At 53.3% G+C, this 96,955-nt stretch carries 78 protein-coding genes, 1 tRNA gene, 2 pseudogenes and 1 riboswitch (1 of these 82 running past the window's edge); of the genes and pseudogenes, 48 read left to right on the top strand and 33 right to left on the bottom strand.

The annotated features are described in order from the left end of the window. Together DW724_RS12545 and DW724_RS12540 are read right to left on the bottom strand one after the other, a co-directional pair. Nucleotides 1–488, bottom strand: a 488-nt coding sequence (locus tag DW724_RS12545; RefSeq protein ID WP_147358662.1) for a Gfo/Idh/MocA family protein, incomplete at its 3' end; no start/stop codon positions are given. A 108-nt stretch (nt 489–596) separates the two neighbouring features. Continuing rightward, the gene (locus DW724_RS12540; RefSeq protein ID WP_118761716.1) at nt 597–2,192 is read right to left on the bottom strand and encodes a solute:sodium symporter family transporter; all 1,596 of its coding nucleotides are present in this window, start codon (nt 2,190–2,192) and stop codon (nt 597–599) included. Between the two features lie 303 nt (nt 2,193–2,495). Here DW724_RS12540 and DW724_RS12535 point away from each other — a divergent pair, with 303 nt between their 5' ends. From DW724_RS12535 to DW724_RS12515, 4 genes and pseudogenes are all read left to right on the top strand, one after another. Continuing rightward, a complete protein-coding gene (locus DW724_RS12535; RefSeq protein ID WP_118286018.1) occupies nt 2,496–3,335 on the top strand; it encodes a helix-turn-helix domain-containing protein in 840 nt (279 codons plus the stop codon). 207 nt (nt 3,336–3,542) lie between these two features. Then, a riboswitch (cyclic di-GMP riboswitch) is annotated at nt 3,543–3,633 on the top strand. Between the two features lie 522 nt (nt 3,634–4,155). After that, a pseudogene (locus DW724_RS12525) lies at nt 4,156–4,799 on the top strand (IS256 family transposase); the annotation flags it as partial. Between the two features lie 200 nt (nt 4,800–4,999). After that, the gene (locus tag DW724_RS12520) at nt 5,000–5,398 is read left to right on the top strand and encodes a hypothetical protein (protein ID WP_118761715.1); all 399 of its coding nucleotides are present in this window, start codon (nt 5,000–5,002) and stop codon (nt 5,396–5,398) included. 148 nt (nt 5,399–5,546) lie between these two features. Further along, on the top strand, nt 5,547–5,705 hold the full coding sequence (locus DW724_RS12515; RefSeq protein ID WP_118761714.1) for a helix-turn-helix domain-containing protein: 159 nt from the start codon (nt 5,547–5,549) through the stop codon (nt 5,703–5,705). Nucleotides 5,706–6,090: 385 nt separating this feature from the next. On the opposite strand, the gene DW724_RS12510 is transcribed toward DW724_RS12515, so the two are convergent. Further along, nucleotides 6,091–6,927 (bottom strand): MurR/RpiR family transcriptional regulator, encoded by an 837-nt coding sequence (locus DW724_RS12510; protein WP_158575195.1) that lies wholly within the window; start codon nt 6,925–6,927, stop codon nt 6,091–6,093. A gap of 298 nt (nt 6,928–7,225) precedes the next feature. Here DW724_RS12510 and DW724_RS12505 point away from each other — a divergent pair, with 298 nt between their 5' ends. The 8 genes from DW724_RS12505 (at nt 7,226) to DW724_RS12475 (ending at nt 13,944) form a co-directional block, all read left to right on the top strand. Beyond that, on the top strand, nt 7,226–8,635 hold the full coding sequence (locus DW724_RS12505; protein ID WP_118361188.1) for an MFS transporter: 1,410 nt from the start codon (nt 7,226–7,228) through the stop codon (nt 8,633–8,635). Nucleotides 8,636–8,788: 153 nt separating this feature from the next. Continuing rightward, nucleotides 8,789–9,832: an endonuclease/exonuclease/phosphatase family protein gene (locus DW724_RS12500; RefSeq protein ID WP_118761712.1), complete on the top strand. Its 1,044-nt coding sequence runs from the start codon at nt 8,789–8,791 to the stop codon at nt 9,830–9,832. An 89-nt stretch (nt 9,833–9,921) separates the two neighbouring features. After that, nucleotides 9,922–10,647 (top strand): MgtC/SapB family protein, encoded by a 726-nt coding sequence (locus DW724_RS12495; RefSeq protein ID WP_118361192.1) that lies wholly within the window; start codon nt 9,922–9,924, stop codon nt 10,645–10,647. A gap of 13 nt (nt 10,648–10,660) precedes the next feature. Next, entirely contained in the window at nt 10,661–11,353 is a 693-nt protein-coding gene (locus DW724_RS12490; protein ID WP_118361194.1) for an MgtC/SapB family protein, read from the top strand. Nucleotides 11,354–11,627: 274 nt separating this feature from the next. Then, nucleotides 11,628–11,915: a DUF960 family protein gene (locus tag DW724_RS12485; RefSeq protein WP_118761711.1), complete on the top strand. Its 288-nt coding sequence runs from the start codon at nt 11,628–11,630 to the stop codon at nt 11,913–11,915. Between the two features lie 30 nt (nt 11,916–11,945). After that, a complete protein-coding gene (locus DW724_RS16080; protein WP_243105753.1) occupies nt 11,946–12,203 on the top strand; it encodes a hypothetical protein in 258 nt (85 codons plus the stop codon). Between the two features lie 36 nt (nt 12,204–12,239). Continuing rightward, nucleotides 12,240–12,902, top strand: a complete 663-nt coding sequence (locus tag DW724_RS16075) for a hypothetical protein (RefSeq protein WP_243105752.1) — start codon at nt 12,240–12,242, stop codon at nt 12,900–12,902. 103 nt (nt 12,903–13,005) lie between these two features. Beyond that, on the top strand, nt 13,006–13,944 hold the full coding sequence (locus DW724_RS12475) for a class II glutamine amidotransferase (RefSeq protein WP_118761710.1): 939 nt from the start codon (nt 13,006–13,008) through the stop codon (nt 13,942–13,944). Between the two features lie 339 nt (nt 13,945–14,283). On the opposite strand, the gene DW724_RS12470 is transcribed toward DW724_RS12475, so the two are convergent. Further along, nucleotides 14,284–14,946: an HI0074 family nucleotidyltransferase substrate-binding subunit gene (locus tag DW724_RS12470; protein WP_158580335.1), complete on the bottom strand. Its 663-nt coding sequence runs from the start codon at nt 14,944–14,946 to the stop codon at nt 14,284–14,286. 55 nt (nt 14,947–15,001) lie between these two features. Between DW724_RS12470 and DW724_RS12465 the strand changes: the two genes are divergently transcribed. Continuing rightward, nucleotides 15,002–15,571 (top strand): recombinase family protein, encoded by a 570-nt coding sequence (locus tag DW724_RS12465; protein WP_118761708.1) that lies wholly within the window; start codon nt 15,002–15,004, stop codon nt 15,569–15,571. 133 nt (nt 15,572–15,704) lie between these two features. On the opposite strand, the gene DW724_RS12460 is transcribed toward DW724_RS12465, so the two are convergent. The 3 genes from DW724_RS12460 to DW724_RS12450 all read right to left on the bottom strand — a co-directional run bounded on the left by DW724_RS12460 (nt 15,705) and on the right by DW724_RS12450 (nt 18,596). Further along, nucleotides 15,705–16,790: a HipA protein gene (locus DW724_RS12460; protein ID WP_118761707.1), complete on the bottom strand. Its 1,086-nt coding sequence runs from the start codon at nt 16,788–16,790 to the stop codon at nt 15,705–15,707. A 1,301-nt stretch (nt 16,791–18,091) separates the two neighbouring features. Continuing rightward, the gene (locus tag DW724_RS15660) at nt 18,092–18,262 is read right to left on the bottom strand and encodes a hypothetical protein (RefSeq protein ID WP_158575191.1); all 171 of its coding nucleotides are present in this window, start codon (nt 18,260–18,262) and stop codon (nt 18,092–18,094) included. Continuing rightward, complete coding sequence (locus DW724_RS12450) at nt 18,252–18,596, bottom strand: hypothetical protein (RefSeq protein WP_158580333.1); 345 nt, start codon at nt 18,594–18,596, stop codon at nt 18,252–18,254. The genes DW724_RS15660 and DW724_RS12450 overlap by 11 nt, the downstream gene beginning before the upstream one ends. Here DW724_RS12450 and DW724_RS12445 point away from each other — a divergent pair. The 5 genes from DW724_RS12445 to spoVAE all read left to right on the top strand — a co-directional run bounded on the left by DW724_RS12445 (nt 18,583) and on the right by spoVAE (nt 22,008). Then, entirely contained in the window at nt 18,583–19,077 is a 495-nt protein-coding gene (locus DW724_RS12445) for a hypothetical protein (RefSeq protein WP_118761704.1), read from the top strand. The genes DW724_RS12450 and DW724_RS12445 overlap by 14 nt on opposite strands. A 170-nt stretch (nt 19,078–19,247) precedes the next feature. Continuing rightward, nucleotides 19,248–19,463, top strand: a complete 216-nt coding sequence (locus DW724_RS12440) for a DUF6870 family protein (RefSeq protein WP_118480667.1) — start codon at nt 19,248–19,250, stop codon at nt 19,461–19,463. 112 nt (nt 19,464–19,575) lie between these two features. Continuing rightward, complete coding sequence (locus DW724_RS12435; RefSeq protein WP_118761703.1) at nt 19,576–21,234, top strand: recombinase family protein; 1,659 nt, start codon at nt 19,576–19,578, stop codon at nt 21,232–21,234. Continuing rightward, entirely contained in the window at nt 21,218–21,655 is a 438-nt protein-coding gene (locus DW724_RS12430; RefSeq protein ID WP_243022721.1) for a hypothetical protein, read from the top strand. The genes DW724_RS12435 and DW724_RS12430 overlap by 17 nt, the downstream gene beginning before the upstream one ends. Continuing rightward, nucleotides 21,652–22,008 (top strand): stage V sporulation protein AE, encoded by a 357-nt coding sequence (spoVAE, locus tag DW724_RS12425; protein WP_110435916.1) that lies wholly within the window; start codon nt 21,652–21,654, stop codon nt 22,006–22,008. Before DW724_RS12430 ends, spoVAE begins: the two co-directional genes overlap by 4 nt. Before the next feature lie 64 nt (nt 22,009–22,072). Here spoVAE and DW724_RS12420 read toward each other — a convergent pair whose 3' ends face one another. Further along, entirely contained in the window at nt 22,073–22,261 is a 189-nt protein-coding gene (locus DW724_RS12420) for a hypothetical protein (protein ID WP_118361219.1), read from the bottom strand. 416 nt (nt 22,262–22,677) lie between these two features. Here DW724_RS12420 and DW724_RS12415 point away from each other — a divergent pair, with 416 nt between their 5' ends. Beyond that, nucleotides 22,678–23,355, top strand: coding sequence for a prepilin-type N-terminal cleavage/methylation domain-containing protein (locus DW724_RS12415; protein WP_118761702.1), 678 nt, complete (start codon nt 22,678–22,680; stop codon nt 23,353–23,355). Nucleotides 23,356–23,399: 44 nt separating this feature from the next. Here DW724_RS12415 and DW724_RS12410 read toward each other — a convergent pair whose 3' ends face one another. The 5 genes from DW724_RS12410 to DW724_RS12390 form a co-directional block, all read right to left on the bottom strand. Beyond that, the gene (locus DW724_RS12410; RefSeq protein WP_117489259.1) at nt 23,400–23,750 is read right to left on the bottom strand and encodes a cupin domain-containing protein; all 351 of its coding nucleotides are present in this window, start codon (nt 23,748–23,750) and stop codon (nt 23,400–23,402) included. A gap of 81 nt (nt 23,751–23,831) precedes the next feature. Continuing rightward, nucleotides 23,832–24,653, bottom strand: coding sequence for a 4Fe-4S binding protein (locus DW724_RS12405; protein ID WP_118761701.1), 822 nt, complete (start codon nt 24,651–24,653; stop codon nt 23,832–23,834). 25 nt (nt 24,654–24,678) lie between these two features. Then, nucleotides 24,679–24,939: a TIGR04076 family protein gene (locus DW724_RS12400; RefSeq protein WP_117489263.1), complete on the bottom strand. Its 261-nt coding sequence runs from the start codon at nt 24,937–24,939 to the stop codon at nt 24,679–24,681. Beyond that, nucleotides 24,936–25,487 (bottom strand): cysteine hydrolase family protein, encoded by a 552-nt coding sequence (locus tag DW724_RS12395; protein ID WP_118761700.1) that lies wholly within the window; start codon nt 25,485–25,487, stop codon nt 24,936–24,938. Before DW724_RS12395 ends, DW724_RS12400 begins: the two co-directional genes overlap by 4 nt. Before the next feature lie 794 nt (nt 25,488–26,281). Beyond that, the gene (locus tag DW724_RS12390; RefSeq protein WP_110435910.1) at nt 26,282–26,464 is read right to left on the bottom strand and encodes a hypothetical protein; all 183 of its coding nucleotides are present in this window, start codon (nt 26,462–26,464) and stop codon (nt 26,282–26,284) included. A 301-nt stretch (nt 26,465–26,765) separates the two neighbouring features. On the opposite strand from DW724_RS12390, the gene pyrR reads away from it, so the two are divergent. The 4 genes from pyrR (at nt 26,766) to carB (ending at nt 32,740) form a co-directional block, all read left to right on the top strand. Further along, entirely contained in the window at nt 26,766–27,296 is a 531-nt protein-coding gene (pyrR, locus tag DW724_RS12385; RefSeq protein WP_117489267.1) for a bifunctional pyr operon transcriptional regulator/uracil phosphoribosyltransferase PyrR, read from the top strand. A gap of 32 nt (nt 27,297–27,328) precedes the next feature. Next, nucleotides 27,329–28,246 carry an orotidine-5'-phosphate decarboxylase gene (gene pyrF, locus DW724_RS12380; RefSeq protein ID WP_117489270.1) on the top strand — a complete coding sequence of 306 codons (918 nt, stop codon included), beginning with the start codon at nt 27,329–27,331 and terminating at the stop codon, nt 28,244–28,246. Between the two features lie 214 nt (nt 28,247–28,460). Then, nucleotides 28,461–29,555: a carbamoyl phosphate synthase small subunit gene (locus DW724_RS12375; RefSeq protein WP_117489272.1), complete on the top strand. Its 1,095-nt coding sequence runs from the start codon at nt 28,461–28,463 to the stop codon at nt 29,553–29,555. Continuing rightward, nucleotides 29,555–32,740 carry a carbamoyl-phosphate synthase large subunit gene (gene carB / locus DW724_RS12370; RefSeq protein ID WP_118761699.1) on the top strand — a complete coding sequence of 1,062 codons (3,186 nt, stop codon included), beginning with the start codon at nt 29,555–29,557 and terminating at the stop codon, nt 32,738–32,740. Before DW724_RS12375 ends, carB begins: the two co-directional genes overlap by 1 nt. Before the next feature lie 300 nt (nt 32,741–33,040). Here the strand turns inward: carB and DW724_RS12365 are convergent, their stop codons facing one another. The 3 genes from DW724_RS12365 to DW724_RS12355 form a co-directional block, all read right to left on the bottom strand. After that, the gene (locus DW724_RS12365; protein WP_118361231.1) at nt 33,041–33,283 is read right to left on the bottom strand and encodes an HPr family phosphocarrier protein; all 243 of its coding nucleotides are present in this window, start codon (nt 33,281–33,283) and stop codon (nt 33,041–33,043) included. Nucleotides 33,284–33,552: 269 nt separating this feature from the next. Then, nucleotides 33,553–34,941, bottom strand: a complete 1,389-nt coding sequence (locus DW724_RS12360; RefSeq protein ID WP_118761698.1) for an MATE family efflux transporter — start codon at nt 34,939–34,941, stop codon at nt 33,553–33,555. A gap of 156 nt (nt 34,942–35,097) precedes the next feature. Next, nucleotides 35,098–35,964, bottom strand: a complete 867-nt coding sequence (locus tag DW724_RS12355) for an AraC family transcriptional regulator (protein WP_110435903.1) — start codon at nt 35,962–35,964, stop codon at nt 35,098–35,100. Between the two features lie 183 nt (nt 35,965–36,147). Between DW724_RS12355 and DW724_RS12350 the strand changes: the two genes are divergently transcribed. Then, the gene (locus DW724_RS12350) at nt 36,148–37,062 is read left to right on the top strand and encodes a sugar phosphate isomerase/epimerase family protein (protein ID WP_118286227.1); all 915 of its coding nucleotides are present in this window, start codon (nt 36,148–36,150) and stop codon (nt 37,060–37,062) included. A gap of 103 nt (nt 37,063–37,165) precedes the next feature. Here DW724_RS12350 and DW724_RS12345 read toward each other — a convergent pair whose 3' ends face one another. After that, a complete protein-coding gene (locus DW724_RS12345; RefSeq protein WP_199667462.1) occupies nt 37,166–37,516 on the bottom strand; it encodes an LPS biosynthesis protein in 351 nt (116 codons plus the stop codon). A 1,524-nt stretch (nt 37,517–39,040) separates the two neighbouring features. On the opposite strand from DW724_RS12345, the gene DW724_RS12340 reads away from it, so the two are divergent. From DW724_RS12340 to DW724_RS12330, 3 genes are all read left to right on the top strand, one after another. Beyond that, on the top strand, nt 39,041–40,183 hold the full coding sequence (locus DW724_RS12340; protein ID WP_243105751.1) for an iron-containing alcohol dehydrogenase: 1,143 nt from the start codon (nt 39,041–39,043) through the stop codon (nt 40,181–40,183). A 690-nt stretch (nt 40,184–40,873) separates the two neighbouring features. Next, nucleotides 40,874–41,665, top strand: coding sequence for an S-layer homology domain-containing protein (locus DW724_RS12335; protein ID WP_158580331.1), 792 nt, complete (start codon nt 40,874–40,876; stop codon nt 41,663–41,665). A 164-nt stretch (nt 41,666–41,829) separates the two neighbouring features. After that, nucleotides 41,830–42,147, top strand: a complete 318-nt coding sequence (locus DW724_RS12330) for a hypothetical protein (protein ID WP_118761696.1) — start codon at nt 41,830–41,832, stop codon at nt 42,145–42,147. 50 nt (nt 42,148–42,197) lie between these two features. On the opposite strand, the gene DW724_RS12325 is transcribed toward DW724_RS12330, so the two are convergent. Continuing rightward, entirely contained in the window at nt 42,198–43,277 is a 1,080-nt protein-coding gene (locus DW724_RS12325) for a sensor histidine kinase (RefSeq protein WP_158580329.1), read from the bottom strand. A gap of 392 nt (nt 43,278–43,669) precedes the next feature. Here DW724_RS12325 and gap point away from each other — a divergent pair, with 392 nt between their 5' ends. The 6 genes from gap to DW724_RS12290 all read left to right on the top strand — a co-directional run bounded on the left by gap (nt 43,670) and on the right by DW724_RS12290 (nt 49,259). Beyond that, nucleotides 43,670–44,698: a type I glyceraldehyde-3-phosphate dehydrogenase gene (gene gap / locus DW724_RS12320; RefSeq protein WP_118480641.1), complete on the top strand. Its 1,029-nt coding sequence runs from the start codon at nt 43,670–43,672 to the stop codon at nt 44,696–44,698. 150 nt (nt 44,699–44,848) lie between these two features. Beyond that, entirely contained in the window at nt 44,849–45,283 is a 435-nt protein-coding gene (locus DW724_RS12315; protein WP_118761694.1) for a MarR family winged helix-turn-helix transcriptional regulator, read from the top strand. Nucleotide 45,284: 1 nt separating this feature from the next. Beyond that, nucleotides 45,285–46,061, top strand: a complete 777-nt coding sequence (locus DW724_RS12310; RefSeq protein WP_118761693.1) for a sulfite exporter TauE/SafE family protein — start codon at nt 45,285–45,287, stop codon at nt 46,059–46,061. A gap of 39 nt (nt 46,062–46,100) precedes the next feature. Beyond that, entirely contained in the window at nt 46,101–46,904 is an 804-nt protein-coding gene (locus tag DW724_RS12305; protein WP_118761692.1) for a zinc-ribbon domain-containing protein, read from the top strand. A 529-nt stretch (nt 46,905–47,433) separates the two neighbouring features. Further along, on the top strand, nt 47,434–48,624 hold the full coding sequence (locus tag DW724_RS12295) for an AfsR/SARP family transcriptional regulator (RefSeq protein WP_118761690.1): 1,191 nt from the start codon (nt 47,434–47,436) through the stop codon (nt 48,622–48,624). Nucleotides 48,625–48,680: 56 nt separating this feature from the next. Then, entirely contained in the window at nt 48,681–49,259 is a 579-nt protein-coding gene (locus DW724_RS12290; RefSeq protein WP_118761689.1) for a flavin reductase family protein, read from the top strand. 391 nt (nt 49,260–49,650) lie between these two features. Here DW724_RS12290 and nagA read toward each other — a convergent pair whose 3' ends face one another. The 8 genes from nagA to DW724_RS15655 all read right to left on the bottom strand — a co-directional run bounded on the left by nagA (nt 49,651) and on the right by DW724_RS15655 (nt 56,291). After that, nucleotides 49,651–50,763, bottom strand: coding sequence for an N-acetylglucosamine-6-phosphate deacetylase (gene nagA, locus DW724_RS12280; RefSeq protein ID WP_118761687.1), 1,113 nt, complete (start codon nt 50,761–50,763; stop codon nt 49,651–49,653). A 15-nt stretch (nt 50,764–50,778) separates the two neighbouring features. Next, nucleotides 50,779–51,516, bottom strand: coding sequence for a glucosamine-6-phosphate deaminase (nagB, locus tag DW724_RS12275; protein WP_118361254.1), 738 nt, complete (start codon nt 51,514–51,516; stop codon nt 50,779–50,781). Between the two features lie 118 nt (nt 51,517–51,634). Beyond that, the gene (locus DW724_RS12270) at nt 51,635–53,113 is read right to left on the bottom strand and encodes a PTS transporter subunit EIIC (protein WP_118761686.1); all 1,479 of its coding nucleotides are present in this window, start codon (nt 53,111–53,113) and stop codon (nt 51,635–51,637) included. 123 nt (nt 53,114–53,236) lie between these two features. Then, entirely contained in the window at nt 53,237–53,494 is a 258-nt protein-coding gene (locus DW724_RS12265) for an HPr family phosphocarrier protein (RefSeq protein ID WP_118761685.1), read from the bottom strand. A 21-nt stretch (nt 53,495–53,515) separates the two neighbouring features. Next, a complete protein-coding gene (locus tag DW724_RS12260; RefSeq protein WP_118730009.1) occupies nt 53,516–54,010 on the bottom strand; it encodes a PTS sugar transporter subunit IIA in 495 nt (164 codons plus the stop codon). A 370-nt stretch (nt 54,011–54,380) separates the two neighbouring features. Next, on the bottom strand, nt 54,381–55,226 hold the full coding sequence (gene licT / locus DW724_RS12255; protein ID WP_118761684.1) for a BglG family transcription antiterminator LicT: 846 nt from the start codon (nt 55,224–55,226) through the stop codon (nt 54,381–54,383). Further along, the gene (locus tag DW724_RS12250) at nt 55,223–55,993 is read right to left on the bottom strand and encodes a copper homeostasis protein CutC (protein WP_118761683.1); all 771 of its coding nucleotides are present in this window, start codon (nt 55,991–55,993) and stop codon (nt 55,223–55,225) included. Before DW724_RS12250 ends, licT begins: the two co-directional genes overlap by 4 nt. 133 nt (nt 55,994–56,126) lie before the next feature. After that, nucleotides 56,127–56,291 carry a hypothetical protein gene (locus DW724_RS15655; RefSeq protein ID WP_158580327.1) on the bottom strand — a complete coding sequence of 55 codons (165 nt, stop codon included), beginning with the start codon at nt 56,289–56,291 and terminating at the stop codon, nt 56,127–56,129. Between the two features lie 245 nt (nt 56,292–56,536). Between DW724_RS15655 and rfbD the strand changes: the two genes are divergently transcribed. Both rfbD and DW724_RS12235 read left to right on the top strand, forming a co-directional pair. Then, nucleotides 56,537–57,400, top strand: a complete 864-nt coding sequence (rfbD, locus tag DW724_RS12240; RefSeq protein WP_118480617.1) for a dTDP-4-dehydrorhamnose reductase — start codon at nt 56,537–56,539, stop codon at nt 57,398–57,400. Then, nucleotides 57,397–58,671 carry a dicarboxylate/amino acid:cation symporter gene (locus DW724_RS12235; RefSeq protein WP_118761681.1) on the top strand — a complete coding sequence of 425 codons (1,275 nt, stop codon included), beginning with the start codon at nt 57,397–57,399 and terminating at the stop codon, nt 58,669–58,671. The genes rfbD and DW724_RS12235 overlap by 4 nt, the downstream gene beginning before the upstream one ends. 51 nt (nt 58,672–58,722) lie before the next feature. Here DW724_RS12235 and DW724_RS12230 read toward each other — a convergent pair. After that, nucleotides 58,723–58,809 (bottom strand) — tRNA-Leu (locus DW724_RS12230). A 378-nt stretch (nt 58,810–59,187) separates the two neighbouring features. Between DW724_RS12230 and DW724_RS12225 the strand changes: the two genes are divergently transcribed. Next, nucleotides 59,188–60,561 (top strand): S-layer homology domain-containing protein, encoded by a 1,374-nt coding sequence (locus DW724_RS12225; protein WP_118761680.1) that lies wholly within the window; start codon nt 59,188–59,190, stop codon nt 60,559–60,561. 44 nt (nt 60,562–60,605) lie between these two features. Here the strand turns inward: DW724_RS12225 and DW724_RS12220 are convergent, their stop codons facing one another. Next, on the bottom strand, nt 60,606–61,199 hold the full coding sequence (locus DW724_RS12220) for a stalk domain-containing protein (protein WP_118761679.1): 594 nt from the start codon (nt 61,197–61,199) through the stop codon (nt 60,606–60,608). Between the two features lie 15 nt (nt 61,200–61,214). Beyond that, a complete protein-coding gene (locus DW724_RS15650) occupies nt 61,215–61,352 on the bottom strand; it encodes a hypothetical protein (protein ID WP_158578358.1) in 138 nt (45 codons plus the stop codon). Between the two features lie 419 nt (nt 61,353–61,771). On the opposite strand from DW724_RS15650, the gene DW724_RS12215 reads away from it, so the two are divergent. From DW724_RS12215 to DW724_RS12200, 4 genes and pseudogenes are all read left to right on the top strand, one after another. Further along, nucleotides 61,772–62,011 carry an S-layer homology domain-containing protein gene (locus DW724_RS12215; protein ID WP_118761678.1) on the top strand — a complete coding sequence of 80 codons (240 nt, stop codon included), beginning with the start codon at nt 61,772–61,774 and terminating at the stop codon, nt 62,009–62,011. Nucleotides 62,012–62,059: 48 nt separating this feature from the next. Beyond that, nucleotides 62,060–63,298: pseudogene (locus tag DW724_RS12210) on the top strand (IS256 family transposase). A 427-nt stretch (nt 63,299–63,725) separates the two neighbouring features. After that, complete coding sequence (locus DW724_RS12205) at nt 63,726–66,551, top strand: S-layer homology domain-containing protein (protein ID WP_158580325.1); 2,826 nt, start codon at nt 63,726–63,728, stop codon at nt 66,549–66,551. 172 nt (nt 66,552–66,723) lie between these two features. Continuing rightward, nucleotides 66,724–67,434 carry a hypothetical protein gene (locus DW724_RS12200; protein ID WP_118761676.1) on the top strand — a complete coding sequence of 237 codons (711 nt, stop codon included), beginning with the start codon at nt 66,724–66,726 and terminating at the stop codon, nt 67,432–67,434. Nucleotides 67,435–67,508: 74 nt separating this feature from the next. Here the strand turns inward: DW724_RS12200 and DW724_RS12195 are convergent, their stop codons facing one another. Then, on the bottom strand, nt 67,509–70,070 hold the full coding sequence (locus DW724_RS12195) for an S-layer homology domain-containing protein (protein ID WP_118761675.1): 2,562 nt from the start codon (nt 70,068–70,070) through the stop codon (nt 67,509–67,511). Between the two features lie 280 nt (nt 70,071–70,350). Here DW724_RS12195 and DW724_RS12190 point away from each other — a divergent pair, with 280 nt between their 5' ends. Together DW724_RS12190 and DW724_RS12185 are read left to right on the top strand one after the other, a co-directional pair. Next, complete coding sequence (locus tag DW724_RS12190; protein WP_118761674.1) at nt 70,351–73,023, top strand: S-layer homology domain-containing protein; 2,673 nt, start codon at nt 70,351–70,353, stop codon at nt 73,021–73,023. 180 nt (nt 73,024–73,203) lie between these two features. Next, a complete protein-coding gene (locus tag DW724_RS12185) occupies nt 73,204–73,914 on the top strand; it encodes a hypothetical protein (RefSeq protein WP_118761673.1) in 711 nt (236 codons plus the stop codon). Nucleotides 73,915–73,981: 67 nt separating this feature from the next. On the opposite strand, the gene DW724_RS12180 is transcribed toward DW724_RS12185, so the two are convergent. After that, nucleotides 73,982–76,405, bottom strand: a complete 2,424-nt coding sequence (locus DW724_RS12180) for an S-layer homology domain-containing protein (RefSeq protein WP_118761672.1) — start codon at nt 76,403–76,405, stop codon at nt 73,982–73,984. A 440-nt stretch (nt 76,406–76,845) separates the two neighbouring features. On the opposite strand from DW724_RS12180, the gene DW724_RS12175 reads away from it, so the two are divergent. After that, nucleotides 76,846–79,407: an S-layer homology domain-containing protein gene (locus DW724_RS12175; RefSeq protein WP_118761671.1), complete on the top strand. Its 2,562-nt coding sequence runs from the start codon at nt 76,846–76,848 to the stop codon at nt 79,405–79,407. A gap of 262 nt (nt 79,408–79,669) precedes the next feature. Here the strand turns inward: DW724_RS12175 and DW724_RS12170 are convergent, their stop codons facing one another. Continuing rightward, the gene (locus tag DW724_RS12170) at nt 79,670–82,249 is read right to left on the bottom strand and encodes a X2-like carbohydrate binding domain-containing protein (RefSeq protein WP_158580323.1); all 2,580 of its coding nucleotides are present in this window, start codon (nt 82,247–82,249) and stop codon (nt 79,670–79,672) included. 330 nt (nt 82,250–82,579) lie between these two features. Between DW724_RS12170 and DW724_RS12165 the strand changes: the two genes are divergently transcribed. The 4 genes from DW724_RS12165 to DW724_RS12150 all read left to right on the top strand — a co-directional run bounded on the left by DW724_RS12165 (nt 82,580) and on the right by DW724_RS12150 (nt 88,340). Beyond that, on the top strand, nt 82,580–84,307 hold the full coding sequence (locus tag DW724_RS12165; RefSeq protein WP_118761669.1) for a phospho-sugar mutase: 1,728 nt from the start codon (nt 82,580–82,582) through the stop codon (nt 84,305–84,307). A gap of 128 nt (nt 84,308–84,435) precedes the next feature. Further along, nucleotides 84,436–85,284 (top strand): hypothetical protein, encoded by an 849-nt coding sequence (locus tag DW724_RS12160; protein WP_118761668.1) that lies wholly within the window; start codon nt 84,436–84,438, stop codon nt 85,282–85,284. Between the two features lie 243 nt (nt 85,285–85,527). Further along, a complete protein-coding gene (trkA, locus tag DW724_RS12155; RefSeq protein WP_118761667.1) occupies nt 85,528–86,898 on the top strand; it encodes a Trk system potassium transporter TrkA in 1,371 nt (456 codons plus the stop codon). Next, the gene (locus DW724_RS12150; protein WP_118761666.1) at nt 86,895–88,340 is read left to right on the top strand and encodes a TrkH family potassium uptake protein; all 1,446 of its coding nucleotides are present in this window, start codon (nt 86,895–86,897) and stop codon (nt 88,338–88,340) included. The genes trkA and DW724_RS12150 overlap by 4 nt, the downstream gene beginning before the upstream one ends. 253 nt (nt 88,341–88,593) lie before the next feature. Here the strand turns inward: DW724_RS12150 and DW724_RS15835 are convergent, their stop codons facing one another. Beyond that, entirely contained in the window at nt 88,594–88,872 is a 279-nt protein-coding gene (locus DW724_RS15835) for a hypothetical protein (protein WP_202183530.1), read from the bottom strand. 293 nt (nt 88,873–89,165) lie between these two features. Here DW724_RS15835 and DW724_RS12140 point away from each other — a divergent pair, with 293 nt between their 5' ends. Continuing rightward, on the top strand, nt 89,166–96,955 hold the 5' portion of the coding sequence (locus tag DW724_RS12140; RefSeq protein WP_118761665.1) for an InlB B-repeat-containing protein. It continues 289 nt past the right edge of the window; 7,790 of the gene's 8,079 nt are visible here — the first part of the coding sequence; its start codon is at nt 89,166–89,168; the stop codon falls past the right edge of the window.

Raw genomic sequence — 96,955 nt, 5'->3', positions numbered from 1 at the left:
TCCTGATCGTAGGTAGCGTGTACGCGCATGATCTTGCCCAGCTTGCCGGACTTGACGAGTTCCGCAACATACTGGTTTGCCGGGTTCATGATGTTGGAGAAACCGCAGTAGTTGACTACGCCCTTTTCCTTGGCCAGATCAGCCAGCTCGCGGGACTGCTCAGCAGACAGAGACAGCGGCTTCTCGCAGAAAACATGCTTGCCGTGCTCGAGAGCAGCCTTTGCCATCTCGTAGTGCATGCAGTTCGGGGTTGCAACGTCAACCAGGTCGATTGCCGGATCGGTAACAACGTCCATCCAGTTGGTGGTGTAGCGGTTGTAGCCCATGTTCTTCGCGAACTTTGCTACTGCATCCTCGCTGACGTCGCTTACCAGCTCAAATACCGGCATATCATCGCCGAAGATCATGCGTGCGTTGTGGAATGCGGTGGTGTGGGCCTTGCCCATCCAGCCAGCGCCGATCAGACCGATTTTGATTTCCTTGCTCATAAGTTTTTCCTCCTCAAAAAATCTCAATACCTTTGTTGGATTTTATCGAAAACGCCTTGTGCGTTTCTTACAATGTGAATAGATGAATGGTTTCCGGGGTCCGGCTCATTATCGAGCCAGACCGATCGGAGAGAACAGCGCGTAGACGCAAAGCATCAGGATGAAGCAGGTCAGCGCTGCGGGTTTTACATACTTCCACGGGGTCAGGTCAACAGCCTTGGAATCCTCGAGGATGAAGTCGGTAGCACGGGGCTTGAACTTGCCGATGAGCAGCATCAGTGCCAGGTCTACCGGGAACAGTACCGAAAGAACATACAGGTAATGTACATTCAGCGGCAGGAACTTGGAGATCGAGTACAGGATAACGTGTACGACCAGCGTGATCTTCGGTGCGCAGGCCGGAACGCGCTTGGTGTAGAAGCCTACCAGCACGATCGCGAGGATCGGCATGGAGTAGAAGCCGAAGCACTCCTGCAGGAAGTCATACAGACCGGACGGTGCATTGCTGACGAACGGCGCTACGCAGATGGATACGATCGCAAGACCGGTACCAACACGCTTGCCTACTCTTACCAGATGAGAGTCGCTTGCGGTCTGGTTGAACAGCGGACGGTGGAAGTCCAGCGTGTAAAGCGTTACACAGCTGTTCAGTGCCGAGTTAAAGGACGACAGGATCGCACCGAACAGAACCGCTGCAATGATGCCGAGCAGCCAGTTCGGAACAACCGTGGTGATCAGAGACGGGTATGCCAGGTCGCTGTTTGCCAGGCCGTCTCCGAAGAAGCGGTAAGCCAGCAGACCGCAGATGGTGATGAAGAACGGATCCAGCAGCTTGAGGAATGCGGTGAATACAGCACCTCTCTGTGCCTGTGCCAGATTCTTGGCAGCCAGCGTGCGCTGGATGATGGACTGGTTGGTGCACCAGTAGAACAGGTTGTTGAACAGCATGCCGAGGAACAGAACCGGCCACGGAATCATCGGAGGCAGGGCGTTCGCCGGATTGACCGCGTTGAACTTTTCCGCCGGAACATTGGTGATGAAGTCCTGAATGCCGGCAAGGAAGCTGCCGTTGCCGAGGATGCAGATGGACAGGATCGGGATCAGCAGACCGCCGATCAGCAGACCCACGCCGTTTACGGTGTCGGATACCGCAACTGCCTTCAGGCCGCCGAAGATTGCGTAGATGGAACCGATAACGCCGATTGCAACACACAGGATCGCAATACTCTGATAAGTGGTGATGCCGAACAGCTGATCCAGATGGAAAATCTGGTTGAAGGCCAGCGCACCGGAGTACAGTACGGTCGGCAGGTAAGTAAGCATGTAGCCGAGCAGGAACAGGAACGAGATGATCTGCTTGGTGGTGCGGTCAAATCGAACCTCCAGAAATTCCGGAATGGTGGTGATGCCGGCTTTCAGATACTTCGGCAGGAAGATCAGTGCCAGCGCCAGCAGCGCGATGCTTGCGTTTACCGACCAGCTCATGGCGCCCATGTTGGTCGAGTAGCTTTGTCCGGCCTGTCCGACCAGCTGTTCGGTGGACAGGTTGGTCATTTCCAGTGAACCGGCGATGACCAGACCACTCAGGCCGCGTCCTGCAAGGAAGTAGCCTTCCTTGGTGGACAGGTTCTCCTCCTTGGTCTTGTACCATGAGATCAAGGCTACAAGACCGGTGAAAGCAATGAATGTCAAAATGATAATCAAATGTTTCAACCCCTCTTTCGAATAAGAAAATTCTATTATATTGTAGAATTCCCTATTCTTGTTTTTCTTTTCTCTTTGATTTCTTTAACTCAAAAGAAACTATTTTGCGTGTTTTTGTTTGTTTCCCTTTCGTTGTACCTATCATATATCAAATTCTCGCATTCATCACTACACAGGATAATAATAAAATATCAAAAAATTATACTTTTCATTAGTATCATTTTTTGATATAATTGTATAAGAAAAGCGAATGACAGCATTTTCATGCCATGATATGGTACAAAAAAGGAGTTGACACCAATTATGCTTAATGATATGGGTATTCTGGCAGATTCTGTACGCTATTACCACGATGCAGATGCCTTTACCGCGACGAACCTGTACCATGTTCCGCACGCAGGCAGCTACCATTGCGACGAAACATACGGTATGCAGCGCAATTATCTTGATATCTGCCAGATGCTTGTTGTAGATGAAGGCGAACTGTCGGTCACCTACCGCGGTGAAACACGCACTGCCGGTCCCGGCAGCCTGATTCTGCTTGACTGCAGAGAACCGCACAGCTATCACGCCCTCACACCGATCCGCATGCGCTGGTTCCACTTTGCAGGCAGCGGCAGCACGGCCTATACACATCTTATTCTCAATACGCATGGGTTCATCCTGCCCACCGGAAGCAATGCCGAGATTGAGGAATGTGTCCGCCGCATCATGGTCTCGGTGCACCAGAACCAGCCCAATCCGCATATTATTTCCCTGACGATCAACAAGCTGCTCGTTCTGCTCGTGCTTGTGCTCGGGGAAAAGAAAAAAAGCGATCTCGAGATCGCCATTCAGGACTCGGCCGACTATATGACGTACAATTACGCGGATAAGTCGCTCTCCATCGAGCACCTGTCGCAGCGCGCTGCGCTCAGCACCTGCTACTATATGCGTAAGTTTAAGGAGTACCAGTCCGTTACACCGCATCAGTTTTTGCAGACCGTGCGTCTGAGCGCCGCAAAGCAGCAGCTGCTCACCACCTCGCAGAGTATTGAGACCATCGCAGATAACTGCGGTTTCTCCAGTGCTTCGCACTTTATTATGGCCTTCCGCAAGAGCACCGGCATTACCCCACATCAGTACCGCACCCAGTGGAAATAAAAAGCACACTCTCTGTACTGTGTCCACCGGATGAAACGGTCGCGTGTACAGACAGGCAAGCGCAGCGCAGCTGTGCTATCCGAACGGTGATATTCATCAGATTGCTGCACGAAATGTCGTTTTTATGACACGTATTGTATAGCAGACCAGTTGTGCGCTTATACAGATTATGGTATAGCAATCAAAAATCAGGTACATACACGGTGCCTGAGAGATAGGCAAACCCATCAAAAGATGGGGGACGCAAAGCCGGAAGGGTCTAAGGCGGCAAAAGCCGCAATGACAGCCGGTTGCAAGCATCAGTGAAGACGCTGTTAACCTCTTCTGCGCTTTATTTGGCAGAAGGAGGTGTACGCCGTCAAAAGAATATGGCAAGCCGATTCGCGGTGCAATACACTGCTCGCAGAGCAGGTAAAACTCTGCCCTTTTGTGCTGTTCCAACAAAGATATAAAAACGCTTTCAAGTCATGAGTAGCCATGTCTTGAAAGCGTTTTTTTATTTAAATTTGAAGCCGTTAAAGCAGATAAAATACGGAGGGAAAGTTATGAAAAACGATTGTTATCGGCAATAGTATCATTGTGTATGCTGTTGACAATGGCGCTGACTGTGGCGTTTGCGGCGGTCGCAGAACTCGAACGCGAGTACATCCTCCAGCGCCAGCGCAAGGGTATCGCCATTGCCAAGACAAAGAGCCAGTACACCGGACGCAAGCCGATACCGCTGCCGGACAACTACGAGCGGGTTGTTTCCCGATGGCGTGCCGGAGAGATTACCGCAATCGAGGCTATGTGGCAGACTAGACTTAAACCTAACACCGAGTTCATGGAAAACGGTCTGGAGGCCGGGCTGGACGATCAACTGGGCTACAGCCGGTATGACTACAAGAACAAGGATACGGATAACAGCCGGAACGGGCACAGCAGCAAAACCCTGCGCACCAGTTTTGGCGATGTAGAGGTGTCTGTGCCGCGGGATCGCAAGAGCGAATTCGAACCCAAGGTGCTGAGGAAAAATCAGACCAGCATCAGCAGGACATCGAGGATATTTTCATTGCCTGTACGGATAATTTGACCGGTTTTTCTGCGGCGATCGAGGCGGTCTATCCCAAGACGGAAATCCAGAACTGCATCATCCATCAGCTTCGAAATTCCAGCAAATATGTCTCCTACAAGGATTTGAAGGCACTTATGGCTGACTTAAAAGCAGTCTACGCAGCGGTAGATGAACCGGCTGCTTTGGACGCGTTAGACACGTTCGCAGAACACTGGAACAAGAAATACCCCAAGATTTCTCAGTCATGGAGGGATAACTGGGCAAATCTCAGCACTTATTTCAAGTTTCCTCAGGCACTCCGACGGCTGATCTATACGACCAACACGATTGAAGGCTTTAACCGTCAGCTCAGGAAGGTAACCAAGTCGAAATCCGTGTTTCCGACCAATGACAGCCTTTTCAAAATGCTGCAGCATGAGCCGAAAACCTGCAAGCGCTGCACGGTATGCGCTCAGAAACGGAGGAACAGCAAATGATTACGAATAAGTACGGCATTCACACCTTTTCACTGAAATTATAATGCAAATATTCCGAAATTCAGAATATTATCGAACAAAACGAGTGTATTCGCACCGACAAAGGGAAATTAGGTCTTTCGCCGTATTACCAGATGCCGCAGTTCAAGTCCATCGGCGTTGAAATTCACTTAGGGCAATCCATCTCGCATCCGTGCTGGCTGATACTGATTGTTAACCCGTCCTCCCTGCTCACTGGTACATATGAGTCGACCGCATTATTTCAGGCAGACAAAGAGTCTGTTCAACAGCTAAAGCACCGTCTGCGAAATATCCTTGATAAAATCGGCGTTGACCGGCGGCTCAAGGAGTTCAAGCTGTCGAGGTGTGATTTGACCTGCAATCTGTATTATGATCGCAAGGCGGATGTTCAAGATCGTTTGGATATTTTCAAGAAATCCTTTCCCATCCTCCACTACAGTGCGGTTAAGTTCGGCCAATATTCAAATTCCAATGAAAGATTCAAAGGCGCCAATAAGCATTCATCGAGTTAACGTACTGGAAATGGTTCGGATAAAGGCTTGTTTCAGGGTATTTGAGTCTGCTTAGACAGCATGATTTGACGTTTGATCGCCAACATTAGAATAAGCATACATGAATTAAAGTGAAATGCGTTTTCACCTATGTTGATGGAGGTTTTCTATGCCGAACGATGAAATCTTGACCGTAAAAGAAACCGCAGCCCTGCTCAAGACCACGCGCCAGCAGGTGCGCAAGATGCTCCTGAACGAAGAACTCCCTGCCGTAAAGGTTGGCAGGGAGTGGAGGGTGCTGAAGGCGGGGATTATGGAGTTTTTTTGAGGTGAATTTGTAAACATACCTATTGGATCATGTAGCCGTATATTTTCCGCATCAACACATCCAGATAAAGTTCTCTTTCGCGCTGTAGAATATAATTTGATCCTGTGGAAGATGAAGAGTTTGGCTGATATATTTTCGCTGATGTTCCAGATTGGCAATCTGAGCTGCCGTCAGAGATGTGCTATATCGCGAGATTGGTGCTGCTTTATCGGCGCAGTTAATCGCAATAATCAAACGGGAACATGATACAGGGACAGCATTGACTGAAACAATGCTAGATTGTTAGCATAATCTCTTTGATCCGAGCACAGCACATATACGATACAGATGCAATGATGCAATATATCTTTCAAGCATCAAATTCCACACACAGGATCAAAAATGATCAATCAATGCGAAATGGCAGGAGCACTTCATTCATGCGTTCAATATTCTGTACGACGCTGTCCTTGCGGCGGATAGCGAGGCTGACATAAAGCGTGTCGATGAGGGAGAACTGCGCCACGCGCGGCGACACGAAAAGCTGCTCGGGCGAATACAGCTCAAGGCAGATGTCGCTGACCTCTTTGAGCGGCGTATCCGGGTAACCGGTGATGCCGATGGTCGGCGCGCCGCACTCCTTCGCGGTACGCACGGCCGACACGATTTCGCACGTCTTGCCGGTATGCGAGATGGCGATAACCGCCGTATCCGGGCCGCATTGGCTCGCCTGAATCTGCATCAGGTGCGAATCGGTCAGCGAAACCGCGCGGATGCCGATGCGCATGAGGCGGATGTAGAAGTCCTCCGCGATGGTGCCAGACGCGCCGACACCGAGGATGAGGATATTCTCCGCCCGGTTGAGCACCCCCACCGCCTGCTCGATTTTCTCGAAATCAAGCAGCTGGAGCGCCCGCTCGAGCGTGTCGATATTCCGGCTGAACACATTCTCCGAAATGGTCGAAATACTATCGGTTTCGGACAGATCTTCAAAAATCGTGCGCACCGACTTAGGAGAATATTTCGCTAGCAGCAGCTTTACCTCGCTGAAGCCCGCGCAGCCGACGATCTTGCAGAATCGAATAATACTCGACTCCGCGATATCAAGCTCGGCCGCCATCTGCTGAATGCTGATCGAGGTAATATGTACCGGATCGGCTAAGATATAGTCCGCAATCCGCTTTCCAACCTTGGATAAAGTCGAATACTGCGACTGAATTGCGGCATAAACGTTCTTGTCCATGCAATCACCCTGCACTTCCGCATCATATAGTAATTTCATTGTATCACAAAACATCGACCTTGTGAAGAATGCACAAAATTGAATATTGTTCTTTTTACAATATGATTTATTGAATTTTATTCCGCTCAGTGCTATACTTGTAGATGTTCGGTGGAACGGACTTCCACTGAAAGGGTATAGCGAGAGACGAGTCCGGACAACGTCTCAAAGGCAGACCCACTCCCGATGCGCCCGGCGCACGGACGGTCTGTATCGCTGCAACTGGTAAAAGAAAAATAAAAAAGGACTGAGCAAAACCATGGGCAAATCCAGCAACCCGACTTTCGCGGGTGATAAGGAATTTGAGAAGATCCATCTCAAGGAAAAGTTCTCCTACGGCCTCGGCGATGTTGCCTGCAACGTTGTCTACGCCCTGACCACCTCGCTGCTGATTTACTTCTACACCAACGTAGTCGGTATCTCGGCGGCTATGATCGGTACCATCATGCTGTTCTCCCGTTTCTTCGATGGTATTTCCGACGTACTTATCGGTCATCTGGTTGACCGCACGCATTCCAAGCACGGCAAATCCCGTGCATGGATTCTCTGGATGATGATTCCGTACGGCATCGCAGCCATCCTGCTGTTCACCGTTCCGCCCGCAACCCCGATCGTCAAGGGCATCTACGTTTTCATCACCTATAACTTCTGCACCACCGTTGTCTACACCGCACTCAACCTTCCGTATGCAACGCTGGCTACCCTGATGACCCGCGACACCGACCAGCGCGCCGTTGTCAACCTGTTCCGTACCGGTATGTCCGCCCTCGGCAACATGGTCATCACCGCCATTACCTTCCCGCTCGTCACCCGTCTGGGTGACACCCAGCAGGCATGGATCGAGGTTTCCATTCTCTACGCCATCGTTTCCATCATCATGCTGTTCATCTGCTTCAAGAACTGCCACGAGCGCGTCAAGGAAGAGACCAAGACCAAGGACGGCAAGAACGTTCCGCTCTGGATGGGCATCAAGCTCTGCGTCACCAACAAGTACTTCATCATGTTCTTCATGCTCGCTGTGTTCCTGTCCTTCTATGAGGCAGTTACCGGCACCTGCAACGCATACTACGCACAGTACATTCTCGGCAACCGCGACCTGCTCGGCGCACTCGCGTCCTTCGAATCCATTCCGCAGATCGTCACCGTTCTTGTCCTCTCCCCGTTCATCGCCAAGTTCGGCAAGCGCAACGTAGCGCTGATCGGTGCGATCGTCGCCGTTATCGGCACGGTCTCCCTGTTCATCAACCCGAGCGCCCTCAATCTTGCACTGTTTGCCTGCGTCATGCGCGGCATCGGCAAGGGCTGCTTCCGCGGCGTAAAATACTCCATGCTGGCTGACGTTATCGAGTACGGCGCATGGAAGAGCGGCATCCGCGTACAGGGCCTGATGGTTTCCGCAACCACCGCCGGCCAGAAGTTCGGCTCCGGCATGACGAGCGCGATCTTCGGCGCCCTGATGAGCCTTGTAGGCTTCGCCGGCACCGCAACCATCAATGCCGCACAGTCTCAGATGCTCATCGCCATCTACATCATCGGCAACATCATCGCTTGGGGCGGCATCGGCGTTCTGCTGATCTTCTACAAGCTCGATAAGATCTATCCGCGCATTATCACCGAAATGAAGCAGCGCGAAGCTGCCGAGGCAGCAAAGGCGACCGCAAACGCCTGATTTCCCCCCGCACTCCCTCATTTTACGTATCATCTTTTTCTTCCCTTATATGGAACAGCCGGCGGAGTCAAGCATTCCTGCCGGCTGCCCCCATATTCTACCGCAAATAAAATTCTGCAAATATCCACCATTTATATGAAAGGCGTGTAACAAATGGAAACCCTGTCCTACGAAAAACGCATCGAACTCGGTAATCTCGTCCCGGCGCTCGGCCAGTTCAAGGTCATGGAAAAAATCCCGCAGTATCAGCAGTGCGAGGTGCACAACCTCGTGGATGCGCCCGCCGAGGTGCCCGAAACGCTGCGTCACGTTGTATTCAACATCGAGCGCGGCCAGACGCTTCACGAAACCATCGACTTTCTCAATATGTGTCCCGACCTCAAAAACATGGACATCATCTACGCCAACGAGCTGGATGACGGCGCGGTCCGCTCGGGCAACTGCAACGTTGCCTACGAAATCGCGAAATCCATCGGCATGAATTACGCCTACGGTCTGGAGTTTATCGAGCTGGTAAATCCCGAGGACAACAAGGGCTTCCACGGCAACGCCCTGTTCTCCCGCTGGCCCATCCGCTGGGCGAAGGTCGTCCATATGCCCGAGCAGTACAACTGGTACTATGACCGCCAGAAGCGCATCGGCGCACGTGTCGCCATCGTCTGCTCGCTCGACATCGGCGGACGCGAGGTCGGCGCGGTCAGCGTTCATCTGGAGAACCGTGCGGACAGCGAGGGCCGCGAAGCGCAGATGGCAGTCGTATATGATGAGATCAAGCGTTCGTTCGCGCCCGATACGCCGGTCATGATCGGCGGCGACCTGAACACCAACACGTTCGACGGCAACGACATTCCGGGCTTCACCGCGCTGTTCAACGACCCGGAGCGTCTCTCCAAGCACATGGCGGCGGTCGAGAAATACGAGCGCGTTCTGCCGCAGGCGGAGGAAAACGGCTTCTCCTACCGCGAGTTCAGCAGCATCGAGGGCACGCGCCGCAAGCCGATGCCGGGCGGCAAGAGCATGCTGCTCAAGCTGGACTGGCTGATGGCGCGCGGCATGGAATGCGTCGATCACGGCACGATTTCGACCGAAACGAAGGACTGCACCTGGGCCGAGCCGGGCAGCGCGCTGGCGAAGTTCACCGGTCCTGAGCTGTCCGACCACAACGCCTGCTGGGCAGACTGTCGATTCGCAAAGTAAATACTGAAATCTATTGTAGAAAGCTGCACACGCTGCATACATATTGGCAGCGTGTGCACTTTTTATCGAGTGAGGAGAACCTACATCAAATGAGTGGAATGATACAATACCTGCGCGAACTTCATTTCGCCTCGGTCGTAGTGCGGCTCGCCCTTGCGATGCTGCTCGGCGGCTGCATCGGTCTGGAGCGCGGACGCAAGCGCCGTCCGGCCGGTTTCCGCACCTATATGCTCGTCTGTCTTGGCGCGGCGCTGACCGTGCTGCTCAGCCTGTACGAATTTACCATGGTGACAGGGCCGTGGTCGGATATTTGCGCAGAGATCGGCATAAAAACCGACGTTTCGCGTTTTGGCGCACAGGTCATCAACGGCATCGGCTTTCTGGGCGCAGGAACCATTCTCGTTACCGGCCGCCAGCAGGTCAAGGGACTGACTACCGCCGCCGGCTTGTGGGCTTCGGCGTGTACCGGCCTTGCGGTCGGCGCAGGATTTTACGAGTGCGTGCTCATCGCATTCGCGATGATATTTCTCAGCATCCGCCTGTTTCCAATTGTGGATGCGTACATACAGGAGAACGCGCGTGACATCAATCTGTACATGGAGTTCCATTCGCTCGGGGACATCAGTACCATCATCAATCAGCTGAAAGCGCAGAACGTGCAGATCTACGACATCGATATCGAGCGGAACAAAAGTGGCGAGGCGCTGCACCCAAGTGCGATCTTCTCGATCCGCCTCAATGAAAAAATACCGCACACGCAGCTTCTCTCCGATCTGGCGGAGCTGGACTGCCTTTGCGTGATCGAAGAGCTGTAAGGAGTGGACTGCTATGTTATCTGTTTTTGACGGCCTGCGCGACGTGACGACGCTTTCCGTGTTCGTGCGTCTGGCCTGCGCGCTCATCTGCGGCGGCATTATCGGTATCGAGCGCTCGTACAAGCGCCGCCCGGCCGGCTTCCGCACGCACATCCTCATCTGCATCGGCGCGGCCATCACCACGCTGACGAGTCAGTATCTGTATCTGAATATGCACTATTTTACAGATATGGCGCGCCTCGGTGCACAAGTTGTTGCGGGTATTGGCTTCATCGGTGCGGGCACCATCATCGTTACCAAGCGGCAGCGCGTCAAGGGTCTGACCACGGCGGCTGGTCTCTGGACCTCGGCCATCATCGGCCTCACCTTTGGCGGCGGCTTCTACGAGGGCGGCATTCTCGCGACCGTGTTCATCATGCTCGCCGAGCTTGTGTTCTCGCGGCTGGAGTACCGTGTGTTGGAGCACGTTCCCGAGATCAATGTGTATATGGAATATGAGGATAAAACGTGTCTGGACGATGTGCTGCAGTTGTACCGCAGATGTGATGTCAAGGTGCTGAATATCCAGATCACCCGTGCGGCGGAAAACGGTGAGCACAATGCCTGTGCGATCTTCACACTGCGCCTGCCGCGCAGCTGCACGGTAAACCGTCTGATGACACTGGTCGGCGAGCGTAAAGGCATCGTGTCGGTCGAGGAACTGTAAAACAGTAGAACGCAGAAAGAGGCTGACGAATCTGCGCTTTCAAATGAATGGAATTCGCGTCTTATGTCACAATTTTTCGTCTCTTTTGTAAAAAGCGAAGTGTACATCCCCACTTTTACGAAAATTACACAAAAATGAATTTCTCTATTGAATACGCGTTGCAGTGCGAGAACTTTTTTCTGTTTTTCCTTCATTTTCAACTATATATTATAGATGTAGAAGCTCCTGAGATATTCTCAGGAGCTTACTTTTTGTCAAAAAGAAGGAAGCAAAGATGTTCGACGATCAAAAATTTCTGACGCGTGGCGTGGAGAATGAAATCCCATCGTGGCTGATCAACCTGATGTGGCACATAGTGCTCACGATGGAGGTCGAGGGAAAAGACTGCCTGCAAGTATTCACGCTGACGAAAACACCGACCGGTCAGCACATTATCCATGAGCAGGAGCAGCCGCCGTACCGCTACGAGCTTGATGTGCCGTGTGATGATGCAATAGACGCGAAGGTGTTTGTCATCGATGATTTAACGCATTCTACTATGCTGCTCGCCGAAGAATATTGATATTTACCAGACGAAATGGAGGAACAACCAATGAAGAAAACCAGAATTTGTGCAAATTGCGGTGCCGAGCATGCAATCGAAGATATGTTTGAGGTAGAAGGCGATTGGCTCTGCGAGGACTGCGCCGACCGGTTGACCGTAATCTGTGATCATTGCGCCGAGCGGATTTATGCGGAAAACGCCATCGAAGACGAGCATTATTCGCTGTGCCACGACTGCGACTGCATCATCCGCACCTATAGCGCCTACTACGATGACGACGGTCGCACCTACTGCGAAAGCTGTTAGGACGATCACGAGGGCGCGATTCACGAGTATAACTATATGCCCGACCTCGTTTTCCACGGCAAAGGCCTGCGGCATTTCGGCGTAGAACTGGAAATCGACAACGGCGGTACAGACCGCTATAACGCCGAGAAGTTGTTGAATATCGCCAATGCTGACGCGGAAAATCTGTACATCAAGACGGACGGCAGTCTGGACGATGGTCTGGAGCTCGTAACACATCCCATGACACTGGAATACCACCTGAACGCAATGCCATGGGCGGAAATCCTCCACAAGGCGCAGAGCATGGACTACCTCAGCCATGCCGCCGGAACCTGCGGTCTGCACGTTCATATCTCACGCATGGCGTTCGGCTGTACCTATGAACAGCAGGAAGCTGCGATTGCGCGGCTTTTGTACTTCGTCGAAAAGTTTTGGGCGGAACTCTTGCGGTTCAGCCGCCGCACGCAGGGTCAGATGAACCGTCGGGCCGCGCGGTACGGCATCCGCCTCACCCCGTCCGAGCAGATGAACCACGCAAAGAATTCCTGCGCCGGACGTTACACGGCGGTCAATCTCACGAACTCCGATACCGTTGAAATCCGAATGTTCCGCATCACGCTCAAACTCACCACCCTGAAAGCCACCTTGCAGATGGTCAACCATCTGGTCGAGGTGGCTGTTTCTATGTCCGATAGCGCTGTACAGGAGCTTAGTTGATTTGATTTTCTGGACGATATTAACGAACCCGAACTTATCCAGTATCTCAAGGAGCGCCGCCTGTACGTCAACGAACCTGTAAATGCAAGCAAAGAGGAATAATATGTGCAGTTTGTTTGGTTTAATTAATTTCAAAGAATGTCTGAGTACCCACACGAAGAACAAAGTCCTGAACACGTTAGCGCGCGAGTGCCAGGTTCGCGGCACGGACGCGACCGGCATCGCCTATAACTTCAACGACCGTCTGCGCATCTACAAACGTCCTTTACCTGCTCGAAAAATGAAAATCCACATTCCGCACGGTGTAAACGTGGTCATGGGGCATACCCGTATGACCACACAGGGAAATGCGCAGTTTAACCAGAATAACCATCCGTTTCTCGGTCATGTTGACGGAAACAGCTTTGCCCTTGCGCACAACGGCGTTCTCTGGAACGACAAAGAACTCCGAATGGAAGAAAATTTGCCGATGACGAGTGTTGAAACGGACAGCTATGTTGCCGTCCAGCTCTTAGATAAAAACGAAACCCTCGACTTTGACAGCCTGAAATCCATGGCTGAAGCAGTCGGGGGTTCATTTGTCTTTACGGTTCTGGATAAGGACAACTCTATCTGGTTCGCAGTTGGAGATAACCCGTTGTGCGTGATGTTTTATGATAGCTTCCTGATTTACGCTTCGACACAGCAAATCCTGTGCAAGGCCATCAAGAAGTTAAAGTTGAACACACCCTCTGACATTCTGGAGCCAAAGGAGGGCGAGATATTGAAGATTGACCGCAATGGCCGTATCACTACAGGCACCTTCACACCGCACACGACGTTCGAGCACTGGTGGCGCAAATATCCCTTCTATCGCAGCTATTATGAGGACACGCCGACCAGTCATGACGATCTGTTCAGCGTGGCGAGAGCATTCGGCGTAACCGCTGATGAAGTGCAGGCACTCTTGGATTACGGCTGTTCGGAGGAAGAAATCGAGGAAATGCTCTACGATCCTACTCTGTTGCATGAGATGACCGGTGAACTGCTTTATGCGTACTAACAGAAAGAAGATGTTGCTTATGATTCCATTAGGCCCAATTTTCCAGGCTGTAGGCGCGGTGGTCGATTTGATTATCGAGGCCGTCGAAAATTTCTCTGACAGCTGAAATGGGATAAAAAGATGAACGCAGGAAAAGTCATTCTCGGTGCGCTGACCATTATCGGCCTGCTCGCCGATCTTATCGACGATGACTAAACACAAAAATACCGACTCATCAAGAGCCGGTATTTTTTGAGCATGTCAATATGGTATACCCATCTGAAACAACGAAAAACTATGTCAATAGGGTCGTTTTCGGACTTTTGAAATATGTCAGAATGTACGGCGACCCTATTGCAATCAACCACGTTTCAACTGCTCGATAAGTTTATCAAACAGCGACACAAACTCGCTCTCAATCTGAGAGTAAATTTCCTGTGCGGTTGCATCATCATAAAGGTGCGAGGTCTGGTTGCGAGCATTCAACAGTGCAATCCACGCCTGTTCATCGTCAATCAGGCCATACGAGAACGCCTTACGCATCGTTGCTTTCGGACTGTTCAACTCTGTAAAACCTTGGTCGAGCAAAAACTCGCGTGTGGTTTTCCACGCCAGCTCGCAGGTGAACTCAAAGCGCTGGATTACACCGTCGCGAATGATTTTAGCCGGATTCTCTTGATACGCTTGCACACCCTCGCGTAAGCGTTCAACAGCATTGGTGAGATTTTCGAATTTCATATTGTAACGGTCCAGCAAGCAAATCCCGTCCTTCTCTATATTTTGAAGCAATGCGGCATCGGTTTGTTCGCTGACAAACACCAAATCAATCGAATACAGCGAGTCCAGATCATTTTCCACTGCATCGCTGAATAGTGTACGCTGTTGCGGCGTGCAGCCCCATACCGCGAAATCATAATCACTGCGGGCGTGATGATCGCCGCGGGCACGCGAACCGAATAATATCAGTTTCGGCACTCCATAACGGTGCGCTAACTGTTTTACCTGTTCGATTGTCTTATCCATCAGCGTCACCGTCCTTATTATTTTTATTATACCATACTTAAAGGAGAGATACACCATGAAAATCGGCTATATCCGCGTCAGCACCGAGGAGCAAAATACCGCTCGGCAGGAAGTCCTGCCGCACGACCTCGGCGTTGATGAACTGTTTATCGACAAGGCCAGCGGCAAAAACACTGACCGTCCAGAGCTGAACCGCATGATGGAATACATCCGGCACGGCGATACGGTTATTGTCGAGTCCATCAGCCGCTTTGCCCGCAACACACGCGACCTGCTTGATCTTGTGGAACGACTGACCGAGCAAGAAGTCGAGTTTGTCAGCCGCAAAGAGGCTATCGACACCACCACACCTACCGGTAAGTCTATGCTGACAGTGTTTGCGGCGGTCACAGAACTAGAGCGCGAGTGCATCCTCCAGCGTCAGTGCGAAGGAATTACTATCGCGAAAGAACAGGGCAAGTACACCGGTTGCAAGCCACTGCCGTTGCCGGACAATTTCGAGCGAGTGGTTGCACGCTGGCGTACCGGCGAGATCACCGCGACCGAGGCCATGCGGCAGACCGGATTGAAGCCGAATACGTTTTACCGGCGGTGTGCGAAATCGAAACAAACCGCAAACAACTAAGATTCCATTGTATACTTTAGTTACCGCTATACCTTAAACATTAACCGCCGAACCTCAAAACAGCACGAGGTTCGGCGGATTTGTTTTTTTGTATTCAATCTATGTTTCCGGCCAAAAATGCGGCAAAGCCCTGTCATGCCAGAATCGTTCTTCTCTGCCGCTCCACGATTTCGAACAGCCGATTCAGCCGTTCCTCCGGCAATTCGATGTCCGAATGCAGCATGAAGCGGAAGCCATCCAGATTTTTCAGCTCCTGTCGAATTTCATCGGTCAGCATGCCGCGTGCTGTCTTGATAAAATCCACGCCGATACGCGGACGGCACTTGCCGATGTACCAGTCCGGATTGGCCAGCTGATCTTCGTCCAGATCGAACAGTAGACTGCGGTTGTGGTCAAAGACCGGCGCAGGCTTTTGAATTTCCATCGTCTGATTGTCGAACAGGAAGCCGAAATTGCCGAGATGACGGTCGATGTTGAGAATAAGCGCGTCAAGTACGAACATACGGCGGAGTGCGTCCTCTGCGCCGAACATCTCGTATAGCCGCAGCAGCTCAGAAACCGTTGTCGGGCGGTTGGGAAAGTCGCTGATTTTGATGAGTCCGTACTGCTCATCGGTAAACAGACGGCACTTGGAAATCAGCCGATGATGGTAGAAATCCAGATCGTAATCCACAACCTGTGGACAAATACATACCGCAAGCTGACACGCAAGGAACTCGGACAGCGGCTCGATTTCATAGGTGTCGCTGCCGCCCTTGTAGAGATAAATTCCGTCCGATTCGCGCACCCAGCATTTTGCGTAATAGCCGTCCGTGCCGAACTCCGGCGAGGTGGAGGACAGGGACTCTACGCTGATCACGCCGCTGAAAGCCGCCTGCGCGATGAGGGCATCAAACTCGTTTCGATATAGGGAAACCTTGTCCCAGCCGAGCGTTTCCGACTCTTCTTTCACCCAAAACGTATCGTTGAGCGACAGCGCATGCGTCACACGAAGAAAGCCCTCCAGCCCGATGCAGCCGTACTGCTCCAGAAGCTGCTCAATGTGCTTGCGGTGCTTGGGTGCCTTACGCTTCTCAAGCCACGCCGTCAGCGATTGCAGACCGAGCGGGCGCAGCTCGGTGTACCACTCCTGCAGAACCGCGCTTTCCTCTCCAAATTCGTCCTGTATACAGGAGAACAATGCCCACGGCTCGTCTTTATTCATTAAGATGTATCGCATAAGGCGCCCTCCTTTCGCACTTTGGTGAGGTAATTATAGCATATTGAACACAGAATGGCAAAAGTAGCATAGCATCCGCCAGAACTACAATGTAATTGATAAATTGTGCCACTCCGCAAAAAACCTGTTTTCCTCATCAAGAACGAGGATGGCGATCTTGGTGTCATGGATTCATTCTCCGTGCGTAGCCGCAGAACTTCTGCTAGCAGATCTTCTGCGTCCTCTGCGCTCTATGGCAAATGCCTCCGGCCCTTTACTTCAAATCGTCTCGCTGTTTCGCAGTAACTCAACTTTTCTTTCATCATGTTTTGCACGACCAGTTTCTTAAGGCAATACCGCATAATTGAACAAGAGCGATTTGCGAATAAATTTTGCGTACTGATGAGGCGCGGTTTCGCAGCAATACTTGCCGTATTGCAAGAAATCGCAACAAAATCAGAATACAAAATTTCCGCAAAGCGCCGCTGCTTTAATTGTGCGGTGTTGCCTTAAATTCTGGCGTGTCCCGTTTGTTCATTTTTCCTCTTGGCATAATAAATCACTCCATCTGTTAGATAGTATATCATACTGTCTAACAAATGGGGGTGCAGTTCAACATATGTCGCTCTTCTTTCTCATTCCTCTGCTGCAGTAAATCTGATTCATCGTTGGGTTTTCGATCAAGATCAGCAGGCAGATAATCTATAGCACTCCGAGGCGTAAAAGAACGCAGAATATCGTTTTTTAGGCATGGACGCATTTCCTTAACAATTTCCCATTTGATATCCTCGAACATTTCTTCTCTATCTTCGTCTTCATCTTTTCGGCAATTATTTGTAAACTTATGAACCAGCTTTTTGTAATGTTCAGACAGCACCCGTTCCTTCCCATACAGCGGGTAATACGGTGCTGAATGAAAGAGTAACAATCTTTTCGAGTGTAAAATACAGTTCTTTATACAGAACCAGATGTTTTACCAGTACATCCTCTACTCTCTCCAGCAAGTGCTCTGACGCTTCACTTATGACAAAAGTTTCATACACATTATCTATTAAAGAGCAGGAGGTATTGTACTTCAGCAGTTCCGCTTTATCGTGCTTATTCCCGTCTCCCTTAACTTTATATATGGCATTTAATACGAACAGCAATGGCAGTACAGGGTAAATATATGGTGTCGAAAAAACTGCGTTACACCTTGTCTTACTGCAAACTGTTCTCTTCTTTACAGGCACACCTTTATACAGTAGTTCGTTATCAAATCGCCGATAGCAATTATTGATATCCTCCGTAATTTTCTTTATTAGTTTTTTCTCATAATCATGCTATTTATCGCTCGTCTCTGAACGGCTCAGCAGATGCACCATATTACTGATCGCCTGAAACAAGTAATCATTTTCATCACGAATTTTAAACAGCAGTTTGTAAGACTTCATGTCAGCTTCATCATCATAGCTACGCATGTTAATTTTTGTAATATCTTCTTCAGTCCCCAAAAACAAGTCTCGTATAGAGAAACTGAAGCTCATCCGAGTTCAAGTCTTCTCTTTTTCCGGGCTCAGTCAGAAAATCTGTAAGAATACGAAAATTCCTATTTTTGTACCCAGGAAAATTGCTGTTTTCAACGAATTCCGCAAATTCAGTCATCTGCTGTTCAATCTTATGCCGAAGTTTTTTCTTTGACAAATTAGCATTTTCAAAATCAAATGCGCTATTACAGAACTTCTCAAACACTATAACCACTGGGCCACTCCACCGCACGATGACAAGAAGGGTAAAACCGGCAAGACCGATCATCGCGACTGCACCGCCGGAATTGCCTTCCATCAATGAGCATGCGCTCTACGAAAAGTTTTGGGAGGCCATTCACTGCTCTGTCCGCAAGCAGGTGGAGGAATTCGCCAAAATGCAGTCGCAGTTCAAGGAGGGAAATATTGCTTTCCTCCTTTGCGAGGCAATCGACCACGACGAGTTTGAACTGTGCCGCAAAAAGTCGAACCTCTTCAAACGGAACGGGATCATCTGGAAGGAGGACCAGCACCGAAGACCTGTCGAAGTTGGCATCAAACCGACCGCACTTGTTCAGTTTATCCGTAATCAAAACGGCTATCAGGACTTCTCCAGCCGCAAAATCACCAACTATCTAAAGGACATCGGGGTGTTAACGCTGCAGGAGGAAAAGAGCAACACCTGTCACCTGGGAACAGATAAAAAGGGCCGCATTCTGCTGCGAATATTGCGGAGCGACGTACAAACGCTGCGTGACAACGCCGAGAAGTATGACCTTTTCGAGCAGCAGGCATACGAATAAGCCTATTTTTAGTATAGCCCCTGCGGCATCGAGCCGCAATACAGGCGCGGTTCCGCAGGTGTCTGATACGGCGAAATCCGGTTATCCCGAACTGTTGTATATATAGTATAACAATGGAAAGAATATACAATGCACCCACCATCTACACAAACCAAAGGAGGTCAACCCTTATGTTCAAGCCCACACCCACCTGTCCCCTGCCCGACATCCGCGAGGCACGCATCGACCCGACCCTGCCGGTGAACGAGCGCCTGCGCCTGTTCGCCTCGTCTGTCAGCGACCCACACCGCTTCCGCGTAGGCGACACTGCGGTTGAGGTGCTGTTTGATGACGGCGCACCCAGTCTGCAATCCTGCCTGACCAACCTGTGCAAGCGGCTCCAGTGATGGTAAAAGCCGGATAACCGAAGCGAAGCCTTGCGGCACGCCGTATGCTGTGATACACTATACGTGCAAAACACAGCCTGCGGCGTGCCGTCCGTTTTTTAGGAGGCACTCAATGGCACGAAAAAGTAAATACGAACCCCAAAAGTTATCCACAGTCCTGTGGAAACCTGCGCTCTATATCCGTCTTTCCCGCGAGGACGGCGACAGCGAGGAGAGCAACAGCATCATCAGTCAGCGCGAGCTGCTGACCGAGTTTGCAGATACGCAAACCGACATGACCGCGTCCCGGCTGTACGTTGATGACGGCTATACCGGCACCGACTTCGACCGGCCGGATTTTCGACGCATGATGCACGACCTGCGCGCCGGCATCGTCAACTGCGTGATCGTCAAGGATCTGTCCCGACTGGGACGCAACTACGTCAAGGTCGGCGAGTACCTTGAGCACACGTTTCCGCTGCTGAACGTGCGGTTCATCGCGCTGAGCGAGCGCATCGACAGCGTTGCCGACCCGCGCTCGGCGGACAGCCTGATCGTGCCGTTCCGCAACATCCTCAATGACGAGTACGCGCACGATATCTCCAATAAAGTCCGCGCTTCGCTCGATCTCAAGCGCCGGCAGGGCAAATTTATCGGCTCATTTGCGTCCTACGGCTACCGCAAAGACCCGAACGACCACAGCCGGCTGCTGATTGACGAGCCGGCTGCCGCCGTTGTCCGCGACATTTTCAACTGGTTTCTCGCCGGAACGAGCGTACTCGGTATTGCCAAAAAGCTGAATGCTAAGGGCATTCCGAATCCATCTGCCTACAAACGGCAGCAGGGCATGAACTACCGCCATCCGGCCTCGGACAAGCTGGACGATCTGTGGCCGGACAGTTCGGTTCGCCGTATCCTGCGCAATCCTCTCTATACCGGCACTATGGTGCAGGGCAAAAACCGCATGAAAAGCTACAAGCTGCATGTCAGCGAGGCCGTGCCCGAGGAGGACTGGATCACTGTCGAGCAGACACACGAGGCTATCATCTCAAGCGAGCTGTTCGCCAAAGCGCAATCCCTGTTCGCCCGTGATACGCGCACCTCACCAACACAGCCCAAAGTCTACCTGTTCTCCGGTTTTCTTCGCTGCGCGGACTGCGGCAAGGCAATGAATCGAAAGCTGATTTCTCAGCCGCATCGCGACTATTACTACTATATCTGCTCGACGTTCAAAAAGCAGCACAGCGGCGCCTGCACGAAGCATACCATCCGCAGCGACCGGCTGGAGCAGGCAGTATTGGAAACGCTCCGTCACCAGATTGCTCTGGCGGTCGAGATGGATGAGCTGATTGCCGAGATAAACCGCAGCGGCACGCGAAACCGTTCCGTTAAGCCTCTGCTTGACGAGCGGGCACAGCTTGAAACCGAGCGCGAACGCATCGAGCAGATGAAGCTGTCCCTGTATCCGGACTGGAAAGCCGGAGATATTTCGCGTGAGGAATACCATCGGCTGAAAGAGCAGTTTGAGCAGCAGCAGGCCAAACTGGACACACGTCTTGCGTCCCTGCAAGCGCGCATTGACGAGGTGCAGAGCGGCGTGGACGAAACCAATTCGTTTGTATCACAATTCGTAAAATATCGCAATCTGCCCAGTCTGACGCGCGAAGTCGTAGTCGAACTGATTGACATGATTTATGTGCATGAGGGCGGAAAAATCACGATAAAGTTTAAGTTTTCGGACGCCTATGCAGTCGCGCAGGAGTATATCCGCAAGCATGGTCAGACCGCATAAGGCACATAGTCCTAAAATAACATCTTCCCCCGCTGCTGCCGACACCCTTTCCGCACTGCTGGAGGATTTGGGTGCCGAGCCGCGGGACTTTGACTGCATCGTTACCGGCGACCTCGGTCACATCGGTGCGGACCTGCTGCTGACGCTGCTGCGCGGTGACAGCATCGACCTGTCCCCTGTCTACTCGGACTGCGGCAGCCTGATTTTTGGTGACGAGCAGGACGCGCATGCAGGCGGCTCGGGCTGCGGCTGCTCAGCGGCGGTTCTCTGCGGACCGCTGCTGCGCGATATGCATCGCGGCAAAATCCACCGGCTGGTGTTTGCGGGCACAGGTGCGATGATGAGTCCGACCTCGGTACAGCAGGGACAGCCGATTGCAGGTATCTGCCACGCCGTCGTGTTGGAAAGGAGCGAAGCATGAACTACCTGAACGCTTTCTGGGTCGGCGGACTGATCTGTGCGCTGTGTCAGGTGCTGATTGACAAAACCAAGCTGACACCGGCGCGTATTCTCGTTTCGCTGGTGGTGCTCGGTGTTATCCTGCAGGGGCTCGGCTGGTATCAGGCAGTCGTGGACTACGCAGGTGCAGGCGCGACTGTGCCGCTGCTCGGCTTCGGATACTCGCTGGCGAAAGGCGTTGCCAAAGCAGTTGCGGAAAGCGGCCTGCTCGGCGTGTTCACCGGCGGCGTGACCGGTGCGGCAGGCGGCATTGCCGCCGCGATCGTGTTCGGCTGTCTGTTCGCGTTGCTGTCCAGACCGCAATCAAAGTCGTAAAAAATAACACTCCCGCTCGGAATCCACCTTCCAAGCGGGAGTGTTTTTGCAGCCAATTCTTTCTTTATCCGATTACGCAGATCACGGTCATTATCATGGCGCATACCACCGCAGCCGCGCTGACAGTGCGTACCTTGCTTACCGCGCCATCGGCCTGCTGCCGGTCTTCACCCAACAGCCATGCCGGTCGGAAATAGAACAAGATACCGAGAACGAACAATACGCCTATGCTGACCCAGTCATAGATTTGCATTTTCAATGCCCCATTTCTTCATTTCCGTAACCCAATACTCTCTCTTCATTTCTCTCTCCTGCTTCCGTCTGCCGAAAGCTGCGGCACTAACCGACCGGCTGCAATCCGTCGGTATCTGCCGCTCGCGCACCTGCGTCTGTATACGCGGTGCAAACCTGCTCATCGCCTGTCTCTGCAGGTGATTCTTTTTTATCAGGTTGATATTATTTTATCACATCCCGCTGTAAATCTCAATGTTTCTGCGGCTTTACAAAACACTTTCTCCAATTTAACCAATTTCTTTTTTATGTTTTTGGCAAGAACCCTTTATTTTTGTGCACTTTATCTGTATCTATCTCCTTGCTTTATTGCATATTTTCGAGTATACTAAGAAAGACGAACTTTATCCCGCAATTGGGAAGGAGAAACTTTTTCAAATGCTGTACTCCAAAAACAAAAAACGCGGCTTCACGCTCGTGGAGTTGATCGTCGTGCTGGTGATTCTGGCGATCCTCGCGGCGCTGCTCATTCCGGCACTGACAGGATATATTGATAAGGCAAAAAAGGATCAGGTCATCGCGGAAACCCGCATGCTGCATGAGGCGATTCAAACGGAAATGACGGAAATTTATGCCTCCAATATCGATTGGAAAACCAGTTCCACTGCCCAAGGAACCGGCGCACACAAAACTCTGGCAAGTAAAAACGGCACCGCTTGTGTCGGTTCTGCTGTTCTTCCCGATGCACAACAACGGTATAATGAGATTGTTAAGCTCTCCGAAGTTTCTAGTTTGCAGGATGGTACTGGCTATTTCTTTGCTTTTATTACCAGTAACGCAAAAATTCATGCATTGGTTTACAATTCGGGACGTGGATACATCGGTGTATACTTCCGTGACACCCAGCAATATGCTGCATATAAAATCGGTGAAGAATCTGCTGGCGGCCTAATAATACAAACAGATGCGCTTGGCGCCTATTTCAACTCTGTGTATTATGCTGCCGCTTTTGATTACGATCCCAATTCCGATACTAATCCTCTACCAGAGAAATGGATGTGGTCTTGCGCCGGTATTCGCGCTATGCTCGGTATTGAAGAACCTTCATACAACTAAAAAAACCCCCGCCACTCGGCGGGGATTTCTTTTACCATATGATATTATGCCTCAAACCCATCCGGGAACACAACGGTCAGCACCCACTTGAACGCCTCTTCGCCGTAAACGGCGTGCGGCACCTTGGCGGGCATGACCAGCGTTTCGCCAGCCTTGACGATATGCGGCACACCACCGACCGTAAAGCGTCCGGTGCCCTCGAGCACGGTCACCATTGCGTCGCCGGTGGAGTCGTGCGTGCCGATCTCCTCGCCCTTGTCAAACGCGAACAGCGTAATGCTGACCGCCTTGTTCTGCGCCAGTGTCTTGCTGACCACCTGTCCCGACTGAACGGAAACCAGCTCGGCGAGCCTTACAACGCTCTCGTGGTCGATATTGCGGATGAACTTGTCCATAGCTTCTCCTCTTTCCTGTCGTTTGCTTTATGCTGACAGTATACCACGCCAAGCCGCCGATTTCTGTTGTCCGCACAACATTTACAGGAAAATCGAATTTTCCTTGCGCGCTTCGGTGCGGAATTGCTCGAGCATAGCCGTGTGCGACAGGAAATCCGGATCATCGAATTTCTTTGCACCGCTCGGGCAGTAAGTCGTGCAGGCACAGCATTTAATACAGGTGCCCGGAATATTAGACGGGTCGTTCGGGTCAATCGCACCCATCGGGCAGATTTTCGCGCACAGACCGCAGTGCTCACACAGCATCATCATCGTGCTCGGCTTGGCCTTGAGGAACTTTGCGGGCGTTTTGTCGGTCTTGAGCGGCGTGTAGTAGGCTGCCTGCGCGTCACCCGGCACCTTCGGCGGCTTGATCTCTCCCTCGCTTCTCAGCTTGAGCGCCGCACCCTGAGCCAGCATACGCAGCTCACTGAGGTCAGCCGCGTCCGGACGGTCTGCCGCCAGCTTGTCCGAGAATACATGTCGGCACAAAAAAGCGCCGCCTGCCGCCGGTTTGAAGTTGTTTTTTGTCAGCAGCTCGTACATTTCGGCAAGCGCGTTGTCATACGCTCTGCCGCCGTAGGTGACAAGTGCCACCGCCGGTGTACCCTCACCGTGCAGGCAGCGAGCAAAGTCCGGCGAAATCTTGTTCGGCAGCCGACCGGCATACACCGGACAGCCGAATACCACCAACTCATCCGGGGCAAACTGATACTCCTGCGCACGGTCAGACGGCGTGTTGAGTGATATGTACCGGCACTCTGCCTTAAACAGACGCGCCAGTTCATCCACCGTTGTTTCAACAACGGTCTTTGTGCTTCCTGCCGGACTGAAATACACACCCGTAACTTTTTTGATATCCATATCCTTTTCGTCCTCCGCTTTACGCTTATTCTACAATTTCAATACGGAATACGTTGATCGTGTCCACATCGGGGCAGCAAAACACCGCCGTGCCGTCCTCCTGCCCGGGAAGATGGCCGCCGTAACGCAGAATGTCGATGTATGGGAACGCAACGTGCATCGCCATCGGGCAAAGCTGCCCGCGCTCGGTGTCGAAGTCGAAGCTGTCGCCGATTTTGTGCCCGCGGTGACAGCCGTGCTTGCCTTTTCGATCGATCAGCGTAATTTTGATCTTGGGTCTGCTCATTTGCGCCACGGCTCCTTACCCTGATGCAGAATTTCCATCTGGCACAGACGCATCGCGTTCAGCGCGGTATCGTGCGACTCCGGCGTGACGCACGCGCACAGTGCCGCGTCGATTACGATGTTTGCCTCCGGGAATGCTGCCTTGCACAGCATGGCGTTGGAAATCACGCAAATGCCAGTGCATACGCCGACAAATTCGATCTCCTCCGGCGGCTCGTGCAGAGCGCGCAGCGCGTCCACAAGTGCCACCGCGCCGAAGGTCGACTTGCAGATGATGCGGGACGCCGGAATGCCATCCACAGCGACAGCAATGGCATCATCCAGCGCATGGCCTTCCGTTCCTTCGATGCAGTGCGGCACCGGCAGATGACGCCCTTCGTTCGTCTCCATGTAGTTCGGCTGGTGGGTATCCAACGTGACGAACAGATTCTCACGCGGTGCATTTTTTGCCTTCTCTGCCACATAGGGCACGATGGCGCGCGCTTCAGCCGTACCGAGAGGACCGCTGATAAAATCCTTCTGCATATCCACTACGATAAGAATTTTCATAAATTATGGTTCTCCTTTGTGTAGTGGTTATAGTATAGCATTGTTTGATGGGGTTTTCCATGCATTTTCGTTTTTTAGCGAGTGCTAACCGGTGGATTGCCGCTTGCGAAGCGAGGTGAACTGCGCTGACGCCGCGCAGGCGCACAAGAGGGTAGACAACCTGCGGTTTTCCACCCTCTTATGAATCTCCCCTTTTCCCTTGGATAGTCTGGCGCAGACCGGAGAACGGTGACCGCTGCGAAAATGGAAAACGGCAGTCGGGTTGCCGTTGCGTGTCTTTCCCCGCCTTTTCGCAGTTCACAGATAAATTACTGCTACGCATGCGGGTTCATCTACGCAGAGCGCGGCACAAGGTGAATTGCCCGAAGGGCAAGAGAAGGTCCCCTGGGGGATAGCAGTGCCGCACAACTCTTTGGCACGTTATAACGCACTGCACCTGCGAATTTAGGTGTTCGGTGCCATTTATTTTCGCAGGTGCTGTCTATAATAACGTGCTCACGAATTGCGCAACACGGTCATGTTGCGCCTGCGAAGACTTTCCTGTCTGTGTAGCAGTAATGTATCTGACACTGCGAACAGGTTGCGAAAGACACTGTAGTAAAAATCCTCTGCCGTTCACCTTTTCTACGCTCACGCAGTCTACCATCTGCACCCAAGCTACGCCACAAGGGAAACGGGTGTTCAAAGAGGGTAGAAACCGTAGGTGTCTACCCTTTTTGTTCCCGCGCCGGACGGCGCACGTTCCCCGCACGCCGCAGCGTGCGAAATCTCTCGCCCAGGAATGGCGAACCTCTTTACCCGATGAAATCCTCCACCCGGTCTGCCGCCCTGTGCATCGCATGCTCCGCCTTATGCGCCGCGTGCTTGGCATTCCGCCGCATCGACGGATTCAGCATCGCGCCGGCCGCTACCATTGAAACCACCGCGCCTGCCATCGCTCCGGTTGCAATGCCGGAAACAAAAGGTGAAATTCGCATAAAAGATCTACCGCCTTTCATAAAGTTTATAGACTCAGTATGCCCGCTCGTCCCTCAAATTTTACACAGCAAAAAATTGCTTGTTTGGCACAATCGACTATTTACAATCGCATGTTCATATTATATAATATATCTAACAATCCGCCTTTAAGGTGCGGCCCGTGAGCCGCGCAAGGCAGAAAACAGTGCATACGCCGTCAGCCGTAAGACAAAGGGGGACAGGTGTAGTATTTCGTGCGGCTTTCTGCTAATTGTTGTGGCGGAGAGTCATTTTTTTGCATTTTTGAAGGGAGGCGGCAGATTGACCGAACCGAAGATCATACTCGATCAGGATGGCATTCGCCGTGCACTGACCCGCATCGCGTTCGAAATCGTAGAGAAAAACAAGGGCGCGGAGCACCTGCTGCTCGCCGGTGTGAAAACACGTGGTATCTATCTGGCGCAGCGCATTGCTGCCAAGCTGGGCGAGGTTGAAGGCACGGCACCTCCTGTGCTCGAGCTGGACGTTACGCCGTGGCGCGATGACGTGCCGCGCACGGACGCTCCTCTGCCCGATCTCGATCCGCGTATTGCAGGCGCGACCGTCATCATCGTGGACGATGTGCTGTACACCGGACGCACCGTACGTGCCGCCATCGAAGCCATCTCTCACCGAGGACGCGCCGAGCGCATACAGCTGGCTGTGCTGGTCGATCGCGGTCACCGCGAACTGCCGCTGCGGCCGGATTATATCGGCAAAAACCTGCCTACCGCGCGTGATGAACGCGTTTTTGTCCGCCTGACCGAAGTGGACGGCGAAGACAGTGTAAACATACAAGCTCGCAATCCGTAAAACAACATCGCACCTGAGAAAGGAAGAACCGAATGTCTATCCAAACCTTAGTAGAAAAGATCAAGGAAAAGGGCAACCCGACCGTAGCCGGCCTGGACGCTCGACTGGAGTACATCCCGCAGCATATTTCGGGACGCAACATGATGCTGCACGGCGAAACGCTGCGTGCTGCCGCTGAGAGCGTCGTAGCCTTCAACTGTGGCCTGATCGACGCACTGTGCGACATTGTTCCGGCCGTAAAGCCGCAGGCTGCGTATTACGAGCTGCTCGGCTCCTACGGTGCGATGGCGCTCAAGGAGACCATCGACTACGCACACGCCAAGGGCATGTACGTTATTGGCGATATCAAGCGCAACGACATCGGCGCGACCGCAACCGCTTACGCAGAGGCTTACCTCGGCAAGACCCGCGTCGGCGATACCGAGATCGCACCGTACGGCTGCGATTCGGTTACCGTAAACGGCTATCTCGGCACCGACGGTGTAGAGCCGTTCCTCAAGGAGTGCCGCAGCCGCGAGAAGAGCCTGTTTATGCTGGTAAAGACCTCTAACCCGTCCTCCGGCGAGCTGCAGAACCGCGACATGGAGGGCAAGCCGCTCTACGCCCGCATGGCGGAGATGGTAGCAAAGTGGGGCGAGGGTCTGGATACGCCGTGCGGCTACAACCAGATCGGTGCCGTAGTCGGCGCAACCTATCCCGAGGAGCAGAAGATCATCCGTGAGCTGCTGCCGAAGTCCTACTTCCTCGTGCCGGGCTACGGCGCGCAGGGCGCAACCGCAAAGGACATCGCCAATGCGTTTAACGACGACGGTCTCGGTGCTATCGTAAACTCCTCCCGCGGCATCATGTGTGCATGGAAGAAAACCGGTAACAACGGCGAGGATTACAAGGAAGCTGCCCGCGCAGAAGCCATCCGTATGCGCGATGACATCGTAGCGGCGATTAAATAATATAAACCGCGCCATCGGCGCGCATTAAAATAGAATTTGCCTTGCAAATTCATAAAAACCTGGAGCATGTATCAAGGTTTTTATACAAGTACGGAGCAAAGTTTCGCTCGTCGGAACTTTGTGCAGTTCTGGACATATCCGCGCTTTCAGCGCGGTATGTCCCCTCGATTGAAACCGTGGTTTCAATCGAAGAATTAAGGAGCGTGTGGATATAGTGAAAAAAGCATACTTACTGCTGGCGGACGGCACTCTGTTCGAGGGTACCGCAGTCGGCTACGAAGGACAGAGCATCGGTGAGGTCGTATTCAACACCGGCATGGCAGGCTATCAGGAGGTTCTGACCGACCCGTCCTACTACGGTCAGGTCGTTACCATGACCTACCCGCTCATCGGCAACTACGGCATCAACTTTGACGACTACGAGTCCCGCAAAAGCTGGGTTTCCGGCTTTATCATGCGCGAGATGTGCGAATACCCGTCCAACTGGCGCTGCAAGGTAACACTCGACGAGTACCTCAAGGCGCAGAAGGTTGTCGGTCTGGCCGGCATTGATACCCGCCGTCTGACCCGCAAGCTGCGAGGCGAGGGCGTTATGAACGGCGTTATTTACACCGAGGGCTTTGAGCCGGATGAGCAGACCATTGCGGAAATGAAGGCTTACGTTGTAAAGGATGCGGTTAAGACCGTAACCTGCGACGAGAATATCGTTTATCCCGCTGACGGCGAGACCAAGTACCGCATTGCCCTGTTCGATTACGGCGTAAAGTACAACATTGAGCGCGAGCTGTGCAAGCGCGGCTGCGAAGTCACCGTTGTTCCGGCATACACCAAGCCGGAGGACGTAGTCGGCAAGTACGACGGCGTGATGCTGTCCAATGGCCCCGGCGACCCGGCGGAGAATGTCGAGATCGTAGCAAACCTCAAGGAGCTGCTGAAGTCCGATATGCCGATCTTCGGCATCTGCCTCGGTCACCAGCTGCTGGCACTGGCTATCGACGCAAAGACCACCAAGCTGAAGTACGGTCACCGCGGTGTCAACCATCCGGTAAAGGACATCGACGCAGACCGCACCTACATCACCTCGCAGAACCACGGCTATGCCGTTGTAGGCGAGTCGGTTGACCCGCAGATCGCCCGCGTGCGCTATGTCAACCTGAACGACGGCACCGTTGAGGGCCTCGAGCACATCGGCCGTCCGGTATTCACCGTGCAGTATCACCCGGAGGTATGCCCCGGCCCGATGGATACCTCGTATCTGTTTGATAAGTTCATCGAAAATATTGAAAAGTCGAAAGGAGGCGCTCAGTAATGCCGCTGCGCAAGGATATTCATAAGGTAATGGTACTGGGCTCCGGCCCGATCGTTATCGGTCAGGCTGCCGAGTTCGACTATGCAGGCACGCAGGCGTGCCGCGCACTGCGCGAGGAGGGTCTGGAGGTTGTTCTGGTAAACTCCAACCCGGCAACCATCATGACCGACAAGGCTATGGCGGACAAGGTTTACATCGAGCCGATGACCGTCGAAGCCGTTCAGGAGATCATCAAAAAGGAACATCCGGACTCTCTGCTGCCCAACCTCGGCGGTCAGACCGGTCTGAACCTCGCCATGGAGCTGTGCGAGAACGGTTTCCTCGATAAAATGGGCGTAAAGCTGCTCGGCGCTAATCCGACTACCATCGCAAAGGCAGAGGACCGCCAGATGTTCAAGGACACCATGGAGAAGATCGGCGAGCCGATCATCGCCTCCAAGGTTGTTCACTCGGTTGAGGATGCGGTTGATTTCACCCGTGAGATCGGTCTGCCGGTCATCATCCGTCCGGCGTACACGCTCGGCGGCACCGGCGGCGGCATCGCCTACACCTGGGAGCAGCTGCGCGAAATTGCGGCCTCCGGCATCATGTACTCGCGTGTTGACGAGATTCTGGTCGAGAAGTGCATCGCAGGCTGGAAGGAAATCGAGTACGAGGTAATGCGCGACCACAAGGGCAACGCCATCACCATCTGTAACATGGAGAACGTTGACCCGGTCGGCGTACACACCGGCGACTCTGTCGTAGTCGCTCCGTCGCAGACCCTGTGCGACAAGGAATATCAGATGCTCCGTACCTCTGCACTCAACATCATCACCGAGCTCGGCATCGAGGGCGGCTGCAACGTGCAGTACGCGCTCAATCCGGAATCCTTCGAGTACGCCGTAATCGAGGTAAACCCGCGTGTTTCCCGTTCCTCTGCACTGGCCTCCAAGGCAACCGGCTACCCGATTGCAAAGGTAACCGCAAAGATTGCAGTCGGCTATGGCCTGGATGAGATCTCCAACGCCGTTACCGGCAAGACCAAGGCATGCTTCGAGCCGACCCTCGACTACTGCGTTGTCAAGTTCCCGCGCTGGCCGTTTGACAAGTTCGTTTACGCGGACAACACCCTTGGCACCCAGATGAAGGCCACCGGTGAGGTTATGGCCATCGACAACAGCTTTGAGGGCGCACTGATGAAGGCCGTTCGCGGCTGTGAGATCAAGCTGGACAGCATGATCGCCCCGCACATCCAGAAGCAGTCTGACGCCGAGATTAAGAAGGGCGTGGCACGCACAGACGATCAGCGTCTGTTCCACATCTGCGAGGCTCTGCGCCGCGGCATCATGACCATTGAGGAGATTCACGACATCACCACGATGGACGTGTTCTTCCTGCACAAGTTCCAGAACATCATCGACATGGAGAAGGAACTGGCTGCAGCTGACAAGATCGACTCCGATCTGTACATCCGCGCCAAGAAGATGGGCTTCCTCGACAAGACCATCGAGCAGCTGTCCGGCAAGGACATTTCGGATGTTAAGCGTCTGCCGGTATACAAGATGGTTGATACCTGCGCCGCCGAGTTCGAGGCAGAGACCCCGTATTACTACTCCACCTATGATGAGGAGACCGAGGTTGCACCTCCGTCCGGCAAGAAGAAGGTTCTGGTACTTGGTTCCGGCCCGATCCGAATCGGTCAGGGCATCGAGTTCGACTACTGCTCGGTTCACGCTGTCTGGGCACTGCAGAAGCTCGGCTGCGAGACCGTTATCATCAACAACAACCCGGAGACTGTTTCCACTGACTTTGATACCGCTGACCGTCTGTACTTCGAGCCGCTGACGCCCGAGGACGTTACCGGTGTTGTTGAAGCAGAGAAGCCGGATTACGCTATCGTACAGTTCGGCGGCCAGACCGCCATCAACCTTGCGGCGCACCTTGAGAAGCTGGGCGTTCCGATCCTCGGCACGCCGGCATGGTCGATTGACGCCGCTGAGGACCGTGAAAAGTTCGACGTTATCCTCGAAAAGTGCGGTATCCCGCGTCCGGCAGGCCACACGGTTATGACCGAGGAGGAGGCTGTCAAGGCGGCTGACGAGCTTGGCTATCCGGTTCTCGTTCGTCCGTCCTACGTTCTGGGCGGTCAGGGCATGGAGATTGCCTACAAGGAGGCCGATGTCCGTGAGTTCATGCAGGTTATCACCCGCAACAAGGTTGAAAACCCGGTTCTGGTCGATAAGTACATGATGGGCCGCGAGATCGAGGTCGATGCCATCTGTGACGGCGACGACATCCTCATCCCGGGTATCATGGAGCACTTCGAGCGCGCAGGCGTTCACTCCGGCGACTCTATCTCCATCTATCCGTCCATCAACATCGAGCAGAAGCACAAGGACACCCTCGTTAAGTACACCGAGGCTCTGGCAAAGAACCTCGCTGTTCTCGGTCTGGTCAACATCCAGTTCGTTCTGTACAACGATCAGATCTATGTTATCGAGGTAAACCCGCGTTCGTCCCGTACCGTGCCATACATCTCCAAGGTTACCGGCGTGCCGATGGTCGATCTGGCTACCCGCTGCATGTTCGGTGAAAAGCTGAAGGACATGGGCTGCGGCACCGGTCTGCATCCGGAAAGCGACCACTATGCGGTCAAGGTTCCGGTATTCTCGTTCCAGAAGCTGCGTGATCTGGATACCCAGCTTGGCCCTGAGATGAAGTCTACCGGCGAGGTGCTCGGCGTTGCCAAGACCTTCCGCGAGGCACTGCTCAAGGGTCTGACCGGCGCAGGCTTCCAGATGAAGAAAAAGGGCGCTGTCCTGATCTCGGTCCGTGATTCGGACAAGCAGGAGGCAATCCGCATCGGTGAGCGCTTCGAGGCTCTCGGCTTTGATATTTACGCTACCAGCGGCACCGCAAACGTGCTCAACCGCCACATGGTCGCCACTAACGCCATCCGCAATGTGGATGAGCCGTCCCCGAACATCATCGACCTGATCGAGTCCGGCAAGATTGACTACGTTGTTGCCACCTCGGTCAAGGGCCGTCATCCGGAGCTTGGCTCGGTACACATCCGCCGTACCGCGGTAGAGCGTGCAATCCCGTGCCTGACCTCGATGGATACGGTTTCCGCGCTGCTGCGCTGCCTGGAAGGCGATATTAAGATTGAAAACTGCGAAATGGTTGATATCAACACCATCTGATTGCAGTGAAATAAAACAGAAACCCGAAGGGAGGAACTTCGTAAAGAAGTTTCTCCCTTCGGGTTTTATAATCCGCCGGAATAGAGGCGCCGTATGAACAGCATCCTGAACCGTGACGGAGGAAATAGAAAAATCATTCCAGTCTCTTGTATAGCGTAAGAAAACAGAAACGGTGCAGTCAATAAGACTACACCGTTCCGAAAAATGTTAAATTGAGATGCAAAAGCTGTCTTGGGGCATCTTCTTTGTGGAGGGTGCCCAAAATCGACTGCTTTTTATTATGCTGTTGTACGAGAAAAATTAGTCCTCGTCGTCGATCTCCAGGTAATCCTCAAGATCCTTGAACAGTGCGGTCGGATCAACATCGTCCTCGAGAACGATCTGAAGCGGCTCGTTCAGGGACAGCAGGAACATACCGAGCAGGCTCTTTGCGTCTACCATACCGCTCTTGCCGTGAATCCAAATATCAAAACCGTAACGAGTTACGATCTTGTTGATCTTCTGAATGTCGTCCGTATTCTTTACACGGATACCTCTGGTCATAATAACTACCTCCTGAGATTGTACTTCGTGAAACCCTTTTATGTTAGTTTCATTATAGCATAAAACAGCAGAAAGAAAAGAGGTTTTTGTAGATTTTCTCATTTTTCAGCGTTTTTCGCTTAACATAAGCACAATTTCTCAATTAATTAGGCACTATTCACAGATTATAGGCTATATGTTTGTGCACAGTGTCGAGTCTCTCGGTCGGATGATTCGTGAGAAGCGACAAAAAGCTGTACAGAAAATCGTATATTCTGTCAGGCAGGATTTTACTTACCCAGTGAAACAGCGTGATCCCGCTGTGACAGGCGGCCTTTCCCTGCGGTATGCAGCAACAGCACGGCGGCGATTACTGCGGTCAGCACCTCCGCGATGGGGAACGCCAGCCACACGCCGGCCGGCAGCAGGTGCGCGAACAGCCATGCCGCCGGCAGTACAAAAATCAGCTGGCGCAGCAGCGACACGAGCAGCGACTGCACACCGCCCTCGGTGGCCTGGAACACGCCCTGTATGGCAATGTTTGCACCTGCGAATACAAAGCTGACCGCCAGCACGCGCAGACCGGTCACGCACAAGCCCATCGTGCCTGCGGACAGTGAGAAAATACCTGCCAGCGGCTGCGCCAGAATTTCTACAGCCGCAGTGCAAACCAGCATGAGAACGATGGTGTACATCAGACCGCAGCGCACGCCCTCACGGATGCGTTTCGCATTCTGCATGCCGTAGCTGAACGACACAATCGGCGTAATCGCGTCACGCAGACCGAACGCCGCGAACAAAACGAACTGCTGAATTTTGTACACAATGCCATAAGCGGTGACATACGAACTGTCCAGACTGCCGAAAATCAGATTGACACAATAATTCATCACGCTCATCGCGCCCTGTGCTATGATGGCCGGTACGCCGATGGAGTAAATCTCGCCGACGATACTGCGGCGCAGGCACAGAGCCTTGCGGCTGAACGGCAGTTCCCTGTTCAGCCGGAAATGGAACACGGCCGCCAGAGCCAGAGACGCAATCTGACCGAGCACGGTCGCCCATGCCGCACCTGCCACGCCCAGTTTCGGACAGCCGAGCAGACCGTAGATCATGATTGGGTCAAGCACGATGTTCGTCAGTGCGCCTGTCACCTGTGCGATTGTAGAATAAAGCGAACGGCCGGTCGCCTGCAGGGTTTTCTCAAACACCGAGAAGAACAGAATGCCGAACGATGCCATACAGCAGATGCGCAGGTACTGACTGCCCATCGCCAGAGCGGTCGGGTCGCTCGTCTGCGAGCCGATGTACGCACCCGCACCGAACGCGCCGAACAGCAGGCACACCGCATAAATAATCCCCATGAGCGTCAGCGCATTGCCTGCCGCTGCCCCCGCCTTCTCCCGGTCACCCTGACCAAGCGCACGCGCAATAAGCGCATTTGCGCCGACACCGGTGCCGATGCCGACGGCGACCATCATCATCTGCACCGGAAACGCAAGTGTCAGCGCGTTGACCGCGATTTCACCGTTTTCCGCCATGTTTGCCACAAAATAGCTGTCCACAATGTTGTAGACTGCCTGCAGCATCATGGATAGTATCATCGGTGTGCCCATCTGCAGCATGAGCCGTCCTACCGGCGCGGTCGCCATTCGTTTTTCTGCCTTGTTCCGATCCATATCGAAACCTCCTGATTGGATTTTCGGAGTCTTTACGGAAAGCTGCCACAACCTGTCTTTTTCACAAAAGAAAAAGTGCGTAAATCCATCTGGATTTACGCACTTCTGCTACTCGACTGCTTTATTTTATCAGCGTTTTTCACACTTGTCAAGCGGTTAGACCGGATACTTCCGAAAGATTCCCGGTGCAACACCGACGTTCTTGCGGAAGCTGTGAATGAAATTCTCCTCGCTGTTGTAGCCGGTCGCGTAGGCGATTTCTTTGACCGACAATTCGGTGGACGCCAGCATATACTTCGCCTTATCAATGCGGCGCAGCACGATATACTCATACGGTGAATAGCCGGTCCGCGCCTTGAACTGCCGTGAGAAATGCGATGGACTCAGGCTGACGGCTGCTGCCGCGTCCTGCACGCCGATCGGCTCGAACAAATGCCGGTTCATATAGCGGATGGCCTGTGCAATACGGTCGCCGCCTGCGGTGCTCTCGGTGGTCTCGTCCAGCAGGAGCAGGCACAGCAGCCTGTGGATCAGCTGTGAGCACCGTGCCTCGCTCAGCCGCGCGTCCTCGGCGCAGGCGCTCCGCAGAGAATCCAGCATTTGCGCAATCTCCGCCGGTGCGGCCGGCGAAAATGCCCTGCGGCCGCGTGCCTGCAGGATTTTCTGATAGAACGCGCGGGCATTCAGGCCGTTGAACAGCAGCCAGGTGAACTCCAGTCCGTCCGAGGCGGCATAGCTGTATGGCTCACGGCAGTCGAACAGCACGATCTGTCCGGCTCCGGCGATGGCAGGCGTACCGTTCAGCGTCAGCTCCATTGCGCCATCATGCACAAAAAACAGCATGATATTTTGGTTGTGATCACCCTGCAGGGCGATTTCCGACCGATGATTGAAGGAATACCGGCTGCTGCAGAAGTAATGTCCGAGCCGCGTCGGGTAATAAAAAAGCTCCTTTGCAAGCGAAGACGGCGTAAAAAAGTACCGTTCCGAGGTCTGATGGACACCTAATTCGGGAATCAGCATAGCGGTCACTCTCCTTGCCTCTATCCTATCAGAAGTATCCGTTTGATGCAATAGCGAATAGCAGGATTTCGCAGGTTTAGGGTAATTTGTATCATTGGCAAGACGGCAGAAACGCTTTATAATAGAGCCATCAAACAGGGAAGCCACCCTTGATATGGCAAACAGACAAGGAGGATCATTCTTATGAAAATCGCATTTGACGTTGACGTTCTTGCCAAGCAGATGTCCATCAACGATTATGTTCACAAGGTAGCTGACTGGGGCTACAAGTACATCGAGCAGTCCCCGCATCCGCGCATTAACCCGTTCTACAAGCACCCGCTGTTCTCCAAGGAGTGCCAGCAGGAGTACAAGCAGGCTCTCAAGGAGACCGGTGTAGAGATTTCCTCTTTCATCGTTGTTTACCGCTGGTCCGGCCCGACCGAGGAGCAGCGCCAGCACGCAGTTGCAAACTGGAAGCGCATGATTGAGATCGCGGTTGACATGGGCGTACCGGTCATCAACACCGAGTTCTCCGGCGACCCGAACCAGCAGGAGATCTGCAATGGCATGTTCTTCAAGTCTATGGAGGAGCTTCTCCCGATCATCGAGCGTGAGGGCATCCGCGTAGAGTGCCAGTCTCATCCGTATGACTTCGTCGAGCTGAACGACGAGGCCTGTGACATCGTTAAGTCCTTCCGTTCCAAGAACCTGGGTTACGTTTACTCCGCATCCCACGGTTTCTTCTACGATCAGGGCAAGGGCGACGTTCGCCACATGCTGAAGTACGCCGGCGATGAACTGACCCACGTTCTTCTGGCTGACACCTGGAACCAGACCAAGGACTGCCGCTACATCGTAAATCCGCCCTGGCTGAACCAGCGTGGCCGTGCTGACTACACCATCCACCAGCACACCGCTATGGGCGAGGGTGAGGTTGATTTCGACGGCATCTTCGAAACCCTGCGTGAGATGGACTTCGCAAACAAGCAGCTGAAGCCGGACGCTCCCAAGGTTGGCGGCGACAATATCATCTGCGTATCCTACTTCGGCTTCCCGGAGAAGATGGATCAGCAGGCTCCGGAGGCACTCGACCGTATCAAGCACGAGCTGCTGTAAAGAATACTTCCTGAATACACAAAAGGACTTGAGTTTTCACTCAAGTCCTTTTTCCTTCGGCAGATAAAAACGGACAAACCGCTTTGGTTTGTCCGTTATATTTTTATTCTCCGCAGCCGGGACAGTCGGAACAGTCACCGCACTCGATGCCTTCCGCGGCCTTGCGGTCCTCGTAGGCGCGCAGCGTGCCTTCGGTTATGTGGCTGAGAGCCGCCAGCCGCTCATTTACCATATCCCACAGGCACATCGGCAAATGGTCGCGGTGTCCGCGGTGGATAGTCACGCACTCGAAGCAGTTGCCGTGATGGCGGCACGCCTCCTTACACGGGCAGTGATCACCGGATTCGCGCACCTGACGCAGAAATTCCAGCTTGATCTTGAGCGCTTCTTCCTTCTTGCCCTCGCGGTCAAGGTCGTTCTGCAGGATGGCCAGCTCGTTTCCGTCTATTTTCATAAGTATCGCTCCTCTATATATTGCACTGTATTGCATTTTCATCATAGCAGAGTTTTGACAGTTTCGTCAAAGCAACTTTATCCAAAACCGTGTTTTCGTGCAGTTATACAGATTTTCAACACTCATTTTATCTATTTTGCCATTGACAAAAAGGACAAAATAAAGCCCTCATTCACAGACACATGAACGAGGGCTTTTACTTCCAAATCTCCATAGATCCTCTTTTCCCGACAGGATATTTCCCATCGCATTTGGATTGGTATTCGGTTGTTTTTTCGGCATCTTTCGATCTTACGTTCGCGGAACCGCCCGGCTAAGGTTCGTTTACTGCACAAACTACATAGTCCGTTTGGTTGCCTTTCCTACATTCGGGAACTCTATTTCCAGTGGGTGATGCGTCACTGCTCGGCGGAAGATGTGATACAGCCTGCCTTGTCGAACCGGATGTTACTCGGACTTTGATATTATCTCGTTCCGATGCGGTATGTCTATGCTGCAGATACTCATCAGTATGCCCATCGGCGGGTGCAGCATCCGGCAGGTATCGTAAGATACTTCGTTTTGTTCGCCGGCGCATCAAATATCAGGGTTCTGTCATGTATGAACCTTACTTTCCTGCTGCCTCGATCCGCTTGACTGTCTTAGTATGCCATGTACGGATAGTTAAATTCACGAGGATAGCTTCCCCAAAGTTACCGTTGTTGTTACCTTTGCTTAGAAGCCGATCGCGCTTTTCAGGCGGTTCAAATTGTGGAATTGGAACTCGCTCATTTTTTCAGCTATCACCTTGATCGTTTCGGTCACAGCGCCGCGGCGAGTCCCGCGAACTGGTAAGATGCCTCTTCTGATACCATTGGACTCACCTCTTTCGTGGGTATCAAACCGGATTGACATCCTTCAGATTAGATGAAGGTTTGCGCCTTTTGGAGTAAAACCCCTGTTTTACTTCGCCTTTGGTGTTTGCCTTTATCTTTTCTGTGTCATTATAATATCATTAATATTGCACAACGTCAAGCGTTTTTTACGACTTTTTAGACTGCATATTGCACAACAAAAAGCCATCCATTTCGGTGATTTGGCTCTTTTCTCCAAGTGTGGAATTTGGTATAATAAAAGTGTTAGGGCTTGCGAAGCGAGCGGAATCTGCGCTGACGCCGCGCGGGCGCGGCACGGGTATGTCGCGCAACTCGCTGGTCCGGATATAACGGATGACACCTCCGAGTTACAATTACCAGTAATCTTTACCGTACGGTGCGACAAGGTGAATTGCCTGTTAGGGCAAGAGAAGGTGCCCTGGGGTACGACCTCGGCGCACCGTTTGTAAATTCATTTGCACCCGTGTACCCGTAGGGGCGCACAGTGTGCGCCCAAAGCATCATTAAATAGGTGGCACAAACAATCTATCTCAGCCGATTACTGAAAGCTTGCGGAGAATAAGGTGAATCCTTACATTTTCTTTACTCTGCACTCTAACAAAATTACTAACTACTAATTCCTAATTATTAATTGAAGGGGGTCTTTATAGTGGAAAACTTTGGCTTTTATATGCCGACACGCTTATTTTTCGGTGCCGGATCGGTCAAGCGTCTGGCCAAGGTACGTCTGCCGCAGGGCACGGGTCTGATCATCACCGGCGGCACCTCCACCACCAAACTGGGTTATGTGGCCAAGGTGGCGGATACGCTGGCGGAGGCCGGTCACCCGACCATGGTATACAACAAGGTACAGCCGAACCCGACGATCGAGGGTGTGCGCGAGTGCGCTGCGCTCTGCCGTGAGCAGAACATTGCATTTGTTGTCGGCCTCGGCGGCGGCTCGTCCATCGACACGGCCAAAGCGGTTGCCATTATGGCGACCAACGACGGCGACTGGTGGGACTACATTCACGGCGGCACGGGCGGCGGCAAGCGCATGGCCAATGCCGGACTGCCGATTGTTGCCATTCCAACGACCGCAGGCACGGGCACGGAGGCCGACCCGTTCACGGTTATCACCAACGGCGAGGAAAAGATCGGCGGCGGCGGCGAGAAGTGCTTCCCGACCATTTCGATCGTCGATCCGGACTTTATGATGACAGTTCCGCCGCATCTGACGGCATACCAAGGCTTTGACGCATTCTTCCATGCGGCCGAAGGCTATCTGGCTAAGACTGCAAGCCCCATGAGCGACATGTTCGCGCTGCAGGCAATTGCGCTGATTGGCAAATCGCTGGCAGCGGCTGTTAAGGATGGCAGCAACGCCGATGCACGCGCGGATGTGGCACTGGCGAACACGCTGGCAGGTTTTGTCGAAACGCTGTCGAGCTGCAGCGGCGAGCACGCCATCGAGCATGCGCTGAGCGCGTTTCATCCCGATCTGCCGCACGGCGCGGGTCTGATCATGCTGTCCAAGGCATACTGGAGCCGCTTCAAGGACACCTCGGCTGACCGCCTGCAGGCCATTGCACACGCACTCGGACGTGCGGACGGCGATTTTCTCGCTGCGCTGGCTGAGCTGCAGCAGGCGTGCGGCGTGGACAAGCTGCGCCTGTCCGACTACGGCGTAAAGCCGGAAGACGCAGGCGAACTTGCTGACAACGCAGCAAGCACCATGGGTGCCCTGTTCCGTGTCGATCCGCGCACGCTGTCCCGCGAGGAAATTATGGACATCATCACCGAAAGCATTTAAGCGAATACGCTGAGAGCGGACCGATTGATCCGCTCTCAGGCTGTCGAAAAACTTTGTTTTCCGAACAGCCTCTCGCTCGAAACCACGCTTTCGAGCGAATCTCGAAGAAAAACCGCGTCCTGCGGACACATTTTTTCTTCCCTTGTATAAATTCCGAGATACACAAGGTGAATTGCCGCATAGCGGCAAGAGAGGGTGGTCTGGACCATGCTCCCGGAATTTATGAATTTGCAAAGCAAATTCGATTGAATGCGTGCTGCCGCACGAAGCATAAAAATCGAATATTGCTTTTTCGACAAGCTGAGAGCGGACCGATTGGTCCGCTCTTTTTTCGATAACGGCAGTTGCTAACACATTTTCGTGTGATAGCGCATGTTAAATAGCATTTGCATTACAAATGCCAGCCCGTAGGCCTCTATCCTTAAAAATATTTAATGAGAGCAAAAGTCGGGGCGTGTACCGCGCAGCGCGGCCAAGAAGCCACGCAAGGATAGCGCTGACTTTTTGACTTTGGGAGGGAGAAAGTTTCAACCAACGGGCGGAACTTTCGGACGACTTTGTGTCGTTTGCGTTACATCTGTGTTACACTGCTTGTATTGCCGCCAGATCATGCTATAATAGTCACAGAGTATGATATACGTCATACATCTATTAGCTTGCGGCTCTGCCGCAGACAAGGAGGTACACTCTATGAAATTTCAACAGGTAATGGCATTTTTCCTCACCGGTGCAGTGGCACTCTCCATGAGCACCACCGCGCTCGCTGCCGACCTTCCGGATAACGTTGATACCACCGTATCCGCCACACAGACCGCCGATGAGCAGGAAAACAACCTTTACACCAAGAACGACAAGGACCTGACCGATGCCGAGTTCGAGCAGAAATACGAGCTGCCGGAGAACTCGTGGTTCACGCCCGCAGTCCGCTATGTGATTGAGAACAACATCATGCTGCCGGCGGGTCATATCAACGGTAAAGAATATTTCCCGTGGTTCAATCCGGCGGAAAACCGCTGCACGGTTGCCGAAGCGCTTTACAACAGCGCAAAGCTCATTGACCCGGAACTGACTGCATCCTATGCGGGCATGGCCATCAAGGAAGCACCTGACTACAACCAGATTTATGAATCTGATCGTCCCGGCATGACATTCTGCTTTGAATCCGGCATTATGACCGGCGACAGCCAGCACTACCTGCGTCCCTATGACTCCATCTCCCGTCAGGAGTTCGCGGTAGTGCTGCAGCGCTACATTACGCTGCTCGAAAAGGCCGGAAAGATTACGTTTTCGACTAATACGAGTGTGAATACCGCGTTTACCGATGCTTCTTCGCTCGCTCCGTGGGCGAAGGATGCCGTTGCGTTCTGTCAGACCAACAAGCTGATGAACGGCGACAATCACGGCGCATTCAATCCCAAGGGACAGATTAAGTCGGTTGAGCTGGCACAGGTGCTGTACAACCTGTCTCAGCAGATCAAATAATGTGCAAAACCACCTGTTATCACTGATAACAGGTGGTTTTTCTATGTCTTTGGGGCGTCAATTTCACGTCACAGTTTTCAGTCAAAACGCGAATTATCAAAATACGGTTTATCTGCTATAATGCAGATACCGAGAGACCGCTTCCGTGAAAGAGGTAACAGCTCATGAAAAAACGCATTGCATTCCTGCTGATCGTTCCGCTGCTGTGCGTGCTGGCTGCAAGTCTGAACATCAGCTATATGCCGACCGGCGGCCTGCTTTTTGTCAGCAGCACGCCGGACGATGAACTCACTGTCTGGCAGAAAACCATGCCTGACGGCACCAAAATCGCCGTTTATAACAGCGAAACCTCCATCGTATATGCGAAATACCACGGTTTGGCATACACCATCACCGAGATTCAGAAGCCTGTGGACGGACATTGGCTGCCGGAGTCCATTAAGGTCTACCGCAGTTCGTACACCTCTCCCGACAACACATAAGAGAACAGCCTCAGAGCGTGATTTTTGCGCGCCTCTGAGGCTGTTTTATTTCATTCCATGATGGAAAATTCAATTTCTTCGACGGTATAGCCGTCCTCGATGATAGTCGGTGCGCGGAACAGGTCATCCTCGAGCGTATGCGGCAAATGCGCCAGACACAGGTGCAGCACGCTGCCGCCGCTCTCTCTCTGCGTGAGCAGCAGCCGTCCGCCGTGCGCCTGCGCGATTTGATTGACGAGCGGCAGGCCAAGACCAAGCGGTGTGCCGCCGCGCACGAGCGCCCGGTAATCGTCCATCGAGGTGGTGCGCCGCCAGCCGGAAAGCAGGTCATCGAACTTCGCAGGGTCCAGTCCCGGACCGGTATCGGCAACCGCAATCGTCACAAAATCCCGCGTATCGGTCAGCGAAACCGTGATTTCGCCGTCCTCCGGTGTTACGCGCAGCGCGTTTGTCAGCAGGTTATAGATTGCCGTACGCACCAGTCTCGTGTCAATGAGCGCGTCTGCGTGCTCCGGCACCTGTACGATGAATTTTGCACTGCCCGCAGGCGCATGCGTCTCAGCCTGCTGTACGGCATCGCGGCAGAGCGCTGACAGGTCGCAGCGCCGCAGAGAAAGCTGCTCGGTCAGCAGAGGGTCGTGCAGTAAATCCGAGTGCGTCAGCAGCCGGTACAGCCGCATGCACTGCCGCCGCAGTCCGTCTGCCAGTGCAGGATCCTCCACCTGCTCGGCCTCGGCCATCAAAGCACCCAGATAACGCGAGCTTTTGTCCTGAATGACCCGCAGGCTGCCGTCATAGGCGGCACGGTCGCGCCGCAGATACGCCAGCAGTGCACCGCCGCGGTGTGGGATCATTTCGACCGTGTAGACCGTTCCGTCGATGTCCTCCTCTGCGGTGCAGGCAGACTGTGTATTTATGCACCGGAGCAGTATATTCCGCGTGCTGCCGCTCAGGAACGGATCCAGCTCCTCCATCGGGTGCAGACCGGAAAGCTGCTGTGCCGCGTCGCTGCACCGCTCGATACGCAGCGTATCGCTCACTGCGAACAGCGCCGCATGCCGCAGCTCGGTGCGCAGCAGCAGCTCGCGGACTGCGTTGCCGTCCAGCTGCGAAAAAAATGCGTCTTCCATCATTATCCTCCCAAAACACCGTGTAATTTTACCTTTGTACTGTGGGAAAGCTGCTGTCATTCTCGATCGTGTTTTCCTGCGTCCGGTATATGCTGCGCGGTATTTGGCATACTAATCTCTGTCTTCGCGGATGTGAAAAAACAGCACGGCGCGCGCTGTGCTTTTCTCATCCCGAAAATCGGGGGATTATACAAACCGAATCCCCATATTTTGTACGATGTGTTTATTATACCACTGCCGCTACTGTCATTGCAAAGAAAATTATACAAAAATACCGGTCGGAATGACAAAAAAATCACAAATATTACACCTTGCGGCAAACTGCGCATTTAGTGTATAATAAAAACATCAACAGAGAACTTCATCAAAACATTTAGGAGGAACACTGTAAAATGGGTATCAAAGTAGGTATCAATGGTTTTGGCCGTATCGGCCGTATGGTTTTCCGCGCTGGTCTGAAGAACCCGAACATCGAGTTCGTAGCGGTAAACGATCCGTTCATGACTCCGGACTACATGGCATACATGCTCAAGTATGACACCATGCACGGTCGTTACGACGGCACCATCGAGTATGATGACAACTCCATCACCGTTGATGGCAAGAAGGTTCTGTTCTTTGCAGAGATGGACCCGAAGAACATTCCGTGGGGCAAGGTTGGCGCTGACTACGTTGTAGAGTCTACCGGCGTATTCCTGACCAAGGAGAAGGCACAGGCTCACATCGACGGCGGTGCTAAGAAGGTTATCATGTCTGCTCCGTCCAAGGACGACACCCCGATGTTCGTAATGGGCGTTAACCAGAACACTTACACCAAGGATATGACCTTCGTATCCAACGCATCCTGCACCACCAACTGCCTGGCTCCGATCGCTAAGGTACTGGACGAGGCATTCGGCATCACCGAGGGCCTGATGACCACCGTACACTCTGCAACCGGCACCCAGAAGGTTGTTGACGGCCCGTCCAAGAAGGACTGGCGCGGCGGCCGTGCTGCTTGCGGCAACATCATCCCGTCCACCACTGGCGCTGCAAAGGCTGTAGGTAAGGTTTACCCGAAGCTGAACGGCAAGCTGACCGGTATCTCCATGCGTGTACCGACCCTGGACGTTTCCGTTGTTGACCTGACTGCTAACCTGGCTAAGCCGGCTACCAAGGAAGACATCTGCGCTGCTATGAAGGCTGCTTCCGAGAAGCCGCTGTCTGAGGGCGGCCTGAAGGGCGTTCTGGGCTACACCGAGGATGCTGTTGTATCTTCTGACTTCCTGGGCGACGAGCGCACCTCCATTTTCGACGCTAACGCTGGCGTTTACCTGACCGATACCTTCGTAAAGGTTGTTTCCTGGTACGACAACGAGTGGGGCTACTCCAACAAGCTGCTGATGCTCATCGAGCACATGGCAGAGGTTGACAACAAGTAATTGTTGCCCACTGGCGTATAAAATGTTTTCAAAAAGCTCTTGTTCTTCGGAACAAGAGCTTTTTTCTTTCTCTCCGGCTTGACGGCACAGGCATATCATGCTATACTTAGTTCAAATTTAGACTATCTATTTTTGAAGCAGGTGATATACATGAATCCCTATATGGAATTTACGCACAAGACCGATCTGGCATACAGCGCAATGTGCCGACCGCTGTGCCGCGAACTCAAGCTGACACAGACGGCGTTTGACATCCTGCTGTTCCTTGCCAACAACCCCGGCCATGACACCGCCAGCGACATCGTGGAGCTGCGCCGGATCAAGGCGAACCTCGTATCAGTCAACGTCAACCGGCTGGTCGAGGAGGGCTATCTGCGCCGCGAGAGCATCCCCGGCGACCGCCGCAAGACCCGTCTGATATGTACCGACAAGGCGCTTCCCATCATCGACCGCGGCCGCGCATTGCAGGCGCAGTTCATCGACCGTCTGCTCTCCAGCATGAGTGATGAACAGCGGCAGGCGTTTGGCGATGCCGTCGGTGTCATCGACCGCAATCTCGACCAGCTCTTGCAGGAGGTGCGCTGATATGACGATGCTTTTCACCGTGCTCGTCACGTTTTTCGCCGGCATGGGCGCTGGCCTCGGCACCGGCTTCGCGGGCATGAGCGCCGCCGCCGTTATCAGCCCCATTCTCATCACCTTTCTGCACATGGACCCGTATATGGCGGTCGGCATCGCGCTCTCGTCTGACGTACTGGCGAGCGCCGTTTCGGCCTATACCTACGGCAAAAACAAAAATCTGGATGTCAAAAACGGCCTGCTGATAATGCTCAGCGTGCTTGTATTCACCGTGGTCGGCAGCTATATCGCCAGCCTGCTCCCCTCGCGAACGATGGGCAGCTTCTCGGTGTTTATGACGTTCCTGCTCGGCGTGAAGTTCATCGTCCGTCCGGTCATGACCACCAAAGAGGCGATGATGAACGTGTCCGCGCGCAAACGAGCTGTGCAGTCCATTGTCTGCGGCGTGCTGATCGGGTTTATCTGCGGCTTCATCGGCGCGGGCGGCGGCATGATGATGCTGCTCATCCTGACCTCGGTGCTCGGCTACGAGCTGAAAACCGCCGTCGGCACCAGCGTGTTCATTATGACGTTCACAGCGCTCACAGGCGCGGCCTCGCACTTCACCATTGGCGGAATGCCTGACCCGCTGATCTGGGCTCTGTGCGTGATCTTCACGCTCGTGTGGGCACGCATCGCTGCCGTGTTCGCCAATAAGTCCAGCCCGAAAACGCTCAACCGCGCCACCGGCGTGATTCTTGTCGTGCTCGGCCTTGCTGTTATGTTATTCTCCAAAATCGCATAAACAAACCCCTTTCCGCTCTGTCGGAAAGGGGTTTTTCAGTTGAAAATTGAGAATATGGATATTTTTTTGCCTGAACACAAATTGGTGCTGGAACATGATGGGTACTATTATCACAGCAGTCTGGCGGCCAGAGAGAGGGCAGAACGGAAAGACCGCGCCCTGCGAGAGGCGGGATATCAGGTGCTTCGAATCTGTGACAGCCGGGAGCTGGCTGAGCCGGTTGTATTGCAGAAGACGAAAATTCTGTATCGGTTTGATGAGCAGGATAGGCATCTTGACCAAATGATCGCCTCTGTATTTTGCTATCTTGATTTACAGCCGCTTGATTTTCATCACCGACGGGATCAATATGCAATTAATCAAATGTATTTTCATGAGCGAAAGAAACGCACTCTGGCGGTAGAATATCCTGCAATCGCGTTGGAGTGGAGCACCCGCAACGCCGACAAGCCTGATACTGTATTCAGCGGTTCGCCTCGAAAAGTTTGGTGGCACTGTCCAAAATGTCAGCAGGAGTATCGAGCCACGATCGCTAACAGGACCAAGCGCCGTTCCAACTGTCCGTTCTGTGCCAATCTTCAGGCGTATGAGAAAAACTTCCTGGCAGTGCTCCGGCCGGAAATTGCCGCGGAGTGGCATTCTGCGTTAAATTCCCCTCTGACACCTTATGATGTAGTGCCCGGCTCTGAAAAGAAAGTATACTGGATCTGTTCGGAAGGACATGTTTGGAAAGCAGCCATCTGTTCCCGCACCAATTCCCGAAACAGCAGATGCCCCATCTGTCATCCGAGAACTGGGACGCGATGCGGCTTGGTGAGGCCGCCGGAGCCTGCGCTTATTTGAATCTGACACCCCACAAAGAATTTGCCGCTTTGCCCAGTGAGATAGCAGGGCAATCCAATAAGAAATTTGGGTGGAAATGTGAAAAGGCCATGAGTGGCAATGCGAGAAGGGACATGTCTGACAGAGTTCCATCAGCAAGCGGATTCGCGGGGATGGCTGTCCATATTGTTCCGGTCGGCGTCCAAGCAGAGCGTATTGTCTGCAAGCCTGCTACCCTGCCCTTGCTCCTATCCGTACAGAGTGAATTGAACATACAATAAAGAACGTGCGTTCTTTTTAGTGTAAATCATGCTGCATTTTCGCATTTTCCTCAGAATCAATCCATATACTATGTTATTTTATGCGCTCTCTTCTCAACGGCAGTTCTCCCTCAAATCTGCGGCTGCACCTGCAGGAACTCCTCTGTTCCCTGTTCTCCGGTTTGCATTTTTGCCGGTTTCGTGGTATATTTTTAATATATGCCGTATGACTTCGTAATCGGTCATGCGCGTCAATCTGCGAACACATCATACAAAGGTGGGGAGCAAAGATGAACGGACCTACATTACAAGTGCAGATGCTCGGGCAGTTTACCCTTCGATACGGCGACCGCACCATTTCCGACAGCGACGACCGTTCCCGCCGGGTATGGTCACTGTTGGCCTATATGCTGTATAACCACGGCCGCTCGTTCGCTCAGGAGGAGCTGATCCATCTATACTGGAGCAACGGCGAGAAAAGCGCGGATCCCGGAAATGCGCTCAAATCAATCTTTCACCGCATTCGTACCGCGCTGGATAAACTGCAGCCGGGACTTGGCCGCCTGCTCATCCGCCGCAAAGCAGGACGATACTTCTGGAACAACGTTATACCGCTTTCTCTCGATGTTGAGGACTTCGAGGCGCATTTTCATGCCGCCGAAGCCGCCGGAGATGACGATGTCCGTCTGGCAGAGTATCAGGCTGCACTGGCGCTGTATACCGGCGATCCGCTTCCTCGCATGACCGATGAAATCTGGACCATTCCAATCGTGGCCTACTATCACAGCCTGTACACCCGTACGGCAGCCGGGGCGATCGAACTGCTTGAAAAGCAGGAACGCACCGCCGAAGCCGTTGCGCTGTGCCATCAGGCGATTCATATTGAGCCGTATCAAGAGGACCTGTATGAGCACCTCATGCGTGGTCTGCTCCGCACCGGCGATATGAAGGGCACTATGTCGGTCTACGAGGAAATGAGCGAGCTGCTGTTTGCGCATTTCGGCGTTATGCCGTCCGAGACGCTGCGCACACTGTATCGTCAGGCAACACGCACCGTAAACGACCGCACACTGACCATGGACGAGGTTTGCTCTCAGCTTGCGGAGCCTGCGCCGCACGGCGGCGCCATGGTATGCGAATACGACTTTTTCAAGATTCTGTACCGTTCCGAAGTCCGTTCGATCGCGCGAAACGGCCATTCAGCGAATATCTGCCTGCTGTCGGTCTCCGGCAAGGACGGCGAAATGCTTGCACGCCGCAGTCTGGACCCCGCAATGAACAATCTGCAAGTGCTTGTCCAGAACAATCTGCGCCGCGGCGATGTGATTGCTCGATGCAGCATTTCGCAGTATATCATCCTGCTGCCGCAGGCGAATTACGAAAACAGCCGCATGGTTGCCGACCGACTGGTAAGCGCGTTTTACCGTCGGTATCCGCACTCGCCTGCGCGGCTCCGCTATACGGTGCAGCCGCTGACGTAATCAGACCTTCAAAAAACTGCGTGCCGTCTATCCCGCGCACAATAAAGGAGATAAACATGGGTAAACAAAGCTGGAAGCCTGGCAATATGCTCAATCCCGTTCCGGCGGTGATGGTCAGCGTTGCCGATGAAGCGCACCGTCCCAACATCATCACGGTGGCGTGGGCCGGTACGATCTGCACCAACCCGCCGATGGTGTCGATCTCGGTCCGTCCGTCACGGTATTCTTACGATATTATCGAGAAAACCGGTGAATTTGTCATCAATCTCACCACCGAAAAGCTGGCGCGCGCGTGCGACTACTGCGGCGTTGTCAGCGGCCGTGATGTAGACAAATTTGCGAAAACCGGTCTGACGCCCATGCCGGTCGAGCATGTCAGCGCACCCGCTATCGCGGAAAGTCCGGTCAACATCGCCTGCCGCGTCACCGAGAGCCGCGCACTCGGCAGCCATACCATGTTCATCGCCGAGGTGGTCGGCGTGACGGTTGATGATACATATCTGGACGAAAACAACCGGTTCCATATCAATGATGCCAACCTTATCATGTACTCCCACGGCGAGTATTTTGCGCTTGGCAAGTATCTCGGCAAGTTCGGATACAGCGTGCAGAAGAAGAAAAAGAGGAAGAAGTAAGGCGTTTTCAACTGCATACTATTGGCTGAAATATCAAATCAGAATTTGGAAAGGGGTGCACTGCCTTGCTGAGAAAATTGAATCGTTTTTTAAACATCGTTATTGGTTCATTCATAGGAGTTTTTATTGGGTACGGAATTTATAAGTTCTGGCACTTTAAAACTTATCCAAATTTATATGTCATGCAGTCTGCACCGTGGTACACAGAGTTACTGTTGGATGGTGCCATGGTGGTCGTTGTGGTGGTCGTATGTATTATCCTAAAGCTGATTATTTGGAAAAAGTTAAAGCCATAACTTCCAGTTTTCCGCACCATGCAACCCAAAACAACGCAAAACCGGCATCTTCCGATGCCGGTTTCTTTTCATTTCATTTCTTTATCAAATTGCTGTCAGCCCAGCATTCTGCCGCGCAGCAGAATCGTGTGAATGTTCAGCTCCTCATCCAGCAGGAGCACATTGGCCAGCTTGCCCGGCTCGAGAGAGCCGTAATCGTGCTCAACGCCGATAGCGCGCGCCGGATTGGTGGACGCGGACCGAATCGCCTGACCGAGCGGAACGCCCATCTTGACCGCCGAGCGCACGCAGTCCATTAGGTTGGTTGCGGAACCCGCAATCGTGCCGTCGTGCAGCGTAGCGAGGTTTCCGCGCACGGTAACCGCCTGTCCGCCGAGCGAATACTCGCCGTCATCCAGTCCGGTCGCCATCATGCTGTCCGAGATCAGGATAACACGGTTCTCAAACAGCCGGAAGGTCGCGCGAACGACCGACGGATGCACATGCACGCCGTCCGCGATGAGTTCAACCGCCACGTTATCGTTGTCAAAGGCCGCACCAATCACACCCGGTGCCCGATGCGAAAACGGCGGCATGGCGTTGTACAGATGGGTCACCTGCCGCGCGCCGTGCTTGAAGGCTTCGCAAGCGGTGTCGTAATCCGCTGTCGTATGCGCAATCGAGATACGCACCTCGCCCGCCAGCTCGTCAATGGTCTCCATCGAACCCGGCAGCTCGGGTGCCAGATCGCACAGCTTGAACAGACCGCCGGCTTTTTCCTGCACCCGGCGGAACATGGCCGCGTCCGGCGCATGCAGATAAGCGCCGTTCTGCGCACCCTTTTTCGCCTCGGAAATGAACGGGCCTTCCATGTTGATGCCCACAAGCGCCGCGTCATTACTCTCCGCCTGATAGGTTGCGGCGGCTTCGGCAATCTGCGTCAGCTTGTCCTCGGGATAGGTCATAGTCGCCGGACAGATGGCGGCCACGCCAATCTGTGCCTGATACTTTGCCAGTGTAGAGATAGCCTCATGCGTGCCGTCGCAGAAATCGCGGCCCATGCAGCCGTGAAAGTGCAGATCGACCAGTCCGGGCACGGCGTACAGACCGCCCATATCCACCGCATCCGCGCTCACCTCCGCGGATGCAATCCGGTCGTCCGAGATGGACAGTCCGCCAGTTTTGAACGTGCCATCCGGCTGATATACCCTCAAATTGCTAAATTCCATAACTTCGCTTCCTTTTTAGAGCAAATCGCCGCACTTAGACAGTGCCGCCTCGTCCGCTACGATAGAAACATCGGTGTGCAGCTGCAGGATGGATGCCGGAACCTGAGGTGTTACCGGGCCGAAGAACGCTTCGCGGACGGTCTCTGCCTTGTTTTCACCGGAAACCACCAGCACGATGCGCCGTGCCAGCATGATGGTCTGCACGCCCATGGTATAGGCCTGCCGCGGCACGTCATCCGCCGACGCGAAAAAGCGCTTGTTGGCCTCGATGGTGGACTCGGTCAGGTTCACGCAATGCGTGCCCTTGGAGAAATACTCGTCCGGCTCGTTGAAGCCGATGTGTCCGTTCAGACCCATGCCGAGCAGCTGCAGGTCAATGCCGCCCGCCGCCTTGATGGCCGCATCGTAGCGCTTGCACTCCCGCTCGGCGTCAAGCTGCGCGCCGTCCGGCAGATTGATGCGCTCTGCCGGCACATTCACCGCGTCGAAGAAGTTTTTGTGCATGAAATAGTGATAGCTCTGTTCGTGATCGGGTGTCAGGCCGCGGTATTCGTCCAGATTGAAGGTCGTGCAGCCGCCGAAATCCACATCACCCTTGTTATACCATTTAATCAGCTGCTCGTAAATGCCGATCGGCGACGAACCGGTCGCCAGACCGAGTACGGAATCCGGTTTGAGAATAACCTGTGCCGAGATGATGTTGGCTGCCTTGCGGCTCATGTCGTTATAATCCTTAGCGCGAATGATTTTCATGGAATACCTCTTTCTTCTGTCTCCGGAAATAGAAAGGGCAGGCAATGTGCCCGCCCTTTCCATTGCGCGGAGCGCAATTTCGTGATATGCAAACAAGATAGGTTTGGTTGCGTAGATTTTACAGCATCTTTGCCATTTCGTCGGCTACGAACTGGACCTTGGTGCCAATGATAACCTGAACTGCGGTCTGCGACGGACGCATTACGCCAGCCACGCCTGCAGCCTTGATCTTCTTCTCGTTGACGAGCGTGCCGTCCTTGACTTCCAGACGCAGACGGGTAATGCAGTTATCCAGAGATTCTACATTTTCCTTGCCGCCCAGACCTTCGAGGACTGCAGCTGCGATTGCGGTGAAGTCGTTATTTGCCAGCTTAGCATTCTTGTCAACCTCTGCGAAGTCGGCTTCTTCATCCTCACGGCCCGGGGTCTTGAGGTTGAACTTGGTGATCGCAAAGTAGAATACCAGATAGAATACAACGAATGCTGCGATGCCCAGCGGGATGATCATCAGCGTGTTGTTCGCTGCCGGCAGGAAGGACGAGAATACGAGGTCGGTCGCGCCTGCCGAGAAGCAGAAGCCTGCGCGGAAGCCGACATAGTAGGTGATGATGGTGAAAATGCCGTACAGAGCTGCATAAACAACATACAGCGGGAAGCACAGGAACATGAAGCCGAACTCAAACGGCTCGGTAACGCCGCAGATGAATGCGCAGATGGCAGCGGACAGGACCAGACCGATGGCAGCCTTCTTATTCTTCGCAGCCTTGATCATAGCAAGAGCCGCACCGGCAATACCGAACATCATGCAGGGGAAGAAGCCGGACATATACATACCGAGGCTCCAGCCTACGTTTGCAGAGGTGTCGCCGGCCCAGTAGTGGGACAGGTCGCCCAGGCCGATGGTATCGAACCAGAATACGTTGTTGAGTGCGTGGTGCAGGCCGGTCGGGATGAGCAGTCGGTTGAGGAATGCATAGATGCCGGCGCCGATGCCGTCCATGCCGATGATGCCTTCGCCAACAGCTACCAGAGCGCTGAAGATGATCGGCCATACGAACAGCAGAACAACGGATACCGCGATGGAAACCAGACCGGTTACGATGGCAACGCAGCGCTTGCCGCTGAAGAATGCCAGCCAGTCCGGGAGCTTCGCGTTTTTGAAGCGGTTATAGCAGCTTGCGCCGATGATACCGGCGATGATAGCGATAAATACGTTCTGGATCTTGTCAAATGCCAGCGTTTTTACCGGATCATCCGCGATTGCGGGCATCAGCGTGGTAACAACGCCGGTGCTCAGCAGGTTGGTCATCATCAGCCAGGATACCAGACCGGCCAGTGCCGAGGTACCCTCGCGGTCGTCGGATAGTCCGACTGCAACACCGATGACAAACAGCCATGCCATATTGTCAATCAGCGCGCCGCCTGCCTTTATCAACAGGAAGCCGATGTTATACAGTGCACCGCTCGTTGCCGCGCCCGGCACGCCCATAACGCCCGGAGCGATTGCGTAGCCGAGACCCATCAGGATACCGCAGATCGGCAGCGCAGCTACCGGCAGCATCAAGGCCTTGCCCAGCTTTTGCAGTTTTTTCATCATAAGAGTTTCCCCTCCTTATTTTGTGGACCGCCGAAGCGGCCGATTGTGTTGACGGATAGGAGAGCCGAACTCCGTTTCCGTCCCCCTATTTCACCGCCGTTCACACCCGGCGGAATGAAATCCTTACAAATTACTCTCGAGGAACGCCTGCATTGCGGCTGCAGCGGCCTCCTCGTCCTCACCCTCGATGGTAAGCTTTACGGTATCGCCGCCCTTAACGCCGAGTCCCATCACGCCCATGATGCGCTTGGCATCGACTTCCTTTTTCGGGCTGGCGATCATGATTTTCGAGGCAAACTTGCCTGCCTCCTTGACCAGCAGTCCGGCCGGTCGAGCGTGGATACCCAGTGCATCCGTAATCGTATATTCAATGGTCTTCATCTCAGAATTACTTCCTTTCCGTTACTTGGTTTCCAGGTGCAGCAGTACGTCGCCTGCAGAAACCGTTTCTCCTGCCACGGATTTTACATCCTTGAACGTATCTGGATTGCAGATTAAAACCGGCGTTACGATCTTGTAGCCTTCGGCCTTGATGGCCTCCGGGTCAAATTCGATCAGCGTGTCGCCCTTCCTGACCTGATCACCGGCCTTGCAGCAGGCCTTGTAATGCCTGCCCTCCAGCTGTACGGTGTCAATGCCAACATGGATGAGCAGCTCTGCACCGCCCGCCGTGGTCAGCGATACCGCGTGACCGGTCTCAAACATCACATCCACCGTGCCGTCCGCCGGAGCAACAATGCGTCCTTCGGTCGGCTCGATTGCAATGCCCGGACCGAGAATGCCCTGTGCGAACGTGGGATCGGGTACGTCCTCCAGTGCTACCACCTTGCCGGCAACCGGCGCCGTTATCTCGATGCCGCTGTCGCCGCCAAACAGATTTTTCAGTTTACCAAACATTTAGCTCACAACCTTTTTGATTCGGCAATACCGCATGATTGAACACGAGTGATTTGCGAGTAAATTGTGCGGTGTTGCCTTAAGTATGCCTGTTTTGTCCGAAAACATACAGAAAATAAAAAGAACCAAACTTCTGCACAGATACAACTTGCTCTTTGATAGCAACTTCTGCGAGAAATCTGGTTTTGCCCGCCGAAGCGGTAACAATCCATTTCAAACGGATACTGTTTACTTGTTAATTGCAGTATAACAAACTTTTCTCCCCTTGGCAAGAGCAACCTGTCGAATTAGTTACCAAATTTTCTCGTTGTTTTTCTGCACTTTGCACAAAAAACAAGTCCGTACTGCTTGTACAGCACGGACTCCGTGATTATTTTTTATCATCAATGTGCTCCATCACACGGGCGATGTGGATGGTGAGATACAGCAGCTCATTCTGTCCGGAGTGGAAATTTTTCTCCCTCTGGACGTACGCGCGAATCTTGTCCGCACAGGCATACGCCTTCGGATACTTGAACCGCACCACATCGAGCAGATCGCCGTCCTCGTCGCCGTAGCCTTCTCCGCTGACGATACGCCGCGCGTAGAACTTGAGGTGCGTGACGAACCGGTAGTAATTGAGCGATTCACTGTCCGGACAAAAACCGTATTCGTCACAGACGATACGAAAAACCGCCTGCAGCAGATAGGTCATGTCGTAAATATCGCGGATTTCACCGCCGAGCTGTGCATTGACAAAGTGCAGCGCGATAAACGCTGCCTCATCATCCGTAAACTCCACGCCGGTCTCCTCCTTGACGATTTCATTCGCCTTGAGTCCCACGCGGAATTCGTCCTTGTACAGCTGCCGGATGTCCCACAGCAGCGGATTAGGCAGTACAATGCCCTCCTTATAGCGGTTGACGGCCGCCGAGATATGATCGGGCAGCGTAACGTAAATGCTGTCCGACAGCTCCTTACCGAGCGCGATCTTCGCATGATTGATAATGCGTTCGCTCATCAGGAAATGCGGCAGCGGAATGCTTGTTATCAGCTGCTGGAACCGGTCGGAAAGCTGATCCGAGTGCAGTGTGAACCGCTTTTCTACCTTGTCCGGCGGTGCTTCGTCACCTGTGCGGCGGCCGAAGCCCAGACCGCGCCCCATCAGCACGGTCTCCGCACCGTTTTCATCCAGCGCGACCACAACATTGTTGTTGAGTACCTTTTCTATTTTCACGTCCGCGCCTCCTGCCCCGCACCGCAGCACGCATCAAACGCTTCACGCGCCGCACGGACTGCATTTTCATCGCACCGCCACAGACTGAATTCGCTCAATCCGGGCAGTCCCATCGGCACATTTTCGCGCCGAAACTGCATTCTGCTGTTTTCCACCCGCTTTGCGGAAAGATGAAAGGCATTCGCGCCTGTTTTCGGCTGCAATGCGCGGATTACCGCAGCATTTACGCCTGCACCGACCAGAATCTGCACATCCTCTCCTGCTTTTGCAACCAGCGCGCGCAGCAAATCCGCGCCTGCGGTGCAGTCCGCCTGCTGCCCCGAGGTCAGAATGGTATCCACACCCAGCCGCTTTGCGGTTTCCAACGCCGCAAACGGGTCGCGGCAGACATCGAACGCACGGTGCAGCGTCACACCGCAGCCGCCTGCAAGCGCGATCAGCTTTTCCATGCGCGCCTCGTCAAGATCACCCTCAGGTGTGAGCACGCCGATGACAATGCCGTCCGCGCCGAGCGCGGCAAAGCGCTTCACCTGACGGCAGAGCAGCTCAAATTCGCTTTCCGTATACAAAAAATCGCCGCAGCGCGGACGCAGCAGCACACGAACCGGTACAGAAACCCGTTCCCGCACCATGCGGAACAGATCCTCATCCGGCGAAGTACCGCCGATCATTAAATTTGCGCATAACTCCAGCCGCATAGCACCGCCGCGCTCCGCGCTTACCGCAGACTCGACCGAGTGGGCACAAACCTCCAGAACCGGTTTCATTTCCTGCTCCTCCTTCGAGACAAAATAACGCTTGGCAAATTATGTGATTCAATCCACACTGTTATCCGTTAATTATATCACCGAAAACCGCATAGGTCAACGCAGGTTTTTACAGCATTCTGCACAATAAAAATCAGATGTTTTCATATAAAATAAACCATCTCCCCGCTTCGTATGTAGAGAGGTGATCTACAGCATTTTCCGCATAATGGCGGCTGATCTCGACCATGCCGCGGATACCGTCGATCGGTGTACGGACATCATAGCGCTGACAGATATTGGCCGTCCATATTCCCAAAAAATTCTCCGCGCTTTTGGCTGTTTCTTTTCTTCGGCTGAGCTGTCTTGTCAGTTTGTATAAAAATGCAAGCAAGTTTTGCACAAATCGGATAGTTTGCAGGAACTCGAGCATACTTATGCAAATAGACCGCATATTTTGTTGTTTTTTTAACGATTTTGTGCTATACTGAATATACAGCCCATAAAATGGGTAATGCGCGCCGGAGCAGTTCCGCTGCACCGAGCCGACAGGAGAGGTGTTTTATGAACAGTATTACGACCCGCGTTTGGATCGCGGGAGCAAGCGGCAGACTGGGTTCCGCGCTTAGTCATCGTTTCGGCGGCAACACAGCATATAAGCTGGTAACCAGCGACCGCGATGTACCGGTTGAGGATGTATCCGTTGTCGGCCGTTTCGCCGATATTAACCATCCGGATGTCATCATTAACTGTGCCGGCCTGACCGACGTGCAGGCCTGCGAGGAGAACCCCGAAGAAGCGTATAAGATCAACGCCATCGGCGCCCGCAATCTGGCGACCGCTGCAAGACGCATCGACGCAAAATTCATTCAGATCTCGACCGACGACGTATTCGGCGGCGACGAGGCCAAGGCTTTCTGTGAGTTTGACGATCCCCATCCGACCACGATGTACGGCAAGAGCAAGTACGCCGGTGAAAAGCTCGTGCGCGAACTGACCGACAAGCATGTTATCGTGCGTTCGTCGTGGCTGTACGGCGTTGGCTCGTACGACTTTGTTGACCGCGTGCTCGATACGGCGGCAAAGGAAGGCGCGGTCCATCTGCCGGAGGATGAGATTTCCTCCCCGACCTCGGCGAAAGCGCTCGCCGGCTTTATCGACTGCCTGATGCACAGCCGCGAGTACGGCCTGTTTCACGCATCGTGCGACGGCTCGTGCTCCCGTGCAGAGTACGCCCGCGAAATTCTGCGTCTCGCCGGCAAGGAAAATGTGCCGGTCACCTCGGCCTCCGAGAACACTGCGCTGCGTCCGCGCTTTACGCTGTTGGATAACATGATGCTGCGTATCACTGGTTTGTATCAAATGCCGGACTGGCATGACGCGCTGAGCGAATACATGGCCCACCGGAAGACGGGAGTAAATAAATGAATGAAGTAAAAGAGAAAAAGAAACTCGGTCTGACTACAAAGATCTTCATCTCGCTGATCGCCGGTGCGATTGTCGGCATTGCACTCAATATGTTTGCAGCTGATGTGGATTTTGTGCAGAACGTGCTGGTAAACGGCGTATTTTATGTTGTTGGTCAGGGCTTTATCCGCCTGATGCAGATGCTGGTCGTACCGCTGGTATTCTGCTCGCTGATCTGCGGCGCTACTGCCATCGGCGACAGTAAAACGCTCGGCAAGGTCGGCGTAAAAATCATCGGCTTCTACATTTTCACCACGATGATGGCAGTTGCCGTTGCGCTCGGCATCGGTCTGCTGATCAAGCCGGGCATGGGCTTGGATATGTCGCAGATCCAGACCGCCGAAGTCACCGCTTCTTCGGATTCGGTCAGCTTTGCGGAAACCCTGCTGAACATCATCCCGAAAAACCCGATCGGCGCACTGGCCAACGGCGAAATGCTGCAGGTTATCGTGTTTGCGCTCATCATCGGCGTTATCCTCGCCAAGCTGCAGGATAAGACCCAGCTGGTAACGAACTTCTTCCAGCAGGGCAACGATATTATGATGGAAATGACCATGATGGTCATGGGTCTGGCTCCCATTGGTGTATTCTGCCTGATCTCTAAGACCTTTGCCGGTCTCGGTTTCTCCGCCATGGTGCCAATGTTCAAGTACATGGGCGCGGTGCTGCTGGCGCTGTTCATCCAGTGCTGCGGCATATACCAGATTCTGCTGGCGCTGCTTACGAGACTCAATCCGCTGCGTTTCCTCAAGAAATTCGCTCCGGTTATGGGCTTTGCGTTCTCGACCGCAACCTCTAACGCCACTATCCCGATGAATATCGACACGCTGGAGGAAAAAATCGGCGTTAACCGCCGTATTTCGTCCTTCACCATCCCGCTCGGCGCGACCATCAACATGGATGGTACATCCATCATGCAGGGCGTTGCCGTTGTATTCGTTGCACAGGCGTTCGGCATCCATCTGACCCCTGCGGATTATCTGACCGTCATTGCGACCGCAACGCTCGCCTCCATCGGTACCGCAGGCGTGCCGTCGGTTGGTCTGGTTACGTTGGCGATGGTATTCGATTCGGTCGGTCTGCCGGTTGCTGGCATCGGTCTGATCATGGGTATCGACCGTATCCTCGATATGGCGCGTACTGCCGTTAATATCACCGGCGACGCTGTCTGCACCACGATCGTGGCGCATCAGGACGGCGCACTGAATAAGTCTGTATTTAATAAGAATTAAATCAAATTGGCAGGAAAAACCCCGTATTTCGTAAGAAATACGGGGTTTTTCTGGTGCCGCCAGCCGGAATCGAACCGGCACGGGTTTAACTCCGGGGGATTTTAAGTCCCCTGCGTCTACCAGTTCCGCCATGGCGGCGTGTAAATATTATACCAGAATGGATTCGGTCTGTCAAACCATGTGCGCCGTCGGTTTGAGGTTTTTTCAATCCCGCCTCTGCTGCTTTCCTATTGCGTCCTTCCGGAAAAAGCTATACAATAAATATAACAGTTCTCCTGTGCAGAAATGAGCATACGGTACGCGTTCCATGCCGTTCCGGCTATGCATTTGACGTACCAATTCGATGTCAGAGAAAAAATTTTTGAAACATGCGGAACAAACCATACGGAACAAACGTCTAAGCTAATATATGGCAATTCCCCCCACCGCAGCAGCGGCCGTGCTGGCGATGGAATTTGTCATTGTCATATACAGGATAGAGAGTATAAGCATTAACAGTGAAAAGAAGGAAAAAATATGAAACGGTTTCAGAAGGCGTTACTCGGTGTTGTGGTGAGCGGTGCATTGCTGTTCTCGGCGCAGGCGGCGGAACTGTCCAGTTCGGCACAGGATACGCTGCAATCGGCTATGACTAAGGTTCAGCAGGAGATCAAGGATTACGGTCAGTTGAAAACATTCGACTTTTCCGACGAAAACTGCGAAATCATCCTCTCGAACCTCAACACGAAACAGTATTTGGTTAACCTAACAGCTGACAGCACACACAAGTATGGTATTCTGGACAAATCGACCGGCAAGCTGGTCGTTCCGGTGGAGTACGATTATTATATTCCGCTTGGCGGCACGGAAACACTGGTTAGCCAGTACGATGCGGATCATCACCCCAGCTACTGGTTCGCCGATGAAACCGGCAAGCTGACGCCGATGAAGCTGCCGTCCGGTTATGAGCTTGCAACGTATGAGCCGAACAGCAATGTGTTCATACTCTACAAAAATGTGAAAAAGCCAGTATATGATTCGCATTCTGCCGATGGTCCGGCTACACTGATTGAAGATGTCACCTTCTTTGCTCTGGCCGACAAAGACATGAACATCATTCTCGACGACATCGACATGGTACCGGACTGGTACGCTGATTTCTTCATCGCCAAGACTGGAAGCACTAAGTGGGAACGTGTTGGCAAGGCAGGCGCGGACGGCAACGGCACCTGCGGTCTGTTCGACCCGAAAACCGGAAAATTTGTCGGCAAGCATGATTTTAACCAGATTTTCTGGTACGATCAGCACTTTATCGGCACACGCAGCAGAGGCACAAAATCTTATCTGCTGGATGGCAAGGGCGGCGAAACCCTGCTGCCCGCAAACGTCAAGGAGTACAGCAGCTGGGCCAAGACCGAAGTAGCTGCCGCAGAAGAGCACGGTCTCACCGAGTCGTTCTCCTATCCCAAGCTGGACATTACCCGCGAAAACTTCACCAAGCTGGCGATGAACCTGTACAACAAGATTTATCCCAACAAGGAGATTCCGGCTCTGGAAACCAAGTTCACCGATTGCAGGGACGACCCGAACGTGAACAATGCCGCCGTACTCGGCATTGTCACCGGCTACGAGGACGGCACCTTCCGTCCGTACAAGACCATCTCCCGCCAGGAGGCGGCCACCATGCTCGACCGCCTGTACGCAGCACTCGGCGGCCAGACCGAGTTGATTGCCGACCCTGCCTACGCCGATGATGCACAGCTTGGGGACTGGGCACGCGGCAGCGTTTACGCCATGCGCCAGACCGGCATCATGCAGGGCAAGGAAAATAATCGGTTCTGCCCAACCGACGGCTACACCGCAGAGCAGTCCATTGTGACCATCGAGCGCATGTATCAAATCATCAAATAACCAGCCATATCAAAAAGGACTTCGTTTTGACGAAGTCCTTTTGCTTACTCATAACGTCCCATGAAAATCTCGGTTACGATGCCGTTTTCGATGGTGACATGCAGCAGGTCCACCATCGTTTCGTCCCGTGCGTCAAGTGAGCCGTACAGATCGAGGAACCGTGCTTCGCTGTCTCCGACACGCAGTCCGCGCACGGTTTTGTGCCGCCAGAACAGCCACCGGCGGGTCAGTGGAATTTCATCCGGTGCCTCGGTGATGATAACGCGATTACGGCTCTTATCCCACCGTATCTGCGGAATATGACTGTCCCACAGGTACGAAAACGGTGTGTACAGTACACCACTTCGTTCCACGCCGGAGACAGCGGTCTCAGCACCGTGCAGTGTGTAGGTTTTGCCGTCTGTCGTACCGCCGAGACGCTCTACAACCTCGTAAAGTGGGATATATGGCTCGTTTTTGTACAGAACAACCGGATTCTCCAGCGTGATCGGCTCTCCGTTCTGCAGGGCTTCCCTGCTGCCGATTTCTATGCTGAGCGACGTGTTCGTCCGCTCCAGATAGCCGATTCGCCAGGCCGCCAGTCCAATCGCAAGCACAAGCGCCAACAGCGGCAGCCAGTATTTTTTCACAATACGCATGATTTTCCTCCCTGATTACGCCTTCTGCGTCATGCGCAGCATAATGACGAGCGTCTGCTCGATGGTGCAGCCATCCTTCGGGCAGAATTTGCTACCGCTCTTGCCCTGCAGGATGCCGCCCTGCTGCATCGGTAAACCGAATTCTTCGTCCAAAGGCCGATACTGCCGTTGTCGGCATAGATTTTCGCAGAATTTTCGCTCGGAACCGTGCCGTACAGCACGTTGTACAGTCGGTGCAGAATCACTGCTGCCTCCTAATGCGAAAGCTCGCGCGTCAGCTGAAACGTGCCATTCTCGCAGCCGGTGACGATGCCGAGCGATGCGGTATCTGCATCAGCATACAGCCGCACAGCACGAGCGCGGACAGCATAACCATTCGTTTTTTCATGTTCCCTATCCCCTTGCCAAATGAATTTATATACTATATATAGTATATAACCCTTCTGCCCCTGTCAACTGTGACACGAAAATAGGTTTTTTGAGAGAACTTTGTCACACTTCCCCCGTCTAACGGTTATAGTAAGTGAAGAACTTCACAGGCAGGAGATATTTTTTATGAAAAACGGCGTTATTTGTGTGCAGCCGCGCTGATTGCGGGCAGCATGGCGGCGGGAGTCGGTGCTGCAAGCGATAAACCAAACGCCGATGATACCCAGCTTGGCGATTGGGCACGCAGCAGCGTGTATGCGATGCGCGAGATCGGCATTATGCCGGGCAAGGAGAATAACCGGTTCCGTCCTAAGGATGGGTATACGCAAGAGCAGGCTGTTGTAACGGTGGAACGGGCGGACTCCATCCCAAACTTTGTGTAGACCTCCAACAAGGTGTAGAATAGAAGCAGGATGACGGAGGTAATCACAATGGCAAGAAGGAAAAGAACCCCAGAAGAAAACACACGTCGCGAAAAAATTCGTGAGCTGCTGCAGCTGGCGAATGTAGGCAGCATGGATGACATTCAGGAACTGTTCAAAGACACTATCGCGGAGTTCATGGAAAACGGTCTGGAAGCCGAGCTGGACGATCAGCTGGGCTACAGCCGGTATGACTACAAGAACAAGGACACGGATAACAGCCGGAACGGGCACAGCAGCAAAACCCTGCGCGCCCGTTTGGGTGATGTAGAGGTATCTGTGCCGCGGGATCGCAAGAGCGAATTTGACCCCAAGGTGCTGCGGAAAAGTCAGACCAGCATCAGCCAGGACATCGAGGAGAAGATTCTGTCCATGTATGCCAAAGGCATGACCACCGGTGACATTGAAGCGCATATTCAGGATATCTACGGCGTAGATGTCTGTGATACGACCGTAAGCCGTATCACAGATAAAATCCCTCCCGCAGCGAAAGAGTGACAGCAGAGGCCTCTGGAATCGGTCTATGCAGTTGTTTTTCTGGATGCGATTCACTACCATGTCCGCAGTGAAGGCCAGATCGTAAAGAAGGCCGTCTATATCGCCATCGGTATTGATCTTGATGGTCGGAAGGATGTTCTGGGAATGTGGGTTGGCGAGAACGAAAGTGCGAAATTCTGGGCTACCGTACTGAGCAGCCTGAAAAATCGGGGCGTCGAGGATATTTTCATTGCCTGTACGGATAATTTGACCGGTTTTTCTGCGGCGATCGAGGCGGTCTATCCCAAGACGGAAATCCAGAACTGCATCATCCATCAGCTTCGAAATTCCAGCAAATATGTCTCCTACAAGGATTTGAAGGCGCTTATGGCTGACTTGAAAGCAGTCTACGCAGCGGTGGATGAATCGGCTGCTTTGGACGCGTTAGACACGTTTGCAAAACACTGGGACAAGAAATACCCCAAGATTTCTCAGTCGTGGAGGGATAACTGGGCAAATCTCAGCACTTATTTTAAGTTTCCTCAAGAACTTCGGCGGCTGATCTATACAACCAACACTATCGAAGGCTTTAACCGTCAGCTCAGGAAGGTAACCGAGTCGAAATCCGTGTTTCCGACCGATGACAGCCTTTTCAAAATGCTGTATCTGGCGATGATCGACATCACGAAAAAGTGGACCGGCCGCAGACAGGACTGGAGCATGATTCATACCCAGCTGGCAATCTACTTCGAGGATCGGATGCCTGATTAACAACCCGGCTCAAAGGGCAAGGGGCGCTACGCCGCCGGCGAGGCTCCAATGAACGAGGGTGCCCCTTGACTTCCGCCCCTGTTGGCGTTATGTTGTAGACAAGGCGGGCGCAGCCAACGCCGCTCCCGCCTTGAAATATAAGTTCTATTTTACACCGCATTTTGGCGGTTACACAGAATTCGGGATAGTCCCAATGGGCGGTTTCAGGCTGTGAAGCAATATTAAAATTTTTTCTGTTGATTTTTCGGTACATATTCCGCCGCAGATATCCAGTTTGTGGATGTTTGCAGCGGTTTTGTTTTTGCGAAATTGTTGCATGCACCGTCTATTTTCCGGCATTTTCAGGTGTTTAAAGTCTTTTTGCGATTTTCCCGCGAATCTCAAAAAGGTTCTTGCACTGGTACTGGCGTTTGCTTGCGCATTCACCATGTTTGCTGGTGCAGCGTTCACGGATTCGGCTGACATTAAGGTTGACACCGAAGTTGTGGACACTCTGGTATCGCTGGGCGTAGTTAACGGCTACGACGATGGCTCTTTCAAGCCGAACGGTACCGTAACCCGTGCGGAGATGGCGAAGATGATCTACGTTCTGCGCACCGGTAACTCTGACGCTTCGGCGTATAACGATGACAAGACCTCTTTCACCGACATTGGCTCCCACTGGGCACGCGGCTACATCAAGTACTGCCAGTCTCTGGGCATCATTGCTGGTAAGAGCAACACCAAGTTCGTTCCGAACGAAAAGGTAAGCGCTCAGGAAGCAGCTAAGATGCTGCTCGTAACCCTGGGTTACAACGCTCAGAAGGCTGGTCTGGTAGGCACCGGTTGGGCATCCAAGACCAACGCACTGGCTGACGAGAACGGCCTGCTGGAGGACGTTAACACTTCCTTCACTTCCGCTTGCCCGCGTCAGTACGCTGCACAGCTGATCTACAATGCAATCGATGCTTACACCGTAGTTCTGCGCGATGGCGAGTACACCAACATGAAGCTGGTTACCGGTATTGGCAACGACTACAACCCGACCATCGGCGAGAAGTACATGGGCCTGAAGACCCAGAAGGGTATTCTGGTTGCTTCCGGCAAGACCGGTATCAACGCTCAGAAGACTTCCAAGGAAGACAGCCTGGCAGTCAACGTTGCTGATTCCAACGGCAAGTACGATTACACTGTTGACAAGACCTTCACCAAGGTTAAGGGCGACTACACTGCTCTGCTTGGTCAGGCAGTTAAGGTAATGTACAAGGACACCGACGATGTATACGGTGTATTTGCTACCGACAAGAACAACACTGTTGTTACCACTCTGGGCGACATCGACCTGACCGACAGCAACAAGAAGCTGAAGGTTAACGGCGAGAAGTACGACCTGAAGGGTTCTTACACCACTGCTACTACTGCTGACACCCTTGTTTCCGAGAACAACACTGCATTCGCTTCTGTTCAGTCCAAGATCACCGGCAACGCTGCTTCTACCGTTACCCTGATCGACAACGACGATGATGACAAGCTGGATGTAATCGTTGTTACCAAGCCGCAGGCAGTTGCTAAGGTTACCTTCGTTGGTTCGGATTCCGTAACCATCTCCGGTCAGGGCTCTTACGACTTTGACGACGAGAACATCTACGAAGGCATCAAGAAGAATGACTTTGCTGTTGTTTACTCTAACGCTACCACCAAGGATGGCAAGGTAAACATCGTTAAGGCTGACATCGTTTCCGGTAAGGTTACCGGCGTTCGCGGTTCTGACGTTCAGGTTGGCGGTACCTGGTACACCAAGGCTGACGCTATGACCGGCGACAACGTTGAGCTGGATTCCACCTACGATTTCGCTATCATGGGCGGTTACCTGTACAACGCTAACAAGACCAAGACCGGCTCCTCCGACGACGTAATCTACGTTGCTGAGATCGTTGCTAAGACTGGTCTGGGTGCAGACAAGAAGGCTGACGCTAAGATCTACAAGGCTGACGGCACTACCGCTAATGTTGTAGTTTCTAAGATCAATGGCGCTGACGCAGTTACTAGCGGCGCAGTTACTACCGGTGCCGCAAATGTTGAAGGCAAGCTGTACACCTACGAGATGGACGGCAGCGACTACGAGCTGAAGACCGTATCCGCTTCCAACATCGTAAGCTACGACCTGTATGCTGAGAACACCGATGGCGATACTTACACCGCTGCTAAGTTCGTTACTACTGGCGACGCTGCTTCCTACAAGTTTGCTGATGACGCAATCGTATTCGTTGGCAACTCCTCTGATAAGGACGCTACCGTTAAGACCGGCAAGCAGGTTAAGGCTTGGGGCGATGATTCCTCCGACAAGTTTGGTACTAAGGGCATGGCTCTGATCTCCAAGGAGAACGGCGTTAACTACGTTAAGGTTGCCTGCATCGTTGCTTCTACCGATTCTCCGGCTTCCAGCGACGTGAAGTACGGCTATGTAACCGAGAAGTCCTACACCACCAAGATCGGCTCTGACAACTACGTTGTTTACAAGTTCTGGAATGGCTCTGAGACCGTAACCGGTTACGAGAAGTCCTCTTCTATCGTTGCATCCAAGGGCGAGTTCATCTCCTACAAGGTTGATGAGGACACCTTCGAGAATGGCGTGAAGGTCAAGAACGTAACTGCGATCACCAACAAGAGCGCAATCACCGAGTATGACAACGATAAGTACATCAAGCTGGCTGATCCGGCAGCTGCTTCCGTTGATAAGGTTGATAAGGACGATACCACCGTTATCTACGTTGACACCAAGAATGTTAAGGGCGCTAACGGCTCTATCGTAGTAGCTGACGAGAAGGCTGACGGTTCTTACGCAAAGAACGTTGTTTACTCCTTCACCGCTGGCAAGAAGTACTTCGACGTACTGTTCGTTGACGTAAACAACCAGCTGTATCAGGCTGACAGCGATGATAAGGAAGCTGATGTTGCAGCTCCGACCTACACCGCTACTTCTTCTGTTACGGTAAACAATGTTGATGGTTCTTCCCACAATGTTACCATCACTCCGAACAAGAACACCGGCATCAAGAAGGGCGATATCATCACCCTGACTGCTGCTCCGGCTGCTACTCTGACTGCTGCTAAGGATGTTACCATTAACATCACCATCACTCCGGCTAACGGCGGCGAGGTTATCACCCGCACCGTAACCCTGAAGAAGAACGCAGCTACCACTGATACCGCAACCGCAACCTTCACTATGCCCGCTGCAAACGTAACTATTACTGCTGCTGTACAGGCTTAATGAATTGATTTCCGGTTAACGGCATAACAAAACCCCCGAGGAAATTTCCTCGGGGGTTTTCCCTTTCCCCGAAAAAATCCGAAGAAATATAAAAGTTTTTCTTGCAATTTCGGAAAAATCGGCTATTCTATACCTCAAACAAACGGCGAAACGCCGAACAGGAGGTATATTTATGGGATTTGAATCGTATCGACAGGGCACGTTCACAAGACGGTTAGCAGACCTGCCCGACCAGCCGAACATGCAGGCGGCGGAGCTGAAAACGTACTTCGACTCGTCGCCGGAGGAGCTGCGGCAGGCGCTGAACCGGCTGTGCGACGCGCTGGGCGAGTTCTCGGCGGCGGCTAAACTGGGTTACACCGCGAGTGCGGGCGTGCCGGCGCAGACCGTTCAGGACGCAATCGAAAACGTGCAGAAACAGGTGCGCGACGCGTCGGTTGGCAAGCTGCCGAGCGGCTGTGTGGACGGCGACAAGCTGGCGCAGGACGTGCGCAACCGCCTTACCGCGATCGAGCACGCCGCCGAGTCCGAAACCAACGCGCGCACCGCGGCGGACAGCGCCATGCAAACCGACATGAACACCGTCAAAACCACACTTACGGTTAAAACTGCGTGCAATTTTGGCACTTATACCGGCGATGGAACCGAAAAACGTACTATCACGCTTGGGTATCATCCCAAGGCCGTGCTCGTGTTCCGCGACGGCTGCTACACCGGCTACAGCAGCGCCATTTACGGCGGCCTTGCGTCCGAGGACGTGCCGCTGATGTACGGCGATAGCGTCGGCCTTGGCGTCACCGACGACGGCTTTCAGGTGCTCAATAGCCGCAACTGCGCCCTCAATCTGAACGGGTATAAGTACTCGTTTGCCGTTTTTGCGTGAAAATGGGAAAACCCCCGAGATTTCTCTCGGGGGTTTTGTTACTGCTAACAAACTATATACAGTTTAATTAACAATTAGTGGATGGTTACGGTAACATCCTCATCATTGCTATCCTGCAGCTGGTTTGCAGAATCGATTGCTGCACCCCAGATGATGTGAGACTCGTCGTTCTCAGCAGTAGTCTTGTAGATAACCATGATGTTTGCGTAGTATGTGTTCTTATCCTTCTTGGTTGCCTTCTTGATGGAACCGGAAGCTGCATCCTCTGCGTCGGTATCAACGTACAGGATGTGGCTGTCAGACTTGTCAACCTTCAGATCTACCGTGCCATTATCGGTCAGAACAGTTACATAATCGCCATCAACGTCGGTGATTGCGCCTACAGCAGCGGTTGCACCATCAGCAACGGTGTTAAACTTAACATAGTCCTTGCCGTCCATCTGGTAGCTTACCAGCATGTTCTTCTTAAGAGTGGACATTGCAAAGTCGTCAACATCGATCTTCAGATCGGTTACGATGCCGTTCTCGGTCAGGAACTTGTCGATAACAACGATATCCTCATCGTCTGCATTCTTGTCGGAGTAAGGCTCGGACAGAATTACGCCGTACAGAGAATCGTCGCTAATGCTCGGGTTCTTAGCGTTGCTAACAACCATTACCTTAACGGTAGTATCGGTATAAGCCTTGGTTACAGTGTAGCTGCCATCAGACCACTTATCAGCAGCAGCGCCGGTAACAACCTTGCCCTTATTGGTTCCGTACATTACGAATACCTTAGCGTCAGCAGCCAGGCGAGTCTTTGCACTGCCTACGGTAGCCGTTACCTTGTTGGTCTTCGGATCATAGGTACCGCCATCGATAACATCGGTATCCATGCCGATATCATCACCATCGGAGATATCTTCCAGAACATAACCGGTGTTGTTGGTGGTGTAGGTGTACAGAGTACCCACATCCGGCTTATTCTTAGAAGAACCAGCCTTTACATAACCCTTGGAAACCTTGGTAGTACCGTCAGACAGAAGTACCTTAACGTCGTAGTAGTCGCCGTCAAAGTCGGAATCCTTAGAAACCTTCAGAACCAGTGCCAGCTTATCGGTGGAACCGTTCTTGCAGTCGGTAGCGAAGTAGAAGCCGCTCTTAACGATAGCGTACTTCAGGGTGTCGCCGGAATCCGGTGCATCAACCGTTGCAGCAGCCTGCTTGTACCAGTTGCCGTCAACCTTGATGGACTTGTCAGTCTTGGTGCCTGCAACCTTGCCGGAAACCTCGTCAGCCTTTACAGCAACGGTGTTGCCGGAAACAGAGTAATCCTTGTTAGTCAGAACAACGTAGTCGTCCTTAGCAATCTTGTCGTAAGCGTCCAGATCGTCACGGTCTACCGAAGTGGTAATAGTGTCCTTCAGAGCATCTTCGAAGTAAGCCTTCTTAGCGGTCAGAGAGTCAACCTTAGCAACGGTGAACGGGTCGCATACAGCGTACTCGTACTTCTTATCGTTGTTGTTATCAACGAAGGTTACGGTGTGGTAAGCTGCCAGCTCGCTATACTTGGTAACGTTAACAGTTTTGTCCTTGTCGTTAACATAAGTCAGCTGCTTGCCGTTCGGAGCAACAAAGCTTACATCGTCGGCAAAGTCGTATTCCTTGCCGTTTACCTTGAAGCCGCCGTCGTACTTGTCGATGTCGTCAACCAGGGTGGTAACGGTCTTGTTCTTGTCGGTAGCATAGATACCGTACAGGGTGTCATCGTCGCCGTTCTTGCCTTCCTTGTACAGCGCCTTAACCTGCTGACCCATCAGTGCAGAGTAATCAGCGGTAGCGTCGAAGGACAGATCATCATCACCATCAATAACGGTGGTGTAGGTCTTGTCGTTGTCGTCGTACTTAACGGAAGTCAGGATGCCCTTCGGGTTCTTCAGGCCCATGAACTTTTCGCCAACAGTCGGCAGATCTTCGTTGCCCATCAGAGTCTTGTTGGTGTAAGCGTCATCACGCCATACAACAGTCGGAGCAAAGATTGCGTTGTAGATCAGCTGTGCAGCGTACTGACGCGGGCAAGCTGCGGTAAAGGAAGTGGTTACGTCCTTCAGCAGACCATTCTCGTCAGCCAGTGCATTGGTCTTGGATGCCCAACCGGTGCCTACCAGACCAGCCTTCTGAGCGTTGTAACCCAGGGTTACGAGCAGCATCTTAGCAGCTTCCTGAGCGCTTACCTTTTCGTTCGGAACGAACTTGGTGTTGCTCTTACCAGCAATGATGCCCAGAGACTGGCAGTACTTGATGTAGCCGCGAGCCCAGTGGGAGCCAATGTCGGTGAACGAGGTCTTGTCGTCGTTGTACGCAGAAGCGTCAGAATTACCGGTGCGCAGAACGTAGATCATCTTCGCCATCTCCGCACGGGTTACGGTACCGTTCGGCTTGAAAGAGCCATCGTCGTAGCCGTTAACTACGCCCAACGATACCAGAGTGTTCACAACTTCGGACTTAACCTTAATGTCAGCCGAATCCGTGAACGCTGCACCAGCAAACATGGTGAATGCGCAAGCAAACGCCAGTACCAGTGCAAGAACCTTTTTGAGATTCTCTCCGGAGTCGCGTTTACCCGAAAAAGACGGGTGGAATTTCAAAAATCCCATCCAATATGTAACATTTCGCGGGAGCGCTTTCGCTAAATGAGTTGCATTTTATGGATGCTGCCTGCCAATCCCAAACAAGCACCTACATTATATAAGGTATAACCCGCGTTGTACAGAGCCGGTTTGCGATCTGGCCCAAAGCCAGGCGGCGTAATATTACAAGTAATGTTACACTCATGTTACGGATTGCGAACTTCGCTTGACCCATGGGTTTGACTATGGTAATATACTTAACGACGAGTGAGAACTCGTACAAAAAATTTTAAGGAGGAAAACCCCTATGAAGAATCTCAAAAAGGTTCTTGCACTGGTACTGGCGTTTGCTTGCGCATTCACCATGTTTGCTGGTGCAGCGTTCACGGATCAGGCCGACATTAAGGTCGATTCTGAAGTCGTGGACACTCTGGTATCGCTGGGCGTAATCGAAGGTTTCGAAAACGGCTCCTTCCAGCCGAACGGTACTGTAACCCGTGCTCAGATGGCAAAGATGATTTACGTTCTGCGCACCGGTAACTCTGACGCTTCTGCGTACAACAACGACAAGACCACCTTCACCGACATCAATGGTCACTGGGCTGCTGGCTACATCAAGTACTGCCAGTCTCTGAACATTATTGCTGGTAAGAGCGCTACCAAGTTCGACCCGAACGGCAACGTAACCACTCAGGAAGCTGCTAAGATGCTGCTGGTAACCCTGGGTTATGATGCTAAGAAGGCTGGTCTGGTAGGTTCCGGTTGGGCATCCAAGACCAACGCACTGGCTGACGAGAACGGCCTGCTGGAGGACGTTAACACTTCCTTCACTGGTGCTTGCCCGCGTCAGTATGCTGCACAGCTGATCTACAACACCATTTTCGCTCCGACCGTTGTTCTGCGTGACGACGTTTACACTAACGAGAATTACGCTGGTCACGACAACAAGACTGTTGGCGAGAAGTACATGGGTCTGAAGACCACTGTTGGTACTCTGGACACCGTTTCCAAGGAGTCCGGCAAGGATACCTACAAGCTGACCATCGGTGAGACCGATAACACTGATGATGATAGCACCAAGCCGCTGGTAACTTCCTTTACCAAGGTTAAGAAGGACTACAACGACCTGCTTGATCAGGAAGTTAAGGTTCTGTACAAGGCTAAGGACGACGTTTACGGCGTATTCGCTACCGAGGATTCCGACGTTCTGACCGGCATTCTGGGCGACTTCGAGAAGTCCGATGCTAAGCTGAAGTTCAACGGTTCCAAGTACTCTGTTGGTAAGACCGGCGATGACGATACCAACATTGTTAAGGTTGATGGCTCTAAGACTAGCGATACCAACGCTAACAATATTGTTGCATACGTTGATGCTGCTAAGGGTCTGTCCAAGGTTTACTCTGCTTCTACCCGCAGCAAGGACAACAAGATTGTTCAGCTGAATGTTAAGACTGTAACCATCGCACAGGTTACTTATGTTGGCAAGGATTACATTAACGCAACTAAGAAGGCTGGTCCGAACTTTGATAAGATCGACACCGATTCTTCTAACTATCCGTCCGACCTGAAGAAGGACGATTACATTGCAATCTACAACGCAGACAACTTCTCCGATGACAAGCAGGTTGTTGAGAAGCTGGATGTTGTTGAAGGCAAGGTAACCTCTACCAAGAATGCAATCACTGCTGACGATTACAGCATTATGGTTGGCGGCAACTGGTACGAGATGGCTATGGCTGCGACCATGAAGGCTGCTCCGGACCAGACTCAGGTTGACTATGTAGGCAACGAAAAGGTTGAACTGAAGGACGAAGTAGCAGTAGTAGTAAAGAACGGTTACGTTGTTTATGTTGATGACAACGATGCTGGTTCTAAGGACGTTGCTCTGCTGGTTAAGGCTGTTCAGAAGACCTCTGCTAACGATGATGACATCGAAGGCCGCCTGATCTTTGCTGACGGCTCTGACAAGACCGTTACCATCAAGGACACCAAGATGTTCGCTAATGTTGGTGGCGAGACTCTGCCGTACAACACTCCGGTTCTGGTTTCCTACAAGAAGTCCGGCGAGAAGTACGAGCTGACTAAGGTTTCCGGTGTAATCAGCGGTTACGATGATTACAAGACTGATGCTAAGCGTGTAAAGAGCGACAAGCTCCAGAAGCAGAGTGGCTCTAATTGGGTTGCTGCTGACATCACTTACATCAACAACGATGCAACGGTATTTGTTCGTTACACCAGTGGTAGTGATACCAAGTACTCTGTTATCACCGGTTCTGCTCTGAAGAACTGGAGCGACAGCAAGGTATTTACCTCCGCGCAGGTTCTGTCCAAGAAGTCCAATGGTATGCAGTATGCTAAGACTATGTACGTTGACCTTGGCTCTTCCAGCATGAGCGGTGGCAAGGACATGACTTATGGCTATGTTCTGGAAAGCTCTCGTTCTGTAACTGAGAATGATACCGATTACACCACCACCAAGGTTTGGAACGGTACTGAGGAGATCACCCTGAAGGTTGAGGACGGCGACGCTCTGGCTGAGGGCGATGTTGTAGAGTACTCTGCTAACTCCGATGGCACCCATGACATCAACAAGACCTACAAGCTGGATTACGCTGGCACTGCAGGCGATAATGACACCTACGCTCTGACCCGCGGTGTTGTAACCGGTTTCGATTACAATGCTACCGACATTGAGGGCACTCTGGTTGGCTTTACCGCTGCTAAGAGCACCACTGCTGGTTACACTGATGATTACGTTGCAACTCAGACTGCATTCACTCTGAACATCAGCAACGATGATCACGATTCCGTAGTTCTGTTCGTAGACACGGACAATGCTCGCGGCACTGCTAACGGCGAGTTCCAGAAGGCTGCTGAAAACAATGCTGCTCAGAAGCTGGCTAACGTTGCTTACTACGCAGACGCTAACAGCAATGTTAAGATCATCATCGTTGACACCCAGAACATTTACGCTAAGTAAGTTTCTGACTGTCGCGGTTATGTGACTGCAAAATCAAAACCCCCGAGGAAAATTTCCTCGGGGGTTTTCCCTTTTCCCGAAAAAATTCGCAAAAAACCAAAAGTTTTTCTTGCAATTTCGGAAAAATCGGCTATTCTATACCTCAAACAAACAGCGAGACGCCGAACAGGAGGTATATTTATGGGATTTGAATCGTATCGGCAGGGCGCGTTCACGAAACGGTTGGCAGACCTGCCCGACCAGCCGAACATGCAGGCGGCGGAGCTGAAAACGTACTTTGACTCCTCGCCGGAGGAGCTGCGGCAGGCGCTGAACCGGCTGTGCGACGCGCTGGGTGAGTTCTCGGCGGCGGCCAAACTGGGCTACACCGCGAGTGCGGGCGTGCCGGCGCAGACCGTTCAGGACGCGATCGAAAACGTGCAGAAACAGGTGCGCGACGCGTCCGTAGGCAAGCTGCCGAGCGGCTGCGTGGACGGCGACAAGCTGGCGCAGGACGTGCGCAACCGCCTGACCGCGATTGAGCACGCCGCCGAGTCCGAAACCAACGCGCGCACCGCGGCGGACACCGACCTGCAAAGTGACATGAACACCGTAAAAACCACGCTTACGGTTAAAACCGCGTGCCATTTTGGCACTTATACCGGCGATGGAACCGAAAAACGTACCATCAGCCTTGGCTACCACCCCAAGGCCGTGCTCGTGTTCCGCGAGGGGTGCTATACCGGCTACAGCAGCGCCATTTACGGCGGTTTGGCGTCCGAGAACGTGCCGCTGATGTACGGCGATAGCGTCGGCCTCGGCGTCACCGCTGACGGCTTTCAGGTGCTCAACAGCCGCAACTGTGCACTCAATTTGAGCGGATATAAGTATTCGTTTGCCGTTTTTGCGTGAAAATGGGAAAACCCCCGAGGAAAATTTCCTCGGGGGTTTTGTTACTGTTCAAAACTGCGTATGCAGATTAAGAAGCAGCGTACTCGGTATTAACGGTATCGATAACCAGAACGGTCAGATCGGTATCGGAAGTGTCATCGTCGTACCAGATAACATTGGTATTGTAGGTAGAAACCGGCTTATCAGATACAGCGATCTCCTCGCCGTTGATGCCTGCATCCTTAGCGTTTACATCCTTATCGGTGTTAACGAAGATAACCTGAGTATCCTTAACAACAACCTTGTTAGCTTCATTGCTGGTACCATCGGAATCAGCGAATCTGATATCACCGGAGGTCTTGCTGTAACCAACGATTGCCTGCTTGGCAGAAGCAGCCTTCTTCTGAGTGATATCATAGGTGTCATCGGTGTTTGCCTGATACTCAACCAGGTCAAACTTGTTCAGACCAGTTACATTGCTCTTGGTAACAACATCGATGTACTCGGTGCCATTCCAGATGGTGAACTCAGCCTTGTTATCCTTAGCGGATACAATGTCGCTGGTGATAACACCGTAGGTAGCGGTAGAAGCCGGAATTGCATTAGCACCCAGATTCAGAGCAGCGCCCTTAACAACGGTCATGCCGTCCTTATTCTTGGTCAGAACTACGCCAGTAAGAGTCTTAAGCTTGTCGCCCCAGCCAGCTACGTCCTTGCCGGTCAGGATGGAGTACTTGTCGTCCTTATACTTTACGTATACAACAGCGTTAGAATCCAGAATGTAGGAAGTGCTGCTTGCGCTTGCATCGGAATACAGCTTCTTGTCCTTGTAAGATGCAACAGTGCCATAAGTGAAACCGGACGGTGCGGTAGCAGTGTTCGTAATCTTAGTGAACTTGTATACGCCATCATCGATTTCGTACTTGCACAGTACGTCCTCATCGCCAGCAGCAATGTTACCCTTAGTCAGATCTGCACTTACAACCTTAGTCTCGCCGTTAACCATTACCTTGACCTGATTGTTACCATCAACGTCGAACGAAGAGCCAACCTTGATAACGTATGCCGTATCAGCGATAGAGCCGGACTTTGCATCGTCCTTTACAATGTAGCCATTGTAGATGTAGTAATCGCCATCGGTGGTGCCTACTTCGTAGGTGCCGCCAACCAGCTTGGTGTACCAGGTGCCGTTTACACGGAACTTATCGGTATCCTTCTTAGCCTCAACCTTGCCGGAAGTCTTATCCAGCTTGGTGATTACGTTCTTGTCATCAGCAACGTAGGTGTCCTTAACAACTGCTACGAAGTCATCCTTTGCAGCACCGTCGTACAGAACGCAGTCATCCTTGGAAACGTTGGACAGAACGCCGCCGTTAACGGTCAGCTTGGAGGAGCCGAGGTAGGTCAGCTTGCCGAATACAACCGGAGTTACAACTGCAACGTCGATCTTCTCATCGCCATCATAGTCGATCAGAGCAACGTCAGAAGCCTTGGATACAGCAGTTACATTGTCCAGAGTATTGATAGTGTCGCCGAGTTTAGCGCCCAGAGTATCAACAACCTTGATTGCACCGAAGTCAGCAGCCTTGGTCTTGAAGGTAACGCCGTTCAGCTTGTACTCGTCCTTGTTCAGGTCGATGTCGCCGAGGTCGGTTACAACAGAAGCGCAGGTCTGCTTGGAATCAACGGATACGCCGTAAACCTTGTCAGTCTTCTTGTACATTGCCTTAACGTAAGAACCAACGAAATTGGTCGGGTCAAAGTCAATGCTGGTCAGGGTAACTTCCTTCTTGTCAGCAGCAGCGTCGGTGAACGGGTTAGCCTTGTAAGCGGTGGTTACGGTCATGGTGTAGCCCTTGTTGTTGTGATCAACAGCGGTTACAACACCCTTAGCGGTGTTCAGACCCATGTACTTTTCGCCTACGGTCTGCAGATCTTCGTTACCCATCAGGGTCTTGTTGGTGTACTCGCCATCACGCAGAACTACGGTAGGAGCATCGATAGCATTGTAGATCAGCTGTGCAGCGTACTGACGCGGGCAAGCGGAAGTGAAGGAAGTGTTAACGTCCTCCAGCAGACCGTTCTCGTCAGCCAGTGCGTTGGTCTTGGATGCCCAGTTAGTACCGGTCAGGCCAGCCTTCTCAGCGTTGTAGCCGAGGGTTACGAGCAGCATCTTAGCTGCTTCCTGAGCGGTTACCTTGTCGTTCGGGCAGAACTTGGTGTTGCTCTTACCAGCAATGATACCCAGAGACTGGCAGTACTTGATGTAGCCGCGAGCCCAGTGGGAGCCAATGTCGGTGAAAGAGGTCTTGTCGTCGTTGTACGCAGAAGCGTCAGAATTACCAGTGCGCAGAACGTAGATCATCTTCGCCATCTCCGCACGGGTTACGGTGCCGTTGGGCTTGAAAGAGCCATCATCGTAGCCATTTACTACGCCCAGAGCAACCAGAGTGTCCACAGCCTCAGAAGCCTTGATGTCGGCCTGATCTGTGAACGCTGCACCAGCAAACATGGTGAATGCGCAAGCAAACGCCAGTACCAGTGCAAGAACCTTTTTGAGATTCGCGTGAAAATCTAGAAACCATGGTATAACTCGTGAATTCGGAATATATTCGTGGATTTATTGAACTATTTTAGACTTTATGCACTTCTTCTTGAATACCATTATATGGATGCTACGAGCATTTTTAGGACATCTGTTTCAAAATTTATTTTTGGCAGATTGAACAAAAATCAGATTATAAATTTTACGAATTATATCATCCATCTGTCTGCGCTTAAAATGTAAAATATCCATTTATTGTATCTTCCTCCGAGGCATACAAAGCATAAAAAAGTTCATAAAACATCGGATATCCTGCAGATTCCTAATCTAAGTGTATATTTTGCGATTTTCCTGCGAATCTCAAAAAGGTTCTTGCACTGGTACTGGCGTTTGCTTGTGCATTCACCATGTTTGCTGGTGCAGCGTTCACGGATTCGGCCGACATTAAGGTTGACACCGAAGTTGTGGACACTCTGGTATCGCTGGGCGTAGTTAACGGCTACGACGATGGCTCTTTCAAGCCGAACGGTACCGTAACCCGTGCGGAGATGGCGAAGATGATCTACGTTCTGCGCACCGGTAATTCTGACGCTTCTGCGTACAACGATGACAAGACCTCTTTCACCGACATTGGTTCCCACTGGGCACGCGGCTACATCAAGTACTGCCAGTCCCTGGGCATCATTGCTGGTAAGAGCAACACCAAGTTCGTTCCGAACGAAAAGGTAAGCGCTCAGGAAGCTGCTAAGATGCTGCTCGTAACCCTGGGTTACGACGCTCAGAAGGCTGGTCTGGTAGGTACCGGCTGGGCATCCAAGACCAACGCACTGGCTGACGAGAACGGCCTGCTGGAGGACGTTAACACTTCCTTCACTTCCGCTTGCCCGCGTCAGTACGCTGCACAGCTGATCTACAACACCATTTTTGCTCCGACCGTTGTTCTTCGTGATGGCGTTTACACCAACGAGACCTATACCGGCGCTGACAACAAGACTGTTGGCGAGAAGTACATGGGTCTGAAGACTTCTATTGGCACTCTGAACGGTGTTGTTAAGGAGTCCAACAAGGACACCTACAAGCTGACCCTGACCATGACCACGGCTAACCAGAAGGACTCTGACAAGTACAAGGGTGACTATGTTTCTTCTTTCACCAAGGTTGCTAAGGACTACTCTGCTCTGACCAACCGTGTTGTTAAGGTTCTGTTCAAGGCTTCTGACGAAGTTTACGGCGTATTCGTAACCGACGACAGCTCCGTTCTGAACGGCGTTGTCAACGATTACGCAATCAACGGCGGCAAGCTGAAGTTTGATGGCACCAAGTACACCATCCTGAATCAGGGTGTAACCACTGGTAACGACCAGGAAGCTAAGGTAACTGAGGATAACACCGCTACTCAGAAGACCATCACCAGGTATGTAACTGACGCAACTGCAGCAACTAAGGCAGCTGACGTTAAGACCGTTCTGAATGATGACGACAAGGTTATCAGCATGGACGTTACCAAGTACATGGTTGGTAAGGTTTCCTACGTTGGCAAGGATTACGTAAACGTTGTTTACAAGGCAGGCTTCGGCGTTGCCAACTTCTCTGGCTATTCCAAGCTGGACAAGGATTCCTGCAACTCTGACGTTTCCGGCCTGAAGAAGGACGACTACGTTATCATCACCAACAGCAAGGTAAACTCCAAGCTGGACGCTGTTAAGGCTGACGTTGTTGAGGGTAAGATCACTTCTACCCGCGATAACAAGAATGACATCCGCATCGACAACAACTGGTACACTTCTGCACTGGCTTCTGGCGATGCTTCTAAGATTGCGCTGAGCAACACTGTTACTGTAGTAATCAAGAGCGGCTACGTTGTATACGTTGACGATTACAAGATTGGTTCTACCGACGTTGCTCTGATGATCGATGCAGCTAAGACTTCTGGCGTTGGCAAGAAGTGGCAGGCTGATATGCTCTTCCCGGATGGCACCCGCAAGACTGTTGACATTGATGAGGATAAGTCTGATATCCTTTCTAACGGTGCGCTGGTATCCGGCCTGAAGAATAACTCGGGCGATGTTATCCCGACTCTGGTAACCTACTCTCAGTCTGGCAGCAAGTACGAGCTGGATCAGATTGCACAGATTAACAGCAAGTATGCTGGTTACGATCACCACACCGCAATTCCGGCAAACAGCTATGTGGACGATGGCAAGATCAAGAAGGCTGACAAGTCTACTCTGTCTTACATCAACGCTTCCGCTACCGTATTTGTTAAGTATGGTTCTGATGACTACAAGGTAGTTACCGGCGACAACATGAAGAACTGGAGCGACAAGAACATCTTCTCCGGTGATATGCTGACCGATGATTCTGACGGTTACGCATACGCTAAGGTTGCATTTGTAAACACCAACAAGAATCCGTCTTCCGCTGACAAGACCTACGCTTACATCTTCGGTGTTGAGAACAACGCTAAGGATGCTAACAACAACGAGTACGTTGAGTACAACGTTTGGAACGGCACCGCGGCAACCACTCTGAAGGTTAAGCAGTCCGCTGGTTCTGCTTACGCAGAGGGCACTGTTGTTGAGTATACTCTGGATTCCGACGGCTACGCTGATTGCGACACCTACGTATACAAGACTAACCTGAATAAGGGTGCTCTGACTGGCTTCGCATGGGATAGCAATGGCAAGGACGGCAACGTAACCATCGCTCGCAATGGCTCTGTCGCTGCTGGCCAGACCATCGCTCGTGAGATCGACAAGAACGATACCATGGTACTGTTCGTTGATACCGACGCTCAGACCGGTGTTGCTGATGGCTCTCTCCAGACCGCTATCGAGAACTACGATAGCACTGGCAACGTTACCAGCTACAAGAACAACGTAATGTTCTACTCTAAGGACGGCAAGACTCTGGACGTTCTGGTTGTTGACGTTACCAATGAGCTGGATACCGACGTTTACCCGAACTAATCAACCCCTGTTGATTACATTCGCCTAATCGGCAAAATCAAAACCCCCGAGGAAAATCTCCTCGGGGGTTTTCTTACCCCCTCACCCACTAGCGGTCTGCCGCCGCTCTGCGCCGTGCCGCAGGCCGCCCCTATTCCCTATCACACCCCAACCGCAAGCCGCTGTGCGCCGTTCTGACGCCCTTGCGCCCCATCCCTCATCCGCCTGTAATAGCGCGCAAAAAAGCCGCCCGGAAAACCGGGCGGCTTGCATTTTGGAGAAATTACTTGAGCTGTACGCGCTCACGAATCGAATCGGTTACGGAAAGCTGTACGCTCTGTGCGGAGTAGCCGGTGCACGCCACCTGCGCCACATAGCTGCCGCGCTTGAGGCTGAACGACGCCGTGCCGTCCGTGCCGGTGGTGATGCTCTTGCCGCCGACCGTGACAACCGCACCGGACAGCGGTGCGCCGTACGCGTTGGTGACAACCAGCTGTACATTCTCGAGAATCTCGCCGGTCAGCTTGACCGTGCGGCCTGCAGAGATTTTGACCGTCTGCGTAACCGCCGCGGTAAAGCGCGAATGCGTTGCCGTTACAACGTACGAGCCGCGCTTGACATAAACGGTTGCCGTGCCGTCCGAGCCGGTGGTCAGCGTCTGCGCTGCCGTGCCGCTCTCCGCGTCCGAAGGCGTGAAGGTGACGGACGCGCCCGAAATCGGCAGACCGAGATCATCGACCACGGAAGCCGTCAGCGCGTAAGTGGTAACGTAGTTGACACGCAGCGTCGGGCTTTGACCCTTGCTCATCACAAAAACGAAATCCGCGTAGGATGCGCCGCTCTTGCCGAATTCCGCAACCGCAGACTTGTTGATCGTGACCTTGCTGCCCTCGATCTTGTACTGCCAGTTCTCCTCGAGCGTCTTGCCGTTCGAGCGGATATTCTTAAGCTTTGCACCGTCTACCATGTTAAGCGTTACCACCAGATCGGCGTAGCCGCCGGACGAGGTGTTCGCGTCAAAATCGACCGTGGACGGCTGTACTTCGTTCACCGGCGCGGTATCTACCACGCTCAACGAGCAGGTAAAGGACGAACCCTGATTGGGCACGAATGTAACCGTATAAGTGCCCTTGCTCTTCTTGGCAAGCGTCTCCTTGAGCAGACGAATCGTGCCATTCGTTGCATTATAGGTGTAATCCGTGCCGCGCTCGAGCACCGTACTGCCGATTTTGATGGAATCCAGACGCGTGCCCGCCGGAAGAACGACGTTTACCGTCTGATCGGCATAGTTTGCGGACTGCTCGTACTTATCAAAGGTAATCTGGCTCGGGCTGACTGCGCTCTGCGCCGAGTTGCTGACCGCCAGACCGATGGCTGCCTTGGAGCCGTCCTCAAAGGTCAGTTCTGCGGTGTAGGTGCCCGCCTTGAGCGTGGACAGATAGGTTTTGTACACGCGGATGCCGTTCTTATCGCTCAGCAGGTTGTAATCCGTGCCCTGCTTGAGATTGGTGCCGTTGACCGAAACACGGGTCAGATCGTTCTTGTCCGCGTTGAAAGTGAACTCGTAGGAGAACGCGATCGCGTCCTTGTTGTTCACGTCGATAGACAGCGTGGACGGAGAAACCGAAACACTGGTGGACGCCGCAACATCCTTGCCGGCAATCTTCGCGGTAACGCCGCTCGCCAGCTCAACGCTAGTCGGCTGCATGGTCAGCTCACAGCCGTTGGCGTTGAGCACCGCCTTCTGGACCGAGCCGCCGCCGGTGACGGTGGTTCTGCCGTTTGCGGTAAGCGTGCTGATGGAGGTGCTGCCGGTCGTCAGGATGGTGCCGGTCTGCTCATTGGCAACGTCCCAGACAGCTGCATCCAGCGTCAGACTGACGCTGCTGCCGTTCATTTTAAGATCGGAGAAGCCGCCTGCAGTCGCTGCCAGATTGCTCTCGGTCAGCGTTGCAGAGGTTTTCACCTCGGTGGTGCCGATGTTGGTGTTGCCGGTCGCAATGACCTGCGGGGTCAGTCCGGTCGGATTGGAGACGACCATCTCGAGTGCGGAAACACCGTCCAGCGTTACATTTCCGCCGCTGACGATGATATCGCCTGCAACGGTGACATCCTCAAGCGTTACATTGCCCGCCAGAACGCCCTCGGTGATGTACAGATTGCCCTTGATATCCGCATCGGCCAGCGTGCACGGTACGGAAATCGTAACGTTTTTGGTATCGCTCTTGAGCGTAGCCTGCGAGTACACGTTGCCGTTCTTATTCAGCGGGGTGCCCATATAGCCGTACAGCATTTTGGCGATTTCGCCTCGGCTGAGCGTGCCCTGCGGCTTAAAGGTACCGTTCGTGTAGCCGTTGATATAACCCTGCTTGACCGCTTCCGCAACGTAGGATTTGCTGTAATCGCTCAGCTTGGCCCGATCAGAGAACATATCCAGCGCAGACAGGTTAGCCGTCGGCGTGTACTTGTGCAGTCGGCCGAGGATGGTCGCCGCCTGCTCACGGGTCAGCGTGCCCTCCGGTGCCATACGGTTGTTGCCGACACCGTTGATATAGCCCTGCTTGACCGCAATCTGCACGGTTTCGTAGAAAATATCGCTCGAATTGACATCCGAGAAGCTGATATCCGCCTTTTCGGTAAAACCGAACGCGCGGTTGATGTATCGCATGAACTCCCAGCGCGTTACCTTGTCATCCGGGCCGTAGTTGCCCGTGCTGGCAGACGGATTGATAATGCCGTTTTCATGCAGCTCGGTAATGTAGGACTTTGCCCAGTGGCCATCAATATCCGAAGCCGCAAAGGCAGCCGGCACGGTACTGACCAGCAGCGCCGCTGTCAGTACGGCGGAAAGGACTTTTTTCAAAGCTATCACCTCTTATTATAATTTACCTTTATTCTACCATTCTTTTGTTTATTTGTGTACTGTTATTTTTATCTCGAGACAGGGCTTTTGACTAAATAGACGGCCTGCTGCCGGTTTTGGTTCCGCATTTTCGCAGAATTTTCCGGTATCCTCACAGAACGTACAATTTCTGCTCTGCCGTTTTGTATATCATCACTCTGCTTCATGGAATCTTTTCACAAATTCGCGCAAAACCCCTTGCATTGACAGCCGGATATTGTATAATTTAGATAGTGGCAATCCGTCGGCTGAAAGCGGCGATGCGCCAACTAACACGATGAGGTGATACCAATGGATTATATGTCGGAATACAAGCGTTGGCTGGACTGCTCTGCCCTCTCTGCGGACGAGCATGCCGAGCTGGCTGCTGTTGCAGATAATCAGGAAGAGATTGAAAGCCGTTTCTTTGCGCCGCTGTCGTTCGGCACGGCCGGTCTGCGCGGTATACTGGGCGTCGGCCTCAACCGCATGAACCGCTTTACCGTCGGTCAGGCTGCACAGGGTCTGGCAAACCTGATCGTATCGAATGGTCAGGCCGCAATGGACCGCGGCGTTGCCATCGCATATGACTCCCGCCATTTCTCGGCCGAGTTCGCCAAGCAGTCTGCATGCATCATGGCCGCAAACGGCATCCAGTCGCTGCTGTTCGATGAGCTTCGTCCGACCCCGGAGCTGTCCTTCGCTGTCCGTCACTACGGCTGCATCGCAGGCATCAACATCACGGCTTCCCACAACCCGAAGGAATACAACGGCTACAAGGTTTACTGGGAGGACGGCGCACAGCTTCCTCCGGCCGAGGCAGACGTGGTTGCCAGCGAAATGGCAAAGACCGATATCTTCACCGGTGTAAAAACTGCAGACTACGATGAGTCCGTCAAAAACGGTCTGATCCGTATTCTGTCTAAGGAGACCGACGAGGCTTACCTCGGCGAAGTCATTAAGGTTGCGGTAAATCCGGACTGCGTAAAGCAGGTTGCCGATGAGTTCAAGCTGGTGTACACGCCGTTCCACGGTGCCGGCTACCGTCTGGTGCCCGAGATCCTGCGCCGTCTGGGCTACAAGCACATTATCTGTGAGCCGGAGCAGATGAAGATCGACGGTGACTTCCCGACCGTTAAAAACCCGAATCCGGAGTACAAGGAAGGCTTTACGCTCGCCATCGAGCTGGCAAAGCAGAACGATGTTGATCTGATCATCGGCACCGACCCGGACTCCGACCGTACCGGCATCGTCCTCAAGGACAAGTCCGGCGAGTATGTCACCCTGTCCGGCAATCAGGTCGGCGTGCTGCTCACCGATTACATCATCACCGCAAAGAAGCTGACGAACACCATGCCTGCCCATCCGGCGGTGCTCAAATCCATCGTTACCACCGAGATGGCACGCGCGGCGGCTGAAAAGAACGGCGTTGAGTGCTTCGACACCTTCACCGGCTTCAAGTTCCTTGCCGAGAAGATCAAGCAGTTCGAGCAGGACGGCTCGCACGAGTACATTTTCGCATTCGAGGAGTCCTACGGCTACCTGTGCGGCGATTATGCCCGCGACAAGGATGCTGTTACCGCTTCCATGCTGATCGCCGAGATGGCGGCTTACTATCGCACCCAGGGCAAGACCCTGTACGACGCAATGGAAGAGATGTACGAAAAGTACGGCTGCTACTGCGAGCAGACCATTTCGATCGTTATGCCGGGCGTTTCCGGCCTGCAGCGCATGAAGGAGCTCATGCAGGAGCTGCGCGACAAGCCGCTGACCCAGATCGGCACCCACAAGATCGATTACACCCGCGACTACATGCCGGGCACCCGTACCCGCATGGCAGACGGCAAGTCCGAGCCGATGGAGCTTAAGGGTCAGAACGTGATGTACTACGAGCTCGAGGGCGGCACAACCTTTATCATCCGTCCGTCCGGCACCGAGCCGAAGGTCAAGGTTTACATCATGGCCAAGGGCGAGAACAAGGCCGAGGCCGCAGAAAAGGTCGAGGCTCTGACCGCTGCAGCGAAGGAAATCGTAAAGTAACTGAGGCAACACCGCAGTAAAAATCCAGCAATGCTGAATGCAGCCGAATTCCGGTTCGGCTGCATTTTTCCGGAATCACCTTGATTACCGAAATTATTATACCTTAATTATTTTAGGGGAACAAAAATATGATCAAACGCATTATTTCCTGTATTGTAAGCACGGTCATCGTGCTCGGCGCCACCATCGCGTATGACCGCACGCCTGCATGCCGCATTGCCGTGATGGAGCAGGTGCCGACACAGCTGGCTTCCGTTCTGCCGCGTGCTGCCTCCTATGAACTGGAGCTGCGCACGGAGGAAGGCAACCGCAGCTACACGGTCAACTGCCATGACAAGGACGGCAGCACCTTCCGCTCCTACACCATGCAGACCGTGGAAGGCGAGGAAGAACCGCTCAATTTCACCTATACGGACTACACCTACGACGACAACGGCAACTGTACGGATGCTGTCACCACCGACAAGACCAACAACTCTACTTCGGAATACCGCCGCAGCTATGACGACAAAAACCGCGTTCTTCGCACGGAAAACTACGAGGACGGCGAACTTTCGGTCTCCTCCGAGACGGTTTACACCGAGGTTGACAACGGTCAGTCCTCTGCCGTCAACACGGTTTACGACGCAGACGGCAACGAGCTGATGGTCGTCCGCATGGGCATGAACACCAACGGCGACGTGCTGTCCTCCCGCACCTACGAGGGCGAGGACAATATCACCTCCTCCACCGACAATCGCTACGACAGTCAGGGACGGCTCATCCAGTCGGTCACCGTAGACGAGAGCGGCGTCGTGTTCGAGGTGCTCACCGTGTACTCGGTGGACGGCAAAACGCAGACCACCCGCTCGACCATCGAAGGCGGCACCCTCTCGACCGATACCCGTACCTTTGATGATAACGGCAATCTGGTCTCCATGCACCAGACCGACAGCGACGGCTACGCAAGCGATACCACTTATACACAGTTTAAGTGACCTGTCGCGGAACTTTAATCCGCAGTGAAAACCACCCATTCGGGTGGTTTTTCCTTTTTTTCGGGCATACTATTATCAGCTATACACCGACCATTTCTCCCTATTTGTCGGTTTTCCGCTAAACTCCTGCAAAATTCCTGTCTGGATATTGCTTTTTCTCGGTCAAACGGCTATAATCGCTATATGCGTATCAAGACTGTGTCAACAGGGCACAGCTATAGAGAAATAGATCGGAGGTGCGCTATGCGCATCATTATTGTAGGCTGCGGCAAAGTCGGCTCGGAGTTGGCGGGACAGCTCAGCGTGGCCGGACACGACCTGACACTGATTGACCTGTCCGAACGCCGTCTGGATGAGCTTTCCAACACACACGACCTTGCTACAGTAAAGGGCAGCGGCACCAGCTATCACATTCTGCGTGAAGCCGGCGTGCAGGATACCGACCTGCTCATCGCCGTTACCACCCATGACGAAATCAATCTGCTTTCCTGTCTGATCGCCCGCAAGGCATCCGGCTGCCACGCCATTGCGCGTGTGCGCGATCCGGAATATGTATCCGACCTCGGCTTTATCCGCGATGAGCTGGGTATTTCGATGGTCATCAACCCCGAGCTGTCCACCGCGCGTGTTGTTTCGCGTCTGATCCGATTCCCGTCGGCCATCCGCGTCAGCACGTTTGCCCGCGGACGCATCGAGCTGCTCGACCTCAAAATCCCGCACGAGTCCCGTCTGGACGGTATGGCGGTCTGCGAGGTCAATCCGCTGCTCCGCACGGACGTGCTGCTGTGTATGGTCCGCCGCGACGGCCAGACCTATATTCCCAAGGGCGACTTCATCCTGCGCGAAAACGACAACATCACGGTTATCATTCCGCCGCACGAGCAGAGCGAATTTTTCGAGAAGGTCGGTTTGCCGGTCAAGCGCATTTCCTCCGCGATGCTGGTCGGCGGCGGCAAAATCTCGTACTTTCTTGCGAAAATCCTGCTGGATTCCGGCATTGCAGTTAAGATTATCGAAAACAAACTTGAACGCTGCGAGGCGCTTTCCGAAATGCTCCCGAACGCGACCATCATCTACGGCGACGGCACCGACCGCGACCTGCTCGATGAGGAGGGTCTGGCAACCTGCGAGGCGTTTGCGGCGCTCACCGGCATGGACGAGGAGAACATCCTGCTTGCGCTGCACGCCGGCCGTCATTCCCGTGCGAAGCTGTTCACCAAGGTTAACCGTGTGAACTTTGAGGAAGTCATCGCCAGCATGCCGATCGGCAAGGTGATTCGCCCCAAGCAGACCACCGCCGAGCTGATCAGCCAGTACACCCGCGCGATGCAGAACTCGATGGGCTCCAACGTGGAGACCCTGCATCAGCTGGACGGCGCAGAAGCGCTTGAATTTCGTGTTGCGGCGCACCACCTCACCGGCGTTCCCCTGCAGGATATGCCGATTCGTCCGGATGTTCTGCTGTGCTGCATCAACCGCAAGGGCAAGCGTATCATTCCGCGCGGCCACGATGTGCTGCATGAAGGCGATACGGTTATCGTCGTTTCCACCTTCGAGGGCATGAACGATCTTCAGGATATCTTCCTGCCGACAACCAGAGGGCGCGAAAGATGAATTTCGCAATCGTCCGCTATCTGATCGGCTGGCTGATGGGCATTGAGTCCCTGTTCCTGCTGCTGCCCGCGTTTACCGCGGTCATTTACCGTGAACCCGAGCTGCCCGCCTATATCGCCACTGCACTGATTTGTATGGTCGGTGCAGGCATTCTGTGTGAATATAAGCCGAAAAACACCAAGTTCTACGCACGCGAAGGCTTTGTGGCCGTCGCGCTGTGCTGGCTGGTGCTGGCCGTGACCGGCGCCCTGCCGTTCGTGCTCAGCCGCGAGATTCCGTTCGCAGTAGATGCGATTTTCGAGGCCGCATCCGGCTTCACCACCACCGGCGCTACCATTCTCGACGATGTGGAGGCGCTTTCGCATGCCTCTATGCTATGGCGCTGCCTGATGCACTGGGTCGGCGGCATGGGCATTCTGGTGTTCATGCTGATCGTCCTGCCGCTGGCAGGCGGTCAGACCATTTATCTGATGCGCGCAGAAAGCCCGGGACCCTCGGTCTCCAAAATATCGCCGCACATGCGCGATACCGCGCTTATCCTGTACGCGATTTACTTTGGACTGACCGTTCTGCAGATTATTCTGCTGCTGCTCGGCGGCATGCCGATGTTCGATGCCATCTGCGTTTCACTCGGCACGGCAGGCACCGGCGGCTTCGGCAACTGGAATGATTCCATCGCGCACTACGACAGCGCCTACCTGCAGAATGTCATCTCGGTCTTTATGATCCTTTTCGGCATCAACTTCAACGCGTATTTTCTGCTTTTGACCCGTAAATTCAAGCAGTTGTTCAAAATCGAGGAGATTCGCGTGTATCTCGGCGTGATTGCCGTATTTACCACACTGATTGCCTTCAATGTGCGCGGCTGCTTCAGTTCGCTGCGCGAGAGCTTCCACCATTCCCTGTTTCAGGTTGCGTCTATCATCACGACCACCGGTTTTTCAACCGTGGACTTTAACCAGTGGCCCGCATTCAGCAAGCTGCTGATCGTGCTGCTGATGTTCATCGGCGCGTGTGCCGGTTCGACCGGCGGCGGCATGAAATGCTCGCGCATCCTGCTGCTGTTCAAGGGCGTAAAGAAGGAAATGATGTCGCTGATTCATCCGCGTCTGGTGCGCGTGCATAAAATGGACGGACAGCGCGTCCAGCACGAGGTCATGCGCTCGGTCAACGCCTTTCTTGTGGCATATCTGATCGTCATTGCCATTTCCGTCCTTATTGTCAGTCTGCACTGTGAGGATATGGTAACCAGCTTTACCTCGGTCGTTACCTGCATCAATAACGTCGGTCCGGGACTCAATCAGGTCGGTCCGGCAGCCAACTTCAGTGCGCTGCACCCGCTGAGTAAAATCGTGCTGACTTTCGATATGCTCGCCGGTCGTCTGGAGCTGTTCCCCATGCTTCTGCTGTTTGCACCCGAAACGTGGAGAAGAAACCGATAAAAAAGCTGCCGCTGAACGTATACCGTTTAGCGGCTTTTGCGATGTAGAACGACCACAAATCGTTCCGGTGCTCCACCGACACACCTGAATCATCGCAGCAGAATATGTCGAGATGGGGTTTTCCGGTTACTCATGGTATCCATCTCTTTGGGTAACATAATGGTTTTCGGCATATCGAGCATGCTGCGCAGTTCCTCGGAAAAATAAAAGGAATTGCGGTCTCCCTGCTCAAAAATCAGATACGGATAGGGTTTCAGTTCATCGAGCGTGATGCACTTCCGGTCTGTGTTTCCCGCAGGATAAAACCGTACTGGTCCGCGTCGTACTCCTTGACAACCTCGACGAATGCGTTTACCGCGAACGAATAGTGCTGACATGACACGCAGAACTTAGGCACGCGCTTTTTGCCCACGCCGAAGTGCTCCTGCATGATGTCTGCCTGCTCGAGCAGCATGCGCGCAAACGAAAGCAGTGCCGCACTCATCCGTGCTCTGCCCGCACGGTTCCGCACACTGGCGGAAAAGCAGCGCATGCGCCTTTCACCCCGGTTTTGTCACCTGACAAAACCGGGGTGTTTTTTACTGCATTTTATCCACAGCCTGTTGATAACTTCTGTGGATTGTGTGTTATTTTTTGCAGAATTTACGCGTGTTTCACGCTGTTTTTCCTATCGGTGTATTTCGTGTCGAAAATCGGACATTTCGTGTATCCGGCCGCACAACGGGCTGCAAAGCTGCTATGATAAATGCAGGCAATTTTTAGTCTCTTTACTGCAGGCGCGGCTCGTTCCACTGCACCGCAGAATGAGAAAAGGAGGAATATACCATGAAAATCAAACGCGGCATAAGCCTTGCTCTGGCACTGGCGATCATCTCCAGCATGGGCGGCCCGCTTGATATCCGCGCAGCGGCAGCGGATACCGGCAGCTCGGACGCGCTTGCGGCGCTCGGCATAGATTCGAGCAAAGCGCCCGATGGCTTTAATGCCAACGACCCCAGCAACCCGTATGGCCGCAATACCATCAAGGTTACACCGGTGTACGAGCTGTATACCGTTGGTCTGACGAATGATGTTCTGCCGTCGGATAAAATCGGCCTGGGCAAGTGTGAAAGCGCAGAGAAATGCAATACAAGCGTTTCCCAGTCCAACCAGAAGGACAATACCCTTCAAAGCACGCTGTACGGCAATGATGATAACACATCTACCAAGGCTCAGCAGTTTTTGAGCGCTCAGAAGCAGACCCAAACTATTTCTGAGGGTAAAACCACCTCTACCGGCACATACGCACAGTTCCCGGTGGGCAGCAAGGGCAATGACGGCTATGCCACCAAGGGTTATCTGACCGGCATGACCAATGCCACTACCAAGCTGAACGACAAGACCGATTACGCTATGGCAGACGTGGCCGCAGGCCATTTCACCTCGGACAAGGACGCAAAGTCCTCGCAGACGGTCATGGTTTACGCCGGTGACCTGAGCGCGAAAGGCGGTCTGTACCTGCGGTTCGGCAATGCGACAACCGGCGAGTACGGCAAGCCGATCACACTGCTGGACACCAGCAAGGAAATCGGCAACCCGAATCTGACCGACACCAGCGACGAAGACAGCACGACCGCCAAAAAGGTCGAAAACTTCGCAGAAAACCCGTATCAGCTGAAAAACTACCTGCAGGTAGCTACCGGCGACTGGGACAACGACGGTAAGGACGAGGTTGCGGTCTATGTACCGGAGGTCGGCAATTCCCGCATTGAGATTTACGACCTGCAGACTGACGATTACTCCAATCCCTCTAACTGGAGACAGGCGTGGACGTACTTCTTCCGTGAGGGCAGTGTCGTTTCCAACATGATCTCTCTCGTCAGCGGTGACGTCAACCAGGACGGCGTAGACGATCTCGCCTGCACCTGGGGTTACTACTACGGTCCGCAGCAGAACGCAGGCTCGCGTGCAGTTGTAATGTTCGGCTCCACGAGCGCGCACATGCTGCAGAGCTCGCAGGAATTCCCGCTGACCTACGAGGGCAGCAATCTGGTCCGCGCATCCTTCGCCTTCGGCGATATGACCGGCGGCGGCAAAACGCTGATTCTGGCGGCTCAGTCGGATGCCGACCTCAAGGCAAATAAGCAGAACACGCGCTATGTAGGTTTGTACGCATGGAACGGCGTCACCTTCAAGCCGTCTGTTTCGCAGAATTTCGATCTGTTCTCCAAGAACGATAAAGGCGAGTACATCTACGGTGCAATGGCAAAGCACAACGATATCTTCCGTTCTCTGCCGCTGTGCCCGGCCAATACGGCGATTATCTCCCGTCCGACCGCAGGTGATAAAGCCGATGACGGCAAAACCAGCGATCTGCTGTACTTTGACAGCCTTGTTATCTCCTGCGACGAGAATGGTCTGAACATCAAGCAGGCGCTCGATAACACGGCCGCTATGCCGAATGAGGACTACGTCGAGTACGATGCATCCGCAGGCTCTGTGACCACCGCGGTGGATAAAGACAACAACACCGCAGGTTCGGGCACGCTGTTCACCCTGACGCAGACCATGTCCAAGGATGAGAACAAGTATTCTGAATCCTACAACGTCACCGGTAAAGTTCCCCAGTACGCAACCCGTTATTATTACAAGAGCTGGTGGCATAAACTGTTCCGCAAAAGATCTTCCTATCAGGCTTTTGTCGGCTATGTAGATGCTACTACATCGCAAACAACGCCGTACACCACCCGCACGCCGGGTACAACCAGACTTTCGACCGTCAACCTGTTTGACGACTCTCAGCCGGTAAAAACCGATGTCAACAGCTCGTACACGCTCTGTCTCGCCAACACGGACGACGATACCAGCTACATGACCTACACCGGCAAGCACTATTACACCTACTCCGATCCGCAGGTTCTGGCGGTACTGGCTTCGCCTCCGTACTTCTCCGATCTGCTCGACCGCGATGACCTGTCCGGCAACTATGCCGAGTCCTCCACCACCTACTCGAGCATGAAGGGCACCGAGAATGGCACCAGCTCCTCCTCTACCATCTCGGTCGGCGCGTATGTCTCCTTTGAGCAGGAATTCTCGGTATTCGGCGTTAAGATCGGCAGCGTTGAGGCGGAAGCCGCCTTTACCTCCGGTTTCACCTACGAGACCGAGCACACCTCCTCGCTCGAGCAGTCCATCACCTACGAGACAACCTCCGGCGAGGACAGAGTGGCGTTCTATTCCATCCCGATGGAGATTTACGAGTACACCTCCTACATCCCGGACGGAACAGGCAAATACACGAAAGTAACCTCCACCGTTTCCATCCCGCACGAAGCCTCGATCGGTCTGATCGACCTGTCCGACTACGAAAACATCGCCGAGGATTACAGCGTTCTGCCATCCATTTCGGGCAGCGTGCTGACGCATACGATCGGTGATCCGTCCAGCTATCCGAGCGCACCGAGTGCAGGCTCCAAGGCTTATAACGGTGATCCGGCTAAGGTTGACTTCACCGCGGCAGGCGGCGGCTCCGGCATCACGCAGGAGATCAGCTTCTCCACCTCGGACAGCAAAAACTACACCAACACCACCTCGATCGAAACCAAGGCCGGTGCAGGCGCAGGCGGCGTAACCGCAGGCGTTGTGGCAGGTTCGGAACACTCTGCCGGCAAGGTATCGGTCAACACCGCAGGCGGCTCGTTCTCCGGTTCGCTGCAGAACATGCCGATCGAAGCAAAACCATACGGCTACGGCATGAACTGGAGAATTTTCTGCTACAACTACCGCAGCGGCAATCAGGCGTTCCCGGTTGTTACCTATGCAGTAACCGAGCCGCAGGCTCCGTCTCCGCTGCCGGAGGATTTTGAGCAGGATGTTGCGAAAACCACCGATGATTCCGTTACCCTGACGTGGACCTACGACAAGATCGTTTCCGGTTTCCAACTGTACCGCTACTACAACTTCCCGGACGGCTCCGGCCGCAAGGAACTCGCATTTGTGCCGTTTACCGATGGTGAGCGTCACGATGACGGCACCTACACCTTCAGCTACACGGATAAGAATCTGTCTCCCTACACCGAGTATGAATATCAGATTCAGACCCGCAACAACAACAAGGCTGAGCAGCAGCGCAACAGCATTTACAGCGAACCGCTGACCTGCCGCACCAAGACCACAGCAGGCTATCCCGATATTTCGGTAACGATTGACGGCAAGGAGAATCAGACGGTTCTGCCGATCTATCCGGATTCTCTGGCAACCGCAACGGTTAAGTATAACGGGGACAATAAAAATCCAGACGGCGGCAAGTACAACAGCGTAAGCTATCAGTGGCAGAAGCTGAACAATGGTTCCTGGACCGAGATTGCCGGCAGCACCTCCGATACGCTGAGCATCGAAAACGCCGGTTCTGCCGACAAGGGAACTTACCGCTGCCGACTGAATGTGCTCTACTTCGACAACACCGCCCAGAAGGAGTTCAGCATTTCCGCTTACTCGCCCGAGATTACCACACAGTACAGCAAGCGCACACCCAAGTGTGAGCTGACGGTTACGGCGGAGAATGTACAAAAAGACAACACTGCTCAGTTTGACCGCACGCTGCACATCAGCGCTAAAATGAGTTCCGCGTCTGCTACCTCCACCATCCCGACCGGCACGCTCAGCTTCCTGATTCGCGGCACGGACTTCTCTACCACGGTTGCGGCTAAGATTGACAAAACCGGCAACGTTACAAAGGATGTTATCGTGCCCGCAGACGGCGCCTATACGGTTACCCCGTATTATCCGGGCAGCTATGTATTCAAGGATATGAGCAACGCGGAAGGCCAGATGGTTCTCGTTGGCGAGAACGCGACAGGCTATCAGCTGACGCTCACCAACGGCAATGATAACAACAGCGTCACCCGCTTCACCTACGGCGATACGGTAACGCCGTCGCTCTCCCGCATGAGTAAGGATACGCAGGGTCTGCAGAAGGTCGATAACGCGACCTTCAAGTATGCAGTTTCCGGTTCCAAGGATTCGCAGCCGCTGACAGAGAACAAGAAGCTGAATGTCGGCACTTATACGCTGTATGCTTATATCAACGGTGAAAACAAGCCGGTTGCGGAAACCGAGTTTACCGTTGTTCAGCGTGCCGTTACGCTGCGCGTTGTCACCCCGAAGGACGGCGTTGCACAGGATAAGGTTGATCCTGCCGACCCGAAACAGCTTTCTCTCACGGCAGACACGAAAAATATGACTGCTGATGAGATTGCTGCTCTGCACCTTGGCTATACCGCAGTCAACACCGCAGGCAACACGGTGACGCTCGCGCCGAACATTGCGCCCAGCAACTACACGGTTTCCCCGTGCAAGACTACCGCTACCAACGAAACGCTGTACAATAACTACGAATTTACCTTTATCCCCGGTGTTTACACGGTAAACGGCCTGACTTACATCCTGACCCTCAAGGCTGAGGACTTCGGCGAAGGCGCAAACAAGCACTCTGTCGGTTCTGCGTCGATCATTACCGCAGGTCTGAATGCCGGCAAGGCGGATGACGGCAGTGCAATCTCCAGCTTTACTGCAAACACCGATGTTACCCTGACGGCTGTGCCGGATGCAGGTTATGCAGTCGATTACTGGACCTATGACGGCACGGAAATCGAGGACAGCAAGGAGAAGAGCTCGGTTACCATCAAGACCCTTGCAAAACCGGCATCTGTTTTGGTTTACTTCAAGACCACCAATACCAAACTGAATGCTTCCGTTCAGAATAAGCAGGGCGGTACACTCAAATGCACGGATGAAAATGGCTCCGAAAGCCTCAAGAATTTCCCGGCTTACATTGCCAGCGGTGCAAAGTTTAACTTCACCGCAACGCCGGATACCGGCTGGCACTTCAAGCAGTGGATTCTCTCGAAACGCGGTGCAAACAGCTATCCGTCCGGCGAATCGGACCCGACGAACGGCTCCAACACGCTCTCTGTTGAGGTTGGCGTGCAGGATATTGATCTGGCTGCCGTATTCGAGCGCGACAGCTACACGCTGACGCTAGAAGGTGAGCTGACCGCAAGCTATCAGACGGTTGATCCGAACGATACCTCCAAGACGCTCACCAAGCCTCTCAAGAGCGGCGAAAGCGTCACCGGTGATACGAAGATTACGGTAGCGCCCAAGGCAGGCTATGCTGCCGCCACGGGCGAGACCTATCAGGTGAACGGCAAGGCTGTTGCTAAGGATGCTCTCAACGAGTCCGGCAGCTATACCTTCCCCATCACTGAGAATACCAAGGTTTCGCTCAAGACCGACCGTGCCGCATTTACGATTACCACACTGGAAATGGAGCATGGCACGATCATTGCAACCGTAAACGGCGAAGCTGTGGACGATCTGTCCAAGATTCCCGGCGGCAGCAAGGTTGAGCTGCAGGCACGCGCAGAACGCGGCTGGCATTTCAAGAACTGGGTTGTAAACGGTGCTGCTCAGGATGAAGCTACGGCGAAGACCAACGGCACTTATACCATCAGCGAACTGGCTGGCGATCTGTCCATCAGCGCTGAATTTGCTCAGAGCGATTCCTACACCGCCAAGGCTACCGCTGCGGCCGGCAACGGCACCATAAAATACACGCTGTATGATATCTACGGCAAGGAAGTTGAGACCGAGGCTATGCCTGCAGAAGGCGTAACCATTTATAAGGATGAGGAAATCACCTTCCATGCAGCGCCGAAGACTGGCTATCAGGTTGAACAGTGGGAAGTAAACGGCAAAAAGACTGCCGGAAACTCCAAAACCAATCCGGAAGGCAAAATCCGTGCGGACAAGAATATTACTGCAACCGTATACTTTAAGGTTACGGCAAGCTATCAGCTTACTTTTGGCACCGTTGATGCGAACGGCCATCTGACCGCCAAGATTGACAACACCGCGGTTGTCTCTCAGACCAAGCAGCCGAACGGCAGTGAAATCACCTTCACCACAAACCCCAACACCGGTAAAATGGTCGAAAAGTGGACGGTTACCCAGGGTGACATTACCGTAGAAGAAAACGATGCTGCTGTACAGGTTGATGGTGTAAATCTTGTCGATCCAATTTATATTCACACACTCGATGCCAACCAGACCATCCGCGTTCACTTCACCGACCTTGAGCAGTACAACGCAGCAATCACCGGCACGAACGGCACCGGCAAGTTCACCTACACCACGCCGATTCAGCCGAACGACACCGGTGCAGTCAACAGCGCATCCGCTCAGGTTCGCAAGAACGGCACGGTCAAGCTGACGCTCACGCCGAGCACAAACTGTGTCGGCACCGCCGAGGAGATCAAGTCCGAACTCCAGAAGGCAGCTCCGAATGCCGTTGTTTCCGTCACCGAGAAGGACAACAGCTTTGAAGCGGTTATCCGCAACGTAACGGAAGCTCTGACGGTCAACACCGACAATCTGTTCCACAAGACCTACGCAATCACGGCCAATAAGGCCGAAAACGGCAGCGTTTCCGCTTCTGCGGCACGCGCCAAGGCCGGCGACACGGTAACGCTCACTGCAACACCCGCAAGCGGCTATCAGTTGAAAACCCTGACGCTGGCACCGGAGACCGCACTCGACAAGATGGTTTCCGCGTCCACCCTGACCTACACCTTCACCATGCCGGCAAATGACGTTACTGTCACCGCAGCCTTTGCCGCCAAGCCGAGCAGCGGCGGCGGTGCAGGCGGCGGCGGTGGAGCGGGCGGCGGTGCTGCACCGGCTCCGTCCGACAACGGCTCGTCCTCCATCACTGCACCGGACGGCACCAAGATTCCCGCAACGGTTGCGGTAAAGAACGGCACCGCAGCGGTTTCTGCCGACAGCTCCAAGCTGACTGCGGTTTCCGGCAAGGATTCGCTGACGCTTGATCTGTCCGCAGACTCCACCGTACGCGCGGTATCGCTCACCGGCGATGTGGTAGCTGCTCTTGCCGGTGCAAAGAACGGCGCAGCGCTTATCCTGCCGAACGGCACGGTTGCACTCGACCGTGAGACGCTGACCGCACTCGGCAGCGCCGCACAGGCTGACGGTATGGCAAGTATTTCGCTCGCTTCCGCTGACAAGTCCTCCCTGACGGACGCACAGCGCAAATACCTGCCGAAGAACAGCACCATCCTGAACATTTCTGCGCAGGTGCAGCCGAAAAACGGCACTGCAACCCGCATTCATGCGCTGAACGGCACGGCTTCGGTTTCTGTAGCATACAGCCTCAAGAGCGGCGAGAACGCCGCGCATCTGGTTGCATACTATCTTGCTGAGGACGGCTCGTTCGAAAAGCTGCCTGTCATTTATGATGCAGCGACCGGAAAGGCTACCTTTAAGACCACCCACTTCTCCACCTTCGTTATCACCCACGAGTACAGCAGCGACTTCTCCGATGTCAACCTGCGCAAGTGGTTCTACAACGAGGTCAACACCGCACTCGAGAACGGCTGGTTCAAGGGCCTGACCGCGACTAAGTTCGGTCCGGATGACGGCATGACCCGCGCAATGCTGGTTCAGGTGCTCTACCGCATGAGCGGCAGCAAGGCCGCTTCCACCGCACAGTTCACCGATGTGGCGGACGGCAAGTGGTACGCGGAAGCCATCGCATGGGCCTCCGAAAACGGCATCGT

It is taken from the genome of Butyricicoccus sp. AM27-36, from assembly GCF_003480945.1.
Lineage (GTDB): Bacteria > Bacillota > Clostridia > Oscillospirales > Butyricicoccaceae > Agathobaculum > Agathobaculum butyriciproducens.
The sequence above is the reverse complement of the archived record's forward strand: the minus strand, read 5'-3'. Positions and strand labels throughout refer to the sequence as shown.

What these genes read in the sequence shown, in the direction of transcription:
- DW724_RS12535 (WP_118286018.1), top strand. Translation starts at nt 2,496, where the DNA reads ATGCTTAATGATATGGGTATTCTGGCAGATTCTGTACGCTATTACCAC.
- DW724_RS12520 (WP_118761715.1), top strand. Translation starts at nt 5,000, where the DNA reads ATGCCGCAGTTCAAGTCCATCGGCGTTGAAATTCACTTAGGGCAATCC.
- DW724_RS12515 (WP_118761714.1), top strand. Translation starts at nt 5,547, where the DNA reads ATGCCGAACGATGAAATCTTGACCGTAAAAGAAACCGCAGCCCTGCTC.
- DW724_RS12510 (WP_158575195.1), bottom strand. Translation starts at nt 6,927, where the DNA reads ATGGACAAGAACGTTTATGCCGCAATTCAGTCGCAGTATTCGACTTTA.
- DW724_RS12505 (WP_118361188.1), top strand. Translation starts at nt 7,226, where the DNA reads ATGGGCAAATCCAGCAACCCGACTTTCGCGGGTGATAAGGAATTTGAG.
- DW724_RS12500 (WP_118761712.1), top strand. Translation starts at nt 8,789, where the DNA reads ATGGAAACCCTGTCCTACGAAAAACGCATCGAACTCGGTAATCTCGTC.
- DW724_RS12495 (WP_118361192.1), top strand. Translation starts at nt 9,922, where the DNA reads ATGAGTGGAATGATACAATACCTGCGCGAACTTCATTTCGCCTCGGTC.
- DW724_RS12490 (WP_118361194.1), top strand. Translation starts at nt 10,661, where the DNA reads ATGTTATCTGTTTTTGACGGCCTGCGCGACGTGACGACGCTTTCCGTG.
- DW724_RS12485 (WP_118761711.1), top strand. Translation starts at nt 11,628, where the DNA reads ATGTTCGACGATCAAAAATTTCTGACGCGTGGCGTGGAGAATGAAATC.
- DW724_RS16080 (WP_243105753.1), top strand. Translation starts at nt 11,946, where the DNA reads ATGAAGAAAACCAGAATTTGTGCAAATTGCGGTGCCGAGCATGCAATC.
- DW724_RS16075 (WP_243105752.1), top strand. Translation starts at nt 12,240, where the DNA reads ATGCCCGACCTCGTTTTCCACGGCAAAGGCCTGCGGCATTTCGGCGTA.
- DW724_RS12475 (WP_118761710.1), top strand. Translation starts at nt 13,006, where the DNA reads ATGTGCAGTTTGTTTGGTTTAATTAATTTCAAAGAATGTCTGAGTACC.
- DW724_RS12470 (WP_158580335.1), bottom strand. Translation starts at nt 14,946, where the DNA reads ATGGATAAGACAATCGAACAGGTAAAACAGTTAGCGCACCGTTATGGA.
- DW724_RS12465 (WP_118761708.1), top strand. Translation starts at nt 15,002, where the DNA reads ATGAAAATCGGCTATATCCGCGTCAGCACCGAGGAGCAAAATACCGCT.
- DW724_RS12460 (WP_118761707.1), bottom strand. Translation starts at nt 16,790, where the DNA reads ATGCGATACATCTTAATGAATAAAGACGAGCCGTGGGCATTGTTCTCC.
- DW724_RS12440 (WP_118480667.1), top strand. Translation starts at nt 19,248, where the DNA reads ATGTTCAAGCCCACACCCACCTGTCCCCTGCCCGACATCCGCGAGGCA.
- DW724_RS12435 (WP_118761703.1), top strand. Translation starts at nt 19,576, where the DNA reads ATGGCACGAAAAAGTAAATACGAACCCCAAAAGTTATCCACAGTCCTG.
- DW724_RS12430 (WP_243022721.1), top strand. Translation starts at nt 21,218, where the DNA reads ATGGTCAGACCGCATAAGGCACATAGTCCTAAAATAACATCTTCCCCC.
- spoVAE (WP_110435916.1), top strand. Translation starts at nt 21,652, where the DNA reads ATGAACTACCTGAACGCTTTCTGGGTCGGCGGACTGATCTGTGCGCTG.
- DW724_RS12420 (WP_118361219.1), bottom strand. Translation starts at nt 22,261, where the DNA reads ATGCAAATCTATGACTGGGTCAGCATAGGCGTATTGTTCGTTCTCGGT.
- DW724_RS12415 (WP_118761702.1), top strand. Translation starts at nt 22,678, where the DNA reads ATGCTGTACTCCAAAAACAAAAAACGCGGCTTCACGCTCGTGGAGTTG.
- DW724_RS12410 (WP_117489259.1), bottom strand. Translation starts at nt 23,750, where the DNA reads ATGGACAAGTTCATCCGCAATATCGACCACGAGAGCGTTGTAAGGCTC.
- DW724_RS12405 (WP_118761701.1), bottom strand. Translation starts at nt 24,653, where the DNA reads ATGGATATCAAAAAAGTTACGGGTGTGTATTTCAGTCCGGCAGGAAGC.
- DW724_RS12400 (WP_117489263.1), bottom strand. Translation starts at nt 24,939, where the DNA reads ATGAGCAGACCCAAGATCAAAATTACGCTGATCGATCGAAAAGGCAAG.
- DW724_RS12395 (WP_118761700.1), bottom strand. Translation starts at nt 25,487, where the DNA reads ATGAAAATTCTTATCGTAGTGGATATGCAGAAGGATTTTATCAGCGGT.
- DW724_RS12390 (WP_110435910.1), bottom strand. Translation starts at nt 26,464, where the DNA reads ATGCGAATTTCACCTTTTGTTTCCGGCATTGCAACCGGAGCGATGGCA.
- pyrF (WP_117489270.1), top strand. Translation starts at nt 27,329, where the DNA reads ATGTCTATCCAAACCTTAGTAGAAAAGATCAAGGAAAAGGGCAACCCG.
- carB (WP_118761699.1), top strand. Translation starts at nt 29,555, where the DNA reads ATGCCGCTGCGCAAGGATATTCATAAGGTAATGGTACTGGGCTCCGGC.
- DW724_RS12365 (WP_118361231.1), bottom strand. Translation starts at nt 33,283, where the DNA reads ATGACCAGAGGTATCCGTGTAAAGAATACGGACGACATTCAGAAGATC.
- DW724_RS12360 (WP_118761698.1), bottom strand. Translation starts at nt 34,941, where the DNA reads ATGGATCGGAACAAGGCAGAAAAACGAATGGCGACCGCGCCGGTAGGA.
- DW724_RS12355 (WP_110435903.1), bottom strand. Translation starts at nt 35,964, where the DNA reads ATGCTGATTCCCGAATTAGGTGTCCATCAGACCTCGGAACGGTACTTT.
- DW724_RS12350 (WP_118286227.1), top strand. Translation starts at nt 36,148, where the DNA reads ATGAAAATCGCATTTGACGTTGACGTTCTTGCCAAGCAGATGTCCATC.
- DW724_RS12345 (WP_199667462.1), bottom strand. Translation starts at nt 37,516, where the DNA reads ATGAAAATAGACGGAAACGAGCTGGCCATCCTGCAGAACGACCTTGAC.
- DW724_RS12335 (WP_158580331.1), top strand. Translation starts at nt 40,874, where the DNA reads ATGAAATTTCAACAGGTAATGGCATTTTTCCTCACCGGTGCAGTGGCA.
- DW724_RS12330 (WP_118761696.1), top strand. Translation starts at nt 41,830, where the DNA reads ATGAAAAAACGCATTGCATTCCTGCTGATCGTTCCGCTGCTGTGCGTG.
- DW724_RS12325 (WP_158580329.1), bottom strand. Translation starts at nt 43,277, where the DNA reads ATGGAAGACGCATTTTTTTCGCAGCTGGACGGCAACGCAGTCCGCGAG.
- gap (WP_118480641.1), top strand. Translation starts at nt 43,670, where the DNA reads ATGGGTATCAAAGTAGGTATCAATGGTTTTGGCCGTATCGGCCGTATG.
- DW724_RS12315 (WP_118761694.1), top strand. Translation starts at nt 44,849, where the DNA reads ATGAATCCCTATATGGAATTTACGCACAAGACCGATCTGGCATACAGC.
- DW724_RS12310 (WP_118761693.1), top strand. Translation starts at nt 45,285, where the DNA reads ATGACGATGCTTTTCACCGTGCTCGTCACGTTTTTCGCCGGCATGGGC.
- DW724_RS12295 (WP_118761690.1), top strand. Translation starts at nt 47,434, where the DNA reads ATGAACGGACCTACATTACAAGTGCAGATGCTCGGGCAGTTTACCCTT.
- DW724_RS12290 (WP_118761689.1), top strand. Translation starts at nt 48,681, where the DNA reads ATGGGTAAACAAAGCTGGAAGCCTGGCAATATGCTCAATCCCGTTCCG.
- nagA (WP_118761687.1), bottom strand. Translation starts at nt 50,763, where the DNA reads ATGGAATTTAGCAATTTGAGGGTATATCAGCCGGATGGCACGTTCAAA.
- nagB (WP_118361254.1), bottom strand. Translation starts at nt 51,516, where the DNA reads ATGAAAATCATTCGCGCTAAGGATTATAACGACATGAGCCGCAAGGCA.
- DW724_RS12270 (WP_118761686.1), bottom strand. Translation starts at nt 53,113, where the DNA reads ATGATGAAAAAACTGCAAAAGCTGGGCAAGGCCTTGATGCTGCCGGTA.
- DW724_RS12265 (WP_118761685.1), bottom strand. Translation starts at nt 53,494, where the DNA reads ATGAAGACCATTGAATATACGATTACGGATGCACTGGGTATCCACGCT.
- DW724_RS12260 (WP_118730009.1), bottom strand. Translation starts at nt 54,010, where the DNA reads ATGTTTGGTAAACTGAAAAATCTGTTTGGCGGCGACAGCGGCATCGAG.
- DW724_RS12250 (WP_118761683.1), bottom strand. Translation starts at nt 55,993, where the DNA reads ATGAAACCGGTTCTGGAGGTTTGTGCCCACTCGGTCGAGTCTGCGGTA.
- rfbD (WP_118480617.1), top strand. Translation starts at nt 56,537, where the DNA reads ATGAACAGTATTACGACCCGCGTTTGGATCGCGGGAGCAAGCGGCAGA.
- DW724_RS12235 (WP_118761681.1), top strand. Translation starts at nt 57,397, where the DNA reads ATGAATGAAGTAAAAGAGAAAAAGAAACTCGGTCTGACTACAAAGATC.
- DW724_RS12225 (WP_118761680.1), top strand. Translation starts at nt 59,188, where the DNA reads ATGAAACGGTTTCAGAAGGCGTTACTCGGTGTTGTGGTGAGCGGTGCA.
- DW724_RS12220 (WP_118761679.1), bottom strand. Translation starts at nt 61,199, where the DNA reads ATGCGTATTGTGAAAAAATACTGGCTGCCGCTGTTGGCGCTTGTGCTT.
- DW724_RS12205 (WP_158580325.1), top strand. Translation starts at nt 63,726, where the DNA reads ATGTTTGCTGGTGCAGCGTTCACGGATTCGGCTGACATTAAGGTTGAC.
- DW724_RS12200 (WP_118761676.1), top strand. Translation starts at nt 66,724, where the DNA reads ATGGGATTTGAATCGTATCGACAGGGCACGTTCACAAGACGGTTAGCA.
- DW724_RS12195 (WP_118761675.1), bottom strand. Translation starts at nt 70,070, where the DNA reads ATGGGATTTTTGAAATTCCACCCGTCTTTTTCGGGTAAACGCGACTCC.
- DW724_RS12190 (WP_118761674.1), top strand. Translation starts at nt 70,351, where the DNA reads ATGAAGAATCTCAAAAAGGTTCTTGCACTGGTACTGGCGTTTGCTTGC.
- DW724_RS12185 (WP_118761673.1), top strand. Translation starts at nt 73,204, where the DNA reads ATGGGATTTGAATCGTATCGGCAGGGCGCGTTCACGAAACGGTTGGCA.
- DW724_RS12180 (WP_118761672.1), bottom strand. Translation starts at nt 76,405, where the DNA reads ATGTTTGCTGGTGCAGCGTTCACAGATCAGGCCGACATCAAGGCTTCT.
- DW724_RS12175 (WP_118761671.1), top strand. Translation starts at nt 76,846, where the DNA reads ATGTTTGCTGGTGCAGCGTTCACGGATTCGGCCGACATTAAGGTTGAC.
- DW724_RS12165 (WP_118761669.1), top strand. Translation starts at nt 82,580, where the DNA reads ATGGATTATATGTCGGAATACAAGCGTTGGCTGGACTGCTCTGCCCTC.
- DW724_RS12160 (WP_118761668.1), top strand. Translation starts at nt 84,436, where the DNA reads ATGATCAAACGCATTATTTCCTGTATTGTAAGCACGGTCATCGTGCTC.
- trkA (WP_118761667.1), top strand. Translation starts at nt 85,528, where the DNA reads ATGCGCATCATTATTGTAGGCTGCGGCAAAGTCGGCTCGGAGTTGGCG.
- DW724_RS12150 (WP_118761666.1), top strand. Translation starts at nt 86,895, where the DNA reads ATGAATTTCGCAATCGTCCGCTATCTGATCGGCTGGCTGATGGGCATT.
- DW724_RS15835 (WP_202183530.1), bottom strand. Translation starts at nt 88,872, where the DNA reads ATGCGCTGCTTTTCCGCCAGTGTGCGGAACCGTGCGGGCAGAGCACGG.